We start from the raw sequence: 115343 nt of genomic DNA, 5'->3' as shown, positions 1-115343 counted from the left end.
GACCCGCCAGTCGCCCAGTTCGTCCCGGAAGCGCTCCACCACGATGGTGCGGTCGTCGGGGACGTGGCCGCAGGCCTCGCGCTGCTCGTCGAGGTACGCCAGGACGTTGTCCGCCGCCCAGGCGTCCAGGCCCGCGGTGACCAGGCGCAGCCGGGCGTCCTCCTTGGACAGGGACCCGACCTCGCGCAGGAAGGCCCCCAGCGCCCGGCCCAGTTCCAGGGGGCGGCCCAGCTGGTCGCCCTTCCAGAAGGGCAGCCTGCCCGGGACGCCCGGTGCGGGGGAGACCAGGACGCGGTCGCGGGTGATGTCCTCGATGCGCCAGGAGCTGGTGCCGAGCGTGAAGACGTCCCCCACCCGGGACTCGTACACCATTTCCTCGTCGAGCTCGCCGACCCGGCCGCCGCCCTTCTTCGGATCGGCCCCGGCGAGGAAGACCCCGAAGAGCCCGCGGTCGGGGATGGTGCCGCCCGAGGTGACGGCGAGGCGCTGCGCGCCCGGCCTGCCGGTGACCGTGCCGGCGACCCGGTCCCACACCACGCGCGGGCGCAGCTCGGCGAAGGCGTCCGAGGGATAGCGGCCCGCGAGCATGTCCAGGACGGCCGTGAAGGCCGACTCCGGGAGCGAGGCGAAGGGGGCGGCGCGGCGGACGGTGGCGAGGAGGTCGTCGACCTGCCAGGTGTCCAGTGCGGTCATCGCCACGAGCTGCTGGGCCAGGACGTCCAGCGGGTTCGCGGGGATCCTGAGGGCCTCGATGGCGCCGCTGCGCATCCGCTCGGTGACCACGGCCGCCTGGACCAGGTCGCCACGGTACTTGGGGAACACCACGCCCGTGGAGACCGCGCCGACCTGGTGACCCGCGCGGCCGACGCGCTGGAGACCGGAGGCGACGGAGGGCGGCGACTCGACCTGGACGACGAGGTCGACGGCACCCATGTCGATGCCCAGCTCCAGACTGGAGGTGGCCACCACGGCGGGCAGGCGGCCCGCCTTGAGGTCCTCCTCGACCAGGGCGCGCTGCTCCTTGGAGACCGAGCCGTGGTGGGCGCGGGCGATCACCGGTGGGGCGCCCTGGGCGGCGCCCGAGCCGCCCATCAGTTCGGCGGGGGAGTGGTGCTCGTCCAGCGGCTCGCCGGTCGCCCTCTCGTACGCGATCTCGTTGAGCCTGTTGCACAGGCGCTCGGCCAGGCGCCGGGAGTTGGCGAAGACGATCGTGGAGCGGTGCGACTGGACGAGGTCGGTGATCCGCTCCTCGACGTGCGGCCAGATCGACGGCCGCTCCGCGCCGTCGTTGCCGTCGGCGACCGGGGAGCCGCCCAGCTCGCCCAGGTCCTCGACCGGGACGACGACGGACAGGTCGAACTCCTTGCCCGAGTCCGGCTGGACGATCTCCACCTTGCCGCGGGGGGCGAGGAACCGGGCGACCTCGTCCACGGGGCGGACCGTCGCCGACAGGCCGATGCGGCGGGCCGGCTTCGGGAGCAGTTCGTCCAGCCGCTCCAGGGTGAGCGCGAGATGTGCGCCGCGCTTGGTGCCCGCGACCGCGTGCACCTCGTCCAGGATCACCGTCTCGATGCCGGTCAGCGCGTCGCGTGTGGCCGACGTCAGCATCAGGAACAGGGACTCGGGGGTGGTGATCAGGATGTCCGGCGGGCGGGTGGCCAGGGCGCGGCGCTCGGCGGCCGGGGTGTCGCCGGAGCGGATGCCGACCTTTACCTCGGGCTCGGGCAGGCCGAGGCGCACGGATTCCTGGCGGATGCCGGTCAGCGGGCTGCGGAGATTGCGCTCGACGTCGACGGCCAGGGCCTTGAGCGGGGAGACGTACAGGACGCGGCAGCGCTTCTTGGGGTCGGCGGGTGGGGGCGTCGAGGCCAGCTGGTCCAGGGCGGCGAGGAAGGCGGCCAGCGTCTTGCCGGAGCCGGTGGGCGCGACCACCAGCACGTCCGAGCCCTCGGAGATGGCCTGCCACGCCCCCGCCTGGGCGGCGGTGGGCGCGGAGAAGGCCCCCGTGAACCAACCGCGGGTCGCGGGGGAGAAGCCGTCCAGGGCTCGGTGTGCGGAGCTGACCATGGATCCATCGTGCACCCGACCACTGACAATCGGCCTGAGCTGGGCGGACGTGGTCGGCGGTGCGGAATGGCGGGCCAGGTGCGGGACGGCGGCGGACGGTGAGAATCCGACGCCGCCCGGCCCCGGCGACGGGGCCGACCGCCGATCCGGGGCTGGGAGAGCGGCGAGTGGCGATGGCCCGGCTGGGGCGGTGAGGGCAGTCGGCAGTGCTCGGCCGGGTCGGCGGGCGCGGCGACGCATGTACCACCAGGTTGGTGGAGTGGGTGTCGCCGAGCGCTCGGCCGGGCCCGCGGCCACGGTCCGACGGCTCCCCGCCCCTCGGCCGAGAACCGGCGACGGAGAACCGGCGGGGACCCGGCGACGGAGAACCGGCGGCGAGTCGGTGGCGGAGAATCAGTGGCGGAGAACCGGTGGTGAGAAGCAGTGGCGGAGCAGCGGTGACGGAGCAGCGGGGCATGGCGGGATCGAGTGAGCGGGCACGGCACTGGCGGTACGCGGAGCTGCCCGACGTCGATCTGCTGCGGGCCCAGTACATACGGAAGACCTTCGTACGCCACACCCACGAGCACTTCGTCATCGCCGCCATCGCCGACGGAGCGGAGATCTTCCACCACGGTGGGAGTGATCAGTACGCCGGCGCGGGATCACTCGCCCTGGTCAACCCCGACACACCGCACACGGGCCGGGCCGGGGTGCCCGAGGGATGGCGGTACGGGGCCGTCTATCCGGCGCCCGAGTTGGTGTCCGGGATAGCGGCGGAGACGACCACGCTGCGCGGCACGCCGGGGTTCGTCCGGCCGGTGCTCGACGATCCGTACACCGTCGAGCTGGTGCACCGGGTGCTGCGGGCCGCCGACGAGGGGAACGCGCTCGCCGCCGACACCCTGCTGCGGGTGGCCGTGACCCGGCTGCTGCGGCTGAACGGCGGCCCGCTGCCGCTGCGGGAGGTGCGGACGGCCGGGTCCCGGATCGCGGCACGCGCGCGTGCCGTGCTCGAGGAGCGGATGGCCGCCCCGCCGACTCTGGAGAAGCTCGCCGGAGAGCTCGGCAGCAGCCCCTTCGCACTGCTGCGCGCCTTCCGTGACGCCTACGGAATGCCGCCCCACACCTGGCTGACGGATGCCCGCGTACGCCGGGCGCGGCGGCTGCTGGACGCCGGGACGACGCCGTCCGACGCCGCCGTCGCCGTGGGGTTCACCGACCAGCCGCATTTGAACCGGCACTTCGCGCGGATCGTGGGCGTACCGCCCGGCGCCTACCAACGGGAGCGCAAGAACGTACAAGACGCGCGGCGACGGCTTCTCCTACCGTTCGAGGCGTGACAGAACAGACAGCTGTCCCGGACAGGGGCGTCGAGGGCAAGCCGGACGCCGCCGTCGTACGGGACGCCTTGGGGGTCGGAGTCGCCGTCGGACTCTCCGGGTTCGCCTTCGGCGTGACCTCGGCCGGCAGTGGGCTGACGCTGCTGCAGACCTGCGCGCTCAGCCTCCTGGTGTTCACCGGAGCGTCCCAGTTCGCGCTCGTGGGGGCGCTCGCGGCAGGCGGCAACCCGCTCACCGCGGCGGCGGGGGCCTTCTTCCTGGGTGTGCGCAACGCCTTCTACGGGCTGCGACTGTCGCAGTTGCTGGCCCTCCCGCGCGCGGTGCGGCCGTTCGCCGCGCAATGGGTCATCGACGAGACGACGGCCGTGGCCCTCGCACAGCCCACGCGGCGCAGTGTCCGGATCGGCTTCACCGTCACCGGACTGACCCTCTACCTGCTGTGGAACGTCACCACACTGCTCGGCGCACTGGGTGCCGAGGCCATCGGGGACACCGACGCCTGGGGCCTCGACGCCGCCGGACCCGCGGTCTTCCTGGCACTGCTCGCGCCGATGCTGACGACCACCACCGAGCGCGCGGTCGCCGCTGTGGCCGTCCTTCTCGGGCTCGGGCTGCTGCCCGTGCTGCCCGCCGGCGTGCCTGTCCTGGCGGCCGCGCTGGCGGCGCCGGTCGTCCTGTGGGCGCAAGGGCGCCGCAGCGGCGCCGCCGTACCGGACTCGGCGCGGGACGACCGCGCACAGGACGACTCCGCACGAGAGGGAGAACGTTGAGCATCTGGATCGCGATCGGCGTGACCGCAGTCGGCTGCTACGCCGTCAAGCTCCTCGGGCTGCTCGTGCCCGCGGGCACCCTGGAACGGCCCCTGGTCAGGTGCCTCGCCGCCCTGCTGCCCGTCGCCCTCCTCGCCGCGCTCACGGCCCAGCAGACCTTCGCGGACGGGCGCGCGCTCGTGCTGGACGCGCGGGCCGCGGGAGTCGCCGCGGCCGCTGTGGCGCTGGTGCTGCGCGCGCCGTTCCTGCTCGTCGTCGCGGCGGCCGTGGTGGTCACCGCGGGTGTGCGGGCCATGGGTGGCTGAGGTGAGCGGGCCCTGAGCGGGTGAGCCTGGTCAGCCGAGGGAGCGGCCGTACGCCCGGAGCGTGCACAGGGCATCGAGCGTCACCCCTGGGCGTGCCTCCAGGGTGGGGGCGGGGGCCCAGTGGCGCCAGCGGACGGGCCAGCCGCCGTCCTCCTCCTGCTCCGCCGCGAGGAAGTCGAGGGAACGGGCCATCTCGTCGTCCGTGAACCACGCGCGCGCGAGGGAGTCAGGGCTCCTCGCGTAGTCGTGGGGGAAGTGGTGTTCGCCCGGGGCATAGCCGGGGGAGACCGGGTACGCGTCGAGGTCGTCCGGGTCCAGCACCGCGAGGCGTTGCGCGCGCACCAGGTGGCCCAGCCGGTTGGCCGCCGCCTGCGCGCGCGGGCGGTCGGGAGCGGTGTCCAGGAAGGACACGGCGGCCTCGACCTCGTACGGGTGCGAGGTTCCCAGCGACTCGACGGCCTGCCAGCAGAAGTCCGTGGCCCGGAACAGCCAGGCGTGCCAGATCTCGTTGCGGTGCAGCAGGCCGACCACCGGACCGGTGGCGAGGAGTTCGCCGGGCGGGTCGTCCACGACCCGTACGAAGGGGGCGACCGGATACCCACGCCGGCCGGGACGGATCGCCGGCAGGGCGCCGTCCGGGGTGGACACCGACGTCAGATAGCGGCACACCCGCTCCACGCGCTGTCCGCGGCAGCGTCCCACGACGTCCAGGACGCGCAGGGCGCGCGCGGTGTGCAGTGGCTGGCTGATCGGGCCGCGCAGATCGGGCTCCAGCGCGTGGCCGTACCCGCCGTCCTCGTTGCGGTAGGCGTCCAGCGCGGTCTCGACCGGTCCGGCGTCGCCGTCGCGGAAGTGGTACGCGAAGAGGCGCTGCTCCAGTACGCGCGCGGTCAGCCACACGAAGTGCTCCGCGCGCGCGAGGGGTGAGCCCGACGGAGGCGTGAGGGCTGTCGGGGGAAGTGGGGAAGCTCCGGTTTCGGCCATGGGACAGACCGTAGGCCGACGAACGGTCCCGGCTCGGGGTCCGGGCCCGGGGCCCACTCTCAGGGGCGGGATACTGGAGTCATGCGGTTGACGGTCTTCTGGGAGCGGATGACGGATCACTTCGGTCCGGGCTACGCCGACACGTTCGCGCGTGATCACGTGATGACGCAGCTGGGCGGGCGTACGGTGCACGAGGCGCTGGACGCCGGCTGGGATGCCAAGGACGTGTGGCGGGTGGTCTGCACCGTCATGAACGTGCCACAGGAACGGCGCTGATCGGTCACGAAGATCACCGGATCGGGCTCCGCTGTCCGTGGCGTGGGCGAGACTTGGTCCGTGGCACCCACTGACGAGACCGGGCAGGCGACCCGGCACCCCTCCCCGAGCGGCACGACACCGCCCACCGAGCCTCCGGCCGGGGGCTCCGCCGGGCCGGGCGCGCGCATGCCACGCTGGCTGCCGCGCGCCATGGTGCTGGCCCTCGCGCTCATCGCCGTCTTCCAGCTCGGCAGCTGGGCCTTCCACCAGCTCACCGGCCTGCTGATCAACATCCTCATCGCGTTCTTCCTGGCCCTCGCCATCGAACCCGCGGTGAGCTGGATGTCCGGACGCGGCATGCGCCGCGGGCTGGCCACCTTCCTCGTCTTCCTCGCCGTGCTGATCGCGGCGGCGGGGTTCGTCACGCTGCTCGGCTCCATGCTCGCGGGCCAGATCATCAAGATGGTCGAGGACTTCCCCGACTACCTCGACGCCGTCATCAACTGGGTCAACGGCCACTTCCACACCGAGCTGCGACGGGTCGACATCCAGGAGGGCCTGCTCCGTTCCGACTGGCTGCGCAACTACGTGCAGAACAGCGCCACCGGCGTCCTCGACGTGTCGGCCCAGGTTCTCGGCGGACTCTTCCAGCTGCTGACGATCCTGCTGTTCTCGTTCTACTTCGCAGCCGACGGCCCCCGGCTGCGGCGCGCGCTCTGCTCCGTCCTGCCGCCCGCCCGGCAGGCCGAGGTCCTGCGTGCGTGGGAGATCGCCGTGGACAAGACCGGAGGTTACCTGTACTCGCGCGGTCTGATGGCGCTGATCTCCGGCATAGCGCACTACGTTCTGCTGGAGGTCCTGGAGGTGCCCTACGCGCCCGCACTGGCTGTGTGGGTGGGCCTGGTGTCGCAGTTCATCCCCACCATCGGCACCTATCTCGCGGGCGCCCTGCCCATGCTGATCGCCTTCACCGTCAACCCCTGGTACGCGTTGTGGGTACTGATCTTCGTGGTGGTCTACCAGCAGTTCGAGAACTACGTACTGCAGCCCAAGCTGACGTCGAAGACCGTGGACATCCACCCCGCGGTCGCCTTCGGCTCGGTCATCGCGGGCACCGCACTCCTCGGCGCCGTCGGCGCGCTGATCGCCATCCCGGCGGTCGCCACGCTGCAGGCGTTCCTCGGGGCGTACGTCAGGCGTTACGACGTCACGGACGATCCTCGCGTCCACGGACGGCCAAACCGCCGGGCGGCGCCCGGGTCATCCACGCGGCTGCGCAAACTGTGGGCCCGGCGCCCCGAGCGGGGGCGCCCCGGGACGGAGGGGACCGGCGACGGCGGCTCCTCCTGAGGGGTCGCGTCAGTACGTGAGGCCGGCCCAGGCGCCGGCGCCGGACGACGGCAGCCGCGCAGCAGCACACCGCCCCGGCCACGACCCGTTGCCGTACGGTTCCGCTCCACGGGATGAGGGTCAGCAGTCGGGCCGGCACCGGCAGCAACCAGGACTGCGTGCAGGGACACACCGCGCTGCGGCTTGAGCCATGCGGTGGGGTGGTAGGCGGCCTCCTGGTGTCCGGTGCGGGTGAGCACCACCCCGCGCGCGATCATCGCGGCGCCCGAGGCGAGCCCGACGAGCAGTACCGCGAACCCGGAGCGCACCGCCAGGGGCGTTCCCGCCGGGCCCGTGGGCCGACGGCGGAACGAAGCGACCGCGAACACGGTGAGCAGCACCACCAGGGCGCCGCCGCCCACCGCGAGCGTCATGGACACGGCGGTGTCGAAGGGCGTCTCCATGGTGAGGTGCGAGGGCACCCCGCGCCATGCCTGGAGGGTGATGCCGCTCACCTCGACCGCGCAGTCGGCCGCGAACACGGCGAGCCGCGCGGCCGCCCGCGCCGTCGTCGTCCGGTCGGAGACGCCCGGGAGGAACAGGGGTCAGCCCTGCGGCTCCTGCGGCTTGGCGTCGACCTCACGCAGGTTGCGGTCCTTGAGCTCGGTGCGGGTCTCCGTGCGGTGACCGCGGGCGATGTAGTCCCGCACCACCGCCTCGACGGCGTCCTGGGGCGAGCCGATGCCGGCCAGGACCATCACTTCCACCACCAACTCGGCGTCGAGACTGATGCTGACCTTGGCCACGGCGTCCCCTCTCCTCGCGTCGCATCCGTATCCAACCACTCGGCCGTCGGCCCGGCAGTCGTACTCTCGGAAGTGCCGTGTGGTGCGCTTGACACAAAAATCGAACATCCATTCTCATGGAGGCTCCGGCAGGGCTCATGATGGGTGATTCGAGTGGGTTTGGGTGGAGAAGCGCCCGGGTTATCCACAGGCCGGACCCGCATCGGGGCCCATTGTCAGTGGCAGGCATTAGCGTCTTTGACGTGAAGCGATCGAATCAAGCAAACCGGGTGGAACCCATGGCAGGAACCGACCGCGAGAAGGCCCTGGACGCCGCGCTCGCACAGATTGAACGGCAATTCGGCAAGGGCGCGGTCATGCGCATGGGCGAGCGGTCGATGGAGCCCATCGAGGTCATCCCGACCGGATCGACCGCGCTCGACGTGGCCCTCGGCGTGGGTGGCCTCCCTCGTGGCCGGGTCGTGGAGATCTACGGCCCCGAGTCCTCGGGCAAGACGACCCTCACCCTGCACGCGGTGGCGAACGCGCAGAAGGCCGGCGGCCAGGTCGCGTTCGTGGACGCGGAGCACGCCCTCGACCCGGAGTACGCGAAGAAGCTCGGCGTCGACATCGACAACCTGATCCTCTCCCAGCCGGACAACGGCGAGCAGGCCCTGGAGATCGTGGACATGCTGGTCCGCTCCGGCGCCCTCGACCTCATCGTCATCGACTCCGTCGCCGCGCTCGTCCCGCGCGCGGAGATCGAGGGCGAGATGGGCGACAGCCACGTCGGTCTGCAGGCCCGCCTGATGAGCCAGGCACTGCGGAAGATCACCAGCGCGCTCAACCAGTCCAAGACCACCGCGATCTTCATCAACCAGCTCCGCGAGAAGATCGGTGTGATGTTCGGCTCCCCGGAGACCACGACCGGTGGTCGGGCGCTGAAGTTCTACGCCTCCGTGCGCATCGACATCCGCCGCATCGAGACGCTGAAGGACGGCACGGACGCGGTCGGCAACCGCACCCGCTGCAAGGTCGTCAAGAACAAGGTCGCGCCGCCCTTCAAGCAGGCCGAGTTCGACATCCTCTACGGCCAGGGCATCAGCCGCGAGGGCGGCCTGATCGACATGGGCGTGGAACACGGCTTCGTCCGCAAGGCCGGCGCCTGGTACACGTACGAGGGCGACCAGCTCGGCCAGGGCAAGGAGAACGCGCGCAACTTCCTGAAGGACAACCCCGACCTGGCCAACGAGATCGAGAAGAAGATCAAGGAGAAGCTGGGCGTCGGCGTACGTCCCGCGGAGCCCGCCACCGAACCGGGTGCGGACGCCGCCGTCTCCACCGCTCCGGCCGACGCCGCGCCGGCGGTGACCGTCCCCGCGACCGCCAAGGCGACCAAGTCCAAGGCCGCGGCAGCCAAGAGCTGACCCGTGACGCGACGAACCGACTGGGCCGAGTTCGCGGACGGCTCCGCCGGAACGGGTGACGGCGCGTACGGGGCAGCAGCGGCCCCGTACGAGAGGGACCCGTACGAGACGGTACCGACCGCCGTCGGTACCCGTGACGGAGGCGAGGCGCGCCACGGTGACGGCGAGGCGCGTCGCGGAGGCGGACGGGGCCGTGGAACGGGCGGTGCGCGTGGGCGCCGACGGCGCGAGCGCGCGGAGCCGTCCGCCGAGGACGGAGGTACCACTTCCTCGTCGAGGGCCGAGAAGGGGGAGCCTCCGCGGGACCCGGTCGAGCAGGCACGGGCGATCTGCCTGCGCCTGCTCACCGGGACTCCGCGCACGCGCAGACAGCTCGCCGACGCCCTGCGCAAACGGGAGATCCCCGACGAGGCCGCCGAGGAGGTGCTGTCCAGGTTCGAGGAGGTCGGCCTGATCAACGACAGCGCCTTCGCGGACGCCTGGGTGGAGTCCCGGCACCACGGCCGCGGGCTGGCCCGGCGCGCCCTCGCCCGGGAGCTGCGGACCAGGGGCGTCGAGACCACGCTCATCGACGCGGCGGTCTCGCAGCTGGACTCCGAGCAGGAGGAGGAGACCGCGCGCGAGCTCGTCGCCCGGAAACTGCGCGCCACCCGAGGCCTCGACCCTGACAAGAGGCTGCGCCGCCTCGCGGGCATGCTGGCCCGGAAGGGCTATCCCGAGGGCATGGCCCTGCGCGTGGTCCGCCAGGCACTGGAGGAGGAGGGCGAGGACACGGAGTTCTTCGGCGACGAAAGCTTCTGACACGGCGTCACGTCATGCGGGCCGATGTGCCGCCCGGCGCGTCCGGCCGGGCTGCTACGGAAAGGTCACCGGCAGTCCCGCCGCCCGCCACGCCTGGAACCCGCCGATCAGGTCGGTGGCCCGGTGCAGCCCCAGGCGGTGCAGGGACTCCGCCGCCAGGCTGGAGGCGTAGCCCTCGTCGCACACCACCACAACGCGCAGGTCGTGGTCGGTGGCCTCGGGGAGACGGTGGCTGCCCTGCGGATCCAGGCGCCACTCCAACTCGTTGCGCTCGATCACCAGGGCACCGGGAATCACGCCGTCCCGCTCGCGCAGTGCGGCGTATCGGATGTCCACCAGCAGTGCCGTACCCGCCTCGGCGGCCTCGTGAGCCGCCCGCGGTTCCACCCGCCGGTAGCCGTCGCGTACTCGCTCCAGCAGCGCGTCGATCCCGACCTGCTCGCTCACTGCCAGTCCTCCGGGCGCTCGACCTGCTCCAGGCGCAGGGTCTGTCCGCTGCGGCTGTAGCGGCGGATCCGCGACAGGGGCGGGTAGTAGGCGTGCACGGAGACCGCGTGCCGGTCGGACGACTCGTTGAGCACCTCGTGGACGTGGTGCCGGCCGAAGGATCGTCCCTTTCCCGCGGACAACCGGCGTTCCCGGTCCACACCGTCGGTGAGTTCCAGCGTCTTCCAGCCGTCGGTGGGCAGCCGGGCGGCGAGCGCGTTCTCCTTGAGCTCGCCCGCCGCGGTCACGAAGGCGCCCACGGACTCGGCGTGGTCGTGCCAGCCGGTGCCCGTGCCGGGTGGCCAGCCGATCAGCCAGGCCTCGCTGCCGCCGGGCCCGTCCAGCCGCACCCAGGTGCGGCCCTCCGGGTCGAGGGGAAGGGAGGCGATCAGCTCGGCGTCGGAGGCCGTGCGCCGCACGAAGTCGAGGAGCTCGGCCTGAGTGGGAGCGGTTGTGGCCGTGGAGGAAGAGGTGGGGGAGGAGACAGACACGGGGTACCGTCCTGAGAAGTTCGCGAGGAGCGCGCGACGGCACGTCGAAGCGGCGCGCGCGAGGGGAAGAGAGGCGAATTCAGCAGGACGGGCGACACACGCAGCCCGCGTAGCGGACGAGGTCCATATGGACCCTCCGCCACAGGCGCACATCGGTGTCGGTCACGATCCGGAGTAGACCATGGCGGTGGAGGCCGGTCAACTCGACATCACTATGCGGACGGCGTTTGGGTGCCCGTCGCCGATGGCCGTCGGCGACCCCTGGCAACCGCCGTCGACCACCGCCGTCGACCACCGCCCGGCCCCCCAGCGAACCGACGGACGACCGCTCAGCGGGCCCCGGCCGCGGCTCCCGCCTCCGCCTCCTCCGCGGCCACCCTGGTCGCCCCGCCCAGCGCTGCCTCCGCCGCCGCGTACAGGTCGGCCGGGCGCACCCCGCTCAGCGCCGTGACCAGGTGGCCGTCGGGCCGCACCAGCAGCACCGTGTGGGCCCCGGCACCCGGATAACTCTCGGCGACCAGCAACTCGGCGCGGTGCGGCAGTGCCGTCACCGCCGCCGCCAACCGGGGCATGACCCCGGCGGTCACCCAGTGCTTGCGGTCCCACACGCCCGTGCCCGGCGCGATCAGCAGCACCAGGAGCGCCCCGCGCCCGAGCCGGTCACGCAGCCGTACGAACGTGCCGTCCTCCGCCGTGACCTGGACGTCACTGACGGGCGCACCGGGCGGTGTGCCGACGGAAACCTCTCCCGCGAGGTGTTCGGGCGCGAGCGGCGAGTCGGCGTACGTCCCCGGCGCGCCCAGCGCCCCCCGCCCCAGGTGCCCGTCGGCGAGCAGCGCGTCGTGGCCGCGGGCCGAGCCGGGTACGTAGGAGCGCAGTCCTCCGCCGCCGCGCAGCAGTGGCAGCACCTGGTCGGCGGCGCGCAGTCGGGCGGCGACCGCCGTGCGCCGCTCCTTCTGGTAGCTGTCGAGCAGCGCCTCGTGCGGACCGTGGTGCCAGGCCAGGGCCAGCTTCCAGGCGAGGTTGTCGGCGTCCCGCAGCCCCTCGTCGAGGCCGTGCGTGCCCAGCGCGCCCAGGAGGTGCGCCGCGTCCCCGGCGAGGAGGACACGGCCCACCCGCCAGCGACGGGCCAGCCGGTGGTGGACCGTGTGGACTCCGGTGTCGAGGAGTTCGTACGACGGCGTCGCCCCGTCGCCCCAGCCGGTGAGCGTCTCGCGGACCCGGTTCACCAGCATTTCCGGCGTGACCAGGTCCTTGCCGGGAGGCAGCAGCCAGTCCAGGCGCCATACGCCGTTCGGCAGAGGCCGGCCGACGACCTCGGCGGCCGACGGGCCGGAGGTCCGCCACGGTGGCATCCGGTGGAGCAACGCCTCGTCGGTCCACGGTAGTTCCGTGCGCAGCGCGGCGACGGCGTATCGTTCCACCGCCGTGCGGCCGGGGAAACGGATGTCCTGGAGTTTGCGCACGGTCGATCGGGGGCCGTCGCAGCCGACCAGGTAACTGCCGCGCCACCAGGTGCCGCCGGCGCCGCGGGTGTGGGCCGTGACGCCCGAGGACTCCTGCTCGATGCTGACCAGGCGGCTGTCCACCGCGACTTTGACGAGCGGTTCGCGGGCGAGCGCCGTGCGCAGAGCACCGGTCAGCTCGTGCTGGGCGATGTGCAGCGGCGCCGGATCGATGTCGCCGAACACGACCTCGCGCGTCACCTGCTTGCGCCGCATCGACCGCCATCCGGCCCAACGGAAACCCAGCCCGGTCAGTGGTGCGCCGGTCAGCCGCTCGACGAGCGCGACGGCCTCCTCGCGCAGGACGACGGTGCGCGCGGGGCGCGGTTCGTCCTTGCCCGGCCCTTCGTCGAGGACGACACAGGGCACCTCCTGACGCGCCAGCGCCAGGGCGAGCGTGAGCCCGACGGGCCCCGCTCCGGCGATGATCACCGGGTCCACGGTGCGGTGCCCCCTGCCCGTGGCGGTGTCCCGGGGGACGTAGGTGAACAGGACGTTGGAGCAGGGTGCACGGTCACAGAACGTATGCAACCTATTGCCGCTGCCTGCGTCAAGCGACGGAGGCAAGCGAGGGAGGCAGTGGCGATCATGCCACTGCCTCCCTCGACAATCGGACGTACTGACCGCGCGTCAGGCAACCGCTCCGGCGTTCGCCTGGGTGTCGTCCGCCTTGAGTACGGCACCGGTCGACTTCTTGGCCCGCCGCAGCCGTCGCTCCAGCCAGCTCGCGAAACTTGTCAGCGCGAAGTTGAGCGCGATGTAGATCACGGCGACCACGGTGAAGCTCGCGATGACGTTGGCGCCGTAGTAGCCGCTCATCGTGTTGGCCGACGCGAGCAGTTCGGGGAAGGTGAGGACCGCACCGCCGAGCGCGGTGTCCTTGAGGATGACGACGAGCTGGCTGACGATGGCCGGCAGCATCGTGGTGACTGCCTGCGGCAGCAGGATGGTCCGCATCAGCTGGCCCTTGCGCAGGCCGATGGCCAGCGCCGCCTCGGACTGGCCCTTGGGCAGGGTGAGGATGCCCGCCCGCACGATCTCCGCGAGCACGGAGGCGTTGTAGAGCACGAGACCCGTGACCACCGCGTACAGCGGACGGTCGTCCGAGCTGACGTTGGTGTACTCGGCGAACAGGGCGAGGCCGAAGATCATCAGGACCAGCACGGGGATGGACCGGAAGAACTCGACCACGATCGCGGCCGGAACCCGTACCCACACGTGGTCCGACAGACGGGCGATGCCAAGGACGGCGCCGAGCGGAAGCGCGATGACCATCGCGAGGGCGGCGGCCTTCAGGGTGTTCTCCAGGCCCGGCCAGATGTAGGTGGACCACGCCTCGGAGCCGGAGAAGAACGGCTTCCACAGGACCCATTCCAGCTGGCCCTTGTCCTTGAGTGTGCCGAACACCCACCACAGCAGGGCCGCGACGGCCACCACGAAGACGATCGTGAAGACGATGTTGCGCCGCTTGGCACGGGGGCCAGGGGCGTCGTAGAGAACGGAACTCATCGCTTCACCGCCACCTTCTTGCCCACCCAGCCGAGGATCAGGCCGGTCGGCAGGGTCAGAACCACGAAACCGAAGGCGATGACGGCGGAGATCAACAGCAGCTGAGCCTCGTTCTCGATCATCTCCTTCATCAGGAGCGCCGCCTCGGCGACACCGATGGCCGCGGCCACGGTGGTGTTCTTGATCAGCGCGATCAACACGTTCGCCAAGGGCACGACGGAGGAGCGGAAGGCCTGGGGCAGCACGACGTGCCCCAGTACCTGCCCGAAGCTGAGCCCGATCGCCCGGGCCGCCTCCGCCTGCCCGACCGGCACCGTGTTGATGCCGGAGCGCAGCGCTTCACAGACGAAGGACGAGGTGTAGAGGATCAGGCCGAGGACGGCGAGGCGGAAGTTGACCGTCTCGACGTCGTTGGCGCCGAGGGACACCCCCAGCGTCTGGTTCAGGCCCAGCGACGTGAACAGGATGATCACCGTCAGCGGGATGTTCCGCACGGTGTTCACATACGCGGTCCCGAAGCCACGCATCAACGGCACCGGACCGACCCGCATGGCCGCCAGCATGGTGCCCCAGATCAGGGAGCCGACGGCCGAGAGCACAGCGAGCTGCACTGTCGTCCAGAAGGCTCCCAGCAGGTCGTAATCCTGAAGAAAGTCGAACACGATCTCCCGCGCTTCCGCGTGTAGGGATGCCCGCCCCGGTGTGCCGCCCCTTCCAGAGGGCGGCACACCCCGTCAGGCCCGGCTTCAGCTCTTGACGTCGCCGATCTTCGGCGCCGGCTCGTTCTTGTAGTTGGCCGGGCCGAAGTTGTCCTTGACCGCCTTGTCCCAGGCGCCCTCGGCGACCATGGCCTCCAGCGCGTCGTTGATCTTCGCCTTGAGGTCGCTGCCCTTCTTGACACCGATTCCGTAGTTCTCGTTCGTCAGCTTGAAGCCGGCGAGCTTGAACTTGCCCTTGAACTGCGACTGCGCGGCGTAACCGGCAAGGATCGAGTCGTCGGTCGTCAGGGCGTCGACGGCGCCGTTCTGCAGGCCGGGCAGGCAGGCGGAGTACGTCGGGTACGGCTGCAGCTGCGCCTTGGGGGCCAGCTTGTCCTTGACGTTCTGCGCCGAGGTCGAGCCGGTGACGGAGCAGAGCTTCGCGGAGTTCAGGTCCTCCGGCGACTTGATCTTGTCGTCGTCGGCGCGGAGCAGTACGTCCTGGTGCGCGAGCAGGTACGGGCCGGCGAAGTCGACCTTCTCCTCACGCTTGGGAGTGATCGAGTAGGTCGCCGCGATGAAGTCGACGTCGCCGCGCTGCAGCATGGTCTCGCGGTCGGCGCTCTTCGACTCCTTCCACTCGATCTGGTCCTCGGTGTAGCCGAGCTTCTTGGCGACGTACGTGGCGATGTCGACGTCGAAGCCGGTGTAACCCTGCGGGGTCTTCTGGCCGAGGCCCGGCTGGTCGAACTTGATGCCGATGGTGATCTTCTTACCGTCACCAGAGCCGCTGTCGCCTCCGTCGTCGGAGCCGCACGCGGTGGCGGTCAGGGCGAGGGCGAAAATGGTGGCCGAGGCGGCGGTGACCTTGCGGAGCTTCATGGTGGACATCCTTTGGCTGTGATCGAACTGCGATCGGACGATCAGAGGATCAGGCGGTCGGACGCGGCCGACGGGGGTGAGTCGCCGGCGCGGGCGACGCAGGGGCGTCGCAGCCGCGCCGGGAGGCTCAGTGGTGCAGGATCTTCGACAGGAAGTCCTTGGCACGGTCGCTGCGCGGGTTGCTGAAGAACTGGTCCGGCGCGGCCTCTTCGACGATGCGGCCGTCCGCCATGAAGACGACGCGGTTGGCCGCCGACCGGGCGAAGCCCATCTCGTGCGTGACCACGACCATGGTCATGCCGTCACGGGCGAGCTGCTTCATGACCTCGAGCACCTCGTTGATCATCTCGGGGTCGAGAGCCGAGGTCGGCTCGTCGAAGAGCATGACCTTCGGGTCCATGGCCAGCGCCCGCGCGATGGCGACGCGCTGCTGCTGACCGCCGGAGAGCTGCGCGGGGTACTTGTCCGCCTGGGCGCCCACGCCGACCCGGTCGAGCAGGGCGCGGGCCTTCTCCTCGGCCTTCTTCGCGTCGACCTTGCGGACCTTGACCTGGCCCAGGGTGACGTTCTCGAGCACGGTCTTGTGCGCGAAGAGATTGAAGGACTGGAAGACCATGCCGACGTCGGCCCGCAGCCTGGCCAGCTCCTTGCCCTCGGCGGGGAGCGGCTTGCCGTCGATCGTGATCGTTCCCGAGTCGATGGTCTCCAGACGGTTGATGGTGCGGCACAGGGTGGACTTGCCGGACCCGGAGGGTCCGATGACCACGACGACCTCGCCGCGGGTGATCGTCAGGTCGATGTCCTGGAGCACGTGCAACGCGCCGAAGTGCTTGTTGACACTCTTCAGGACGACCAGTTCGCCGGTCGCGGCCACATCTTCCTTGGCCACCGATACTTCGGTCATCGCTCTCGGGCTCCGTCCTCCTCGGTTTCGGAGGACAGTAGTAACGCCGGACGACCCGCGTCTCTATATCTGAGGGGAATCTGAGCATCACGATCCGATAGCAATCGGACACGAGTCGTAGCACTTGTGAGCAGGGCTCATATCGGCCGGATAACTTCGAGCGGCCGCAACCGGAACCCTCTTGACGCGGTGCCCCTCCATCGGCGTCACTGCACAAGGTGCACGCGCGCGTGCACCCGTCTTTCCTACCCATCCCGATCGTACGGCCGATGAACAGAAGGGGGCGCGGATGAGACTGCTGCTCGTCGAGGACGACAACCACGTGGCCGCCGCCCTGTCCGCGATCCTGGCACGGCACGGCTTCGACGTCACCCACGCGCGCAGCGGCGAGGAGGCACTCCAGGCGCTCGTCGTCGGGGGCGACTGCTTCGGCGTCGTCCTCCTCGACCTCGGCCTGCCCGACCAGGACGGCTACGAGGTCTGCGGCAAGATCCGCAAGCGCACCAGCACCCCGGTCATCATGGTCACCGCCCGCTCCGACGTCCGTTCCCGCATCCACGGCCTCAACCTCGGTGCCGACGACTACGTGGTCAAGCCGTACGACACCGGAGAACTCCTCGCCCGCATCCACGCCGTCAGCCGGCGCACCGTCCACGAGGACACCACGGGAAGCACCGAGACCGTGGTGCGCCTCGGAGCGGTACGCATCGAACTGCCGACGCGCCAGGTCAGCGTGGACGGTTCGGTTGTCCAACTCACCCGCAAGGAGTTCGACCTCCTCGCCCTGCTCGCGCAGCGCCCCGGAGTGGTGTTCCGCCGGGAGCAGATCATCAGCGAGGTCTGGCGCACCAGCTGGGAGGGAACCGGGCGCACGCTGGAGGTGCACGTCGCCTCCCTGCGGGCCAAGCTGCGCATGCCGGCGCTCATCGAGACCGTCCGCGGCGTCGGCTACCGCCTCGTCGCTCCCACCGCGTAGCGGGGCCGGGTGAGCACACGCCTGCTCCCGCTGCTCATCGTCCTGATGGCGGCCGTCCTGCTCGCGCTCGGTGTCCCGCTCGGTGTGAGCGTCGCCCGCGCGGAGCAGCAGCAGGTCGTCGTCGACCGCATAGACGACACGGCGCGCTTCGCCGCGCTCGCCCAGTTCGTCACCGAGGACGCACCAGGCGGCTCTCGCCGGACGACCACGGACGAGCGCCTGGAGACCCTGCAGACCGAACTCACCAACTACGACGAGGTCTACGGCATCAAGGCGGGCGTCTTCTACCGCAACCACATTCCGATGGCCAACGCGCCGACGACCTGGTTCCTCCCGCAGACGGGCGAGGTGCGGGACGCGTTCGACGAGGCACTGCTCAGCCGCCGCAGCCACGATCCGCAGCAGGTGTGGCCCTGGGAGGACGGCCGGCTCGTGGTCGCCTCACCGGTCATCCGGGACGGGGACGTCGTCGCGGTCGTGGTCACCGACTCGCCCACCGACTCGATGCGCTCGCGCACCCTGCGCGGCTGGCTGCTCATCGGAGCCGGTGAGATCGCCGCCATGCTGCTCGCCGTGGGCGCCGCCCTCCGGCTGACGGGATGGGTGCTCAAACCGGTACGCGTCCTGGACGCCACCACCCACGACATCGCCACCGGACGGCTCAAGTCCCGGGTCGCCTCGGCCGGGGGACCGCCGGAGCTCAGGCGCCTGGCCCGGTCGTTCAACGAGATGGCGGACCATGTGGAGGACGTACTGGAGCAGCAGCGCGCCTTCGTCGCCGACGCCTCGCACCAGCTGCGCAACCCCCTCTCGGCTCTGCTGCTGCGCATCGAACTGCTCGCCCTGGAACTGCCCGCGGGCAACGAGGAGATCGCCTCCGTCCAGGCCGAGGGCAAGCGTCTGGCCCGGGTTCTGGACGACCTGCTCGACCTGGCGCTGGCGGAGCACAGCGAGGCGGACCTGAAGGTCACCGACATCGGCGCGCTGGCCGCCGAGCGGCTGGCGGCCTGGTCGCCGACGGCCGAGGCCAAGGGCGTGCGGCTGGTGGGGGACTGCCCGCCGACCACGGGCTGGGCCGACCCGGTGGCCCTGTCCAGCGCCCTGGACGCGGTCATCGACAACGCGGTGAAGTTCACGCCGCGCGGCGAGACGGTCCGGGTCACGGTCGACTCCACCGGGGAGACCGCCAGGGTCGCCGTCACCGACAACGGCCCCGGGCTGACCGACGAGGAGCTCGCGCGTGTGGGCGACCGATTCTGGCGCAGCGGCCGGCACCAGAACATCAAGGGCTCGGGCCTCGGTCTGTCCATCTGCCGGGCGCTGCTCGCCGCGGGCGACGGCTCCGTCTCCTTCGGGCACCACGAGCCGCACGGCCTCGAGGTGACGGTCACGGTGCCGAGGTCGGGACCGCGGAAGGAGCCGGAAGGGCTCTACGGCTTCACCGACCGGTAGTAGCGACGGGCACCCTCGTGCAGTTCCAGGGGGTCGGTGTAGATCGCCGTGCGCAGGTCCACCAGCTGCGCGGAGTGGACGTGCGCCCCGATGCCGTCGCGGCTGTCGAGCACCGTCCGGGTCAGCCACTCGGTGAGCCGCGGATCCACGTCCGCGCGCGTCACCAGCAGGTTGGACACCGCCATGGTGGGCACCACGGTGCCGTTCTGCACGGTCGGGTACGCCGACTCCGCCATGTTGGTGGTGCGGTAGTAGCGGGTCGCGCCGCCGGACTCGTGCAGCTTGGTGACGAGGTCCTCGCCTATCGGCACGAACCGGAAGGTGGAGGTCTCCGCGATCTTCCTGAGCCCGTCCGTCGGCACCCCACCCGACCAGAAGAACGCGTCGAGCTCGTCGCCCAGCCGTCCGGGGCCGGTGTCGATGCCGTCCGCGCGGGGCGTGATGTCCTTCTCCGGATCGATGCCCACGGCCTCCAGCAGCCGGGTGGCGATCAGCCGTACGCCCGAGTTCGGCAGCCCGATAGCGACCCGCTTGCCCCGCAGGTCGGCGACGGACTGGATGTCCGAGTCGCTCGGCACCACGAGCTGCACGTAGTCGTCGTAGAGGCGGGTCACCCCGCGCAGTTCGTCGGCGCCGGGCCGACCGGCGATCTTGTACGTCTCCACCGCGTCGGCCGCGGCGATCGTGAAGTCCGCCTCCCCGGACGCCACCCGCTCGACGTTCTCCTGCGAGCCCGCGCTGGTCATCAGCCGCACGTTCAGGTCCGGCATGTCCTTGCGCAGCTCGGCGCGCAGCAGTTCGCCGTACTTCTGGTACACGCCCGCGTGTGTGCCCGTGCTGAACGTGATCGTCCCGCTCGGCGGCTCCTCGCCCAGCGGCAGCAGCCACCACAGCAGGAGCCCGAGGGCTACGACGCCGGCGACCGTCCCCTGGACGGCCCGGCGCCTGCCGATACGGGAGAGCAGCGCGGACATGCGCGTGATCCTGCCAGCCCGCAACCCCGCTGACCAGGGCCGAGCTCACACGACGGCCGTGAGGTGGAGCGTGGGGCCGACTGTCGGTGGCGCTCGCTACAGTCGTCGGCATGAGTACCTCGCCCGCCGACCTGGTCCGTGCCTTCCATCTCGCCTTCGGGCTGGACGCCCGCAGCACTCCGACGGAAGTCCCGCCCGCCCTGGCCGCGCACAGGGGCGAGCTGCTCGCCGAGGAGGCCGCGGAGGTCGCCGAGGTGTCGGTGACGGGCCCGCTCGACCGGCTCGCGCACGAACTGGCCGACGTGGTCTACGTCGCCTACGGCACGGCCCTCGTCCACGGCATCGACCTCGACGCGGTGATCGCCGAGATCCACCGCTCCAACATGACCAAGCTGGGCCCCGACGGCCGCGTCAGCCGCAGGGCCGACGGCAAGGTCCTCAAGGGCGACCACTACGAGGCACCGGACGTGTCGGGCGTACTGCACCGCCAGGGGTGGACGCCTCCCACGCCGGAACCACGGGAGGCTCCGGGCGCCTGACGCGGGGGAACGACGCCCGCGGCCGGAGCCGGAGCCGGAGCCGGAGGCCGTGCGGGCGCCGCGTGCCGGCCGGGTGCCGGGGACGGGTTCGCGATGCCACGGCGGCGACGCATCCCGTACGCGGGCGACGTGCCGGGCACCGCATCACCGCGCGGGCGTGGCTACGTGGCGGTCGGCGGTGCGGAAGGGACCGCACGGCGGCTCCCGCGCGGGTGACCGGGCCGGTGCGCGGCCATGGCTCGGCACGGCCGAGGGGGACCGGAGCGGCGGCACGAGGACCCACGCCGCATGCCCTGCGTTCCCCCCGTGCGTCGCGCCGGTCGTGCCGCTGCCGACGCCGACGTAGGGCGACCCCGGCACCTGAGCGCCGGGGTCGTGTCGGAGCCGGCACCGTGTGCCGGGGCGTGGCCGGGTCAGTCGCCCACCGACGCCTCCGCACCCGCCGTCTGCGGCGTGCCGTCCGGCCCGTCGGGGAAGCCGCCGAGGCGGTCGGGGTTCTCGCGGCGGAACAGGCGGCTCGCCAGTGGTTCGGTGAAGCGGGCGGTGAGGGGGCCGAGTACGACCAGGATGAGCACGTAGGCCGTGGCCAGCGGGCCCAGGGACGGTTCGATGCCGGCCGAGACCGCGAGGCCCGCGATGACGATCGAGAACTCGCCGCGTGCCACCAGTGCGCCGCCCGCGCGCCAGCGGCCCTTGACGGAGATCCCGGCACGCCGGGCGGCCCAGTACCCGGTGGCGATCTTCGTGACCGCGGTGAGCAGGGCCAGGGCGAGCGCGGGCAGCAGCACCGGAGGAATGCTGGCCGGATCGGTGTGCAGCCCGAAGAAGACGAAGAAGACGGCGGCGAACAGGTCCCGCAGTGGGCTCAGCAGTGTGTGTGCCCCCTCCGCGACCTCTCCGGACAGCGCGATGCCCACCAGGAAGGCGCCCACGGCGGCCGACACCTGGAGCTGCTGGGCGACACCCGCGACCAGGATCGTCAGCCCCAACACCACCAGCAGCAGCTTCTCCGGGTCGTCACTGGAGACGAACCGCGAGATGAGACGGCCGTAGCGCACCGCCACGAACAGCACCAGCCCCGCCGCGGCCAGCGCGACCGCCAGTGTGATGCTCCCGGTCATCAGCCCGGCGCCGGCCACCAGAGCCGTGACGATCGGCAGGTACACCGCCATCGCCAGGTCCTCCAGGACCAGCACGCTCAGGATCACCGGCGTCTCCCGGTTGCCGACCCGGCCCAGATCGCCCAGCACCTTGGCGATGACACCGGACGACGAGATCCACGTCACACCCGCCAGGACGACGGCGGCCACCGGCCCCCAGCCCAGCAGCAACGCGGCCACCGCGCCCGGCACCGCGTTGAGCGCGCAGTCGACGAGGCCCGCCGGATAGTGGGCCTTGAGGTTGGTGACCAGATCGCTGGCCGTGTACTCCAGGCCCAGCATCAACAGCAACAGGATGACGCCGATCTCGGCGCCGGTGGCGACGAACTCCTCGCTCGCGCCCAGCGGAAGCAGGCCGCCCTCGCCGAACGCTAGACCGGCCAGCAGGTACAGCGGGATGGGGGAGAGGCGGTAGCGGCCGGCGAACCGGCCGAGCAGCCCCAGCCCCAGGATGATGGAACCGAACTCGATCAGCAGAACCGCGGAGTGCACCGGCTCACTCCTGCCCGAGTATCGCCGCGGCCGCGTCGACGCCCTCACGGGTGCCGATGACGATCAAGGTGTCACCACCCACCAGGCGGAAGTCCGGCGAAGGCGACGGAACGGCCTCGGCACGGCGCAGCACCGCCACGATCGACGCGCCGGTGTCGGTCCTCATCCGCGTGTCGCCCAGCAACCGCCCGTTCCAGCGGGACGTGGCGGACACCTCGATCCGCTCGGCGACCAGCCCGAGATCCGTGGTGTAGAGCAGGTTCGCGCTGTGGTGGGACGGCTTCAGGGCGTCGATCAGCGCGCTCGCCTCCGATCCGGCCAACCGCAGCGAGTGGTCGCAGGAATCGGGGTCGTCGGCCCGGTACACGTTCACCGTGCGGGCTCCGTCGCGGTGTGCCACCACCGACAGATGGCGGTGTTCGCGGGTCACCAGGTCGTACTGGACCCCGATACCCGGCAGCGGCGTCGCCCTGAGGCGTGGAGCTGACACGAGTTTTCCCCTCATTCGTCTTGCGTCCCTTGCTGCGCCTGCCGCACGTCGGTGACGTGCCGGTGGCCTCGTCATGCTGTCATCCGCACGTACCGTGGCGATATGGGTGTCGTGACGGATATACGCGGCCGGTCGCGGGCGGCGAAGCTGGTCGCGGCGGTGTTGTGCGCGAAGGCCGGGAGGAGCGGAAAGGGAACCGTGTCGCTGTTCTGGCGGATCTTCTCGCTCAACGCCGCGGGTCTCGTCGCGGCCACCGCGCTGCTGCTGGGACCGGTCACCGTGTCGACCCCCATCCTGCCCGGCGAGGCGCTGATCCTGCTCGGGGGCCTCGCGGCGCTACTGGCCGGCAACGCGGTCGTCCTGCGCATAGGACTCACCCCACTGCACCGGCTCGGCCGGGCCATGGCCACCGCGGACCTGCTGGTGCCGGGGGCCCGCCCGACGGTCGCGGGACCCGCGGAGGCGGCCCAGCTGATCGCGACGTACAACACGATGCTCGACAGGCTCCAGGCCGAACGGGCGGCCGGGGCGGGCCGCGCGCTGCACGCACAGGAACGCGAACGCCACCGCATCGCGCGGGAGCTCCACGACGAGGTGGGGCAGACCTTCACCGCCGTGCTCCTCCAGCTCAAGCGGGTCGCCGACCGGGTCCCCGGGGAACTGCGCGAAGAAGTGTCCCTCGCCCAGGAGGCCACCCGGGCCGGCCTGGACGAGATCCGCCGCATCGCCCGCCGCCTGCGCCCCGGCGTCCTGGAGGAGCTCGGCCTCGCCAGCGCCCTGCGCTCGCTCGCCGCCGAGTTCACGCACCACGGGCTCACCGTCCACCACCACGTCCCCGGCGACCTCCCCCCACTTGCCCCGGAGGCGGAGCTCGTGATCTACCGGGTCGCCCAGGAGGGCCTGACCAACACCGCCCGCCACGCCGCCGCCGACCGCGCAGAACTCAGCCTCCGCCCGCTGCCCGACGGTGTCGAACTCCTCGTCCGGGACAACGGCACCGGCCTGGGCACGGCCCCTGAGGGCGCCGGAATCCGCGGCATGCGCGAGCGTGCCCTGCTGATAGGAGCCGAGATCCACTTCGAACCCGCCCCCGGACGGGGCACCGACGTACGCCTGCGCATCCCCGTCCCGACCGCGGACGGCCACGGTGACCGAGCGGGGGCCCGCCGTGGCGACCCGACCGAAGACCGAACCGAAGACCGGGCCGGAGACCGGGCCGGAGACCGAAGCGAAGACCGGACCGGAGACCGCCCCGGCGACACGAACCGACCCGGAGACCGCGCCTGATGTCCGCCCGGCCCCCGATCCGTGTCCTGCTCGCCGACGACCACACCCTCGTACGCCGCGGAGTGCGCCTCATCCTGGACGGCGAACCGGACCTGACGGTCGTCGCCGAGGCCGGCGACGGCGCCGAGGCGGTGGCGGCCGCGCGGGCCACCGAGGTCGACCTGGCCGTCCTGGACGTCGCCATGCCCCGCATGACCGGCCTCCAGGCGGCCCGCGAGCTCTCCCGCCGCCTGCCGGAGCTGCGCATCCTCATCCTGACCATGTACGACAACGAGCAGTACTTCTTCGAGGCCCTCAAGGCCGGTGCCTGCGGATACGTCCTCAAGTCCGTCGCCGACCGCGACCTGGTCGAGGCCTGCCGGGCGGCCGTGCGCGACGAGCCGTTCATCTATCCCGGCGCGGAGCGGGCGCTCGTCCGCTCCTACCTGGAACGCATGCACCGGGGCGGCGGCCTGCCCGAGCGGCCCATCACCGAACGCGAGGAGGAGATCCTCAAACTCGTCGCCGAGGGCCACACCTCCAAGGAGATCGGCGAGCTGCTGTTCATCAGCGCCAAGACCGTCGAACGCCACCGCGCGAACCTCCTCCAGAAGCTGGGCGTGCGTGACCGCCTGGAACTCACCCGGTACGCGATCAGGGCCGGGCTCATCGAGCCCTGACCCGACCTGACCAGCGGTGACCCCGGTTGTCCACAGGCGGCCCGGGCCATCGTCGGCGACCGCCTACCCTTATTGCCATGAGCAGCATCGACCGGAGCCAGTCAGTGGGCGGCACGCGCACCTATGAAGTCCGCACCTACGGGTGCCAGATGAACGTCCACGACTCCGAGCGATTGTCCGGGCTGCTGGAGGACGCGGGCTACGTCCGCGCCCCCGAGGACGCCGACGGCGACGCGGACGTCGTCGTCTTCAACACCTGCGCCGTGCGGGAGAACGCCGACAACAAGCTGTACGGCAACCTCGGCCACCTCGCCCCGAAGAAGGCGAGCCGGCCCGGGATGCAGATCGCCGTCGGCGGCTGCCTCGCGCAGAAGGACCGCGACACCATCGTCAAGCGGGCCCCTTGGGTGGACGTCGTCTTCGGCACGCACAACATCGGCAAGCTGCCCGTCCTGCTGGAGCGCGCCCGCGTGCAGGAGGAGGCACAGGTCGAGATCGCCGAGTCCCTGGAGGCGTTCCCGTCCACGCTGCCCACCCGGCGCGAGAGCGCCTACGCGGCCTGGGTCTCCATCTCCGTCGGCTGCAACAACACCTGTACCTTCTGCATCGTCCCGGCGCTGCGCGGCAAGGAGAAGGACCGCCGGCCCGGCGACATCCTGGCCGAGGTCGAGGCCCTGGTCGCCGAGGGCGTCTCCGAAATCACCCTGCTCGGGCAGAACGTCAACGCCTACGGCTCCGACATCGGTGACCGGGAGGCCTTCAGCAAGCTGCTGCGCGCCTGCGGGAAGATCGACGGCCTGGAGCGCGTCCGCTTCACCTCCCCGCACCCGCGCGACTTCACCGACGACGTGATCGCCGCCATGGCCGAGACGCCGAACGTGATGCCGCAGCTGCACATGCCGCTCCAGTCCGGCTCCGACCCGGTGCTCAAGGCGATGCGCCGCTCGTACCGCCAGGAGCGCTATCTGGGGATCATCGAGAAGGTGCGGGCCGCCATCCCGCACGCGGCGATCACCACCGACATCATCGTGGGCTTCCCCGGCGAGACCGAGGAGGACTTCCAGCAGACCCTGCACGTGGTGCGCGAGGCCCGGTTCGCCCAGGCCTTCACCTTCCAGTACTCCAAGCGGCCGGGCACCCCGGCCGCCGAGATGGACGGCCAGATCCCCAAGGCGGTCGTCCAGGAGCGCTACGAGCGTCTCGTGGCCCTCCAGGAGGAGATCTCCTGGGAGGAGAACAAGAAGCAGGTCGGCCGCACGCTGGAACTGATGGTCGCCGAGGGCGAGGGCCGCAAGGACGGCGCCACCCACCGGCTCTCCGGCCGTGCCCCCGACAACCGCCTGGTCCACTTCACCAAGCCCGACCAGGAGGTCCGCCCGGGCGACGTGGTGACGGTCGGGATCACCTACGCCGCCCCGCACCACCTCCTCGCCGAGGGCGCGGTGTTCGACGTCCGCCGCACGCGCGCGGGCGACGCCTGGGACAAGCGCAACGCGGCCGAGCAGGCCAAGCCGGCGGGAGTGATGCTGGGACTGCCGAAGATCGGCGCTCCCGAGCCCCTGCCGGCCGTGGCGAGCGGCTGCGGCTGCGACTGACCGCAGGGCGTGCCGCCTGTGGACCGCGGTACGGGGGCTACGCTGCCGATCATGCTTGTCACGGCCGCCGTCTGTCCCTGTCCGCCGCTCCTCGTACCGGAGGTCGCCGCGGGCGCCGCACCCGAGCTGGACGCCGCGCGCGCCGCGTGCACGGACGCGCTGGGCGTGCTCGCCGCCGCCCGGCCCGACCGGCTCCTGGTCGTAGGACCCGCTGACTCCGCCGGGCCCGAGGTCTACCCGCAGGGCACCCGGGGCTCCTTCCGCGGCTTCGGCGTGGATCTGGACGTGTGCCTGGGCGCCGACAGCGGCGCGGCGGCCGGCCCCGGCCTGCCGTACGGGCTCGCCGTGGGCGCCTGGCTGCTGTGGCGGACCGGGTGGGCCGAGACGCCCGTCGAGGGCATCGGGGTGGGGGAGGACCTTCCCGCCGAGCGTTGCGCCGCCATCGGCCGGGACGTGGCGGCGCGGGCCGGGCGGGTCGCGTTGCTGGTGCTGGGCGATGCCAGCGCGTGCCGCACGCTCAAGGCCCCGGGGTACCTCGACGAGCGGGCGGCGCCCTTCGACGAGGAGGCGGGACGTGCCCTGGGGTCGGCGGACGTGGCTGCTCTCGCGGCGCTGGACGCCGGGCTGGCCCGCGAGCTCAAGGTGTCCGGCCGGGCGCCCTGGCAGGTCCTGGCAGGCGCGGCCGAGGGCACGGGCCTCACCGGTGCGCTGCTGTACGAGGACGCCCCGTACGGGGTGGGGTACGTCGCGGCGGCCTGGTCGTAGGAGGACGGACGGGGGCGCGCAGGCGGCCGGCCCGGAGCCGGTCAGCCGACCGGCTCCGGGCCGGCCGCCTGCGCGCCGGTGACCCGCCTGCGCCGAGGCGCGCGGGTCAGGAGGTCGGAGGCGGCCCGGTCGGCGGAGGGCCACCCGGCGTGCTGCCCGGCGTGCCTCCGTTCCCGTCCCTGTGGCCGGCGTCCTTGTGGGCGAGGCGGTCCATGGCGCCCTTGGCCTTGTCCGTACCCGTGTGGATCCGGTCGCTGTACTTGCCCTTGGTCCTCTCGTCGACGGTCTTCGCCACCTTGTCGAGACCGCGATCGATCTTGTCCCCGTGCTGCTGTGCGAGGTCGGAGACCTTGCCCTTCGCCGGTTCCAGTTTGGCCTTCAGATTGTCCAGGAGACCCATGGTTCGCCTTCCCTAGCGGGGCGTCAGGTGCGGGCGCCCTTGTCCGAATCGTTGTCGACGGCCTCCCCGGCGGACTGCTGCTTGGGGATCCCGACGTCTTCCGGGTCGGCGGTCACGTCGGCCTCGTCCGGCTCCGCGGGCCGCACCGTGTTCCGGGGCCCTGCGTCGGCCGTTCCCGCGGCCTCTGTCGCGTTCTCCGCCGCCGCACGCTCGGGTTTTGGGGTGTCGGCCTGCGTTTCGGCGGCCGGCGCCTCCTCCGTGGTCCTCGACCTCCGAAGAAGCCGTGCAAAAACGCCCATATCAACTCCATACGTTACTCGTGCGGGCGAAATCCCGCGGCATCCGGTGCGTCCGTTTGCGCGTGATCCGGGTGCGGGCCCGGCGGTCCGGGGCGGGAACCTCGCAACGGGCAACGACCTCGACCTCGGGCCGTCACGTAACTCGTTCGAGGGCGGGCCGAGAGGTTTGCGAGACTGGGGCGGTGAGCACCGCACCCCTCGCCCCCCGCGTCATCGCCGTAGTCGGACCCACCGCGGCCGGAAAGTCCGATCTGGGCGTTTTCCTGGCCCAGCGACTGGGGGGCGAGGTCGTCAACGCCGACTCCATGCAGCTCTACCGTGGGATGGACATCGGTACCGCCAAGCTGACGCTCGAGGAACGCGGTGGCGTGCCGCATCATCTGCTCGACGTCTGGGACGTGACCGTCACGGCGTCCGTGGCCGAGTACCAGCGCCTGGCCCGGGAGCGGATCGACGCGCTGCTCGCCGGGGGGCGCTGGCCGATCCTGGTCGGCGGCTCCGGCCTCTACGTCCGCGGGGCCGTCGACAACCTGGAGTTCCCCGGCACCGACCCGGTCGTCAGGGCCCGGCTGGAGGAGGAGCTCGCGCTCAGGGGTTCGGGGGCACTCCACGCCCGCCTGGCCGCCACCGACCCGGAGGCCGCGCGGGCCATCCTGCCCGGCAACGGGCGCCGGATCGTGCGGGCCCTGGAGGTGATCGAGATCACCGGCCTGCCCTTCACCGCCAACCTCCCCGGCCACGACTCCGTCTACGACACCGTGCAGATCGGCGTCGACGTGGCCCGCCCCGAGTTGGACGAGCGGATCGCCCGCCGGGTCGACCGGATGTGGGAGGGGGGCTTGGTGGACGAGGTGCGCGCCCTTGAGGCGCAGGGGTTGCGTGAGGGGCGTACGGCGTCGCGCGCCCTCGGCTACCAGCAGGTACTCGCGGCGCTCGCCGACGAGTGCACCCTGGACGAGGCACGCGTCGAGACGGTCCGTGCCACCAAACGCTTCGCGCGCCGTCAGGATTCATGGTTCAGGCGCGATCCGCGGGTGCACTGGTTGAGTGGGGCTGTGGCGGATCGCAGGGAACTTCCGCAGCTCGCGCTGTCGTTGATCGAACGACCGGTTACAGCCTGATCACGTGATGGCATCGGGACGCCCCGGCCGCCATCCGGGCCTGTGGCGGCGTGCCATCATCGAGCTTCGATCGACCGAGTGAGTCCTAGTTGGGAGGGCGCGTGGCGATGGAGGCCGGCCCTCGCGACACCGCACCGAGTACCGAACACGTCCCCGCCGACGGCGGACCGGAGCCGGATGGAGCCGCTCTGAGTCCGGACGGCCCCGACGAGACGCCGGAGGGGGTGGCCGCCGACGGCCCCGAGCCCGACGCGATGTACGGGGACGAGGTCGAGGTCGAGCTGCGTCCGCAGCGGCGGCTGCGGATCTGGCAGCTCGCGCCCATCGTGTGCCTGGCCGCGGTCGGCTCCCTGATGTTCGCCTTCCCGCTCGCCTTCGACTTCGGCGACAGCGGGGCCGTGATCGCGATGCTGGGGCTGCTGATCTGCTCCTGCGCGGCCGGCTGGGGCATGATGGCCGCCCGTCGGGTCGGTTACACGTGGCCGGGCCTGCCGCAGCGCGGCTCGGGCCGACGCGCCGACTGGCGGATGATCCTCGCGTACGCCCTGGCGGTCGCCGCCGTCGTCGCCCTGGCCGTGTGGCGGGTGGCCCGACTACGGGGCTGACGCCGAGCCCCCTGCCGCGGGCCGACGGCCGCGTGCGCGCGTGGCCGGACGGGTGAGGCGGGAGACCGGCCCGCTCCTTGGTGCCCACCCCGTACGATCGAGGGATGAGCACGCGGATCGCCTTCCTCAAGGGTCACGGCACCGAGAACGACTTCGTGATCGTCCCGGACCCGGACAACGTCCTCGACCTGACCCCCGCCGCTGCCGCCGCCCTGTGCGACCGCCGCGCGGGCATCGGCGGTGACGGACTGCTGCACGTGGTGCGGTCCGCGGCGCACCCCGAGGCCAGGGCCATGGCGGCCGACGCGGAGTGGTTCATGGACTACCGCAACGGCGACGGCTCGGTCGCGGAGATGTGCGGCAACGGCGTGCGGGTCTTCGCGCGCTACCTCCAGCGCGCCGGGTACGTCACCGAGGGTGACCTCGCCATCGCCACGCGCGGCGGCGTCAAGACCGTGCACATCGCCAAGGTCGCGTCCGACGGGGACTCCGCCGCGGGCGACATCACGGTCGGCATGGGCCGGGCGCTGCTCCCCGAAGGCGACGTCGAGGTGAGCGTGGGCGAGCGCAGCTGGCCCGCGCGCAATGTGAACATGGGCAATCCGCACGCCGTGGCCTTCGTCGCCGACCTCGGCCACGCGGGCGACCTGTACTCCCCGCCGCCGTTCCGCCCGGCCGCCGCCTACCCGGACGGCGTCAACGTCGAGTTCGTGGTCGACCGCGGCCCCCGCCACGTCGCGATGCGCGTGCACGAGCGCGGCTCCGGGGAGACCCGCTCGTGCGGCACGGGCGCGTGCGCCGTCGCCGTCGCCACCGCCCGCAGGGACGGCGCCGACCCGGCGGTCACCGGCACCCCGGTGACGTACACCGTCGACGTGCCCGGCGGCACCCTGGTGATCACCGAGCACCCCGACGGCGAGATCGAGATGACCGGCCCCGCGGTGATCGTCGCCGAGGGCGAGATCGATGCCGGATGGCTGGAAGGGGTACTCGCCTGAACCACAGCCCGGTCCATGACACTCAGTGCGAAACGTAAACCCTCTGTCCATCGCTCGATTGGGTGATCCGTTTCACGCTCGGCGAGAGGCGGTCGGCCGCAGGTGATGGGCTCGATAGCATCAACCACCGGCCCGGACGGGGGACCGACACCATCCCCTGAGCCGTGTCCGCCCTGGGATACCCCGTCCGCCGGTCCGTGCAGCCGGAGGTGCCCATGAATGCGGAGGCCGTCAACCCAGCGAGCCCCGGGCCTGTGACGCCCGGGGCCACCGGCGCCGTCGCGCCGACGGCGTCGCGCAGGAAGGCCCGCGCCCGGATCGACCTGCGCCGGCTGGGCCGCGCCGCACTGCTCGGCCCGGCTGCCCGCGGCCGGCTGCCCGACGCCATCGGCCATGTCGTCGAGGCCCACCGCGCCCATCACCCCGACGCCGACCTCGACCCGCTGCGCCGCGCCTACCTGCTGGCGGAGTCCTCGCACCGCGGCCAGATGCGCAAGAGCGGCGAGCCGTACATCACCCACCCCCTCGCCGTGACCCTGATCCTCGCCGAACTCGGCGCCGAGACGACCACGTTGACCGCGTCCCTCCTCCACGACACCGTCGAGGACACGGACGTGACGCTGGACCAGGTCGGCGAGCAGTTCGGCGCCGAGGTGCGCTACCTCGTCGACGGAGTCACCAAACTGGAGAAGGTCGACTACGGCGCCGCCGCCGAACCCGAGACCTTCCGCAAGATGCTCCTCGCCACCGGCAACGACGTCCGCGTGATGTCGATCAAACTCGCCGACCGGCTCCACAACATGCGCACCCTCGGCGTCATGCGCAAGGAGAAACAGGAGCGCATCGCCAAGGTGACCCGGGACGTGCTCATCCCGCTCGCCGAACGGCTCGGCGTCCAGGCGCTCAAGTCCGAGCTGGAGGACCTGGTCTTCGCGGTGATGCACCCCGAGGAGTACGAGCGCACACGGGAGTTGGTCGACGAGAACGCCGCCCGCGCGGACGACCCGCTCGCCGAGGTCGCCGACGAGGTGCGCAGGGTGCTCCGCGAAGCCGACATCACGGCCGAAGTCCTCATCCGTCCACGCCACTTCGTCTCCGTGCACCGCGTCTCCCGCAAGCGCGACCCGCTCCGCGGCGCCGACTTCGGCCGCCTCCTGGTGCTCGTGCAGGAGGACGCCGACTGCTACGCCGTCCTGGGTGAGCTGCACACCTGTATGACGCCCGTCGTCTCGGAGTTCAAGGATTTCATCGCCGTACCGAAGTTCAACCTGTACCAGTCGCTGCACACCGCGGTGGCCCGCGCGCAGGACGGTCAGGTCGTCGAAGTCCTCATCCGCACCCACCAGATGCACAAGGTCGCCGAGGCCGGAGTCGTCGCGCTCGGCAATCCCTACGCGCCGCCGTCCGAGGAGCAGACCGCGGGCGACGGCGAGCGCGTCGACCCGACCCGGCCGGGCTGGCTCTCCCGGCTGCTCGACTGGCAACGCGGCGCCCCCGACCCCGACACCTTCTGGTCCACCCTCCGCGAGGACCTCGCCCAGGACCGAGAGATCACCGTCTTCCGGCCCGACGGCGGCACCCTCGGCCTGCCCGAGGGCGCGACCTGCGTGGACGCCGCGTACGCCCAGTACGGCGAGGACGCGCACGCGTGCATGGGCGCCCGGGTCAACGGACGCCTGGCGACCATGAGCACGGTCCTGCGGGACGGCGACACCGTGCAGCTCCTGATGGGGCAGGACCCCGCCTCCGAGCCCTCCCGGGAGTGGCTGGAGCACGCCCACACCCCCGCCGCGCGGATCGCCATCCAGCGCCGGCTCGCGGCCCACCCGGCGCACGAGCCCGCAGAACCGGAGGAGACGGCGCGCGGTCCCGTCGCCGACGCACCCGCCCCACGCCCGTCGGCCGACGGTCCGGCGCTCCGGCCCGCCTCCGCCGACGTCCTCGTCGATGTGCCCGGGGCGACCGTGCGGCTGGCCGGCTGCTGTACCCCCGTACCACCCGACAAGATCACCGGCTTCGCCGTGCGCGGGGGAGTCGTGACCGTGCACCGCGTGGAGTGCGCCGTGGTGGCGCGGATGAAGAGCGGGGGCCGCCCCGAGGTCGGAGTGCACTGGGGCGACAGCCCCGAATGCCGGGTCACCCTGCTCGCCGAATCGTTCGGCCGCCCGCATCTGCTCGCCGACCTCACCGAGGCCATGGCCCTCGCGGGCGCCGAGATCATCTCCGCCACCGTCGAACCCCCCGACCGGCAGCGGGTCCGCCACACCTACACCGTCCTGCTCCCGGACGCCGCGCGGCTGCCCGCCCTCATGCGTGCGATGCGCGAGGTGGCCGGGGTGTACGACGTGAGCCGGGCACAACCGCAGCCGACCGGCGCCTGAGCCGGAACCCGGGCCGGATCCGCCTGAGCCGGAACCCGGGCCGGAGGTCGGAGGGCGGCAGCAGGCGGCCACGGAGACGTACCCGATCGGGTGCCCCGGGCGCGCGCCGTCGCCGCGGCGCACGCGTGCGCTGATAGCCGTGGGGCATGCCGCACACCCCTCACCCCCTGCCTTCCCGACCCCCCGCCCCATCCCCCCGCCGATTCAGAGCCGTGGCACTGCTCGCCTCGGCCCTCTCCGTCGGCCTGGTCGCCGCGAGCGCCCCGCCGACCCCGCTGGGCGTCGGCGACCGCCTCTTCCCGTACCTCGGCAACCCCGGGTACGACGTGGCGTCGTACGACCTCTCCTTCAGCTACTCCGGCAGCAACAGCGAGCCGCTGAAGGCCGTCACCACCATCGACGCCCGGACGACCGCCGACCTGGACCGGATCAACCTCGACTTCGCCCATGGAAAGGTCGACTCCGTAGAGGTCGACGGAGAGCCGGCGGCCTTCGCCACCGCCGACGAGGACCTCGTCGTCACGCCCGAGGACGCGCTCGCCGAGGGCGAGCGGGTGCGGATCATCGTGCGGCACAGCAGCGACCCCGTGTACCCCGAGGACCGCCAGGGCGGCTGGGTGCGCACCGCCGACGGTCTCGCCATGGCCAACCAGGCGGACGTCGCCCACCTGGTGTTCCCCTGCAACGACCACCCCTCCGACAAGGCATGGTTCACCATCCGCGTCACCGCCCCCGACGGGCTCACCGTCGTCGCGAACGGCTTCCCGACGGACGTGGACCGGGCCGGCGCGGCGACCACCTGGACGTACCGGACCGGGCACCCCATGGCCACCGAGCTCGCCCAGGTGTCCATCGGCCGCTCCACGGTGCTGCACCGCACCGGCCCGCACGGACTGCCCGTCCGGGACGTCGTGCCGACGAAGCACCGCGCGGCGCTCGAACCGTGGCTGAAGAAGACCCCCGACCAGATCACCTGGATGGAGAACAAGGTCGGGCGCTACCCCTTCGAGACGTACGGCCTGCTCATGGCCGACGCCACCACCGGTTTCGAACTCGAGACCCAGACGCTCTCCCTCTTCGAGCGGGAGATGTTCACCGACTCCGTCCACCCCGAGTGGTACGTCGAGTCGATCATGGTGCACGAGCTGGCCCACCAGTGGTTCGGCAACAGCGTCAGCCCGGGCACCTGGTCCGACCTGTGGATCAACGAGGGACACGCCACCTGGTACGAGGCCCTCTACGCGGAGGAGACCGCGGACAAGTCACTGGAGGCCCGGATGAAGGCCGCCTACGGAGCCTCCGACCGCTGGCGCGCGGCGGCCGGACCGCCGGCCGCCCCCGAGCCGCCCGAGCCCGGCAGCAGGACCGGCATCTTCCGCTCCAACGTCTACGACGGTGCCGCGCTCGTCCTCTACGCCCTGCGCCAGGAGATCGGCCGGCCCGCCTTCGAGCGCCTCGAACGGGCCTGGGTCGACCGCCACCGGGACGGCACGGGGACGACCTCCGACTTCGTCCGGCTGGCCTCGGAGATCTCCCGCCGGGACCTGGGCGACTTCTTCCAGGCCTGGCTGTACGGCGAGAAGACCCCGCCGATGCCCGGCCACCCGGACTGGAAGCCGACGGCGGCCGACCGGGTGCCCGCGGCCGGCACCGGGAAGGCACACGGGGAATAAGCCGGTGACGAGACGGCCCGTGCCGTGCGACCATCTTCGGGACGGCGCGGTACGGGCCCCGGGAATCTCCCCGTCGGTTCGCGCGTTGTCACCAGTGCGGCGGTATCCGTGCCGCGCGATCGTTTCCCAGCTACGTAAGGATCCAATGACCTCCTCTTCTTCCCCCTCCCAGGACACCAAGCGTCTCGCGCAGACCTACCCCGAGGGCCTTCGGGCCGATGCCCTGATGGAAGAGGACGTCGCCTGGAGCCACGACATCGACTCGGAGTGGGACGGCGAGCAGTTCGACCGCTCCGACCGCGCGGCTCTGCGCCGGGTGGCGGGTCTCTCCACCGAGCTCGAGGACGTCACCGAGGTCGAGTACCGGCAGCTCCGTCTGGAGCGGGTCGTCCTCGTCGGCGTCTGGACCTCGGGCACCGTGCAGGACGCGGAGAACTCCCTCGCGGAGCTTGCCGCCCTCGCGGAGACCGCGGGCGCGCTCGTGCTCGACGGCGTGATCCAGCGCCGCGACAAGCCCGACGCCGCCACCTACATCGGCTCCGGCAAGGCCCAGGAGCTGCGGGACGTCGTCCTCGACACGGGCGCGGACACCGTCATCTGCGACGGTGAGCTCAGCCCCGGCCAGCTGATCCACCTCGAGGACGTCGTCAAGGTCAAGGTCATCGACCGTACGGCCCTGATCCTGGACATCTTCGCCCAGCACGCCAAGTCCCGAGAGGGCAAGGCGCAGGTCGCGCTCGCGCAGATGCAGTACATGCTGCCGAGGCTGCGCGGCTGGGGTCAGTCGCTGTCCCGGCAGATGGGCGGCGGCAAGGGCGGCGGTCTCGCCACCCGTGGTCCCGGTGAGACCAAGATCGAGACTGACCGGCGCCGGATCCGCGAGAAGATGGCGAAGATGCGCCGTGAGATCGCGGAGATGAAGACCGGCCGCGAGATCAAGCGCCAGGAGCGCAGGCGCAACAAGGTGCCGTCCGTCGCCATCGCGGGCTACACCAACGCCGGCAAGTCCTCGCTGCTCAACCGTCTCACGGGCGCGGGCGTGCTGGTGGAGAACGCGCTGTTCGCCACCCTGGACCCGACCGTGCGCCGCGCCGAGACACCGAGTGGTCGTCTGTACACCCTGGCGGACACCGTCGGCTTCGTCCGGCACCTGCCGCACCACCTGGTCGAGGCGTTCCGCTCCACGATGGAGGAGGTCGGCGACTCCGACCTGATCCTGCACGTCGTGGACGGTTCGCACCCGGCTCCGGAGGAGCAGCTGGCCGCCGTGCGCGAGGTGATCAGGGACGTCGGCGCCACCGACGTACCCGAGATCGTCGTTATCAACAAGGCCGACATGGCCGACCCGCTGGTGCTCCAGCGGCTGCTGCGGGTCGAGAAGCGGTCCATCGCGGTCTCGGCGCGCACCGGTCGGAACATCGACCAGCTGCTCGCCCTGATCGACGACGAGCTGCCGCGCCCGTCGGTCGAGATCGAGGCGCTCGTGCCGTACACCCACGGAAAGCTGGTCGCCCGTGCCCACGACGAGGGCGAGGTGATCTCCGAGGAGCACACCCCGGAGGGCACCCTGCTCAAGGTGCGGGTGCACGAGGAACTGGCGGCGGAGCTCACGCCGTACGTCCCGGCACCGCTCGCCTGAGGCCGCACAGCAGAGACCGAGGGCCCGCCCCCTGCTCGGCAGGGGGCGGGCCCTCGGTCTGTGCGTGTCACTGACCGCCGTACGTCCTGCTCATGTCCTGGTACATCGCCTCGGCCTCCGGGCCCAGCTGCGGGCCCGCCAGCCAGGTGTTGTCGAGCGGGCCGATCGAGGTGTTCGAGACCAGCCTGGTCTCACCGTCCACCACCCGGAACCAGCCGCCGCCGGACGAACCGCCGGTCATGGTGCAGCCGATGCGGTACATCGTCGGCAGCGACGGGCTCAGCGACAACCGGCCGGGCCGGTCGACGCACTTGAACATCTTCAGGCCGTTGTAGGGCGGAGCGGCCGGGTAGCCCCAGGCTCCCATGCTGCCGGCCTCCGAGGCGGACGGGGCGGAGAAGTCCACCTCCAGCGCCGCGCCCACCGTCTCCTCGAGGGACTTGCCGCCCTGCTCCGGCTTCACGTGCAGCAGGGAGTAGTCATGGGCGGCCCCGTCGCCGCCGCTGTCCGAACCACCCTGGATCCACTGGTTCGACGTCGACGCCCAGTCGGCCCACCAGGTGCCGTACGGCGCCATCTCGGTGGTCGTCGCGTCGGCCAGTTCCACCTCGGACTTGCCGAGGTCGTTGTACGACGGTACGAACGCGATGTTGCGGTACCAGCCGCCGCTGCCGCCGGCGTGCACGCAGTGGCCCGCCGTCCACACCAGGTTGGACTTGCCCGGGTGGTTCACGTCCTTGACGACGGTGCCGGAGCAGACCATCGAGCCCTCGGGGGAGTCGAAGAAGACCTTGCCGACCGGGGCGGCGTTCTCGTGGTACGGCGTCTTCTCCGCCACGGCCTCGACGGGCGCCGGCTCCGGGTCGCTGACGCCCCGGTCGGCGGCGGCGTCCTTGGTCGTGACGGTCTTGTCGGCCTCCTTCGCGGACTTCATCCGGTCCGGCTTCCACAGGCCCTCGATCACCGGGTTGACGAAGTCCTTGGCCTCACTGAGCCACTTGTCCTTGTCCCAGTTCTTCCAGCCCCCGTCCTTCCACTGGTCGACGTCGATGCCGTGCTCCTTGAGCCGGTCCGCAAGACCGGCCGGGAGCCCCGCCTTGCCGTCGCCGCCGGTGTCGGCGGCCTGAGAGGTGCCGCCGCTGGGCTTGGTGTCGGCCTCGTCCTTCTCCGATCCGCCGCAGGCGGTCGCAGTGAGCGCCAGGGCGGCGACGAGGCCGCCGGCGGCGAGTGCGGTGCGCCGACGGCGCCGTGGCAGGACGGGCGTGAATATGGAACGCATGGTGCGCTGACCCCCGTTGAGAACGTGAACATACGAATGTCGGGGTGGGGAGCGCGGGCATCGTCCGCCCGACGCGCCCCACCGGCCTCCGAGTCGAGTGCGGTGCTCAGCGAGCGGTCACTGGCCGGCGAACTTGTCGCTCACCGCGTCGAACACGCCCTTGGCCTCCTCGCCCAGCCGCGGACCCGCCAGCCAGCCGGCCGTCACCGGGCCGATCGAGGTGTTGGACACCAGTGCCGGCTTGCCGTCGGAGCCCGCGGCGATCCAGCCGCCGCCGGACGAACCACCGGTCATGGAGCAGCCGATGCGGTACATCGTCGGGTCGGAGGCGTTGAGCGACAGCCGCCCGGGCTTGTCCTCGCACTGGTAGAGCTTCTGCCCGTCGTACGGCGGCGCGGCCGGGTAGCCGATCGCCTTCATGCTCTTGACCTGCGGCACGGCGGGCGCTTTGAAGTCCACCGGCAGCGCCGAGCCGACCGTCTCCTCCAGCGACTTGCCGTCGCTGCCCTTCTCCGGCGTCACATGGATGACGGCGTAGTCGTACGAGGCGCCGTCGCCGCCCGTCGCGCCGCCCTGCTCGATCCACTGGTCCGAGGTCTGCGCCCAGTCGCCCCACCACACACCGTAGGGAGCGACCTCTTCCTTGGTGGCGTCCTGCAGCTCCGCCGTCGATTCGCCGGCGTCGTTGTACGACGGCACGAAGGCGATGTTGCGGTACCAGCCGCCCTTCTTGCCGGCGTGCACGCAGTGGCCGGCGGTCCACACCAGGTTGGACTTGCCGGGGTTGGCCGGGTCCTTCACGACGGTCGCCGAGCAGACCATCGAACCCTCGGGGGAGTCGAAGAGCAGCTTGCCCGCGGTGGCCGCGCTGTCGTGGTACTTGGGCGGCACGGCCTGCGCCTGCACCGGCTGCGGCTCCGGGTCGGTGACGCCCTGGTCACCGGAGAGGTCGCTGTCGTCTACCTCCTGGTCGGGCTCCTGGGCGTCGCGCATCCGGTCCGGGTCCCACAGGTCCTCGATGATCGGGTTGACGAAGTCCTGCGCCTCACGCAGCCACTTGTCCTTGTTCCAGTTCTTCCAGGCGCCGTTCTTCCACTGGTCGACGTCGATCCCGTGTTCCTTGAGCTTGTCCTTGATGTGGTCCGGGATCCGGATCTCGCCGTTGCCGCCGTCCGAGGCTGACGCGGAGGCGTCACCGCCGGCCTCGGCGTCGCCCGACTCGCAGGCGGTGGCGGTGAGCGCGAGCGCCGAGACGAGCGCCACGGCGACGGGTACGGCGGAGGTTCTGCGCCGCCCGTGCCTGTGCCCGCGCATGGTGAACGACGGCCGTATGGATCGCATGGTGCTGACTCCCCCTGCTGTGAACGAACGTGGTGTCGCGGCCGTGCCCCACCGCCGGTCCCGGATCGGTTCCCGGCTCATTCGGAGCTCACGGCGTCCTGCGACGGCACCACACACTATTCGTTCGCTGTGGGGGAGTTCCGATGGAACGGCAACGGTTCGGATACAGCCGTCTGACCTGGCACACCGCACTCGGGCGGCCCCGAACGACCCGGAGAGCCCGGAGAGCCGCGCCGCGGTCGGGGACGGGGCGACGACGACCACTCCGTCCCGGCGAACGATCTCCAGGTCAAGCCGTAACCCGGTGACCGGTGCGCGGTTGGTAGCGGTGGGGGGCCTGCCGTCCGGGTGTGGTCCCCCGTGCCGAGGGCGACCCGGGACGTCGGGCGCCTCTGGACAGCGGGAGGTCGAAGCCGTGACGGAAACCGCGTGCGGGGGGTTTGCGTCCGAGGACGGGAGCGTCGGACCGACCGCGGAGAAGAGGCCCGTGGGCGAGGTGTCCGCGCGGGCGAGTGCCGTGCGGGAAGGCACCCCGAGGCGCCAGCCGGCGCGCGAAACCACGGCCCGCACCTACGCGCGCGCCCTGCCGGTCGTGCCGGTCCGGGCCCGGGGTCTCACCATCGAGGCCGCCGACGGCCGCCGCTACCTGGACTGCGTCTCGGGCGGGGGGACACTGGCCCTGGGGCACAACCACCCGGTCGTACTGGGGGCGATCCGCGCAGTGCTCGACTCGGGTGCCCCCTTGCAGGTCATGGACCTCACCACCCCCGTCGAGGACGCCTTCGTCACCGAGTTGCTGCGCACCCTGCCGCCCGGCCTCGCCGGCCATGCGCGGGTGCGCTTCTGCGGACCCACCGGGACGGACCCGCTCGCCACCGCCGCAGGCCTGGTCCGTGCCGCCACCGGTCGGACCCGGGTGGTCGCCTTCACCGACGTCCACCACCGTGCGACCGCCGAGGCGTGTGCGGGTCCGGGCGACGCCTGCGGCACACGGCTCGCGCGCCTGCCGTACCCGCAGGACCCGCACTGCCCGTTCGGCGTCGGGGGCGAGCACGGGGCCGAACTCGCCGGTCACTGGGCCGAGTCCGTCCTCGACGACCGCCGAACGGGGGAGGCGCTGCCCGCCGGGATGATCCTCGAACCGGTCCAGAGCGAGGGCGGCGTGCTCCCCGCGCCGGACACCTGGATGCGGCGCATGCGCCGCATCACGGCCGAACGGTCCGTCCCGCTGATCGCCGACGAGACCGAGACGGGCGGCGGGTGGACCGGTGCGTTGTGGGCGGTCGAACACAGCGGAGTCACCCCCGACGTGCTGGTCCTGTCCAAGGCGATCGGTGGCAGTCTGCCGCTGGCCGCGGTGGTGCACCGCGATGATCTGCACGTGGGGCAGTCCGATTCCGGCACCTTCCGCGGCAACCAACTCGCCCTGGCCGCGGGCGCGGCGACCCTCGCCCACGTCCGCGAGCACCGCCTCGCCGATCACGCCGCCGCACTCGGGGCCCGGGTACTGACCCGACTGCGCGCCCTGGCCGAGGAGTTCCGGTGCGTCGGTGACGTGCGGGGACGGGGCCTGTTGATCGGCGTCGAGATGGCCGCGCCGGACGGCGCGCGCGCCCCCGCCACCGACGGTAACCGCCCCGGCCGCGCGTCCCGCACCGCCGCCGAACTCGCCGCCGCCGTGCAGCGGGCGTGCCTGTGCCGAGGGTTGATCGTGGACGTCGTCGGCCCGTCCGCGAACGTCGTACGGCTCCTGCCGCCGCTGATCGTCACCGAGGAGCAGATGGCGGCGGTCCTGGACCGACTCGCCGACGCGGTGGCGGCGGTGGAGGGGGCGGACCGAGGCCGCGGCGGCCATGCCCCACCGCACGGGGAACGCGCGCCGCGTTGAGACCCGCACCAGGCCATCGCACGTCACAAGGAATCACTTTGCACACCACCCCCGCACCGGTACCCGCCCTCGCATCGACACGCCTCGCCGACGCCGAATGCGTGCCCCGGCCCGTACCGGCGTCCGCAGCCGTTCCCGTTCCCGCGCCCGCCGACTTTGTGGACCGTCCCGCCGACCCGTACGGCGCGGCCCAGGCCGCGGCCGTGGAGAACCTGATCCGCTGCTGGGCCCGTGAGACCGACGCACCCGCCCCCGACAACGGTGTCCTCCAGGTGCCGCTACCGGCCAGCGGGACGTCCCTGGCCGTCCCCGTCCACTACTGGTCCCCGACGGGCCTGCACCGCTTCGGCCTCCCGCGCCTGGCCGACGCCCCCGCCTCGGCGCCGCCCGCGGACGCGGTCACGGTGTCCGCGCTGCTCGCCCGGGAGGCGTACGGCGTCCCGGGGCCCGACGGTGCCGACCTCGTCGCGCGGGTCGCCGACTCCGTCCGCCGTACCGCCGTCTTCCTCCGCGACCGCAGGGATGACAGGGACGACAGGGAGCGCCCGGAGCCCCGGAAGCGCCCCTCCGGCGGCTCCGGCACACCCGGCGGCTCCGCTCCCTCCGGCACTCCCGACCTCTTCCTCGCCGCCGAGCAGGCACTCCTCCTGGGGCATCCGCTGCACCCCACCCCGAAGAGCCGCGAAGGCCTCACCGAGGCGGAGGCGCGGCTGTACTCACCCGAACTGCGCGGCTCCTTCCCCCTGCACTGGGTGGCCGTCGCCCCCGGTGTACTCGCCACGGACTCGGCCTGGACCGAGCACGGCCGCCCGGTCGACGCGTCCCGGCTCACCGCGCGCCTCGCCGGGGACGGGCCGACGCCGCCGGACGGATACGCGGTGCTTCCCCTGCACCCCTGGCAGTTCCGCGCGGTACGGCACCGGCCACGGACGGCGGCCCTGCTGGACGCGGGACTGCTCCGGGACCTCGGTGTCCAGGGCGTCCACTGGCACGCCACCTCCTCCCTCCGGACCGTCCACCGAACCGGCGCCCCCGCCATGCTCAAACTCTCGCTTTCCCTGCACATCACCAACTCCCGCCGGGAGAACCTCCGCAAGGAACTCCACCGCGGAGTCGAGGTCCACCGTCTGCTGCGCGGCGTCCTGTCCCGCCAGTGGCAGGCCGCCCACCCGCACTTCGACATCGTCCGCGACCCGGCCTGGCTCGCCGTCGACGGACCGGACGGCAGGCCCGTACGCGGGCTCGACGTGGTCATCCGGCACAACCCGTTCCGGCCCGCGGACGACGTCTCCTGCGTCGCCGGCCTCGTCGCGCCGCGGCCGCACGCGTGGGCGGGCGGGCCGGGCTGGCACGCCGCTTCCGCCTCCGCCCCCTCCCGGCTGGCCGAGGTCGTCACCCGACTCGCCGCTCGGACCGGCCGGCCGCGCCGAGCCGTCGCCGTCGAGTGGTTCCTGCGGTACCTCCACCACGTCGTACGTCCCGTCCTGTGGCTGGATGCCCACGCCGGGATCGCCCTGGAGGCACACCAGCAGAACACGCTGCTCCTGCTGGACGCCCACGGCTGGCCGGCCGGCGGCCGCTACCGCGACAACCAGGGCTACTACTTCCGTGAGTCCCGTCGCGCGGAACTGGAGGCCCGGCTGCCCGGCATCGGCGAGCACAGCGACACGTTCGTCTCCGACGAGGTCGCCGACGAGCGCTTCGCCTACTACCTGGCCATCAACAACGTGCTCGGCCTCATCGGCGCCTTCGGCTCCCAGCACCTCGGCGACGAACGGCTGCTGCTCGCGGCCTTCCGCCGATTCCTCCGCGATCTCGCCTCTGGCCCCGCCCCGCTGAGCAGTCCGCTGCCCGCGCACCTCCTCGAGTCGCCGGTACTGCGCTGCAAGGCCAACCTGCTGACCCGGCTGCACGGCCTCGACGAACTCGTCGGCCCGGTGGACGCCCAGTCCGTCTACGTCAGCATCACCAATCCGCTGCACGCCTGAGCCCGCCGCCGACCCGCCCGTCCGGCGGCGACCACCGGTCCCCCTCCCGATTCCCTCTCCGTCTTCCGAAAGAGCGACACCGTGACTTCCACCGATGCGAGCGCCGACGACACCCTGGACCTGCACCTGCCCGACGAGTTCGTCGCCCTCTTCGGGAAGGACGGGAACGCCGCCGGGACAGGGAGGTCGCGGCCCGGCGACGACCTGCTCGACCGCGTCGCCGACTGGGGACCGGCCGTCACCCTCGCGGGCGTGTTCCGCCTGGTGCCCGTCGATGCCGAACGGGACGTTCCGCTCATCGGCCGCTGGATGAACGACCCCGCCGTCGCCGCGTTCTGGGGGCTGACCGGCCCGCAGAGCGTGACCGAGGACCACGTACGGGCCCAGCTGACCGGCGACGGACGCAGTGTCCCGTGCATGGGCGTCCTGGAGGGCGTGCCGATGAGCTACTGGGAGATCTACCGCGCCGACCTCGACCCGCTGGCCCGGTACTGTCCCCTCCGGCCGCACGACACCGGAATCCACGTCCTGATCGGCGATGCCGCCGACCGTGGACAGGGTCTCGGAACCACGTTGGTCAGGGCCGTCACCGACCTCGTGTTCGCCGGGCGGCCCGCCTGCACGCGGGTCCTCGCCGAACCCGACGTCCGCAACACGCCGTCCGTCGCCGCCTTTCTCGGCGCCGGGTTCCGGTGCGTCGCCGAGGTCTCGCTCCCCGCCAAGCGAGCCGCCCTCATGGTCCGCGAGCGGTCCTCGCACGAGGTGCCGTAGCGCCGCGCCGTCCCGCTCACCCACCCGTCGGCCCGCCCCTCAGGAGCCTCCCTTGCCCCGGCTGTCCCCTCCGCCCCTCCTGATGCCGCTCCGGTCGCCTCTGCCGCCCCTCGCGCCCGTCGTGCGTACCCGCTTGTCAGTCCCGGGCCGTAGGGTGGTCGCGCTATGACGAAGCCCTCTCTCCCCGAACTCCTGCACGCCGCCGTCACCGCCGTCGGCGGCACGGAGCGTCCCGGCCAGGTGGCCATGGCCGAAGCCGTCGAGGAAGCGATCGACGGCGGCTCCCATCTGCTGGTCCAGGCCGGCACCGGTACCGGCAAGTCGCTGGGCTACCTCGTGCCCGCGCTGGCCCACGGGGAGCGGGTCGTCGTGGCCACCGCGACCCTGGCCCTGCAGCGCCAGCTCGTGGAGCGCGACCTGCCGCGCACGGTCGACGCGCTCCATCCGCAGCTGCGCCGCCGTCCGGAGTTCGCGATGCTCAAGGGCAGGTCGAACTACCTGTGCCTGCACCGCCTCCACGAGGGCGTTCCGCAGGACGAGGAGGAGGGCCTGTTCGACCAGTTCGAGGCCGCCGCCCCCACCAGCAAGCTGGGCCAGGACCTGCTGCGGATGCGTGACTGGGCGGACGAGACCGAGACCGGCGACCGCGACGACCTCACGCCCGGGGTCTCCGACCGGGCCTGGTCGCAGGTCTCGGTGTCCTCCCGGGAGTGCCTGGGCGCCACGAAGTGCGCCTACGGCGCCGAGTGCTTCGCCGAGATGGCCCGCGAGCGCGCCAAGCTCTCCGAGGTGGTCGTCACCAACCACGCGCTGCTCGCGATCGACGCCATCGAGGGCGCCCCCGTGCTGCCGCAGCACGAGGTGCTGATCGTCGACGAGGCGCACGAGCTGGTCTCCCGGGTCACCGGGGTGGCCACCGGCGAGCTCACCCCCGGCCAGGTCAACCGGGCGGTGCGGCGGGCCGCGAAGCTGGTCAACGAGAAGGCCGCGGACCAGCTCCAGACCGCCGCGGAGGGCTTCGAGCGGCTGATGGAGCTGGCGCTGCCGGGCCGCCTGGAGGAGATCCCGGAGGACCTCGGGTACGCCCTGATGGCGCTGCGCGACGCGTGCCGTACGGTCATCTCGGCGATCGGCACGACCCGCGACAAGTCCGTGCAGGACGAGGACGCCGTCCGCAAGCAGGCGCTGGCCTCCGTCGAGTCCGTGCACGACGTGGCGGAGCGGATCACGAACGGCTCCGAATGGGACGTCGTCTGGTACGAGCGGCACGAGCCCCGCGGCGGAGCCGCGTATCGACCCAGCGGCGCCTCCCTGCGCGTCGCCCCCATGAACGTCTCGGGCCTGCTGCGCGAGAAGCTCTTCACCGACCGCTCGGTCGTCCTGACCTCCGCGACCCTGAAGCTGGGCGGCGACTTCAACGGCGTCGGCGCCTCGCTGGGCCTCGCCCCCGAGGGCACCGAGGGCGACGACGTGCCCCAGTGGAAGGGCGTCGACGTCGGCTCGCCCTTCGACTACCGCAAGCAGGGCATTCTCTACGTCGCCAAGCACCTGGCGCGCCCCGCCCGTGACGGCGACCGCGGCGACATGCTCGACGAGCTCACGGAACTGATCCAGGCGGCGGGCGGCCGCACGCTGGGGCTGTTCTCCTCGATGCGTGCGGCCCAGCTGGCCGCCGAGGAGCTGCGCTCCCGCATCCCGGAGTATCCGATCCTCCTCCAGGGCGAGGAGACGCTCGGCGAGCTGATCAAGAACTTCGCCGCCGACCCGAAGACCTGCCTCTTCGGCACGCTGTCGCTGTGGCAGGGCGTCGACGTCCCCGGGCCGAGCTGTCAGCTGGTCGTCATGGACAAGATCCCGTTCCCGCGCCCCGACGACCCCTTGATGAGCGCACGCCAGAAGGCGGTGGAGGAGGCCGGCGGCAACGGCTTCATGGCGGTCGCCGCCACGCACGCCGCGCTGCTGATGGCCCAGGGTGCCGGCCGTCTCGTACGGGCGTCGGGCGACCGCGGCGTGGTCGCCGTACTGGACCAGCGGCTGGCGACGGCCCGGTACGGGAGCTATCTGAAGGCGTCACTGCCCGACTTCTGGTTCACCACGGACCGCAACCAGGTCCGCAAGTCGCTCGCCGCGATCGACGCGGTGGCGCGGCAGACGGAAGGCGACTGAGCGCGGGGGCCTCTGCGCGGCGAGGGCCCCGCTCGCACTCTTGTCGCCCCCGGGGTTCCGCACAGCGCGGGGCCCCGGAACCGGCGCAGAGGTTCCGGGGCCCGGTCGGGTCGGCGGGGCGCTGTCGTGGCGCACCCGCCCGCCGTGGCGCTCAGACGCGGCGCAGTACGGCCACCACCTTGCCGAGGATGGTCGCGTCGTCACCGGGGATCGGCTCGTACGCCGCGTTGTGCGGAAGGAGCCAGACGTGGCCGTCCTCGCGCTTGAAGCGCTTGACGGTGGCCTCGCCGTCGAGCATCGCGGCCACGATGTCGCCGTTCTCGGCGACGGGCTGGCGGCGGACCGTGACCCAGTCGCCGTCGCAGATGGCCGCCTCGATCATCGAGTCACCGACGACCTTCAGCACGAACAGCTCGCCGTCACCGACCAGCTGCCGGGGCAGGGGGAAGACGTCCTCGACGGACTCCTCGGCGAGGATCGGGCCACCGGCGGCGATGCGCCCGACGAGCGGGACGTACGACGCGGCCGGCTTGCCGGCGGTGTCCGTGGGCTGCACGGAAGCGGCCTGGTCCGAGCCGCGCACCTCGTAGGCGCGCGGGCGGTGCGGGTCGCGGCGCAGGAAGCCCTTGCGCTCCAGCGCCATCAGCTGGTGCGCCACCGACGAGGTGCTGGAGAGGCCGACGGCCTGGCCGATCTCGCGCATCGACGGCGGGTATCCGCGCCGCTGCACGGAGTCCCGGATGACCTCGATGACCCGCCGCTGTCGGTCGGTGAGCCCGGAGCTGTCAGCCCGGATGCCGGGAGGTCGGCCCGGCAAGGAGCGCTTTTGCCCGTCTGGATTCGTGGCGTCGCTCATGGCGTGCACCGGCTCAGGTCGGCCCTGGGGGCGGTCCTGGGCAGTGATGGTGGCACTGTCGGCGGTGGTGGTCACGTCGGCCCCTCTCGATGGTCTCCCTGCTGCACAACGGTAGTAGCTTTCGAAAGGTTGCGCCAAACACACGTTCGAGTGAAAAATCGCGGATTATCGACCCGGATTGCATGTCTGGGTGTATGGCTACCGCGGCGCCCGGCGGACAAAAGAGCCGATTGTTGTACTGTTCACCGCCGCGGCGGCGGCCTCGGGATGTCGCTCCAGTCTGCCATCCGGCATTCCGTCCGGCGGGACCGGTTCCCCCATCTGTGCGGTAGTCCCACGCGCCCTCCCCGGGGCGCCCACCGTTTCTCCGCATGCTTCGGAGGGGCGCGGTCGTGTGCGCTCGTCCGCCGTGTCGCCGTGGACCCTGTGCCGCTTGTGGCGCGGGCGCCGCGCGGCCACGGCCGGGGCCTGTACGTACGGCTGCGACACGCGTGCGGGGCGTGAAGGTGTGAGTCAATCACCACATCTAGTGGTTGGATTGCGGTGGCAGCCCACAAGTTGTGGTCCCCCGGGTCTTGGAGCCCGCCGCGATCGCCTATGCTGGGGGCTGCTTCGAGGGGCCTGAAGGGCCTCCTGAGGCTATTGAGTCTGCTGTGAGGAGGGTTGGGAGTTCATGCACTGCCCCTTCTGCAGGCACCCCGACAGCCGGGTCGTCGACAGCCGTACGACCGACGACGGCACGTCGATCCGCAGGCGCCGCCAGTGCCCTGACTGCTCCCGTCGTTTCACGACCGTGGAGACGTGCTCGCTCATGGTGGTGAAGCGGTCCGGGGTCACCGAACCGTTCAGCCGCACCAAGATCATCAACGGTGTACGCAAGGCCTGCCAGGGCCGGCCCGTCACCGAGGATGCGCTCGCCCAGCTCGGCCAGCGGGTCGAGGAAGCGGTGCGGGCCACCGGAAGTGCCGAGCTGACCACCCATGACGTGGGGCTGGCCATACTCGGCCCGCTGCAGGAACTCGACCTCGTCGCCTATCTGCGATTCGCCTCCGTCTACCGGGCGTTCGACTCGCTCGAGGACTTCGAGGCCGCGATCGCGGAGCTCAGGGAGGCGACGGGGCATCCCGGCGGAGGCGGCGAGGCCGACGCGGGGAGCCAGGAAGACGGCCGCGGGGCCACGGGGACGGCATCGGTCCCCGAGCCCGCAGGCGCCGCCGACTGACCGGCGGGCCGGACCCGGACCTCGGCGCCGGGGCCCGGCCGGGACGGCGGCGAGAAAAAGACCTGTTGCGGGCGGAGCGAGAGATGCCCGCAACACCAGACAGAACACCGTGCCACGGGAACAAGCGGGGCACTTCAGGGCGTTTTCGCCCGTACAGGGAGGCGGCATGACAGAGACGGCGAGCGGTCCGGCACGGAGTTCCCGCGCCAAGGGCAGCAAGGCGGGCAAGGGACTCCGTGTCGAGCGCGTCCACACCACCCCCGGGATCCACCCCTACGACGAGGTGGCCTGGGAGCGTCGTGACGTCGTCATGACCAACTGGCGCGACGGCTCGATCAACTTCGAGCAGCGTGGCGTCGAGTTCCCCGACTTCTGGTCGGTGAACGCGGTCAACATCGTCACCAGCAAGTACTTCCGCGGGGCCGTGGGCACCCCGCAGCGTGAGACCGGCCTCAAGCAGCTGATCGACCGCATCGTGAAGACGTACCGGAAGGCCGGCGAGGAGCACAACTACTTCGCCTCGCCCGCCGACGCCGAGATCTTCGAGCACGAGCTCGCCTACGCCCTCCTGCACCAGATCTTCAGCTTCAACAGCCCCGTCTGGTTCAACGTCGGCACACCCCAGCCGCAGCAGGTCTCCGCCTGCTTCATCCTGTCCGTCGACGACTCCATGGAGTCGATCCTCGACTGGTACAAGGAAGAGGGCATGATCTTCAAGGGCGGTTCGGGCGCCGGCCTGAACCTCTCCCGGATCCGCTCCTCCAAGGAGCTGCTCTCCTCCGGCGGCAACGCCTCCGGCCCGGTCTCCTTCATGCGCGGTGCCGACGCCTCCGCCGGCACGATCAAGTCCGGTGGCGCCACCCGCCGCGCCGCCAAGATGGTCATCCTCGACGTCGACCACCCCGACATCGAGGACTTCATCGAGACCAAGGTCAAGGAAGAGGAGAAGATCCGCGCCCTGCGCGACGCGGGCTTCGACATGGACCTGGGCGGCGACGACATCACGTCCGTCCAGTACCAGAACGCCAACAACTCGGTCCGCGTGAACGACACGTTCATGAAGGCCGTCCAGGACGGCGGCAAGTTCGGCCTGACGTCCCGCATGACCGGCGAGGTCATCGAGGAGGTCGACGCCAAGGCGCTCTTCCGCAAGATGGCCGAGGCCGCCTGGGCCTGTGCCGACCCGGGCATCCAGTACGACGACACCATCAACCACTGGCACACCTGCCCGGAGTCCGGCCGTATCAACGGCTCGAACCCCTGCAGCGAGTACATGCACCTGGACAACACGTCCTGCAACCTGGCCTCGCTGAACCTGATGAAGTTCCTGAAGGACGACGGCAAGGGCCACCAGTCCTTCGATGTCGAGCGCTTCGCGAAGGTCGTCGAACTCGTCATCACCGCGATGGACATCTCCATCTGCTTCGCGGACTTCCCGACCCAGAAGATCGGTGAGAACACCCGCGCCTTCCGCCAGCTCGGCATCGGCTACGCCAACCTGGGCGCCCTGCTGATGGCGACCGGCCACGCGTACGACTCCGACGGCGGCCGCGCCCTGGCCGGCGCCATCACCTCCCTGATGACCGGCACGTCGTACAAGCGCTCCGCCGAGCTCGCCGCGATCGTCGGCCCGTACGACGGCTACGCCCGCAACGCGCAGCCACACCTGCGGGTCATGAAGCAGCACTCCGACGAGAACGCCAAGGCCGTCCGCATGGACGACCTGGACACGCCGATCTGGGCGGCCGCGACCGAGGCCTGGCAGGACGTGCTGCGCCTCGGCGAGAAGAACGGTTTCCGTAACTCCCAGGCCTCCGTCATCGCCCCGACCGGCACCATCGGTCTGGCGATGTCCTGCGACACCACCGGCCTCGAGCCCGACCTCGCCCTGGTCAAGTTCAAGAAGCTGGTCGGCGGCGGCTCGATGCAGATCGTCAACGGCACCGTCCCGCAGGCCCTGCGCCGCCTGGGCTACCAGGAGGAGCAGATCGAGGCGATCGTCGCCCACATCGCCGAGCACGGCAATGTGATCGACGCCCCGGGCCTCAAGCACGAGCACTACGAGGTGTTCGACTGCGCCATGGGTGAGCGCTCCATCTCTGCGATGGGCCACGTCCGCATGATGGCCGCGATCCAGCCGTGGATCTCCGGCGCCCTCTCCAAGACGGTGAACCTGCCGGAGTCGGCGACCGTCGAGGACGTCGAGGAGGTCTACTTCGAGGCGTGGAAGATGGGCGTCAAGGCGCTCGCCATCTACCGCGACAACTGCAAGGTCGGCCAGCCCCTCTCCGCCAAGACCAAGCAGAAGTCCGCAACGGACGCCGTCACGGAGAAGGCGGAGGCCACCATCCGTGAGACGGTCGAGAAGGTCGTCGAGTACCGCCCGGTCCGCAAGCGCCTCCCGAAGGGTCGTCCCGGTATCACCACGTCCTTCACGGTCGGCGGCGCCGAGGGCTACATGACCGCCAACTCCTACCCGGACGACGGTCTCGGCGAGGTCTTCCTGAAGATGTCCAAGCAGGGTTCGACCCTCGCGGGCATGATGGACGCCTTCTCCATCGCGGTCTCCGTCGGCCTTCAGTACGGGGTGCCGCTGGAGACGTACGTCTCGAAGTTCACCAACATGCGCTTCGAGCCGGCCGGTATGACGGACGACCCGGACGTGCGGATGGCGCAGTCGATCGTCGACTACATCTTCCGCCGCCTGGCGCTGGACTTCCTGCCCTTCGAGACGCGCTCCGCGCTCGGCATCCACTCCGCCGACGAGCGCCAGCGTCACCTGGAGACGGGTTCGTACGAGCCGTCCGACGACGAGCTCGACGTCGAGGGCCTGGCCCAGTCGGCGCCGCGCACCCAGGAGCTGAAGGCCGTCGTCACGCCGAAGGCCGAGGTCGAGGCGGCCAAGCCCGCTCCGCAGCAGGCGCACACCAGTGCCGAACTGGTGGAGATGCAGTTGGGCATCCAGGCCGACGCCCCGCTGTGCTTCTCCTGCGGCACGAAGATGCAGCGGGCCGGTTCCTGCTACATCTGCGAAGGCTGCGGCTCGACCAGCGGTTGCAGCTGACACGTGGTCGAATAGGTTGAGCAAGGGTTGAGTAAGGGGCGTCCGCTACTGCGGACGCCCCTTACTCATGGACCGGACCTTCGCACCGGACCCATGCACGGGGTCATGCACGGGGTCATGGTCAAAACCCATGCACCGGCGTGCCGTCAGGGCCGGCGGGCCGAGCCCATGGTGGCGGCGAACGTGGCCGGGTCGCCGTCGAAGCCGTGGACACCGCCACGGAACTCCCACGCCCCCGTCTCGTCGCGGACGAACTCCGCGACCGTAGCCGCCGCCGCGCCCGGCACACCACCGAAGTCGTCCGCGGCCAGGTCGGTGTAGCCCTCCCGGATGCGCAGGCCCGGGTTGGCCACGCCGCCGAAGGTCCGCCCGTCGGAGCGCTGCTGGATCGCGACGCCCACCACCACGCGCGCGTACCGTGCGTCGAGCCGCTCCAGCTCCAGCGTCATGACCTCGTCGAAGCCGAAGCCCTTGCCGTCCCGGCTGTCCCGGTTCAGATAGATGGTGCCGTCGGGGGAGCGGCTGTCGAAGTGCACCACGTAGGAGGGAGCGCCGTACGGATCGCCCGCCGGGTAGGTCCCGGCGACGATGTCCAGGTCGGCGGGCGGCTCGCCCGCCGGACTAGGGTCCCACCGCAGCGCGACCTCGACCTTTCGAATTCCCTTGCTGAGGCCGTTCACAGACTTCCCCTTCCCAGGTCCCCCGCCCTGCTCGGCCACCTGAACTGCCGAGCGGTGACGGCCGGTTGTCCATCCTGCCACGCGCGCGGAGGCGGTCGCGGGAAAGCGGTCGGCCCGAGAGTGACCGGTGCCACGTTCCCTGGCCTTACCATGGCGCGGTGCTGGTCAAGTGGATTCGCTGCACCGTGGTGGACCGCCGCGGGTTCGAGCGGGGGCAGCGAAAGTGGGCGGGGCTTCCGGGGGAGCCGGGTTTTCGGGGGCAGGGGGGTGGCTGGAGCCGCGGGCGACCGGACGTGGCGCACGTCTTCGCCTTCTGGGAGAGCCGCGCCTTCTACGACTCCTTCATGGCCCGTTCCCACGACCGGCTCGCCTCGGCCCAGGCGGGTACCTTCAAGGACGCCCAGGTCAGGCTCTTCGACTACCGGTTCGACGTGAAGACCGGGTTCGAGCCGCGTTTCACGGACGCCGATCTGCTGCGGGTGGCGCTCTGCCGTGTCCATGAAGAGCGGGCCGAGCACTACGTCCTCATGCAGGAGAAGGTCTGGAACCCCGCGATGGCCGGTTCGCCCGGTATGGTCCGCGGGCTGTTCGGCGAGGCGCCGGGGAACGAGTACCTGGTGCTGTCCATGTGGCGGTCGGCCGCCGAGCACGGCAAGTACCGCACCGAGCGGGTGGAGCGGCTCGCGCTGCGCGCCCAGACGGAGGCCGACGTCGCGGCGCTGACGGGCGACATCGTGCAACTGGAACCCTCGTGGACCGTTTGAGTTCCGGCCCGGCTCGCCCGGTGCCGAGGTGCGGAAATCGTGTGATGTACGCCGTATGGGGCTCGTCCGAGTGCATGGTTTCGCGGGTCTCGATCTAGGGTTCTGACATGGCACGACCACGGCGCATCGTTCTTGTCCGGCACGGCGAGTCGACGGGCAACGTCGATGACACCGTGTACGAGCGCGAACCGGACCACGCGCTGGGCCTCACCGAGCAGGGCCGGGCGCAGGCGGAGAGTACGGGCAAGGGGCTGCGCGAGGTGTTCGGGCGCGAGCGGGTCAGTGTGTACGTCTCGCCGTACCGCCGGACGCACGAGACACTCCGGGCCTTCCACCTCGATCCCGGGCTCATACGGATACGGGAGGAGCCCCGGCTGCGTGAGCAGGACTGGGGCAACTGGCAGGACCGTGACGACGTGCGCCTGCAGAAGGCCTACCGGGACGCCTACGGTCACTTCTTCTACCGCTTCGCCCAGGGCGAGTCCGGTGCCGACGTGTACGACCGGGTCGGCGGGTTCCTGGAGAGCCTGTTCCGCAGTTTCGAGGACCCCGACCATCCACCGAACGTGCTCCTGGTGACCCACGGTCTGGCCATGCGGCTGTTCTGCATGCGGTGGTTCCACTGGACGGTCGCGGAATTCGAGTCGCTGTCGAACCCCGGGAACGGCGAGGTGCGGATGCTCGTTCTCGGTGAGGACGGCAAGTACACCCTTGACCGGCCCTTCGAACGCTGGCGAGATCCGGAACCGTACGGGATCACCGGATAGAGTGGCAGGGCGATGACCGCTCATTCACCTCCTGACGGGCGCCTGGCCCGGGCCCTGTCCAGCCTGCGCGGACTGTCGGTGGGGGACGCGCTGGGCTCGCAGTTCTTCGTGCCCGCGAACTACCCGTTGCTGATGCGCAGGGAGTTGCCTCCCGGGACCTGGCAGTGGACCGACGACACGGAAATGGCCTGTTCCGTGGTCTCCGTCCTGGCCGCCCATCACCGCATCGACCAGGACGCGCTGGCACACTCCTTCGCCCACCACCACGACTTCGACCGCGGCTATGGTCCCGCGGTCAACCGGCTGCTGCGCCTGGTCCGGGAGGGTGGCGACTGGCGCGAGCTCGCCGCCGCGCTGTTCAACGGCCAGGGGTCCTGGGGCAACGGTGCCGCGATGCGCATCGCGCCGCTGGGCGCCTGGTACGCGGACGACCCGGAGCAGGCCACCCACCAGGCGGAGATCTCCGCGTACCCCACCCATCAGCACCGGGAGGCGGTGGTCGGCGCCATGGCGGTCGCCGCGGCCGCCGCCCTGGCAGCCGACCCCGACGGCCCGCCCGCGCCGCACGCGCTGCTCGACGGGGTGATCGCGCTGGTCCCCAGGAGCGCGGTCGGCGCCGGGCTGCGACGTGCCCGGGACATGCTCGACTACGGCGACGCGACCACGGTCGCGGCCGTACTGGGCTGCGGCAGGCGTACGACCGCCCACGACACCGTTCCATTCGCCCTCTGGTCCGCCGCGCGCTCTCTCGGGGACTACGAGCACGCTTTCTGGACGACCGCACAGGTCGGCGGGGACGTGGACACGACCTGCGCCATCGTGGGCGGGGTGATCGCTTCCACGAGGGAGGGGGCGCCGCCTGCCGAGTGGGCGGGGCGTGTCGAGGCGCTTCCGGCGTGGATGGCGGCGACGGTCTAGCGGGTCCGCGCGGCGTCCGGGCGGTGTCGGCGCATGCGGGTCGAAACTCTCCGTGCCCGGTGGGAACTCTCGGTGACCGCGCGTTCGTTGTTGTGGCATCCGCTGTGTGAGGCGTGGGTCCGGACGGAGTCCGGAGGGCCACGAGGGGTTGGGGGGTGTGGGGATGCCGTTGGCACAGACCGGCGCGTTGCTGCTTGCCTTGTTGCTGCTCGTCCGGCCGATCGCCCCGCCGACCGCGAGCCGGCGGGGTGAGCGTCGAGAGGCGTGCGTGTCGCCCGTCGACGGTCCCCGGCCGGCCCGTGGTGGCGCGTCGTCAGCCCACTCCCGGCCCGGCCGAGCCGGACAGGGCCTCCAGGTCGCTCTTGCGCACCCGGATCACCAGCCAGGCCGTGGCCAGGGCGAGTACGGCCATGGCGGCAGCCGGCATGAAGGCCGCGGAAATGCCCTGGGCCAGCACGTCGTGCCCCCAGGGCGCGGGCAGCTGATGCGTCCGGGCGAACTCCGCCTGCTGCTCCGGCGAGCCGTTGGTGAGGAAGTCCGGCACCTGCTTCTCGGCCTCGTTCTTGCTGGCCGTGCCGAACACCGTCGTCAGGATGGCGAGGCCGATCGATCCGCCCACCTGCTGCATCGCGTTGAGCAGCCCGGACGCCGCGCCCGCTTCGTGCTGGGCGACCCCGGAGACCGCGGTCAGCGTCAGCGTCACGAAGTTCAGCCCCATGCCGAGGCCGAAGATGAGCATCGGCCCGAGGACCCCGCCGACGTAGGAGCTGTGGGAGCTGATGAGGGCCTGCCATCCGAGCCCGATCGCGGCCAGCGCCGAGCCCGCGAGCATGAACGGCTTCGGGCCGAACACGGGCAGGAACCGCTGGGACAGACCCGCGCCGAGCGCGATCACCACCGTGACCGGCAGGAAGGCCAGGCCGGCCTGGATGGGGCTGTAGCCCAGCACGTTCTGGACGAACAGCACGATGTAGAAGAACATGCCGAACATCGCCGCGGCCAGGCTCAGCATGATCACGTAGGTGCCGGAGCGGTTGCGGTCGGCGAACATCCTCAGCGGGGTGATCGGCTCCTTGGCCCGCCTCTCGGTGAAGACGAAGGCCAGCAGCAGGACCACCGCGGCCGCGAAGGATCCGATGGTCAGGGTGTCCCGCCAGCCCTCGTCCGCGGCGCGGATGAAGCCGTAGACGAGGGACGCCATGCCCGCCGTCGAGGTCACTGCCCCGGCGATGTCGAAGCGGCCGGAGTGCCGCTCGGACTCGTTGATGTACAGCGGCGTGAGCACGGCGATCAGGACACCGATGGGCACGTTGACGAAGAGCACCCAGCGCCAGTCGAGCCACTCGGTGAGCATGCCGCCCGCCAGCAGACCTATGGCGCCGCCGCCCGCGGACACGGCCGCGAAGACGCCGAAGGCCCGGTTGCGTTCCGGCCCCTCGGGGAAGGTGGTGGTGATGAGGGCGAGGGACGTGGGCGACGCGATCGCGCCACCCACACCCTGCAGGACGCGCGCCGCCAGCAGCTGCCAGGGTTCCTGGGCGAAGCCGCCGAGCAGCGACGCGAAGGTGAACAGCAGGATGCCGGTCATGAAGACCCGGCGCCGGCCCAGGATGTCACCGGCTCGGCCGCCCAGCAGGAGCAGGCCGCCGAAGGTGAGCGTGTAGGCGCTGACGACCCAGGTGAGGTCGGTGGTGCTGAACTTGAGTGCTTCTTGAATGTGCGGGAGGGCGATGTTCACAATCGTCGCGTCGAGTACCACCATGAGCTGGCAGGCCGCGATGATGGTGAGCGCGATGCCGGGGCGCCCCTCCCGGCGGGCCGCTCCCGGCTTCTGGTCTTGGAGCAGAGAAGAGGTTGTCACCATGTGTCCCCCACGAACGGCTTAGTGAACGATCGCGTTCACTGTCGCTTCCACGTTAGTGACTCCCCGACAGTGGACGCAAGCGTTCACTGTTTTGTGCCGCCGAGTACCTCGTCCCCCGCTGTGGTCGCGCGGCAGGTCAGCCCGTTGTCCCCGAAAAAATCGCTTCCCCCGTTTCCTGGAGACCCTCGACATGGTTGCTTCGCACTGGGTGGCCGCCTCCGCCCAGACGCCGTCCCGTCGGCGTGGCGCGGTCCTGGAACGCGCGATCCTCGACGCCGCGCTGGAGCAGCTCGGCACCGTCGGCTGGAACGGCCTGACGATGGAGGGTGTGGCCGCCGGCGCCCAGACGGGCAAGGCGGCGGTCTATCGCCGCTGGCCGTCCAAGGAGGACCTGGTCGCGGACGCCCTGCGGTCCGGCCTGCCGCGCTTCGACACGGTGCCCGACCTGGGGAGCGTGCGTGAGGACCTTCTGGCGCTGTGTCGACGGGCGCGCGACGCGATGTTCTCCCGCCCCGGGCTCGCCTGGCAGGCGGTCGTTCACGAATGCGACAGCATGCAGGCGGAGCGCTTCCATGCGGTGATCATCAACGGGGTGGTCGAGCCGACCCTCAAGATGCTCCGTGAGGTCATCAACCGCGGAATAGAGCGGGGCGAGGCCCGGGAGGGTGCGGCGAACGGCTACGTCTTCGACGCCATCCCGGCGATGATGATGTACCGCTCGAAGATTTGTGGAAGTGAATGGCCGGACCAGGAAATCGAGGAATTGATCGACCAGCTGATGGTTCCGCTGCTGCGGCCCGACGGCGCCTGACTCCCGCCCGACCGGGGTCAGGTCTCCTTAGGGGAACCAGGGTGTCGCCGGAGGTTCGGGGCGGCGTAGGCTATGAGCGTCATGCCGTACGAACCGCCTACTCACACCGTCGAGCGCTCACTCCGCGCCACGACCGGAGCGAAGATCATTGCCGGTGTCGACGAGGTGGGGCGCGGTGCGTGGGCCGGTCCGGTCACTGTCTGTGCCGCGGTCACCGGGTTGCGCAGGCCTCCGGCCGGACTCACCGATTCCAAGCTGCTGACCGTCAAGCGACGCGGTGAACTCGCCGCGGAACTGCGGACCTGGGTGACGTGCTATGCCCTGGGACACGCCTCTCCGGAGGAGATCGACGCGCAGGGGATGACCGCGGCGCTGCGGTTGGCGGCCGTGCGTGCCCTGGAGACCCTGCCGGTCCGTCCCGACGCCGTCATACTCGACGGCAAGCACGACTATCTCGGGGCGCCCTGGAAGGTCCGTACGGTGATCAAGGGCGACCAGTCCTGCGTCGCCGTCGCGGCGGCTTCGGTACTGGCCAAGGTTCAGCGCGACAAAATGATGGCCGAACTGGGTATCGACCATGCAGACTTCGGTTTTGCGGACAACGCCGGGTATCCGTCGCCCGTGCACAAGGCCGCACTGGCGGAGCGGGGGCCCACCCCGCATCACCGGTTGTCGTGGGCGTATCTTGATGCGCTGCCCCAGTGGCGGCACCTCAAGAAGGTCCGCAGTTGGGTGGACGGAAGCGTTCCGGAAATCGAGGGTCAGCTCGGATTCGATTTCTGACGGTTCCGCTCGCAGGCATGTGCCACCCGCCGACGCGAGCCGCACCAACGTTTGATAAACATCAGCTCATGCCTCTCATTCCCGAGGAGCCTCAGATTCACGAGAAGGCCCAGGGTCCCCGCGCCACTCCGGCCAGCGGCCGCACCGCGTCGACCCCCCGCCCCGTACCCGGCCCCCGTCCCGCGGCCCCGCCGCGGCCCGGCCGACCCAACCCCGTGCGGCCCGCGCCGCCGGCGCAACGTGCGCCGCGCGACACGGCCAAGCCCGCACCGTCGGGACCGGCAGCTCCGGCACCAGTTCCGGCCGCCCCGCAGATCCAGCTGATCCCGGCTTCGCCCGAAGGCGCGCTCGACGCCGCCGAGGAGGCCGTGGACCTGCTTCTGGACTCGGGGCGCGCCCCCGGTGACGTGCTGGTGATCACCACCGGCGAGCCCCATCCGTGGGCCGCCCACGAACTGTCCTTCGGCGATGCCGCCTACTGGGCGCAGCACGACGCGGGCGATGACGTCTTCTACGCGGACGCCGCCGTCGCGGACCGTGCCGCGTCGCGGGCCGTCGTCGTGGTCGTGGTCAACGGTGGCCCCGAAGCCGCCGCTGTCACCGCCCTGTCCGTGGCACACACCCGGGCCGACGCCCTGCTGATCGTCTGCGGTGACCCGCAGCGCATCAACTCGGTGCTGGGCGCGGGCGTCTGAGCCCGGTCCGCCGCATGCGGCGGGCGTCGGAACGGTCCCCGCACGGTGGCTGATTCGGCGTTCCCGTCACGGCCTCGGGACGGAGGACTTGTTCCCGCCCGACCCGGGGGACGTCGGCGCGTCTTGCGGGTAGGGGGGGCGTACGGGCGTCACGCCGTGCTGTCACAGGCCTGGATGCCGCTGCGTGGACACGCGGCGCGCACCGGGCCCGTGGTGCTCAGCGAGCTGCCGCGCGCCGCAGCACGTCCGAGGCGACGCCGCCGGTGCGCGGTGGCGGGGGCGGCGCCTGCGACGTGGCGAACGGCTCCGGCGCCGAGGTCGCGTGGGGCCGACGTCCCCCGCGCCCCTCACCGAAGACCTGCCAACCGTCACGGGTCAGCGTGATGTAGGCGCCGCAGCGCAGCCCGTGCAACGTGCAGGCGTCCCGCAGCCCCCACATCCACGCGCCGTCCTCCTCCGTCCAACGATCGTCGCCCTCACGGCAGTAGAGCAGGACGGCGGTGCGCACCGGGGTGCGGCGCCGCAGATCGTGCGGGATGACCCGTCGCAGTTGGGCGAGCAGGGCGTTGCGGAACAACCACCCGTCGGCCGGGGCCCGGCGGCTGGTGAACGAGGCGCTCGCACGCAGTCGTTCGTCCGGATCGAGGACGGCCACGATCGCGGTCGCCGGCTCGGGGTGGTGCCGCGCGTGCAGTCCGCTGACGACCTCGCGCGGATTGCGCAGCAGCGGGATTCCGGCAGCGGCCCACTCCGCCGGTTCGAGCATGCGAGTGGCGGAAGGGGCCGACGACGACAATGATGCCGTCGAGGACGGAGCGAATCCGAAGGTCACGTTCCTCCCTTCGGCTACGCGCCCACACTGCGGGCGGGGGTCGGATTCGGGGGAGCGCGCACCGCAGTGAAGCCCTGCCGGATCACGGACGAGCCGTGCGGGGAGCGGAGTTCAATTCTTCCTGTCGAACTTGGTTGCGGCAACGAGCAATTGGGACCGACGACCGTTATCGGATGATGTGCGTTCTATATCCCTACCCAGAGCGCAGTTGGGTGACGCGCGGGGCGCGCCACCCGGAGTCGCGCGGGGCCGTGGGCCGGCGCGGTGCGCCGAGGTGGGCGATCAGCCCTGCACGGCCAGGACCAGTGGCAACACCCCGTGGGCGCCGGCGCGCCGCAGTAGGCGGGCCGCCACCGCCAGGGTCCAACCGGTCTCGGTGCAGTCGTCCACGAGGAGCACCGGGCCGTCAAGGCCGCCGAGGGTGGCGGCGAGGTCGGGCGGCACGGTCAGCGCGCCGTCGAGTGCCTTGAGCCGCTGCGCGCTGTTGCTGCGGGACGCCCTCGGTGCCTCACCCGTGTACTCGACCGAACCGAGCAACGGCAGCCGGCCGACCTCGGCGATGCGTGCTCCCAGGGATTGGATCAGCCGAGGCCGGGAGCGCGAGGCGACGGTCACCACCCCGGCCGGGCGTGGCTGGCCGTCCGCCGCGCCCGAGGCCCAGCCGCCGGGTCCCTTCGCCCAGTCGGCCAGCACCGTAACGACGGCCTGGGCGACATCGTCGGGCACCGCACCGTCCGGCGCCTGGGCAGAGAGCATCGGTCGCAGCCGATTGCCCCACCCGATGTCGGACAGGCGGCCCAACGCCCGCCCCGTCGAGGCCTGTTCACCGGCCGAAATGCGCCCCTTCAAATCGACGCCGATCGCCGGAAGCCCGGTCGGCCACATACGGCGCGGCTCCACCTCGACGCCGGCCCGGCCCAGGTCGACCCGCGCGGCGTCGAGGGCGTCGGTGGAGGTGTCCGCGGTGAAGCGTGCGCCCGCGCAGTTGTCGCAGTGGCCGCAGGGCTTGGCGCCCTCGTCGTCCAACTGGCGTTGCAGGAACTCCATCCGGCAGTCGGTCGTCGAGGCGTAGTCACGCATCGCCTGCTGCTCGGCCTTCCGCTGCCGCGCGACCCAGTCGTACCGCTCCGCGTCGTACGTCCACGGCTGCCCCGTGGCGATCCAGCCGCCTTTGACCCGCTTGACCGCGCCGTCCACGTCGAGGACCTTGAGCATGGTCTCCAGTCGGGAGCGGCGCAGCTCCACCAAGGGCTCCAGGGCGGGCAGCGACAGGGGCCGCTCCGCGTGCGCGAGGACGTCGAGCGTGCGGCGCACCAGCTCCTCCGACGGGAAGGCCAGAGAAGCGAAGTACTGCCAGATCGCCTCGTCCTCCTTGCCCGGCAGGAGGAGCACCTCGGCGTGCTCGACACCGCGCCCGGCACGGCCGACCTGCTGGTAGTACGCGATGGGCGAGGACGGCGAGCCCAGGTGGACCACGAAACCCAGGTCGGGCTTGTCGAAGCCCATGCCCAGCGCCGAGGTGGCGACCAGTGCCTTGACCCGGTTGGCGAGCAGGTCGTCCTCGGCCTGCTGCCGGTCCGCGTTCTCGGTCTTGCCGGTGTACGAGGAGACGACGTGGCCGCGCTGCCGCAGGAAGGCCGTGACCTCCTCCGCGGCGGCCACGGTGAGTGTGTAGATGATCCCGGAACCAGGAAGTTCGTGAAGGTGATCGGCGAGCCAGGCCATCCGGTGCGCGGCGTCGGACAGTCGCAGCACCCCCAGACTGAGGCTCTCCCGGTCCAGCGGACCGCGCAGCACCAGCGCGTCCGACGCGCCGCCGGTCCCGAGCTGCTCCGCGACGTCGGCGGTCACGCGCGCGTTGGCGGTGGCGGTCGTCGCCAGGACGGGCACCCCCGGCGGGAGGTCGGTGAGCATCGTGCGCAGCCGCCGGTAGTCCGGGCGGAAGTCGTGGCCCCAGTCGGAGATGCAGTGGGCCTCGTCCACCACGAGCAGCCCGGTCGCGGCGGAGAGCTTGGGCAGCACCTGGTCGCGGAAGTCCGGGTTGTTGAGCCGCTCGGGACTCACCAGCAGCACATCGACCTCGCCCACGGCGATCTCGTCCTGGATCGCGTCCCACTCCTCGGTGTTCGAGGAGTTGATGGTCCGGGCGCGGATGCCGGCCCTGGCGGCGGCCTCGACCTGGTTGCGCATCAGCGCGAGCAGCGGGGAGACGATCACGGTGGGGCCGGCACCCCTGGCCCGCAGCAACGCGGTCGCCACGAAGTAGACCGCGGACTTGCCCCACCCCGTGCGCTGGACGACCAGGGCCCGGCGCCGGTCGGCGACCAGCGCCTCGATCGCCCGCCACTGGTCTTCCCGCAGCCGGGCGCCGCCCGAGGCGTCGCCGACGAGGCGGGCGAGGACCGCATCGGCCGCTGTCCGGAGATCCGCGTTGCTCGTGTGCTCCATGCGTTCCATACAACAGGACGGGACTGACATCCGGGCGCCGGGGCGGTGCGGCACGACTCCCGGACGCAGCACTGGGTGACGTGTCCCTGGTGAGAGTTATCCACAGGGCAAAGCGGAATTTTCTGATCCGCGAGATCGTCGGGCCATGACGAACCACAGCGAAACGACCGGATCCTCCGAGAACGGCGACATCCCGGGTCCCGCGAAGCCGGGCCGTGCGGCCCCCACCCCGTACGACAGCCCCGGCGAGGAACACCAGGTCACCCTGCGGACCCCCGCCGAGCTGGCGGACGCCCTGCCGTATCTCCTGGGGTACCGCCCCGAGGACAGCATTGTCCTGGTCGCCCTGCGCGACCGGGACGGGCGTGGCCGGTTCGGCGGTCGTGCCCGCCTGGGCATTCCCGCGAGCGCGGACGACTGGGCGAGCGCGGCCGGACAACTGGCGCACGGCCTGGTGACCGGCAGCGAGCGCCGAGGAGTCCGGCCCGAGCAGATGGTCGCCTACCTCTGCCAGGAGCCGGGGCGGGGAGAGACCGGCCGACAGGTGATGGAGCGACTGCGCCCGCTGGCCCAGAGGCTGCGCGTCGAATGCGGTGCCCTCGACGTGCCGGTGGTCGAGGCGCTGTGCATCTCGGACGGGCGCTTCTGGTCGTACTGCTGTGACGACGACGCCTGCTGCCCGGCCCAGGGCGTCCCCATGGGACTGCCGGGTACGTCCGTGCTGGCCGCGGCGGCCACCTATGCCGGCATCCAGGTGCGAGGCTCGCTGCGCGAGCTGCGGGCCAGGCTGCTTCCGCTGGAAGGCGCCGCGGCACTCGAGCAGACGACCGCCCTGGACGCGGCAGCCATGACGGTGGTCTCCCGGATCCTCGACGACGCCGGCCGTGCGGACGTGGCAGAGGAGACGCTGTGCTTGACGCGGCGGGTCATGCGACGGCTCAGCGAGGCGCCGCCCGTGTCCGGTGTGCCCGCCGAGGACCTGCGCGACGACCAGCTGCTCGGACACGACGAGGCAGCGGCGCTGATTCTCGGCCTCCAGGACCGTACGACCCGTGACCGTGCCGCCGAATGGATGGAGGGTGACGAGGCCGGGCCCGCGCTACGCCTCTGGCGGGCCCTGGCTCGCCGCTGCGTCGGCCCCTACGGCGAACACGCGGCCGCGCCTCTGACCCTCGCGGGGTGGGTCGCCTGGTCCACCGGCGACGAACTGGAGGCCCGGGAGGCCCTGGCCATGGCACTGGGCGCAGATCCGGACTACCTCTTCGCCCGGCTCCTGCACCAGGCGTGCAACGAGGGCCTCGACCCGGAGTCGATCCGTCGCTGCCTGCGTGCGGAGCGTGGGGGCCGTGGGGGTACGGAAGGTGGCACGTCGGAAGGTGGCACGTCGGGCGGTGACGGGCAGGCCGGCAGGCCCGGGCAACGTGCGCCGGGCGAGCCCACCCCCGCCCCCGAGGCGCCTCCCCGTCGGCTGCGCCGCCCGCGCTCAGTGGCCTCGGCCGACGGCGTGCTCAGCCGTGCGAGGGCGCAGGGCCGTGGGCCGCGCGTGAAGATCGTGCGTCCACGCACTCCGGCGGGCGGTGAGCGCCCTGGCGCGGCGCGGACGGACCGCACGCGCTCGCGCGCACCGCAGAAGGAGGCGACAGGGCGGGAGGGCATCTGCCGGGGAGGTACGCGTAGGGGAGAGCACGGGACCGAAGGAGGTGGCGAGCGGGCTTGAAGGAGTCGGGGTGGCCGTAGGGCGGCGGCGGGTCCTTGGGTGGGGAACAGCGGGGGAGGTGGGGAGGGAGGGGCCGGGAGGAGGGGAGGGTGCAGGCGTTCGGATGGCGGCCGGGACCGGTGAGGTGCGGGAACTGCCGGCCGTCGGCCCGTACCTGCTGTCGGGGTGAACCGGCACGGAGGCGCCCCTCCGCTGCTCCGTGCTCCTCGCGGCGGCCGTCGCTCGGGGCTCGGGGCTCGGGGCTCGGGCTGAGCCTCTGGGAGCACGGGACGGACATGAGGCTGCCGGCAGCAGCACGGTGTCTGACCCGGGCGGGCTGCGGACCACCGTCCGGGACCGCACGTATGAAGCTGCCCCGTCCCCCGACAGTCCTTTTCGCTCCTCTGCGAGACCCAGGCCCGCGCCCACCGCGCCGCTCTGCCCAGCGCCGAGCTGCTCGACGCCCGCGGCAGACCGGGCGGGGCCGGACTGCGGCAGTGGGCCAGTGGCCGCGGACGGCGTTCCAGTGGGACCTCCGGATCGACGATCCGGCAGATGGAGGCCCGCGTGGCAGGCCCCGGGGGGTTCGGGGCGCCGGTCACCCGTCCGTGTCCGCGTCGGTCGGCTCGGCGCCGGGGCAAATGGGCGAAGGGGCGGCCGGGCGACCCTGGAACTGGGCCTTGACCTGGCCCGACGCGGCACGGCGCGGTGATCGGAAGCAGACGGGGGCGCCCGTCGGACGGATGCGGATCAGCCGTCCGAGCGGCCGACGAAGGGAGTGTTTATCGTCAGGAAGACGACTATGATCGCCGCATGCCCTACGACCCGTCAGCCTTTCCGCCCTTCGCCGTCACTGTGGATCTGGTCGTGCTGACCGTTCGCCGCCACTCGCTGTGCGCGCTGGCGGTACGCAGGGGCGAGCCGCCGTTCCAGGGCCGCTGGGCCCTGCCCGGCGGTTTCGTACGGGCCGACGAGGACCTGGCACAGGCGGCGGCCCGGGAGCTGGCCGAGGAGACGGGACTGTGCGTGCACGACCCCGCCGCACCCATCCAGGACAACGGTGCCCATCTGGAGCAGCTCGCGACGTACGGCGCCCCCGAGCGCGATCCCCGGATGCGTGTGGTCAGCGTCGCCCACCTCGCACTCGCTCCCGACCTGCCCGCTCCCCGGGCGGGCGGTGACGCCAGCAACGCGCGCTGGGCACCGGTCGAGGAACTGCTGGAGCCGGGCGGTTACGGCCGTGACAGCGAGCCGGTGGCGCTGCTCGCCTTCGATCACGCCCAGATCCTGGCGGACGGGGTGGAAAGGGCCCGCTCCAAGATCGAATACTCGTCGCTGGCCACCGCTTTCTGCCCGCCCGAGTTCACGGTCGGGGAGCTGCGCCGCGTCTACGAAGCGGTGTGGAGCGTGTCACTCGACCCGCGCAACTTCCACCGCAAGGTAACGGGCACCCCGGGCTTCCTGGTCCCCACCGGCGGGACGACCACCCGCCAGGGAGGCCGCCCCGCCCAGCTCTTCCGGGCCGGCGGCGCGACTCTCCTCAACCCCCCGATGCTGCGCCCCGAGGTCTGACACCGAGGCCCGGGCGGAACCCCGGAGCGAACGGCGGACAAGGAATCGACACGGCCTGTCACCTCAGGCCCGACAGGCCCCGTGATGCCCGAAAAATCGGATATGGCACGCTATCTTGCTACAGGTGATCCAGGCCTTCGGATTGACCAGCAACCCTCGCAAGGAGTTTCCGCCCGCAGTCGACGACGTCTCCTTCGAGGCGCGCGCCGGCCGCGTCACCGCACTGCTCGGAGCACCGGGCGCCGGCAAGACGACGGTGCTCAGACTCATGCTCGAACTCCAACGCGGCCGTGGTCTCACCTACTTCAGAGGCCGCCCCCTGCACCGCATCGCCCATCCCTCACGTGAGGTCGGGGTGCTGCTGGGCGATGTGCCGGGGCACCCGGCCCGCACGGTGCGCGGCCACCTCCGCATGCTGTGCGCGGCGGCCGGGGTGCCGGTCCGGCGCGCCGACGAAGTCCTGGAGTCGGTCGGGCTCGTGAGCCTGCGCGGCGAACGCCTCGGCACCCTCTCGCGCGGCATGGACCGACGTGTCGGGCTGGCCTGCGCACTGCTTCCCGACCCGCACACCCTGGTCCTCGACGACCCCGCCGGCGCGCTCTCCGCCCGTGAGGCCCGCTGGCTCCACGGCATGCTGCGCGCCCACGCGGCGCAGGGCGGTACCGTCCTGTTCAGCACGGCGGATCCCAAGGAGGCCGCGCGTACCGCCGACCACGTCGTCACCCTGGACCGGGGCAGAGTCGTCGCCGACCAGGAAGCCGCGGTCTTCTCCCGCACCCGTCTGCGCCCCCGTGTCGCCGTCCGCAGCCCGCACGCCCCCCGCCTCGCTGCCCTGCTGACCAAAGAAGCGCGCGCGGCCCGCCGTTCCGTCGAAGTCGTTCGCGAGGCCGGCAACCGCCTCGCCGTGTACGGCAGTACCTGTGCCGACATCGGCGACACAGCGTTCCGCCACGGCATCCTCGTACATCAACTGGCCGATGAAGTAGGCGACATGGGACCGGGTGCGGGTACGGCGCCCGCAGCCTGGCAGCTGACCGGGGCCGCTTCCGACCGCACCCTCACCGCCCCCGAGTCGATCCCCGGCGCCCCCAGGCCCCTCCCCGATGTTCCGCTGCCGGAGCCGGACGCACCCCGGCCACCCGCCAACGACCTTCAACCTGTCCCCGGTACCCCGCAACCGTCCCCGGCGACGCCCCCACGCACCGACGCTCCCGGGCCGGGCGACGCCACAGCGCCGGGCGGCGCCCCCGAGCCTCGCACCGACCCCGTCCCGGGCAGCCCTCCCGAGCGCCGTAAGGCTCCCGAGCCCCGTAACGCGTCCGAGCCCGGTGGCGCTTCCGAGCCCGACGTTGCGTCTCCACGGGCCGGCGCCTCTCCCCCCGACGACCCGTCGGAGCCGCCCGCCCCCCACTCCTCACTCGCCACCCCCCGGTACAGGCCGCGCTCCCACACCGCCCTCCGTCCCGCCGCAGCCACCGCACGCGACGCACCCTCCACACTGCCGCCCCCCATCTCCGTCCGTTCCGCCCCCAGCCCCCTTCGCCCCCTCCGCTACGAACTCCGCCGTGCGGCCGGCATCAGCACCGGATACGTCACCGGCGCCGTGGTCCTCGTCGTGTCCGCGGTCACCGCTCTGGTCCTGGCCCGCGTCGGGCACACCCCGCAGCCGCGTCTCCTGGCCGCATGGCCGAGGGAACTCCCACTGCCCCCCGTGGCGCTCGGTGCCGGGCTGCTCGGCGCGCTCTCCTTCGGCGACGAGTTCCGTCACCCCGCCCTGGCGGCGGACCGCGGTACCGTGCCTCGTCGGATGGGGCTGCTGACCGCCAAACTCCTCGTCTCCGCGGCCGGCGCGCTGGCGCTGGCCGCCCTGACGGTGAGCTGCGACGCCGAGGTGCTCCATCTGTTCTACGGGCGGGAACTCGTGCGGGTCCCCACCGACTGGCCCGTACTGAGCGCCGGTTGGCTCGGGCTCGTCGTCGCGTGTGCCTGGTCCGGTGTGCTCGCCGCGGGCGTGTTCCGGTCCACCACGGCCGGGCTCGCGGCGGTGGTCGCCGTTCCCGTCCTGGTCGTACCACTCGTACAGAAGGTCTGGGAGGGGCCGTCCGTGCGGACCGCCGCCGGCCTTCCGATGCGGGTGCGCGAGGTTCTCCTGACGCAGTGGCCGTTCGGTGGGGAGCGGTACGTGGCCGAAGTGCTGCGCGTGGTCGTCCAACCTGTCGGCAGCGCACTGACGTTGTCACTCACCACTCTGCTCTGCGCTTATCTGCTCATGACCGTGCGCAGCAGGGCCCGGTGAGGCGCCACCCATCCCCTTCCGGTCCGACCGTGTGCGCAACTCCCCGGGGAAAGCACATTTCTTTCCGATAAGGCGTCAATTGCGACGGGGTGAGCGATCACCCTTTCGTGTGCTTTTCACCAAAGCCCTCAAGGCAGTTGAAGGCGACGCCGACAAAGGATGCGTGACTACCCTTGCGCACTCCATGATGACCGCCGCCCGTTCCGCCGACTCCGGCCTCGTGAACCCGGGCGAACTCGACCGCTACCCCTACGCCGAGACGCCCGCCGTCGACCGCGTCGGGGCGCCCGCCTGGGAGGGGGCGGAGCCCGAACTGGGCCGCGTGGGCCGGCGCACCGCGGGCAGCCGTGGCCGTGGACTGCACGGGCAACTCGTCCAGCAGTTGGGGCAGATGATCGTTTCGGGCGATCTGGGTGCCGACCGCCCGCTGGTGCCCGAGGAGATCGGTCAGCGTTTCGAGGTGTCCCGTACCGTTGTCCGCGAGTCCCTGCGTGTGCTGGAGGCCAAGGGCCTGGTCAGTGCCCGCCCGAACGTCGGCACGCGGGTGCGCCCCGTCAGCGACTGGAACCTGCTCGACCCGGACATCATCGAGTGGCGTGCCTTCGGGCCGCAGCGCGACGACCAGCGCCGTGAGCTCAGCGAGCTGCGCTGGACGATCGAACCGCTCGCCGCGCGCCTCGCCGCCGGGCACGGGCGGGAGGACATCCAGCAGCGCCTGTCCGACATGGTCGGGATCATGGGGCACGCCATGGGGCAGGGCGACGCGCTCACCTTCTCGCGTGCCGACGCCGAGTTCCACGCGCTGCTCATCCAGATCGCGGGCAACCGCATGCTGGACCACCTGTCCGGGATCGTGTCCGCCGCCCTCCACGTCTCCGGCGGGCCGGTCACGGGATGTGACCGGCCGAACGACGTCTCCCTGGCGCAGCACGGCAGGATCGTCGAAGCCCTCGCCACGGGGGACGGCGCGGCGGCCGAGGCGGCCATGCGTCAGCTCCTGACCGTCCACCCCGAGGTGGAGCGTGTGGTGCCCGCACCGCGCGACCACTGACCGCGTTCCGCCGGAACGGCGTGGGCCGGGTGCTCCAGATCCCTCCTATGGCAGTGGCCGGCCGGGACGCCGACGCCGCGGACCCCGCGGAATCCTCGGCGATTCCGCGGGGTCCGACGGTGTGATGAGAGGCTGAGCCTCCTTGTGTGACCGGGAGCCCTCGGCGCGACCGGGCATCCATCGGTGACCGTTTTCATCCCTGTATGGCAGATTTTGATAGCTTACGGGGTGTGACTCGGGCCACTCGGATTGGGCGTAACGCTCGTGGGAACAACGCGATGACCTAAGAGGTGACAGCCGCGGAGGGAATACGGACGCCGTTCATGGCGCTGTGCTTCTCCCCGGCCCGCCCGCGCCGTCGGCCCACTCCCAAGCCGGCGGTCGGCTCCTGTCCGCCCGGACGGGGCCGGAAGCCGTTTTCCAACGTTCCGAGAGGTTGTTCGTGTCGGCCAGCACATCCCGTACGCTCCCGCCGGAGATCGCCGAGTCCGTCTCTGTCATGGCGCTCATTGAGCGGGGAAAGGCTGAGGGGCAGATCGCCGGCGATGACGTGCGTCGGGCCTTCGAAGCTGACCAGATTCCGGCCACTCAGTGGAAGAACGTACTGCGCAGCCTCAATCAGATCCTCGAGGAAGAGGGTGTGACGCTGATGGTCAGTGCCGCAGAGCCCAAGCGCACCCGAAAGAGCGTCGCAGCGAAGAGTCCCGCCAAGCGCACCGCCACGAAGACGGTCGCGGCGAAGACGGTGACCAGCAGGAAGGCCACCGCCCCCGCCACCTCGGTGGCGTCCGCCACCGACCCCGCCGGCGAGGAAGAGGCCACCGCCAAGAAGGCTGTGGCCAAGAAGACGACCGCCAAGAAGGCGACGGCGAAGAAGACGACCGCCAAGAAGACGGCGGCCAAGAAGACGACCGCCAAGAAGGAAGACGGCGAGCTTCTCGAGGACGAGGTGATCGAGGAGCCGAAGGCGACGGACGAGCCCGAGGGCACCGAGAACGCGGGCTTCGTGCTGTCCGACGAGGACGAGGACGACGCCCCGGCCCAGCAGGTCGCCGCGGCCGGTGCCACCGCCGACCCGGTCAAGGACTACCTGAAGCAGATCGGCAAGGTCCCCCTCCTCAACGCCGAGCAGGAGGTCGAACTCGCCAAGCGCATCGAGGCGGGCCTGTTCGCCGAGGACAAGCTGGCGAACTCCGACAAGCTCGCCCCCAAGCTCAAGCGCGAGCTGGAGATCATCGCCGAGGACGGCCGCCGCGCCAAGAACCACCTGCTGGAGGCCAACCTCCGCCTGGTCGTCTCCCTGGCCAAGCGCTACACGGGTCGCGGCATGCTCTTCCTGGACCTCATCCAGGAGGGCAACCTCGGTCTGATCCGCGCGGTGGAGAAGTTCGACTACACCAAGGGCTACAAGTTCTCCACGTACGCGACCTGGTGGATCCGGCAGGCGATCACCCGCGCGATGGCCGACCAGGCCCGCACCATCCGTATCCCGGTGCACATGGTCGAGGTCATCAACAAGCTCGCGCGCGTGCAGCGCCAGATGCTCCAGGACCTGGGCCGCGAACCCACCCCGGAGGAGCTGGCCAAGGAACTCGACATGACCCCGGAGAAGGTCATCGAGGTCCAGAAGTACGGTCGCGAGCCCATCTCGCTGCACACCCCGCTGGGCGAGGACGGCGACAGCGAGTTCGGTGACCTCATCGAGGACTCCGAGGCCGTCGTCCCGGCCGACGCGGTGAGCTTCACGCTCCTGCAGGAGCAGCTGCACTCCGTCCTGGACACCCTGTCGGAGCGCGAGGCCGGCGTCGTCTCCATGCGGTTCGGTCTCACCGACGGTCAGCCGAAGACCCTCGACGAGATCGGCAAGGTGTACGGCGTCACGCGTGAGCGCATCCGCCAGATCGAGTCGAAGACCATGTCGAAGCTGCGCCACCCGTCGCGCTCGCAGGTGCTCCGCGACTACCTCGACTAGGACGCACTCGTACGACCACGAAGGCCCGGACCCCTCAGTCGGGGGACCGGGCCTTCGCGCTGAGCAGCGGGTGCGCACCGCCGCGGGCTGAATCACTGTGGGTGTCCCAAGACCACCTCAAGGTGAGGAGCCTGCATGCGTGGCCTCGTTGCCCGGGCACTGGCCCGGCCGCTGGTCCTGGCGGCCGCGGCCACCGCGATGTCCCTGGTGCCCGCCGCTCCCGCAGCCGCCGACAGCATCGTCGTCGGGGGCTTTCCGGTCGATGTGTCCGAGAGCCCGTGGACCGTCGCCCTGTCCAGTCGTGACCGGTTCGGAGGCACGCGGGCGGGACAGTTCTGCGGGGGAGTGGCCGTCGGCCGGACAACCGTGCTCACGGCGGCCCACTGCCTGGGGGAGGAGGTTCTCGGCTCTCCACCCGAGCAGGTGCGCGACCTGAAGGTCATAGCAGGTCGTACTGATCTGCTCTCGGACCAGGGGCACGAGATCCCCGTCCATGACGTCTGGGTCAACCCGGCACACGACGACGTCACGAACGCCGGTGACTTCGCGGTTCTCACCCTGGCCGAAGCCCTTCCGGCCGACTCGGTCATAGGGATGGCGGCGGCCGGCGACCCCGCGTACGGACCGGACACGGGAGCGCTCGTGTACGGATGGGGGGACGCCTCGGGCGCCGGGGACTACGCGAACGGCCTGCGCGCGGCACGCGTGCGGGTGCTTCCCGACGCGGACTGTGAGCGGGCGTATCCCGGAAGTGATGACGGGCGGTATCTCGCCGGCACCATGCTGTGCGCCGGTGAGCGGGCCGGTGGGCGCGACGCCTGCCAGGGGGACAGTGGTGGACCGCTGGTTGCCGGGGGAAGACTCATCGGACTCGTGTCCTGGGGGAGTGGCTGCGGGCGCCCGGGCAACCCCGGGGTGTACACGCGCGTCTCCGCCGTTCTGCGGACGCTTGGCTGGGACCCTGCCGCGGGGCAGCCCAAGGGAGCCTGACGGCCTCTGAGAGCTTGCTGGGCACGAGCACGGGCGGCCGCCTCCGGACTGCGGAGGCGGCCGCCCGTTCATCGGCCTGTGCCGGGCTGGCTCGTCGTCGGGCGCGTAAGGTCAGCGATCTTCCTCGGTGGAAGATGCCGGAACGGCCGTCAACCGCTCCGTCTCGTCCTGTATCTCAGCGGCGATCTTCTTGAGTTCCGGCTCGAACTTGCGCCCATGGTGGGCGCAGAAGAGCAGTTCTCCGCCGCTCAGCAGGACGACGCGCAGGTATGCCTGGGCGCCGCAGCGGTCGCAGCGATCAGCGGCCGTTAGCGGGCTTGCGGAAGTCAGAACAGTAGTCACGTCGCCTCTTCTCTAGCTCGACGAGCTGTCGTACCAGGGTCAACATCCAACCAGCCCCAAAACGTTCCCGCTCGTGGCTTTTCCTCGAAAAAAACTTCCGAGGGGCCGGCTGTTGCCGGTTGGCGGCGAATGTGCCGTATTGCGTGTCTGTGTGTCGTACGGGTTCGCGCAGTCGGTCAGTGTCGGTCCCGCCGGCCGGGTTGCCGGTTTGTTCATGAGGACGTGCCCGGAGCCTAAATGGTTCATGCCTCGAAGGGAACGTGATGTGTACTTCACCCCATCGAGGGATCGAACAAGCATGCGATGCTGGACTAGGGTGTGTTCTCCGCGAGGGTGGCGTTACAACGGCTCTACCAGGCCTCGGTACCCTCTGAGCGGTGAACCGAGCCGCGCCTTTACCCAGCGGGGCCCCATCTGAAATTCAGCGAGGAGCGAACCGCGTGACCGCCGAGACATCCGTGCCGTCCACTGCGCTGCTGGCAGGAGCAGACCGGGACGGATCCAACTACACCGCGCGGCACCTGCTCGTCCTCGAAGGGCTCGAGGCCGTACGCAAGCGTCCGGGCATGTACATCGGATCGACCGACAGCCGTGGCCTGATGCACTGCCTCTGGGAGATCATCGACAACTCCGTCGACGAAGCTCTCGGCGGTTACTGCGACCACATCGAGGTGATCCTCCACGACGACGCCTCGGTGGAGGTCCGGGACAACGGCCGCGGCATCCCGGTCGACGTCGAGCCCAAGACCGGCCTGTCCGGCGTCGAGGTCGTCATGACCAAGCTGCACGCCGGCGGCAAGTTCGGAGGCGGCTCGTACGCCGCCTCCGGCGGTCTGCACGGTGTCGGCGCCTCCGTGGTGAACGCCCTGTCCGCCCGGCTGGACATCGAGGTGGACCGCAACGGGCACGCCCACGCCATCAGCTTCCGGCGCGGCGTCCCGGGCGCGTTCACCGGTGCGGGCCCGGACGCCAAGTTCGAGGCCAAGAGCGGACTGCGCAAGGCCAAGAAGATCCCCAAGAGCCGTACCGGCACGCGCGTGCGCTACTGGGCCGACCGCCAGATCTTCCTCAAGGACGCCAAGCTCTCCCTGGAGACGCTGCACCAGCGTGCCCGCCAGACGGCTTTCCTGGTGCCCGGACTGACCATCGTCGTCCGCGACGAGTTCGGACTCGGCGACGGCGGAAGCAAGGGCGAGGAGTCCTTCCGCTTCGACGGCGGCATCAGTGAGTTCTGCGAGTTCCTGGCCAGTGACAAGCCCGTCTGCGACGTCCTCCGCTTCAGCGGGCAGGGCAGCTTCAAGGAGACGGTGCCGGTCCTGGACGAGCACGGCCAGATGACGCCCACCGAGGTCACCCGAGACCTCGGTGTCGACGTCGCGATGCGCTGGGGCACCGGTTACGACACCACCCTCAGGTCGTTCGTCAACATCATCGCCACGCCCAAGGGCGGCACCCACGTCGCCGGCTTCGAGCAGGCGGTCGCGAAGACGATGAACGAGGTGCTGCGCGCCAAGAAGCTGCTGCGCGTCGCCGAGGACGACATCGTCAAGGACGACGCCCTGGAGGGCCTCACGGCGGTCGTGACGGTCCGCCTCGCCGAGCCCCAGTTCGAGGGCCAGACCAAGGAGGTCCTCGGCACCTCGGCGGCTCGCCGCATCGTGAACAACGTGATCAGCAAGGAACTCAAGGCGTTCCTGACCTCCACCAAGCGTGACGCCGCCCAGCAGGCTCGTGTGGTCATGGAGAAGGCCGTCGCCGCGGCGCGAACCCGCATCGCCGCCCGCCAGCACAAGGACGCCCAGCGCCGCAAGACGGCTCTGGAGTCCTCCTCGCTGCCCGCGAAGCTCGCCGACTGCCGCAGCGACGACGTCGATCGCAGCGAGCTGTTCATCGTCGAGGGCGACTCCGCGCTCGGTACGGCGAAGCTCGCCCGGAACTCCGAGTTCCAGGCGCTGCTGCCGATCCGCGGCAAGATCCTCAACGTCCAGAAGTCGTCCGTGACGGACATGCTGAAGAACGCCGAGTGCGGCGCCATCATCCAGGTCATAGGGGCCGGGTCCGGCCGCACCTTCGACATCGACGCGGCCCGCTACGGCAAGATCATCATGATGACCGACGCGGATGTGGACGGCTCCCACATCCGTACGCTCCTCCTGACCCTGTTCCACCGCTACATGCGCCCCATGGTGGAGGCGGGCCGGGTCTTCGCCGCGGTGCCGCCGCTGCACCGCGTCGAGCTCGTCCAGCCGAAGAAGGGCCAGGACAAGTACGTCTACACGTACTCGGACCGCGAGCTGCGCGACAAGCTCATGGAGTTCCAGAACAAGGGCATCCGGTACAAGGACTCCATCCAGCGGTACAAGGGCCTGGGTGAGATGGACGCCGACCAGCTGGCCGAGACGACCATGGACCCGCGGCGCCGTACCCTGCGCCGGATCAACCTCACCGATCTGGACTCCGCCGAGCAGGTCTTCGACCTGCTGATGGGCAACGACGTCGCTCCTCGCAAGGAGTTCATCTCCAGCTCGGCGGCGACGCTGGACCGGTCGCGCATCGACGCGTAGCCGTCGAGCCGGCCAGGGGCCCGGCCCCGGGCCGGCTCGGAGTCCGACCCATTTTCGCGGTGCCAGCGGCCGCCTTCTTCGGGTGGTACGTCGCCTGCGTGGTGACCGCCACGACGGCGCCCGCGCCGATGGCCCGGCCGATGGCCCGGCCGATGGCCCGGCCGATGGCCCGGCCGATGGCCCGGCCGGTGGCCGGGGCGGTGGACGTGGCGATGCTCGCGAGGCTCGGGCAGTTCCTCGCCATGTCCCTGCTCACCTGGGCGTACGCCCGGCACGTCGGGCAGGTACCGGGCCGCGCCCGAACTGCGCCGCGCAGGAGGCGGCGGCGCGGTGGGTGCGGCCCTGCTCAGGCACGGGTCGCCCACTCGTAGCGGTGCTCCGGACGGCCCGCGTCGCCGTACTTGAGGGTCAGCCTGGCCCGCCCCGTGCGCTCCAGGAGCTTCAGATAGCGCTGCGCGGTCTGGCGGCTCACCCCCGTCCGCTCCGCGATCTCCTGCGCGGAGAGGGGGCCGTCCGCCTTCAGCAGGCACTGGCGCACGAGCTCGGCCGTGGTGGGGGAGTGCCCCTTGGGCAGTCCCGGCTCCGACGGCGCGGACAGGGCACCGAAGATGCGGTCGACCTCCGCCTGCTCCGCCTCGCCACCGCCGTCCAGCGTACGGCGCAGCTCCGCGTACGCCTCCAGCTTGGCGCGCAGCCCCGCGAAGGCGAACGGCTTGACCAGGTACTGCAGAGCGCCCTGGCGCATGGCCGCCTGGACGGTCGACACGTCCCGCGCGGCCGTCACCATGATCACGTCGGCCTGGTGGCCTCGCCGCCGCATCTCCTGGACGACCTCCAGACCGGTCTGGTCGGGCAGGTAGTGGTCCAGCAGGACCAGATCGATGCGGGGCAGCGTCTCCACGCTGCGCAGCGCCTCCAGCGCGCTGTGTGCCTCACCGGCGACGTGGAAGCCCGGCACCTTCTCGACGTAGGCGGCGTTGACCCGCGCGACCCGCGTGTCGTCGTCCACCACCAGGACCTCGATCATCGGGACTCCTCCTCGGCAGCGGTGTTCACGGGGACGGTGAGGGCGGGCTCCGGATCCGGTTCGGCCAGCGCCTCGGGCAGGACGACGACGAACTCCGCGCCCCCGCCGTGCGCCTCGCCGACGGTGGCGCTGCCTCCCTGGCGTTCGGCCAGCCTGCGCACCAGGGACAGCCCGATGCCGCGCCGACGGTGCGCCGGTGCCTGCTTGGTCGACCACCCCGCCGTGAACACCAGTTCACGGTGGTCCGGCGGGATCCCGGGCCCAGTGTCGCGCACCCTCAGCGTCGCGGCGCGCCCCTGCGCACGCAGTTCGACCTCCACGCGCGCGTGCGTCGCCCCCGCGACGGCGTCGAGCGCGTTGTCGACCAGGTTGCCGACGATCGTGACGAGCCCCCTGGGATCCACCAGACGGTCCGGCAGCCGCGTCCGCTCCGACACCCACAGGGTGACTCCGCGTTCGGCCGCGACGGTCGCCTTGCCGACCAGCAGGGCGGCGAGGAGGGGGTCCTGGATCCTCTCGGTGATCTGCTCCGCGGTCGCCCGGTGGTCGCCGACGACCTCGCCGACGAACTCCACGGCGTCGTCGTACATCTCCAGCTCGAGCAGCCCCAGCAGGGTGTGCATGCGGTTGGCGTGTTCGTGGTCCTGTGCGCGCAGGGCGTCGATCAGGCCGCGCGTGGAGTCCAGCTCCCGGCCGAGCTGCTCCAGCTCCGTGCGGTCGCGCAGGGTGGCGACGGCGCCGCCGTCGTCGGTCGGCATCCGGTTGGCGACCAGGACCCGCTGGCCGCGCACGGTCAGCAGGTCGGTTCCGGTCACCCGGCCGGCCAGGACGTCGGCCGTGCGTCCCGCGCCGAGCGCCTCGTCGGGGGTGCGGCCGACGGCCTCGGCGCCGATGCCCAGCAGGCGCTGCGCCTCGTCGTTGAGCAGGCGTACCCGGCCGCCGCGGTCCAGGGCGACGACGCCCTCCCGGATGCCGTGCAGCATGGCCTCCCGCTCGGCGAGCAGGCCCGCGATGTCCGAGAAGGCCAGGTCCCGGGTCTGCCGTTGCACCCGGCGCGAGATCAGCCAGGCGGCCAGCGCGCCCACGGCCAGGGCGCCACCGGCGTACGCGAGCAGGCCGGGAATGGCGTGGATCAGCCGGGCCCGGACGCTGTCGTAGGCGATGCCGACCGAGACCGCCCCGACGATGTCGCCGTCGCCGTCGCGCAGGGGCACCTTGCCGCGTGCGGAGCGGCCCAGGGTGCCGTTGTCGATCTCCATGACCTCACGTCCGGACAGGGCCTGCCCGGGGTCGGTCGAGACGACGTCACCGATCCGGTGCGGGTCGGTGTGCGACCAGCGCACGCCGAGCCGGTCCATCACGACGACGTACTCCGCCTTCGTGGCCTTCCGGACCCGTTCCGCCTCCTGCTGTACCGGACCGTCCGGCGTCGGCCGGGTGCCCCGCAGGTCCCGCACGACCTGCGGCTGCTGGGCGGTGGTCTGCGCGATCGCGAGCGCCCGGCGCATCGCCTGGTCGTCCAGCTGGTCACTGAGCGGAGCCAGGAACAGCCCGGTCGCGAGCACCGCGACTCCCGCGGCGATCGCCAGCTGCATCAGCAGCACCTGCGAGAACACCCGCCGCGGCAGCCCGAGGCGCCGACGGCGTACGGGGGGAGTGGAGCTCATACCCATGACGGTACGGGGGAGCGGGCGGCAGCCCATAGCGGGGTGTGGCGCAGATCTCCGATCGCCTGCGGAGGCGCAGGCCGGGCCGGACGACGCCCGCCCGAGATGAAGGTCAGCCGGCGAACGCCGCCGCGACCGACAGCTCGCGCACCGCCGTGACCTCCATCCGCGCCGGCGAGCCCAGCACCGACGCCCCGCAGCTCTCCGCACGGGGCGGCGCCGACGCGCCCTGGGCGACGGTGACCCGCCAGTGCCGGCCGTCGACGTGGGCCACGGTCACCTCCCAGTGCGGCGCGGTGCCGTCCGTCCGCACGACGCTCAGCGCCTGGGCCGCCTGCTCGCCCGACGCCGAGCGCACGGCCAGCTCGGCCGCCTGCCCCGGGCGCTCCCACGCGGAGTTCCCACGACAGTCCTCGACGACGATCCGCCCCTCCCGCACACCGTGCAGGATCTCCTTGACGGCGTGGGCCCCGACCCGGCCGTACGCGTATCCGTGGGGCAGCACGAGCACGGTCGGAGAGAAGCGGTGACCACCCAGATGGGTGACTTCCCAGACGCCGTCGGCGCCGGACGCGGCGAGCTCGGCCGCCAGCGGCCGGCCGAGGAGCGCGCAGCAGCGGTCGCGCTTGCCGTTGGTGCAGACGAGAGCGAGCGGATCACCCAGGTGGGGACCGCCCGCGAGGACCGAGTCGAACGCACGGTGATCGCCCCTGCCGAGCGCGGCGAAATCGAGGTCGAGCAGTCGGCGCGGGTCCGTGAGTGTGGCGCTGCGCAGCCACACGGCCCCCGGCACGGTGTGCGCGGCGTACACCCGGCGCTCGGCGGGGGCGCCGTGGTCCGCGTGGCGCCCGGGCCGCCGGATCAGTGCGAGGCGTACGCCCGTACCCTTGACCGCCGCCTCGAGGGCGCGCCCGAGCGCGGGATCCAGGTGGCTCGAGGTGAGCGCCTTGGCGCCCCAGGGGCCCGGCTGTTCGAGCAGCAGCCAGGTCCTCGCGACGGGTGCGGTGCCCGAGACGGGCTCGTCGAGGTACCGGGAGACGGTTGAGCACGTACTCACAGAGGTGAGCCTAACCTGACTTGCGTCGCGACGACTTCCAGCCGCGCCTGAACGCTGCTCCGGCGGCGGCGGGGGCGGCCTCGGGCCAGGGCGGAGCCCGCGACGCGGGAGGCCTGGTGCCGTTCGGGCGCCAGGCCCGGTCGAGCGAGCGTCGAGCAAGGACGGGGTGCCGGGCTGCTCGCCGGTGGGGGCGTCCGGCACGGGTGACGGTGGGTGCGGCCGGAGACGCGGGTGGTGATGTCAGGCGTCGGGGATGTCCGCCTTGGCGCGGATCAGGGTGCGCTGCTGGTGCTGCAGCGACTTGCGGCGGAACGCCGGCTCCGCGAACTCCAGTCGTCGCACCTGCAGACGTGCGGTCTCGAGTCGCCGCCGATGTGCGGCCGGTGTCAACCCGGCCGTGGCGAGCAGCATCGTCCCCGCTGCCGCGGAGCCGGTCCTCCCCGTGAACTTCTTCCGTGGCCATGTCAACCCCGAATCAGGCGACCGCCCGCCGGTCGTCGAGTGCGGGCCGGCTGACGGGGACCGGCGAGCGATGGGCGGCGCTGTCGCCTCCCGGGTGCCGAGCGGCGCTGACCGGCGGGGAGGCGGAGAGGAGGCGCACGGAGGGAAGCGAGGGTCGCACAGTCCGGCGCCGTGCAGAACGTCTGCCCAGCAAGTGGCGCTGACAACCGTTCACTCCGCGAGCACTCGGCGAGCACTTCGTCGGCTCGTATCCTGAACAGGCAGTTCCGTACGTGAGCGCACGCCTTCCCACGGACGGCGTGCGCGTAGGTGAGAGAGAGGTCGCACGGTGGGGCAGGGCCCGACTCCGCAGCAGATCCCGGTCGTCGTTCTCGCCGGATTTCTCGGCTCCGGAAAGACCACACTCCTCAACCACCTCCTCCACCGCAGCGGAGGCAGCCGGATCGGCGCCATCGTCAACGACTTCGGCTCGATCGAGATCGACGCGATGGCCGTCGCCGGCGCCCTCGGCGACTCCACCGTCTCGCTCGGCAACGGGTGCCTGTGCTGTGCCGTCGACGCGAGCGAACTCGACGGCTACCTGGAGCGGCTCGCCCGGCCCGATGCCGGCATCGACGTCATCGTCATCGAGGCCAGCGGTCTCGCCGAGCCGCAGGAACTCGTGCGCATGCTCCTGGCCAGCGAGCAGCCGGAGGTCGTCTACGGCGGGCTCGTGGAGGTCGTCGACGCCGCCGAGTTCGACGACACGCGCGCGAGGCACCCCGAGATCGACCGGCACCTGGCGCTGGCCGACCTGGTCGTGGTCAACAAGACCGACCGGGCCCCGGACGCCGAGCGGGTGCTCGCCCTCGTCCGCTCGCTCAGCGACCGCGCCGCGGTCGTGCCCGCGACCTACGGCCGCATCGACCCCGAGTTCCTCTACGACTGCCGGCCGAGCGAGGAGCGTGTGGGGCAGTTGTCCTTCGACGACCTGCACGACCACTCCGCGCACGGTGCGGATGCCGAGCATCTGCACGCTGCCTACGACACCCTGTCGTTCGTCTCCGAGGTTCCCCTCGACCCGCGTCGGCTCATGCGGTTCCTCGACAGCCGGCCGGAGGGCCTGTACCGGATCAAGGGGTACGTCGACTTCGGTCCGAACGACCCGCGGAACCGGTACGCCGTCCACGCGGTCGGGCGCTTCCTGCGTTTCCACCCGGAAGCCTGGACGCCCGCCGAAGCCCGCCGCACCCAGCTGGTCCTCATCGGCTCCGGCATCGACGCGCCGGCCCTCGGCAAGGAACTCGACGCGTGCCGCAGTGACGTCCCGTACGCCGACGAGCGCGGCATGTGGGGCGTCCTGCGCTACGTACCGGACCCGGACGACGGCGGGGACGGACGGGACCCCGCTGACGAGGACCCGGACGACGAGGCGGCCGACGAGGACCTGGCTGACGAGGGCCCGGACGGGCGGGATCCCGCGGATCCGTCGGCCTAGGCCGGGCCCGCCACCACCGACACCGTCTTCGGCAGTGACACGCCCGAGCCGTCGCGGCGCGGGTCGACGTCCGGGAGCTGTGCCGGGGTGCCGTTCTTCTGCGCGGCGAGCGCCGGGGTGGCGCCCACCCAGGCGAAGGCCAGGCAGTCCTCCCCCTTCAGGAACCGCTGGCAGCGCACACCACCCGTGGCGCGGCCCTTGCGCGGGTACTGGTCGAACGGCGTGAGCTTGGCCGTGGTCTGCACGGAGTCGTCCAGCGTGCCGCGCGAACCGGCGACCGTGAAGACCACCGCCTCCGCGGCCGGGTCCACCGCCGTGAAGGAGATGACCTTCGCGCCGTCGGTGAGCTTGATGCCCGCCACACCACCCGCCGGGCGGCCCTGCGGGCGGACCTGCGAGGCCTGGTAGCGCAGCAGCTGCGCGTCGTCGGTGATGAAGACCAGGTCCTCGTCGCCGGTGCGCAGCTCGGCTCCACCGACGATCCGGTCGCCCTCCTTGAGCGTGATGACCTCCAACTCGTCCTTGTTGGACGGGTAGTCGGGCACCACGCGCTTGACGACACCCTGCTCCGTACCGAGCGCCAGGCCGGGCGAGGACTCGTCCAGTGTGGTCAGGCAGATCACCGACTCGTCGTCCTCCAGGGACACGAACTCCGCCAGCGGCGCGCCCCCCGAGAGGTTCGGCGTCGGCATGGACTCCGGGAGCTGGGGCAGATCCACGACGTTCACCCGCAGCAGACGCCCGGCGGACGTCACCACGCCGACCTCGCCGCGCGCCGTGGCCGGTACCGCCGAGACGACCAGGTCGTGCTTGACGCGCTTGGCGCCGGCGTCCGGGGCGAAGGGCTCGTCGGTCGCGGTGCGGGCCAGGAGACCGGTGGAGGACAGCAGCACCCGGCACGGGTCGTCCGCCACCTGGAGCGGCACGGCGGCCACCTGGGCACCGGACGACTCCAGCAGCACCGTACGCCGGTCGGTGCCGAACTTCTTCGACACCGCGGCCAGTTCGGCGGAGACCAGCTTGCGCAGCTCGGCGTCGGACTCCAGGATCCGGGTCAGCTCCTCGATCTCCGCGTTGAGCCGGTCCTTCTCCGCCTCCAGCTCGACGCGGTCGTACTTGGTGAGCCGCCGCAGCGGCGTGTCCAGGATGTACTGCGTCTGGACGTCGCTCAGCGAGAAGCGTTCCATCAGGCGCTGCTTGGCCTGTGCGGAGTTCTCGCTGGAGCGGATGAGGCGGATGACCTCGTCGATGTCGATCAGCGCGGTGAGCAGGCCCTCGACCAGGTGCAGACGGTCGCGGCGCTTGGTCCGGCGGTACTCGCTGCGGCGCCGTACGACGTTGAAGCGGTGGTCGAGGTAGACCTCCAGCAGTTCCTTGAGGCCCAGGGTGAGGGGCTGGCCGTCCACCAGGGCGACGTTGTTGATGCCGAAGGACTCCTCCATCGGCGTCAGCTTGTAGAGCTGCTCCAGGACCGCCTCCGGCACGAAGCCGTTCTTGATCTCGATGACCAGGCGCAGTCCGTGCTCGCGGTCGGTGAGGTCCTTGACGTCGGCGATGCCCTGCAGCTTCTTGGAGCCGACGAGGTCCTTGATCTTGGCGATCACCTTCTCCGGGCCGACGGCGAAGGGCAGCTCGGTGACGACCAGGCCCTTGCGGCGGGCGGTCACCGTCTCCACGGATACCGTCGCGCGGATCTTGAAGGTGCCGCGTCCCGTCTCGTAGGCGTCCCGGATGCCGGGCAGGCCGACGATCCGGCCGCCGGTGGGCAGGTCGGGGCCCGGGACGTGCTTCATCAGGGCTTCGAGGTCGGCGTTCGGGTACCGGATCAGGTGCCGGGCGGCCGCGATCACCTCGCGCAGGTTGTGCGGCGGCATGTTCGTGGCCATGCCGACGGCGATGCCCGACGCGCCGTTCACCAGGAGGTTCGGGAAGGCGGCGGGCAGGGCCGCCGGCTCCTGCTCCTGGCCGTCGTAGTTGGGGGCGAAGTCGACGGTGTCCTCGTCGATCGACTCCGTCATCAGGCTGGACGCCTCGGCCATCCGGCACTCGGTGTACCGCATGGCGGCCGGCGGGTCGTCGTTGCCCAGCGACCCGAAGTTGCCGTGGCCGTCGACCAGGGGCACGCGCATCGAGAACGACTGGGCCATGCGCACCAGCGCGTCGTAGATCGACGCGTCGCCGTGCGGGTGGAGCTTGCCCATCACCTCGCCGACGACGCGCGCGCACTTGACGTAGCCGCGCTCGGGGCGCAGGCCCATCTCGTTCATCTGGTACACGATGCGGCGGTGCACCGGCTTGAGGCCGTCGCGGGCGTCCGGCAGGGCGCGGGAGTAGATGACCGAGTACGCGTACTCGAGGAAGGAGCCCTGCATCTCGTCGACGACGTCGATGTCGAGGATCTTCTCCTCGTACGAGTCGTCGGGCGGCGGGGTCTTCGTACTACGGCGGGCCATCGCTGCCGGCTCCTTGCTGAAGCGTGAACGGTGATCTGACGCGGTCCATTGTGGACCGCGGCACTGACAGCGACCGACCAGGACCCGTCACGGGCTGCCCGGCCGCCCGGGGCTGCCCGCAGCGTACGCCCTCGTGTCCGGCGGCTCGCCAACCCCTTTCTCGCTCTCGGCGTACGAGAGCCGGGAACTCCACCGGTGGCCCGCACGCTTGCATACAGTGGCAGGATCGGTGGGAATTCCGCAGTTCCGCCCAATGATTCCACTTAGGTTTCCGCGATCGAAGGGACGTACATGCCCATGGGTCACACGGCCACAGCCCAGGCAGGCTCCGGCGGCCTGACAGCGACCGAGCACCGCCTGGCCAACGGCCTGCGCGTGGTGCTCTCCGAGGACCACCTGACCCCGGTCGCGGCGGTGTGCCTCTGGTACGACGTCGGCTCCCGTCACGAAGTCAAGGGGCGTACCGGCCTGGCTCACCTTTTCGAGCACCTGATGTTCCAGGGCTCCGCCCAGGTCAAGGGCAACGGCCACTTCGAGCTGGTGCAGGGCGCCGGCGGCTCGCTCAACGGCACCACCAGCTTCGAGCGCACCAACTACTTCGAGACCATGCCCGCCCACCAGCTGGAGCTCGCCCTCTGGCTGGAGGCCGACCGCATGGGCTCGCTGCTGGCCGCCCTGGACGACGAGTCCATGGAGAACCAGCGGGACGTCGTCAAGAACGAACGCCGCCAGCGCTACGACAACGTGCCCTACGGCACGGCGTTCGAGAAGCTGACCGCCCTCGCCTACCCGGAGGGGCACCCGTACCACCACACGCCGATCGGCTCGATGGCCGACCTGGACGCGGCGACGCTGGAGGACGCGCGCGCGTTCTTCCGGACCTACTACGCGCCGAACAACGCGGTGCTGTCGGTCGTCGGCGACATCGACCCGGAGCAGACGCTCGCCTGGATCGAGAAGTACTTCGGCTCCATCCCCTCGCACGACGGCAAGCAGCCCCCGCGGGACGGTTCGCTGCCGGACGTCATGGGCGGGCAGCTGCGCGAGGTCGTCGAGGAGGAGGTCCCGGCCCGTGCCCTGATGGCGGCCTACCGCCTGCCGGAGGACGGCACGCGCGCGTGCGACGCGGCCGACCTGGCCCTCACCGTCCTGGGCGGCGGCGAGTCCTCCCGCCTGTACAACCGGCTGGTGCGGCGCGACCGCACGGCCGTGGCCGCCGGGTTCGGCCTGCTGCGGCTCGCCGGGGCGCCCTCCCTGGGGTGGCTGGACGTGAAGACGTCCGGTGACGTCGAGGTGCCGGTCATCGAGACCGCCATCGACGAGGAGCTCGCCCGGTTCGCCGAGGAGGGTCCCACGGCCGAGGAGATGGAGCGCGCCCAGGCCCAGTTGGAGCGCGAGTGGCTCGACCGCCTCGGCACGGTCGCCGGCCGCGCCGACGAACTGTGCCGGTACGCCGTCCTGTTCGGCGACCCGCAGCTCGCCCTCACCGCCGTGCAGCGGGTGCTCGAGGTGACGGCCGAGGAGGTCCAGGAGGTCGCCAAGGCCCGCCTGCGCCCCGACAACCGCGCGGTGCTCGTCTACGAGCCCACCGCCCCCGCCGACGAGACCGCCGCCGACGAGACCGACGCCACCGACGAGAACGAGGAGGCGGCCAAGTGACCGAGCTCGCCACCATGGAATTCCACGCGCAGCCGCAGGCCGGTGAACCCAAGCCGTGGGCGTTCCCGGCCCCCGAGCGCGGCAGTCTCGCCAACGGCCTCACCGTGCTGCGCTGCCACCGCCCCGGCCAGCAGGTCGTCGCCGTCGAAGTACTCCTCGACGCACCTCTGGACGCCGAGCCGACCGGTCTCGACGGCGTCGCCACGATCATGGCGCGCGCCTTCTCCGAGGGCACCGACAAGCATTCCGCGGAGGAGTTCGCCGCCGAGCTGGAGCGTTGCGGCGCCACCCTCGACGCGCACGCCGACCACCCCGGCGTCCGGCTGAGCCTGGAGGTGCCGGCCTCACGTCTCGCCAGGGCACTCGGCCTGCTCGCCGACGCCCTCAGGGCGCCCGCGTTCACGGACAGCGAAGTGGAACGGCTGGTCCGCAACCGCCTCGACGAGATCCCGCACGAGCTGGCCAACCCCTCCCGCCGCGCGGCCAAGGAGCTCTACAAGCAGCTGTTCCCGGCCGAGGCGCGCATGTCGCGCCCGCGCCAGGGCACCGAGGAGACGGTCGCGAGCATCGACTCGGGAGCCGTACGCGCCTTCTACGAGAAGCACGTCCGCCCCGCCACGGCCACCGCCGTGGTCGTCGGCGACCTCACCGGCGTCGACCTCGACGCGCTGCTCGGCGACACGCTGGGCGCGTGGACCGGCTCCGCCGCCGAGCCGCGCCCCGTGCCCCGGGTGACCGCCGACGACACCGCCCGGGTCGTCGTCGTGGACCGCCCCGGAGCGGTCCAGACGCAGCTGCTGATCGGGCGCACCGGCGCCGACCGGCACGACCGCGTGTGGCCCGCGCAGGTGCTCGGCACCTACTGCCTGGGCGGCACCCTCACCTCCCGCCTGGACCGCGTCCTGCGCGAGGAGAAGGGATACACCTACGGCGTACGGGCTTTCGGCCAGGTCCTGCGGTCCGCCCCCGACGGCACGGGCGCCGCCCTGCTCGCCATCAGCGGCTCCGTCGACACCCCCAACACCGGCCCCGCCCTGCAGGACCTGTGGACGGTGCTGCGCACGCTCGCCGAGGGCGGACTCACCGACGCCGAGCGCGACGTCGCGGTGCAGAACCTGGTCGGGGTGGCGCCGCTGAAGTACGAGACGGCGGCGGCCGTGGCGAGCACGCTGGCCGACCAGGTCGAGCAGCACCTGCCCGACGACTACCAGGCCACGCTCTACCGCCAACTCGCCGCCACCGGCACCGTGGAGGCCACGGCGGCGGTGGTGAACGCCTTCCCGGGGGACCGACTGCTGACGGTCCTCGTCGGTGACGCGGCGCAGATCAAGGAGCCCGTCGAAGCCCTCGGCATCGGCGAAGTGACCGTGGTGGCCGCCGAGTAGGGCACACGAGCGCGGCGGCCCTGGTGACGAATGCGTCACCAGGGCCGCCTTTTGTCCGAATTGAGGGAGTGGCTGCCTGTCTGCCCTGTGGCATGCGCTACAAAAAGCCTGTTGCGTTTGAGGATTGAAGGCAGCCGCGTTTAGCGTCGTCCGGGCTGTTCGTCAGGCAGTGCGCCGCACCCGCGGCACCGGACAGTCATCGCCGAGTCCCCGTACGGCGCGAGCCAGGGGAGCCGGGGACCCATCGCAGTCCCTGGGGTGAATCGGATGCCCGCGCGTGCAGCGAGGGGGTCCGTAGGAGACCTTCCTGCTCCGAACCCGTCAGCTAACCCGGTAGGCGAGAGGGAAGGAAAGGAACAGCCTCTACATGGCGTTCACGCGCGCCACCGGGAAGCACCGCCGTCCCAGCCGGGTGCACCGCACCACCGCCCGCGCGGCGGGTGTCGCGGCCCTCGCCACCACCGGCGTCGTCGGCACCCTCGCGGCTCCGGCGCTCGCCGCCGAGTCCGAGGCGGAGCAGAGCGGACTCACCCCGGTCGTCACCATCGGCGACTCCGTGGCCGACGAGATCGACGCCCAGGCCGCCGCGCAGAAGCAGGCAGCCCTGGACGCAGCCGCCCGAGAGGCGGCCGAGGAGGCCGCGCGCGAGCGGGCGGCCGAGGCGGCGAAGGAGGCGCGCGAGGCCAAGGAGCGCGCCGCGCGTGAGGCGGAGCGCGAGCGCCTCAACACCTTCGTGTCGCCGATCACCGCCTCCTACGTCTCCACCGCCTACCGGGCCGGCAGCTCCCTGTGGTCCTCCGGCAGTCACACCGGCATCGACTTCCACGCCTCCAGAGGCACCTCCGTGCACGCCGTCGGCGTCGGCACGGTCGTCGAGGCCGGCTGGGGCGGCGCGTACGGCAACCAGGTCGTGATCAAGATGCACGACGGCACCTACACCCAGTACGGCCACCTGTCGTCCATCGGCGTCTCGGTGGGCCAGTCGGTCGTCCCGGGCCAGCAGATCGGCCTCTCCGGCGCCACCGGCAACGTCACCGGACCGCACCTGCACTTCGAGGCCCGCACGAGCCCCGAGTACGGCTCGGACATGGACCCCGTCGCCTACCTCCGCTCCCACGGCGTGAACGTGTGACGACGGACGGTACGGCAACCGAAAGCCCCGGCTCCCCGAGCCGGGGCTTTCGGATTTCCGGGCGCGGTGCTGTCCAAAAAATATCCATGAAATCCGCCGCGCCGTCCGAATGCCAGCCCCATTGGCCTAGAGTCACGGAACACACGTCCATCGTCGACGTTTCACGGGGATTAAGACGGAGGTCGGTCATGCGTATTCCGGCGCACTCGGTGTGCACGGCGATCCGGGACGACATCGTCGCCGGCGTCCACGGGCGGGGCAGCCGGCTCACCGAGGAACTCCTCGCCCGCAACTACGGCGTCTCCCGCGTCCCCGTCCGCGAGGCGCTGCGTACGCTGGAGGCCGAGGGGTTCGTGGTGACCCGGCGGCACGCGGGCGCGTGCGTGGCGGAGCCGACCGCACAGGAGGCCGCCGACCTGCTGGAGACGCGTACGCTCCTGGAACCCCTCGGCGCCTCCCGGGCCGCCCGGCGCCGCACCGAGGCCCACCTGAAGGTACTGCGCGGGCTGGTCAGGCTGGGACAGGAACGCGCCAGGCGGGGCAGTGGCGAGGACCTGCGCTCACTGGGCGGCTGGTTCCACGAGACCCTCGCGCAGGCCGCCGGCAGCCCCTCCCTGACGGCGCTGCTGACCCAACTGCGCCACAAGATCGCCTGGATGTACGTCGTGGACGCGCCGACCGGACCGGTGGAGTACTGGGCGGAGCACGGCGCGATCGTGGACGCGGTGGCCCGGGGCGACGCCGAGCGCGCGCGGGCGCTCATGGCACTGCACACCGAGCGGTCCGCGCCGGCGCACCGCTTGCGGTTCGCCTCCGGCGGTGAGCAGCGGGCGGGGCGTGTGAGGAACTCGCAACGTCCCGTAAACATGTCGAGCCCGCGGCATTAACACGGGCACCGTATACAAAAGAGGAGTCAATTTCGGGGGCTATTTCCTGCTGCCCGGAAAAGGGGAAAACGAAAGGCCCGCCCCGTGGTCCGGTCCGGGGTGGGCCTTTCGGTGCTGCTGTCGCTCAGACGGTCTCGGGGAGTTCCTCGAGGCCCTCGGAGACCAGCTTCGCCAGCCGCTCCAGGGCGGCGTCCGCACCCTCGGCGTCGGAGGCGAGGACGATCTCCTCGCCGCCCTGGGCGCCGAGGCCGAGGACGGCCAGCATGGAGGCCGCGTTGACGGGGGACCCGTCGGCCTTGGCGATCGTCACCGGGACGCCTGTGGCCGTGGCGGCTCGGACGAAGATGGAGGCGGGGCGGGCGTGGAGACCCTCGGCCCAGCCGACGTTGACGCGGCGCTCAGCCATGTGATGCTGCCCTTCAGGTGTTCAGGGTTGTCTAGACCAGTTTCCCACATCGTGAAGCATGCCCGGACGGACACGCTCTGCGGGGGTGGTGGCCGTCGGACCGCGGCCTCGGCCCGACCTTCCGTCCCCACAGACTGCCTCGCGCCGTTGTCGCACGCGAGCCGTACTCTGGGGCCCATGCAGACCTCGTCGGACCGGCACGAGTATCCCGCCCACTGGGAAGCCGACGTGGTGCTGCGCGACGGCGGCACCGCGCGCGTCCGCCCCATCACCGTTGATGACGCCGAGCGCCTGGTCAGCTTCTACGAGCAGGTCTCCGACGAGTCGAAGTACTACCGCTTCTTCGCGCCGTACCCTCGCCTGTCCGCCAAGGACGTCCACCGCTTCACGCACCACGACTTCGTGGACCGGGTGGGACTCGCGGCCACGATCGGCGGCGAGTTCATCGCCACCGTACGCTACGACCGCATCGGCGCGGGTGGAACGTCCGCGTCGTCCCACCCGTCGCCCACCACCACCCTTGCCGGAGGGCGCTTCGCGCCCGCCCCTCCCGTCTCCGACGAGGCCGAGGTCGCCTTCCTCGTCCAGGACGCGCACCAGGGGCGCGGCGTCGCCTCGGCGCTCCTGGAACACATCGCGGCCGTCGCGCGTGAGCGCGGCATCCGCCGCTTCGCCGCGGAGGTGCTGCCCGCCAACACCAAGATGATCAAGGTGTTCATGGACGCGGGGTACACCCAGAAACGCAGCTTCGAGGACGGCGTGGTCCGCCTGGAGTTCGACCTCGAACCCACCGACCGCTCGCTCGCCGTGCAGTACGCGCGCGAACACCGCGCGGAGGCGCGGTCCGTTCAGCGGCTGCTCCAGCCCGGCTCGGTGGCGGTCGTCGGCACCGGCCGCGCGCCGGGCGGCGTCGGCCGCAGCATCCTCGGCAACATCCGTGACGCGGGCTACACCGGCCGGCTGTACGCCGTGAACAAGGCCTTCCCCGAGGAGCGCGGGGAACTCGACGGGGTGCCCGCGCGCCGCTCGGTGCGCGACATCGACGGGCCCGTCGACCTCGCCGTCGTCACCGTGCCCGCGGAGCACGTCCCCGAGGTCGTCACCGAGTGCGGCGAACACGGCGTGCAGGGCCTGGTGGTGATCTCCGCCGGGTACGCCGACAGCGGCCCCGAGGGACGTGAACGCCAGCGCGCCCTCGTACGGCAGGCGCGCTCGTACGGCATGCGGATCATCGGACCCAACGCCTTCGGGATCATCAACACCTCCCCGCGGGTACGGCTCAACGCCTCCCTCGCCCCCGAGACGCCCCGCCCCGGCCGGATCGGCCTGTTCGCCCAGTCCGGCGCGATCGGCATCGCCCTGCTGTCCCGGCTGCACCGGCGCGGCGGCGGGGTCACCGGCGTCACGGGCGTGTCGACCTTCGTCTCGTCCGGCAACCGGGCCGACGTCTCCGGCAACGACGTCCTGCAGTACTGGTACGACGACCCGGAGACCGACGTCGCCCTGATGTACCTGGAGTCCATCGGCAACCCGCGCAAGTTCACGCGCCTGGCCCGGCGGACCGCCGCCGTCAAGCCCCTGGTCGTGGTGCAGGGGGCCCGGCACGGCGGCGTGGCACCGCAGGGGCACGCGGTACAGGCGACACGGCTGCCGCACGCGACGGTCTCGGCCCTGCTGAGGCAGGCCGGCGTGATCCGCGTCGACACCATCACCGACCTGGTCGACGCGGGACTGCTGCTCGCCCGCCAGCCGCTGCCGGCCGGACCGCGGGTGGCGATCGTCGGGAACTCGGAGTCACTGGGACTGCTGACGTACGACGCGTGTCTCTCCGAGGGGCTGCGACCGCGCCCTCCGCTCGACCTGACGACGGCGGCGTCGCCGGAGGACTTCCACGCCGCCCTCTCCAGGGCGCTGGCCGACGACACGTGCGACGCGGTGGTGGTGACCGCGATCCCGACCGTGGGGGAGGGGTCGGCCGGCGACACGGCCCTCGCGGAGGCGCTGCGGTCGGCGGCGTCCGCGGCGCCCGGCAAGCCCGTCCTCGTGGTGCACGTGGAGCTGGGCGGGCTGGCGGAGGCCCTGTCCGCGGCGGCGAGCACGGCACCACAGGTCACCCCGCCCACCGAGCCGCAGGCTGCCCCGCCAGCCGAGCCGCAGGCTGCCCCGCCAGCCGAGCCCCGGGCCGCCGTGGCCCCCGAGCCCGGGGGCCCGTCCGCGGAGAGCCGGACAGCTGCGGCCTCCGGGTCCCGGGCGGCCCCGCCCGCCGGGCCCCGGCCGGCCGTGGCTCCCGACCCGAAGGATGCGCAGCCCTCCGAGCCCCGGGCGGCCGTGGCCCCCGAGCCCGGGGCGGCTTCGGCCGCGGAGGCGGAGGCGCCCAGGGAGGCACAGGCGGTGCCGCCCGGCGGGCTCCGGACGCCCCCGCCCCCCGCGGCGGGTGCCGCCCAGCCGACGGCTCCCGTGCGGCGGCCGCCCGCCGAACCCGTCGGGGCTCCGGACGGAGCCCACCTCATCCCCGCCTACCCCGCCGCCGAACGCGCCGTCCGCGCCCTCGCGCAGGCGGTCTCCTACGCCCAGTGGCGCCGCGACGCCGCCGACCCCGGCAAGGTGCCGGAGTACGAGGACATCGACGAGAAGGGCGCCGCCGAGCTCATCACCGGCCACCTGGCGCGCGGGCAGGGCCTCACACTCGGCCCGCAGGAGACCTGCGAGCTGCTCGGCAGGTACGGCGTCCACGTCCACCGCGCGCTGCCCGCCCCCACCCCCGACGACGCCGTCGCCGCCGCGCGGACCCTCGGCTACCCCGTCGCCCTCAAGGCCACCGCCCCCCACCTGCGTCATCGCGCCGACCTCGGCGGCGTACGCCTGGATCTCGCGGACGAGGAACAACTGCGGCGGTCGTACGCCGAGTTGACCGAGCTGTTCGGCAAGTCCGAGGAGCTGCGTCCGGTGGTGCAGGGCATGGCCCCGCGCGGCGTCGACACGGTCGTGCGGGCGGTCATCGACCCGGCGGCCGGCGCGGTGCTCTCCTTCGGGCTGGCCGGGGCCGCCACCCAGCTGCTCGGCGACATGGCGCACCGGCTGGTCCCGGTCACCGACCGGGAGGCCACCTCGCTCGTCCGCTCGATCCGCACGGCCCCGCTCCTCTTCGGCTGGCGCGGCTCGGCCCCGGTCGACACCGCCGCCCTGGAGGAGCTGCTGCTGCGGCTCTCCCGGCTGGTCGACGACCACCCGGAGGTCGTCGCGGTCACCCTGGAACCGGTCGTCGTCGCCCAGCGCGGCCTGAGCGTCCTCGGCGCGTCCGTCCGCCTCGCGCCCCCGCCCGCCAGGGACGACCTCGGCCCGCGGACCCTGCCGGCGTACTGACCGCGCACGGACCGGCCGGGGGATCGCACGAGCGTGCCGCGCAGTCATTGGGTCCCCGTAGGATGGACGGCATGGCCAAGACCAGTACGACGACCCAGGGGCTGCGAGCGGCGATCGAGCGCAGCGGCTACTACCCGGCCCTCGTGGCCGAGGCGGTGGAGGCCGCCGTGGGCGGCGAGCCCGTCCGGTCGTACCTGGTCCATCAGGAGACGACGTTCGACCAGAACGAGGTGCGCCGGCACGTGACCGTGCTGGTGCTCACCGGCAACCGCTTCATCGTCAGCCACACCGACGAGCAGGCCGCCGACGACACGTCCCCGACGCCGTACGCCACGACGTCCACGGAGTCGGTCAAGCTCGGCCGGATCTCGTCCATCGTCGTCAGCCGCGTGGTCGCCAACCCGGAGAAGTACAAGCCGGGCACACTGCCCCGCGAGATCGTGCTGACCATCGGCTGGGGCGCCGTCTCCCGCCTCGACCTTGAGCCGGCCGCCTGCGGCGACCCCAACTGCGAGGCGGACCACGGCTACACCGGAAGCTCGACGGCCGACGACCTCAGCCTGCGTGTCAGCGAGGCCGGGGACGGCCCGGAGACGGTGCGCCAGGCGCTCACCTTCGCGCAGGCCCTCTCCGAGGCGACCGCGGACTCCGCCCGCTGATGGTGCAGACCGCCGCCTGGGACACCCACCCGGAACCGCTCCCCGTCGACTCCGCCCCCGTACCCGAGTACGGCGCCGGCTCGCTCGCCGACCTGCTGCCCACGCTGGCCGCCGGCCTCGGCGTCCCCGGCATGACCGCGGGGATCACCGAACTGACCCCCGCCGACCGGAACTGCGTGTTCCTGATCGACGGCCTCGGCTGGGAGCAGCTGCGGGCCCACCCGGACGAAGCCCCCTTCCTGAACTCCCTGATCGGCAGCTCACGCGGTGGAACCGGACGTCCGATCACCGCCGGCTACCCGGCGACCACCGCCACCTCCCTCGCCTCCGTCGGCACCGGTCTGCCGCCGGGCGCCCACGGCCTGCCCGGCTACACCGTGCGCAATCCGGCCACCGGCGAGCTGATGAACCAGCTGCGCTGGCAGCCGTGGACCCCACCGGGCGCCTGGCAGCCGTACCCGACCGTCTTCGGCCTCGCCCAGCAGGCCGGCGTGCACGCCGCCCAGGTCTCCTCGCCGACCTTCGCGAACACCCCGCTGACCAAGATCGCCCTCAGCGGCGGCACCTTCCACGGCCGCCTCTCCGGCGAGGACCGCATGGACCTCGCGGCCGAGCAGCTGGCCGCCGCCGACCGCGCCCTCGTCTACACGTACTACGCCGAGGTCGACGGCGCCGGCCACCGCTACGGTGTGGACTCCGACACCTGGCGCGGCCAGCTGATGCACGTCGACCGGCTGGCCCAGCGCCTCGCCGAGCAGCTGCCCCCGCGCAGCACCCTCTACGTCACCGCCGACCACGGCATGATCGACGTGCCCTTCGACGAGGACCACCGCATCGACTTCGACGAGGACTGGGAACTGAAGGCGGGCGTCGCCCTCCTCGGCGGCGAGGGCCGCGCCCGCCACGTGTACGCCGTTCCCGGCGCCCACAACGACGTCCTGACCTGCTGGCGCGAGGTGCTCGGCGAGCAGTTCTGGGTGGCGTCACGGGACGAGGCGATCGCGGCGGGCTGGTTCGGCCCCCGCATCGACGACCGGGTGTACGACCGCATCGGCGACGTGGTGGCCGCCGCGCGCGACGACGTCCTGCTCATCGCCTCGGAGCGGGAGCCGAGGGAGTCGGCGATGGTCGGAAACCACGGGTCGATGACCCCTGCCGAGCAGCTCGTCCCCCTGCTCGAAGTACGCTCCTGAAACTCTGCCCCCCATCCCGACCCCGCTGCCGAAAGGTGTTCGACCCCCCATGCCCGAGCTGGTGTTCTTCTCCGGAACGATGGACTGCGGGAAGTCGACGCTGGCTCTCCAGATCGAGCACAACCGCTCGGCCCGGGGCCTGGCCGGCATGATCTTCACCCGCGACGACCGCGCGGGCGAGGGCAAGCTCTCCTCCCGGCTCGGCCTGGTCACCGACGCGGTGGAGGTCGCGGACGGACAGGACCTGTACGCCCACGTCGTCGACCACCTCTCGCAGGGCGGACGCGTGGACTACGTGATCGCGGACGAGGCGCAGTTCCTGGCGCCGGACCAGATAGACCAGCTCGCGCGCGTGGTCGACGACCTCGACGTCGACGTGTACGCCTTCGGCATCACCACCGACTTCCGCTCCAAGTTGTTCCCCGGCTCCCAGCGCCTGGTCGAACTCGCCGACCGTGTCGAGGTGCTCCAGGTGGAGGCCCTGTGCTGGTGCGGCGCACGCGCCACGCACAACGCCCGCACCGTGGGCGGCGTCATGGTCGTCGAGGGCGCCCAGGTGGTCGTCGGCGACGTCGCCCAGTCCCCCGACGAGGTCGGCTACGAGGTGCTGTGCCGACGGCACCACCGGCGCCGTACGACCGCCGCGACGGCCCACGCGGCGGCGCTGTCACCGGACGTGCTGCCGGTGTCGCCCGGCTGAGCGGCACCCGCCTCCGCACGGCTCGGCTCACCGCCCCTGCAGCAGCGCGAACCGCGCCCCCTCCGGATCCGCCACCCTCGCCACCCGGCCGTGCGGCGTGTCCCGGACGGGCTCCAGGACACTCCCGCCCAGGGCGACGAGACGGTCCAGGGACTCCTCCGCGTCGGCCACCTCGAAGTAGGTCGTCCAGTGCGGTCCCCGGTCCCGCGGCAGGGCGTCGCCGACGCCGTGGACGTCCGCGACGGGGCGGCCGTCGAGGAGCAGGGTCTTGCGGTCGGCGTCGGTGAAGACATCCGGCACCGACTCGAAGCCGAACACCGTCTCGTAGAACTTGGTGACGCCCGCCGACTCGAAGGTCAGCAGCTCGTTCCACGCCGGTGTCCCGGGCACGCCCGTGACGGCCGTGCCGAGGTGGGCCGCGGCCTGCCAGATGCCGAAGACGGCGCCCGACGGGTCGGAGCAGATGGCCAGGCGGCCGGCCTCGTCCGCGTCCAGTGGGCCCACACCGATGGTGCCCCCGCACAGGCGTACCGTTTCCGCCGTCCGGTTGACGTCGGCGGAGGCGAAGTAGGGCGTCCAGGTGACGGGCAGGTGCCGGTCCAGGGGCAGTTGGCCGACACCCGCCACCTCGCACCCGTCGAGCAGGGCCCGCGCGTAGGGGCCGAGTTGATGGGGGCCGGGCTGGAAATCCCAGCCGAACAGTGTTTCGTAGAAGTCATGGGTCGCGGCCGGTCCGTGCACCATCAGACTCACCCAGCAGGGTGTGCCGGGCGGGCGCCGGGCGTTCGTCTCGCCGTTCCGGCCGGCCGACCCCCGTGCGTCGGTCATCGTCACTCTCTTCTCGGCCCCTCGCGGGCCGTGCGTCCGCTTCCGCTCCTACGGAGCCCCCGCGTCGATGCCGGCACCGGTCCCGGTGCCGCGCGCCCCGGGCGCGCTCGTGAGGCAGCCCGCCTGCTCGGCTGGTACAGCATGTGCCCGAACCCGTACGCCTCGTGATCGGTACTGCCCGGCGGGCAGAGTAGCCCGACATCGACGCGGCGGCCACTCGGTACGTCAGGATGGGGCCATGAACGCCATCATCTCCGCATCCGAACTCGTGAAGGAACTGGCGGGCGTCAATCCGCCGGTCCTGCTCGACATCCGCTGGCAGTTGAGCACGGCCAAGGCGGCGGGCGCCCCGCCGTTCGACGGCCGCGCCGAGTACGCGGCCGGGCATCTGCCCGGTGCCGTCTTCGTGGACCTGGACAGGGAACTGGCCTCCGCGCCCGGCGCCGGCGGCCGGCATCCGCTGCCCGACGTGGCGGAGTTCGGGGCCGCGATGCGCCGGGCGGGCGTGTCGTCCGGCCGGCCGGTCGTCGTGTACGACGGCGGGCAGGGGTGGGCGGCGGCCCGCGCCTGGTGGCTGCTGCGCTGGACGGGTCACCCGAACGTGCGGGTCCTCGACGGCGGGTTGCCGGCCTGGGATGCGCCGCTGTCGACGGACGTCCCCGCGCCCGCGGAGGGCGATTTCAGGCCGGCGCCGGGTGCGGCCGGGCTGCTGGACGCGGACGGGGCCGCCGCGCTGGCCCGGTCCGGAGTACTGTTCGACGCCCGCGCGGGGGAGCGGTACCGGGGCGAGGTCGAGCCGATCGATCCGGTCGGCGGCCACATTCCGGGCGCCGTGTCGGCGCCGACGACCGACAACGTCGCGGCGGACGGCCGTTTCCTGCCCGCCGAGGAACTCCGGGCGCGCTTCAAGACGCTGGGGGTCACGGAGGGTGGCGAGGTCGGCGTGTACTGCGGCTCGGGCGTGTCGGGTGCCCACGAGGTGCTGGCGCTGGCGGTGGCGGGCATCCCGGCGTCGCTGTACGCGGGTTCGTGGTCGGAGTGGTCGGCGGATCCGCAGCGGCCGGTCGCGGTGGGCCCCGACCCGCAGTAGGCCGACGTCAGGTCGACGGGCCGAGCCGGCCGACGAGTCGAGCAGGCCGAGAGACCGGGTCCGTCGAAGGACCGGGCACGTCGAGGGACCGGGCCAGGGCCGCACCCACGCGGGTGCGGCCCTGGCCCTCATAACCGAAGGCGCCTCTTACTCCTGCTTCTTCCGCCGCGTGCCGAACACGATCTCGTCCCAGCTCGGCACCGCCGCGCGGCGGCCCGGCCGGACGCCGTCGGCCTCGGCCTGGCGGTCGGTGGAGCCGGTGAGACGGTCGCGGTGGCTGGCCACGGAGCGCGGCATGAGCACGTCGGCATAGGCGGAACCGGCCGACGCCGCCGGAGCCGGGGGCTCCTCCACCTCGGGCTCCTCGGTGGGCTCCTCCGCCGGTTCCGCGGTGCGCTCGGGCACCACCAGGTCGCCCCGGAAGCTCGGCACCGCCTCCAGGAGGCTGGTGAGCGAGTCCCGTTCGCGTTCGGCCGAGGCGGTCGCCGCGGTGTCCTCGGCCGGCTCGGACGGGGGCGGGGGCAGGCTCGGCCGCTCTCGCTGCTCCCGGTCGAGGGAACGGTCCAGCGGGCGGTCGCGCGGCAGTCGCGCGATGCGTGGGACGAACGGGAAGCTGGGCTCGGGCGCAGCGAGGTCGTCGGACTCGCCGATCAGCGAGCGTGCCTCGTCGTCGACGGCCTGGACGAGCCGCCGGGGCGGGTCGTAGGTCCAGCTCGCCGAGTGCGGTTCGCCCGCGACCAGGTAGACGAGCAGAACCTCCCAGGTGCCGTCGTCGCGGCGCCAGGAGTCCCACTGGACGGAGTCCTTGTCGGCGCTGCGCAGCAGCAGCCGCTCCTGGACGGCCTCACCGAGGGGCGGGCCGGAGTTCTCGCCGGGGCGGCGCACGGGGGTCTTGCGGGCCCGCTCCGCCATGAAGGCGCGCTCGGCCAGCACGGGCCCCTCGAAGCGGCGTACCCGGTCGACGGGGATGCCGGCCATCGTGGCGACCTCTTCCGCGGTCGCGCCGGCACGTATACGCGCCTGGATGTCGCGGGGGCGGAGATGGCTCTCCACCTCGATCTCGATCTGGCCGAGGCGGGGACGGTCGCCGCGCACGGCGGCGCGCAGCCGCTCGTCGATCGGAAGCGTGTACTCCGTGCTGTCCGCAGCTTTCAGCACCAGCCGTGTGCCGTCATTCGAGACGGCCACGACACGCAGTTCGGGCATGGGGACCTCCCGGGTGGTGCCTGCCGACGTCACGTGCGTCGCTGCTTCCGCTCTGTCGAGTGTGACCTGCCCGGGTGCAGCCTGCCACAACCTTGCCGAGTTGCCCGGCGTGTCGGGCGCGGGCCCTGGATCGCCGTTATGGCACGGTTACCTGTTCGCCACGCTGAGTGACCGATTTGGTCACCCTGTGAAACTAGCCCCCTCCCGGCGGTCCTTCAAGGTCCTGGCCCCCCTGTCGGGAGACCGGACCCAGGGCTCGCAACAGTACTCCATTCGGGCCACGTGCGCGGATGGGCACGCCGCCCGACTTCCGGCAAGGGGTGGCACCCGGCCGACGCCGGCACGCTTTCCGCGGTCCCGGGCGTGGCGTACTTCACGCAATCACCAGAAACGGAACTAATGGTTTCGTTCGCACGTCCCTTTCTCGTGCAGTTGATCGATCACGTACGGAAAGGCAGGCAAGGTCCGGGGATGCGTGAAAAGCCCGATGCCGTGGACGATGCGGACGTGCGTACGGAGGGGGAGTCCAAGCGAATCGACCTGAGCGTGCCCCAGGTCGCGGGAAGCGCCCTGGCGGCGGTGGTGGCCGCCAAGCTCGCCTCCTCCTTCGGCGTCTACGGCACGATCCTCGGAGCCGGCCTGATCAGTGTCATCGCCACCTGTGGCAGCACGGTCCTCCAGCACTTCTTCAAGCGCACCGGCGAGCAGCTGCGGGTCAGGCGGACCGCCGAGGCCCAAGTCGGCGCCGAACACCCCGGCGGGCGCGGGGCGCCCCTCCCGGGCGAGTTCACCGAGGGCACCGTCTACCGCGCGCGGACGCGGGGCTGGAAGCGGCCGGTGGTCGCGGCGGCCCTCGTCTTCGGTGTCACCATGGCCGGGATCACCACCTACGAACTGGCCTCCGGCCACAGCCTCAGCGGCGACCGGAGCACCACCGTCGGCAACGCCCTCACGGGGCATCACGAGCCCGCCTCGGATTCGGGGGACTCGGACCACCCGAGTGATCCGGACGGCGGCGGTGACTCCCAGGACTCCGGCGACACCGGGGAGTCGGGGGATTCCGGCTCCGGCCGCGACACCCCCGCCGCGACCCCGTCCGGCACCTCGGGCCCCACCGCCGACAGCACGCCGTCGGGCGGCTCCTCCGAGCAGGACGGCGGCACGGCGGTGAGTCCGACGCCCACCCCGGACGCCACCGGGGGCGAGGGCCCGGGCGAGACCACGGGCCCGGGGACCGACCCGTCGGCTACGACCCCAGAACCCGGCGCAAGTGGTCGTTCCGGAACAGGCGATCCGGGTCAAGACGGTCCCGCAGCGCCGTGAACTCACTGAAGCGCGGGTACACCCGGGAGAAGTACTCGGCGTCCCGGGTGTGCACCTTCCCCCAGTGCGGCCGTCCCCCGTGGGCCGTGAAGACGCGCTCGGCGGCGGTGAAGTACGCCTGGTAGGGAGTGCCCCGGAACATGTGGACGGCGATGTACGCGCTGTCGCGGCCCGAGGCCGTGGACAGCGTGATGTCGTCGGCCGGGGCCGTGCGCACCTCGACCGGGAAGCTGATCCGGAGCCGTGACCGGTCGACCATCGCCCTCAGTTCGCGCAGCGTCTCGACGACGGCCTCGCGTGGAACGGCGTACTCCATCTCCACGAACCGCACCCGGCGCGGAGAGGTGAAGACCTTGTAGGCGGTGTCGGTGTACGTCCGCGCGGACAGCGCCTTGCTGGAGATCTGCGCGATCGCCGGGACGGTGGCGGGCACCGCGCGCCCGACCCAGTTGGCCGCCTGGAAGACACCGTTGGACAGGAACTCGTCCTCGAACCAGCCCTGGAACCGCCCGACCGGCTGCTCGGGGCCGGCGCTGCGGTTGTTGCGTTTGGTGTTGGTGCTGCCGGTGTGCGGGAACCAGTAGAACTCGAAGTGCTCGTTCTCGGCCCACAGTTCGTCGAAGTCGCGCAGGACCCGCTCGAACGGCATCGGTTCCTCGCGGGCCGTGAGCAGGAAGAGGGGCTCCACGGCGAAGGTGATCGCGGTGACGACGCCCAGGGCGCCGAGGCCGATCCGGGCGGCGGCGAAGACCTCGGGGTTCTCCTGCTCGGAGCAGGTCAGCACCGATCCGTCCGCCGTGACCAGTTCCAGGCCCCGGATCTGGGCGGCGATCGAGGCCGAGTCGCGGCCCGTGCCGTGGGTGCCGGTGGCGGTGGCTCCGGCGACGGTCTGCTCCATGATGTCGCCCATGTTCGTCAGCGACAGGCCCTCCCGCGCGAGGGCAAGGTTGAGCCGCTTGAGCGGAGTGCCGGCCTCGACCGTGACCGTCATGGCGTCGCGGTCGACGCCGCGGATGCCGGTCAGCAGCCGGGGGCGTATCAGCAGGCCGTCCGTCGCGGCTATGGACGTGAAGGAGTGTCCGGTGCCGACGGCCTTGACCGGCAGCCCGTCCTCGGCGGCCGTGCGGACGGCCTCGGCCAGTTCCTCGACGGAGGCGGGGGTGACCTCCCGCGCGGGGCGCGCGGAGACGTTGCCGCCCCAGTTACGCCATGTGCCGTTCTTGCCGCTCGTCTTCCCGTTCGCCGTGCGTGTGCTGCTCAACGGTCCCTCCCCGACGCGGTTCCGGCCGCTTGAGCCGGCGGTACCCGAGGAAACCGACCACGACCGCGACGGCCCCGGCCACCGCCGGAACCCCGTACCCGGCACGCGCCCCGGAGGCGTCGATCACCCAGCCGCCCGCGGACGAGCCGAGGGCGACCCCGACCGCGAGGCCTGTGCTCACCCAGGTCATGCCCTCGGTGAGCTGCGTGCGTGGCACGTGCTCTTCGATGAGGGACATGGTCGTGATCATCGTGGGAGCGATGGACAGACCCGCAACGAACAGCGCCACGGCCAGAAACGGCAGGTTTCCGACCAGTAGGAGGGGGATCATACTCACGGCCATCGCACAGACGCCCAGGAGCCAGCGACGTTCGGGCGGCCCGGCGAAGCGCATCAGCCCGAAGACCATGGCCGCCGTGCACGAACCCGCCGCGTACAGGGCGAGTACGAGGCTGGCGGCGGCCTTGTGGCCCTCGTCCTCGGCGAAGGCCACGGTGACGACGTCGATGGCCCCGAAGATCGTTCCCGTCGCGACGAACGTGCCGACCAGGACCTGAAGTCCCCGGGAGCGCAGCGCGCTGCCGCCGCCCTTGTGCTCGCGCGGATGCGGCTCCGGCTCGGTGGCGCGCTGCGAGGTGAGCCAGAAGACGCCCGTCGCCAGGAAGCAGGCGGCGAGCAGCGGCCCGGCCTCCGGGAACCACGCGGTGGACAGGCCGATGGAGATGATCGGTCCGAAGATGAAGCAGATCTCGTCCACCACGGACTCGAAGGAGTACGCGGTGTGCAGCTGCGGAGTGCCCCGGTACAGGGCCGCCCAGCGGGCCCGGACCATCGCGCCGAGGCTCGGCACGCAGCCGACGCCGACGCAGGCCGCGAACAGCACCCAGTCCGGCCACCCGTAGTGCGCGGCCGGCAGCAGCACGGCCGCCGCGGTGAGCGAGACCAGGGTCGCCGGACGCAGCACCCGCCGCTGGCCGTACCGGTCCACCAGGCGGGAGACCTGCGGTCCGGCCACGGCGGCCGCGAGCGCGATGGTGGCCGACAGGGCGCCGGCCAGTCCGTACCGCCCGGTGAGCTGCGAGATCATAGTGACCACGCCGATGCCCATCATCGACAGCGGCATCCGGCCGAGGAAGCCCGCGGCGGAGAAGCCCTTGCTCCCGGGAGCGGTGAACAGGGCGCGGTAGGGGCTGGGCAACGGTGTCTCCGGAACGGCTCAGTAAGGTGCTCGGTAAGGCACGAACACAGTCGATACAGCTTACTCGCCAGGTCGCCCGGCACCACCCCCCGAGCCCGGCGGAAGCACGGTCGGCACCCCGCCGTTTCCCCGCTGTCAGTGCCGGGTGGCAGGATCGAGACATGCCAGACGTGCTCGATTCCAGCCCTTACGACGCCCTGCTCCTGCTCTCGTTCGGCGGCCCGGAGGGCCCGGACGACGTCGTCCCGTTCCTGGAGAACGTGACACGCGGGCGCGGCATCCCCAAGGAACGCCTCAAGGAAGTCGGCCGGCACTACTTCCTCTTCGGCGGGGTCAGCCCCATCAACGACCAGAACCGCGCCCTGCTCGACGCGCTCCGCAAGGACTTCGCCGAGCACGGCCTGGACCTGCCGGTCTACTGGGGCAACCGCAACTGGGCGCCGTACCTGACGGACACCCTGCGCGAGATGGTGCGGGACGGCCGCCGCCGCATCCTCGTCCTCGCCACCAGCGCCTACGCCTCGTACTCGGGCTGCCGTCAGTACCGCGAGAACCTCGCGGACGCGCTCGCCGCCCTGGAGGCGGAGGGACTGGAGGCCGAAGGGCTGGAGCTGCCGAAGATCGACAAGCTCCGGCACTACTTCAACCACCCGGGCTTCGTCGAGCCGATGGTCGACGGCGTCGTCCGGTCCCTCGCCGAGCTCCCGGAGGAGGTCCGGGACGCCGCGCACATCGCGTTCTCGACCCACTCGATCCCCACCTCCGCCGCGGACACCTCCGGCCCGGTCGAGGAGCACGGCGACGGCGGGGCGTACGTCCGCCAGCACCTGGACGTGGCACAGATGATCGCCGACGCGGTCCGCGAGCGCACCGGCGTCGACCACCCCTGGCAGCTCGTGTACCAGTCGCGGTCGGGCGCCCCGCACGTCCCGTGGCTGGAGCCCGACATCTGCGACCACCTGGAGGAGCGCCACGCGGCCGGAGTCCCCGCCGTGGTGATGGCCCCCATCGGCTTCGTCTCCGACCACATGGAGGTCCTGTACGACCTCGACACGGAGGCCACCGCCAAGGCCAGGGAGCTCGGGCTGCCGGTGCGCCGCTCGGCCACCGTCGGCGCCGACCCGCGGTTCGCCGCCGCGGTCCGCGACCTCGTCCTGGAGCGGGCCGCGGACGAGCGCGGCCAGGAGGTCGCACCGTGCGCCCTCGGCGCGCTCGGCGCGAGCCACAACCTGTGCCCGGTCGGCTGCTGCCCCGCCCGCGCCCCCCGGCCCGCCGCCGCGGGCGCCGACAGCCCCTACGCGTGAGGAACCCCGTGACCGACGTGACGACCGACCCGCTCCACGCCGACCTGCTGAAGATCGCCCAGGAGGCCGCCCACCGCGCGGGCGAGCTGCTGCGCGACGGCCGCCCCGCCGACCTCGCGGTCGCCGCCACCAAGTCCAGCCCGATCGACGTGGTCACCGAGATGGACATCGCGGCGGAGAAGCTGATCACCGGCCTGATCGCCGACCGCCGCCCGGACGACGGGTTCCTCGGCGAGGAGGGCTCCGCCACCGAGGGCACGAGCGGCGTCCGCTGGGTCATCGACCCGCTCGACGGCACGGTCAACTACCTCTACGGGCTGCCCACCTGGGCGGTCTCCATCGCCGCCGAGCAGGACGGCGAGCGGGTCGCCGGGGTGGTCGTGGCCCCGATGCGGGGCGAGTCGTACCACGCGGTGCGCGGCGGCGGGGCCTGGGCGAAGGGTGCCTGGGACGGTGAGCGCAGGCTCGCCTGCCGTGCCGCCGCGCCGCTCGACCAGGCGCTGGTCTCCACCGGCTTCAACTACGTCGCCGACGTCCGCGCCGAGCAGGCGGAGATCGCGCGGCGGCTGATCCCGCTGGTGCGCGACATCCGGCGCGGCGGCTCGGCCGCCATCGACCTGTGCGACGTGGCCGCGGGACGCCTGGACGGCTACTACGAGCGTGGACTGCACCCCTGGGACCTCGCGGCGGGCGACCTGATCGCCCGGGAGGCGGGCGCGGTGACCGGTGGACGCCCCGGGGAGCGCCCGTCACGCGACCTGACGATCGCGGCCACCCCGGACGTGTTCGAGCCCCTCCAGCGGCTGCTGGTGGACTTCGGCGCCTGACGGCCGGCTGTCGCCGCCGACACGGCGAACGACGGGGCCCCGGCGCTGGATTCCGCCGGGGCCCCGTCGCTCACGGGCCGATCAGACGCCGGTCGCGCCGACCTCCACACCGTGCTCGGCAGCGAGACGGCGCAGATCGTCGAGCTCGCCCAGCTCCACCTCGACGAGGAACTCGTCCCCCTCGTCGCGGGCCCGGGACAGGTCGGACTCGGTCGTCTTTATGCGCTGCAGAAGTCCTGCGGTGAAAGCGTCCATGCTGCGCCCCCTCGTCCTGGGTCGTGGGTCGGTGGCACGGGGGTGTGCCGTTGGGAAGGGGCGATCACGTCTCCGGTGGAGTGCCCAGCGCTGCCCTGCCGGGCGGCGACCGTGCCGGACACCCACGCCCGCTCTGCGGAAGCGGACCGCGGCGTACCGCGTGGTGGTGCGGCACAGGCAGAGCGTGATCGCGGGGTGTAAAGCCGTCCTCCCCCCGCTCCCTTCCGGGGAAACCTAACCGCGCGAGAAAATCTCGCATTCCCGGAACCGCGGCCTTTCCGGCCGTCCCGTCCGTCTCCGAGTACCGTTCCGCGGCCGTCCCGTCCTCGAGGAGCGTCCCGGGGCCGTCCCCGGAGCGGGGTCCTCGGAGCCGTCCCCGGAGCGTCCTCGGAGCGGTCTTCGGAGCGGTCTTCGGAGCGCCGCTCCCGGTTCGCCACCGGCCCCTCACCCGCCTTACAGCCGACTTATGGCTGAAAAGGGCAGGATGGAGGCAACACACCCACCAGCCCCCCTGCCCTCGTGCGCCCGAGACGCGCTGCGCGGGCGGACACAGGAAGGACCAGCGACGTGCGCGTACTCGTCGTCGAGGACGAGCAACTGCTCGCCGATGCGGTGGCCACCGGACTGCGCCGGGAGGCCATGGCCGTCGACGTCGTGTACGACGGTGCGGCCGCCCTCGAGCGCATCGGCGTCAACGACTACGACGTGGTCGTCCTCGACCGCGACCTCCCCCTCGTGCACGGCGACGACGTGTGCCGCAAGATCGTCGAACTCGGCATGCCCACACGCGTGCTGATGCTCACGGCCTCCGGCGACGTCAGCGACCGCGTCGAGGGCCTGGAGATCGGCGCCGACGACTACCTGCCCAAGCCCTTCGCGTTCAGCGAGCTCATCGCGCGCGTGCGCGCCCTGGGCCGGCGTACCAGCGTGCCCCTGCCGCCCGTCCTGGAGCGTGCCGGGATCAAGCTCGACCCGAACCGCCGCGAGGTCTTCCGCGACGGCAAGGAGGTGCAGCTCGCGCCCAAGGAGTTCGCGGTGCTGGAGGTGCTCATGCGCAGCGAGGGTGCGGTCGTCTCCGCGGAGCAGCTGCTGGAGAAGGCCTGGGACGAGAACACCGACCCGTTCACCAACGTCGTGCGCGTGACCGTCATGACCCTGCGCCGCAAGCTGGGCGAGCCGCCCGTCATCGTCACCGTCCCCGGCTCCGGCTACCGGATCTGATCGACCGTGGCGACGACACCCGCGCCCCCCGGGGCGCCTCCGAAACCCACGTGGGACCCCCGCTCGGCCACGCCCCTGCCGTGGCTGCGCCCCACCATCCGCATAAGGCTCACGCTGCTGTACGGCGGCATGTTCCTGATCGCCGGCATACTGCTGCTGTCGATCATCTATCTGCTGGCCGCCCAGGCCGTGCGCACCGGCAACGAGCCGCTCTACAAGATCGTCGACTTCAACGACCTCAGGGTCACCAGCAGCAACTGTCCCGTGGTCGACAACGGCAACCTTTCGCTGTCCGAGTTCAACGCGGCGATCAGCGACTGCATCGACCACCAGCGCAAGGTCGCCCTGGACAACCTGCTCAGCCGCTCGCTGCTGGCCCTGCTCGGCCTCGCCGTGATCGCCTTCGCCTTCGGCTACGCCATGGCCGGGCGCGTCCTGTCCCCGCTGGGCCGGATCACCCGCACCGCGCGCGCGGTGGCGGGCTCCGACCTCTCCCGGCGGATCGAGCTGGACGGACCGGACGACGAGCTGAAGGAACTGGCGGACACCTTCGACGACATGCTGGAGCGGCTCCAGCGGGCGTTCACCGCCCAGCAGCGCTTCGTCGGCAACGCCTCCCACGAGCTGCGCACGCCGCTGGCGATCAACCGCACGCTCCTGGAAGTGCACTTGTCCGATCCGAACGCCCCGGTGGAGCTCCAGCAGCTCGGCAAGACGCTGCTGGCCACCAACGAACGCAGCGAGCAACTCGTCGAGGGCCTGCTGCTGCTGGCCCGCAGCGACAACCAGATCGTCGAGCGCAAACCGGTGGACCTCGCGGAGGTGGCCGGCCAGGCCATCGACCAGGTGCACGCCGAGGCGGAGAGCAAGGGCGTGAGGCTCCGCGGGACGCGCGAGCCCGCGGTGGTCCAGGGCAACGGCGTCCTGCTGGAGCGGATCGCCCTGAACCTGGTGCAGAACGCCGTGCGCTACAACGTGGCCGAACAGGGCTGGGTGGAGGTCACCACCGCGGTCGAGAACGGCCAGGCGGTCCTGGTGGTCACCAACACGGGGCCGGTCGTACCGGCGTACGAGATCGACAACCTCTTCGAGCCCTTCCGGCGGCTGCGGACCGAGCGGACGGGCAGCGACAAGGGCGTCGGCCTCGGCCTGTCCATCGTGCGGTCGGTGGCCCGGGCGCACGGAGGGCACATTTACGCGCAGCCGCGCGAGGGCGGAGGGCTCGTGATGCGTGTCACGCTGCCCGTCTGAGATCATGACGTCGACATCTCGCCGAGACCCGAGGAAGTTTCGCTTTGAGCTGAATTCCCCAGGTCGGCGGCCGGAGAATCCCGTGTGTGATCGATCACAGCGAAGGCTTTCCGGCCATCTACTCTCCGTGATCATGCACCCTGTCGGAAGGCCGGGAAAATCCCGGTTTTCAGGGGTCCTGATCACGGGAAGTACACGTTGAGACGCCTTTGAAGTGCGGCATTCGGACCGTGTACGGTCCCCATCGCCATCCAAGCCGATCACTCATGAGGAGTCCGGTTGGGTGTCGATTGAGTAACAGACCTTGATGTGAGGCAAAATCTCCGCCTCAGGTCGGGCACAAGTCCGGCCTCTCACGCGTTACGTGCGCTGGAGACACCGCAGACACCCAGAGGGGGAGAGCGACCATGGCAACCGATTACGACACTCCACGCAAGACCGACGACGACGTCGACTCGGACAGCCTCGAAGAGCTGAAGGCCCGGCGGAACGACAAGTCCGCCTCGGCCGTCGACGTCGATGAGTTCGAGGCCGCGGAAGGCCTCGAACTTCCCGGCGCCGACCTCTCGAACGAGGAACTGGCCGTCCGTGTGCTGCCGAAGCAGCAGGACGAGTTCACCTGCATGAGCTGCTTCCTGGTGCATCACCGCAGCCAGCTGGCCCGCGAGAAGAACGGCCAGCCGATCTGCCGCGACTGCGACTGAGGCGGGGTCGGCCGTGACCGGCTCGACCCCTCCCTGGAGGCGCCGCTTCTCCAGGCGAGGAGCGGACCAAGGACCGTCCGACGGTCCGTACAGCGCGCGCGACGACGAGCGAGGCCCGACCGATACGGGGACGGCCTCGCTCGAACCGGGGGCCGACCGGGGTGACCTCCCGGCGACCGTGGAGACGCCGGCGCCCGCTGCCCGGCGCAGGGCAGCGGCGTTCCGGCACAGGGCGGAACAGGGCGTCCGCAAGGGCGGCGACCGCGCCAGGGCCGCCCTGGCGCACCTCGCCGACCGGATCATCGATCTGGCCCCACGCGTGCCCGTACGGGACCTGGCGACGCTCCGCAGGCAGTTCCCCGGCCTCGGGCCCGAGGAACTCGCCGACCGGCTGGTGGCCGGCGCCGCCAGGGGCACGGCGACCGTCGGAGCCGGAGTGGGCGCGGCGGCGATGATGCCCGTACCCCCCGCGATGCCCGCGGAACTGGCCGCCGAGATCACCGGCGTCGCGGCGATCGAGCTCAAGCTGATCGCCGAGCTCCACGAGGTCTACGGCCTGCGCCCGCCCGGCGGCCTCGCACAGCGCAGCACCGCGTACCTCAACTCCTGGTCCGACGAGCGCGGCGTCGACGCGACCAAGCCGTCGACATTCGGCTCGGCGGTGAACAGCCACATGAAGCGCCAGCTGCGTCAGCAGATCATGAAGCGCATGGTGCGCGACCTGCCGAACCTGATGCCGTTCATGGTGGGCGCGGCCGTGGGCGCCGTCATGAACCGCCGCGACACCAGGAAGCTGGCCTCCCGGATCCGTACGGACCTGCGCAAACGGCAGGTGCCGTGGAGCGCCCTCGATGAACTTCCGGCTCTGGAAGGACCGCAGGACGCGCTGGACATGAGCGCCGTCATGAAGGAGCTCGGCCACCGCCCCGCCGGAGGCGACGGGCACTGACCCCGCGCGTGCGCTACGCCGCCGCCTGCGCCGCGCGCAGGGCCTCCACCAGCCGCTCGGGCTCGCGGGTCGACAGGTACAGGTACGGCGTCGGGTCCTCGGGATCGGTGACCAGGACGCGCACGGCCCGCGGGATGTAGGCGCGCAGCAGCAGGAAGGCGCGGGTGTCGGCCTTGTGGGTGCGCCAGGCACGGGCCTCCTCCGGATCGAGGATCTCCGCCTCGCCCAGGGCCGAGACCGGCACCTTCGCCTCGCCCGCGATCAACGAGTCGCCGACGACACGAATGCGCACCGCGCCGTACGAACTGGCCGCCACGGCCGCCACCGCCGTCCCGCCGACCAGGCCGCCCAGCATCGGCAGCGTGCCGAAGGGCACCAGGATCAGGGCGAACGAGATGCCCACCAGGAAGGAGATCAGCCACCAGGAGCGGGGTGCGGTGAGGCGTTCTTCGTACGGGGCGGTGGAGAGCTGCATGGACCAAGCTTGGCACGGTATCGGCGTTCGGCCGACGCGCGGGTAAGGTCTGCGCCTGTGAGTGGTACTTCCGCAGGTCTTCAGCCTCCCGCCGACGCCGTGAAACCCGTACGGCACCCCGACGCGCCCGCCCCCGGCGAACTGCTCGGCGCGCACTACGGCCAGTGCTTCGGCTGCGGCGGCGACCAGCCCCACGGACTGCACCTGCAGGCGCGGGCCGGTGAAGGCGTGTCGATCACCGCCGAGTTCACCGTGCAGCCCGCCCACCAGGGTGCTCCCGGTCTGGCGCACGGCGGCGTGCTGGCCACCGCCCTGGACGAGACCCTCGGCTCCCTGAACTGGCTGCTGCGCACGATCGCGGTGACCGGACGGCTGGAGACCGACTTCCTGCGGCCGGTGCCCGTCGACACGAAGCTCCACCTGGAGGCCGAGGTGACCGCGGTGGCCGGGCGGAAGATCTACTCCACCGCCACCGGCCGGATCGGCGGCCCCGACGGGCCCGTGGCCGTCCGCGCCGACGCCCTCTTCGTCGAGGTCAAGGTCGATCACTTCGTGAACCACGGCCGCGAGGAGGAGATCCGCGCCGCCATGGACGACCCCGACCAGCTCCGTCGCGCCCGCGCCTTCGAGGTGAACCCGTGAGCAGCCCCGAGAACCCCGGGAACCCCGTGAGCCGGGAACCGCTGGACGTGCTGATCCGCCGGATCGACCCCGACGTGCCGCTCCCCGCGTACGCGCAGCCCGGCGACGCGGGAGCCGACCTGCGCACCACCGTGGACTGCGAACTGGCTCCCGGTGAACGGGCCGTCCTGCCCACCGGGGTGTCTGTGGCGCTTCCCGAGGGGTACGCGGCCTTCGTGCACCCACGTTCCGGTCTGGCCGCCCGCCTCGGTGTCGCCCTCGTGAATGCCCCGGGGACGATTGATGCCGGGTACCGTGGGGAGATCAAGGTGATCGTGGTGAATCTCGACCCGCGCGAGACGGTGCGGTTCGAGCGCTTCGACCGGATCGCCCAACTGGTCGTCCAGCAGGTCGAGAGGGTCCGCTTCCGTCAGGTCGCGGAGCTTCCCGGCTCGGCGCGGGCCGAAGGGGGCTTCGGGTCCACCGGCGGACACGCCGAGACGGACCGTGCAAGCGGCACAAGCGGTCAGGTCGCCGAGGGCGGCCCGACGGGTGGGAATCGATACGCTTCGGTCGTATCCGACCGGGAAGGACAGTGACGTGTTCGGACGTCGCAAGAAGAGGGATGCCGCCGAGGACGCGGCCGGCGAGACCGAGCAGGTCGTCGACAGCGTCGAGACCGAGGCGGACGAGAAGCGCGAGCGCGTGCGGCTCGAACCCGAACCGCGGCCCGACGGGCCCTGGGACAGCACCGAGGTCAGCGACCCGGCTGAGGGCCGGGTGGACCTGGGCGGCCTGTTCGTCCCCGGGGTCGAGGGCATGGAGTTGCGGGTGGAGGTCGCGGGCGACGCGATCGTCGCCGCGACCGTCGTGCTGCGCGACAGCGCCATCCAGCTGCAGGGCTTCGCCGCGCCCAAGCGCGAGGGCATCTGGGGCGAGGTGCGCGAGGAGATCGGCTCCGGCATCACCCAGCAGGGTGGCATCGTCGACGAGGTCGAGGGCCCGCTCGGCTGGGAGCTGCGGGCCCAGGTCCCGGTGCAGCTGCCGGACGGCACGGGCGGCTTCCAGGTCGTGCGGTTCGTCGGCGTGGACGGACCCCGCTGGTTCCTGCGCGGAGTGATCTCCGGCCAGGGCGCGGTGCAGCCGCAGGCCGCCGGTCTGCTGGAGCAGATCTTCCGGGACACGGTCGTGGTCCGCGGCGAGGGCCCGATGGCCCCCCGGGACCCGATCGTCCTCAAGCTGCCGAACGACGCGCAGATGGTCCCCGAGGGCGTCCAGCAGGAGGAGGGCTCCCGCTTCGGCGGCGGCATGGGCCAGCTCCAGCGGGGACCGGAGATCACCGAGGTCCGGTAGGCAAGGACTCCGTACGGATTCCGTGCGCGTGCGTCAGCACGCGAGCGCGTACGAGGAGGAGGGCCGCGCCCCGTGGGGTCGCGGCCCTCTGCCGCGCCCGGCGCCGATGCCACGCGGTCGTCCGACTGAGCCGCACCGACGACCGCGCCCCGTCGCGCGGTGGTCGCTGCGGATCCGCCGGACATGCCGTGTGCGGAGGTGGTCCGGGGAGCCGGGTGCCGGTGGAACTCCCGGGTGCGGGACCGCAGGGGCGCTCGCGCGACCGCGTGTCGGTGCTGCGTTCGGCCTTTTTCCGTACGGAACCGGGTGGTCGGTGCGGTCGCCTGTGCCCTGTGTCGCGTGCCTGTTCGGTGCGCGTGTGTGCCGGTGGGTTCTTCCGTGCGGAACCGGTTGCTCGACGCGGTCGTCCGTGCCCTGTGGGCGGTGCCTGCGCAGCGCCTGTGCCGGTGCGCGCCGGAGGGCGTGCGGGACCTCCTGGGGGATTCGGCGGGTCGGCGCCCTTCGTGGCGGTGCCGGCGGGGTGGCCTTCCTTCGCGCGGAACTGCGCGCTCCACGCCGTGGTCCGGGCCTGTGCGTGCCGGGGGTGGGCCCCTGGCCCGGCAGCAGGGGCCGCCTCGGGTCCGGTGGAGGGATGTGCCGGGCCGGGCAGGGTTGGGGGAATCCGGGCCGGACCGTTGAACGCCGCGGCGTCCGCTGGCCATACTGGCGCCCGGTGCACGGCGGGGGAGGGCACATGAGTCAGGTGGTCACCGAGGCCATGGTGGGCGTCGAGGACGTGCACAAGTCCTACGGCCACGGCACCGCGGCCGTGCACGCCCTGCGCGGCGTCTCCTTCGCGGTGCCGCGCGGAGAACTCGTCGCCCTCAAGGGCCGCTCCGGGTCGGGGAAGACCACTCTGCTCAACATCGTCGGCGGTCTCGACGTGCCGGATGCCGGGCGGGTCGAGGTCGACGGCCGGGACCTGGCGGAACTGGACGAGGACGGGCTGCTCGCCCTGCGCCGGGACCGCGTCGGCTTCGTCTTCCAGTCCTTCGGGCTCATCCCGATCCTCACGGCCGCCGAGAACGTCGGCGTGCCGATGCGGCTGCGCCGGACCGCGCCGCGCGAACGCGAGGAGCGCGTCGAGCTGCTCCTCTCCCTGGTCGGCCTCGCCGACCACGCCGCCCAGCGGCCCGGCGAGCTGTCGGGCGGACAGCAGCAGCGGGTCGCCATCGCCCGCGCCCTCGCCAACGACCCGGCCCTGCTCATCGCCGACGAGCCCACCGGCCAGCTGGACGCCGAGACCGGCCACGCCGTGATGGAGCTGCTGCGGGCCGTCGTCCGCAGTGAGCGCGTCACCGCCCTGGTCGCCACCCACGACGCCACCCTGCTGGACCTCGCCGACCGGGTGCTGGAGTTGCGGGACGGGGAGATCGTCGAGCAGTGACGCCGCGGGCGTCAGAGTTCCGTCAAGAGGTCCGGCGTCCCGCACCCGCCCCCGATTTGTCGTCATTGCGGGTCGTAAGGTCGACGCTGCGCACGCAGCGGCGACCGGAAGACAATGAGGCCATGGGACGCGGCAAACTTCGGATCTACCTCGGCGCGGCGCCGGGCGTCGGCAAGACGTACGCGATGCTGGCCGAGGCGCACCGCCGCATCGAGCGGGGCACCGACTGCGTCGTGGCGTTCGTGGAGCACCACGGCAGGTCGCGCACCGAGGTGCTGCTGCACGGCCTGGAGCAGGTGCCGCGCCGGGAGCTGGTGCACCGCGGCGCGGTCTTCACCGAGCTGGACCTGGACGCGGTGCTGGCCCGCGCCCCCCGGGTGGCGCTGGTGGACGAGCTCGCCCACACCAACGTCCCCGGCGCCCGCAACGCCAAGCGCTGGCAGGACGTGGAGGAGCTGCTGGCCGCCGGCATCGACGTGGTCTCGACCGTCAACATCCAGCACCTGGAGTCGCTCGGCGACGTGGTCGAGTCGATCACCGGAGTGCGGCAGCAGGAGACCGTGCCGGACGAGATGGTGCGGCGCGCGGACCAGATCGAACTGGTGGACATGTCGCCGCAGGCGCTGCGCCGGCGCATGGCGCACGGCAACATCTACCAGCCGGACAAGGTCGACGCGGCCCTGTCCAACTACTTCCGCCCCGGCAACCTGACCGCCCTGCGCGAGCTGGCCCTGCTGTGGGTGGCGGACCGGGCCGACGAGTACCTGCAGCAGTACCGCAGCGAGCACCGGGTGTCGAAGATCTGGGGCTCGCGCGAGCGGATCGTGGTCGGCCTCACCGGCGGCCCCGAGGGCCGGACGCTGATCAGGCGGGCCGCGCGCCTCGCGGAGAAGGGCGCCGGCGGCGAGGTGCTGGCCGTGTACATAGCCCGCAGTGACGGGCTGACCTCCGCCTCCCCGAAGGAGCTCGCGGTGCAGCGCCCCCTGGTCGAGGACCTCGGCGGCACCTTCCACCACGTGCTCGGCGACGACATACCGGCCGCCCTGCTGGACTTCGCGCGCGGCGTCAACGCCACCCAGATCGTCCTCGGCTCCTCGCGCCGCAAGGCCTGGCAGTACGTCTTCGGCCCCGGCGTCGGTGCCACGGTGGCCCGCGAGTCCGGACCCGACCTGGACGTCCACATCGTGACCCACGAGGAGGTCGCCAAGGGCCGCGGACTGCCGGTGGCCAGGGGAGCGCGCCTGGGACGCTCCCGGCTCCTGTGGGGCTGGCTCGCGGGCCTGGGCGGACCGGTGCTGCTGACGCTGCTGCTCAACAGCGTCCACCTCGGACTCGCCAACGACGTCCTGCTCTACCTGGCGCTGACCGTGGCCGCGGCCCTGCTCGGCGGGCTGTATCCGGCGCTCGCCTCGGCGGCGGTCGGATCCCTGCTGCTGAACTGGTTCTTCACACCGCCGGTCAACCGGATCACCATCGCCGACCCGAAGAACATGCTTGCGCTCGCCATATTCGTGGGCGTCGCGCTCTCCGTGGCCTCGGTGGTCGACGTCGCGGCCCGCCGCACCCACCAGGCCGCCCGGTTGCGCGCCGAGTCGGAGATCCTGTCCTTCCTGGCCGGTGACGTCCTGCGCGGCGGGATCAGCCTGGAGACCCTGCTGGAACGGGTCCGCGAGACCTTCGCCATGGAGTCGGCCGTCCTGCTGGAGCGGGAGAGCGACGTGGCGCCCTGGACCTGCGCCGGCCGGGCCGGCGCGGGGGCGCCGGTGGAGCGCCCGGAGGACGCGGACGTGGACATGCCGGTCGGCGACCACATGGCCCTCGCGCTGACCGGCCGGGTGCTGCCCGCCGAGGACCGCCGGGTGCTGGCCGCCTTCGCCGCCCAGGCCGCCGTCGTACTGGACCGGCGGCGCCTGCGCGCGGAGGCCGACCGGGCGCGCGCGCTGGCCGAGGGCAACCGCATCCGCACGGCACTGCTGGCCGCGGTCAGCCACGACCTGCGCACGCCGCTGGCCGGGATCAAGGCGGCGGTCAGCAGCCTGAGGGCCGACGACGTGGCGTGGTCGGAGGAGGACCGTGCGGAGCTGCTGGAGGGCATCGAGGACGGCGCCGACCGCCTCGACCACCTCGTGGGCAACCTGCTCGACATGTCCCGCCTCCAGACCGGCACGGTCACCCCGCTGATCCGCGAGATCGACGTCGACGAGGTGGTGCCGATGGCGCTCGGCGGGGTGCCGGAGGCGAGCGTGCAGCTGGACATCCCCGAGACGCTGCCCATGGTCGCCGTGGACGCGGGGCTGCTGGAACGGGCGATGGCCAACCTCGTGGAGAACGCCGTCAAGTACAGCCCGGCCGGCCGCACCGTCCTGGTGGCCGGCAGCGCCCTCGCGGACCGCGTCGAGGTACGGGTCGTCGACCGGGGACCGGGCGTGCCGGACGACGCCAAGGAGCGCATCTTCGAGCCCTTCCAGCGCTACGGCGACGCCCCGCGCGGAGCCGGCGTGGGGCTCGGCCTGGCCGTGGCCCGGGGCTTCGCCGAGGCGATGGGCGGCACCCTGAACGCCGAGGACACGCCCGGCGGCGGCCTCACCATGGTCCTCACCCTCCGCGCGGCGGGATCACCTCACGGGGCCTCGGCGCCCACAACCCTCCACTCCGCGACCGCAGAAAGGCAGGCAGCCCGATGCTGAGCCCGACCGGGGGCATCCCCCGGCCCGCCACGAGGGTGCTCGTGATAGACGACGAGCCGCAGATCGTGCGTGCCCTCGTGATCAACCTCAAGGCACGGCACTACGAGGTCGACGCCGCCCACGACGGTGCCACCGCCCTCCAGCTCGCCGCCGCCCGCCACCCCGACGTGGTGGTGCTGGACCTGGGCCTGCCCGACATGGACGGCGTCGAGGTGATCAGGGGGCTGCGGGGCTGGACCCGGGTGCCGATCCTGGTGCTGTCCGCCCGGCACTCCTCCGACGAGAAGGTCGAGGCACTGGACGCGGGCGCCGACGACTACGTCACCAAGCCCTTCGGCATGGACGAGCTGCTGGCCCGGCTGCGCGCCGCCGTCCGCCGTGCCGAGCCGGTCCCGGGCGGTGAGGAGGACGTGATCGTGGACACCGCGGACTTCACCGTCGACCTGGCCGCGAAGAAGGTGCACCGGGACGGCAAGGACGTACGGCTGACACCCACCGAATGGCATCTGCTGGAGGTGCTGGTGCGCAACACCGGACGCCTGGTCGGCCAGAAGCAGCTGCTCCAGGAGGTCTGGGGGCCGTCGTACGGCACGGAGACCAACTACCTGCGGGTCTACATGGCCCAGCTGCGCCGCAAGCTGGAGGCCGACCCCGCGCATCCGCGGCACTTCATCACGGAGCCGGGCATGGGATACCGCTTCGAGAAGTGAGCGGGGGTGAGCGGGCGGTGAGCGGGACGTGAGCCTCGCGATACGGGCCCCGAGAGGGTGCATGGCTGTCGGCCCACCCCGGTACGCTTCAGATATGAGTGCTGCTCCGCGTTCCGACAAGCCGGTGGGCCGGTTCCGGCGCATGTTCGACCGGCTCTCCTCGTCCCAGGAGGACCTGGAGTCCGAGGAACTGCGCGAGGACGCCGACACCGCCGGCTGCACCCGCATCTGCGACTGCCAGGACCGGCAGATCGTGTCGGTAACTGGTACCTTGCGCACGGTCACCCTGCGACCGCGCGCGGGCGTCCCGGCCCTGGAGGCCGAGCTCTTCGACGGCTCCGCCGCCCTGGACGTGGTGTGGCTGGGCAGACGTTCCATCGTCGGCATAGAGCCGGGGCGCAAGCTCATCGCATCGGGCCGGATCTCGATGAGCCGGGGCCGCCGGGTGCTCTTCAACCCGAAATACGAACTGAGACCCCTCGGACGGGAGTAGCCGGTGACGTCGCTCGACAAGCCGACCGAAGAGACGGAAGCGGACGACGCCCGGGCGGTGACGGAGGCCGCGCTGTTCGAGGCGTTCGGCGGCGTCCGGGGCATGATCGAGACGGTGCTGCCGGGACTGCTCTTCGTCACCATCTTCACGCTCAACAACAACCTGCACATGTCGGCGATCGCGGCACTCGCCGTGTCACTGGTGCTGGTCGTGGTCCGGCTGGCGATGAGGGACACCGTCAAGCACGCCTTCAGCGGGGTCTTCGGCGTCGCCTTCGGCGTGGTCTTCGCGATGATGACCGACAACGCCAAGAACTTCTACCTGCCGGGCATGCTCTACACGCTGGGCCTGGCGCTGGCGTACATCGTCACCTCGCTGGCCGGCGTGCCACTGATCGGCCTGATCCTCGGGCCGGTCTTCAAGGAGAACCTCTCCTGGCGCACCCGCAACCCGGGCCGCAAGAAGGCGTACACGAAGGCCAGCTACGCCTGGGGCCTGATCCTTCTCGCCAAGAGCGCGATCCTCTTCCCGCTGTACTGGTGGGCGGACACCGAGCAGCTCGGCTGGGTCCTGGTGACTCTGAAGATCCCGCCGTTCCTGCTCGCCGTCTGGCTGACCTGGGTCTTCCTGGCGAAGGCGCCGGCTCCCATCGACGTGTTCGCGGAGATGGAGGCGGCGGAGAAGGCCGAGGAGGAGAAGGCGGAGCGCGAGAAGGCCGAGCGCGAGGCGCGCGAGCAGCAGGAGCGCCGGCGCACGACCGAGCTGTTCGGCGAGGCCGTGGAGCCCGCCGTGGACGACTCCCTGCGCCGCCTCGCGGACGGCGAGAGCGACGCCGCGGACTCCTCGCGAAGCGGCAGGCACCGCAAGGGGTGACGGGTTCGGCCCGTCCTTGATCGGACGCGTCCGACGGGGCGGGGAGTCCCGGACGACGAGGAGGCGCGGTACGACGGTGCGTGCGGTACGACGGTGGGGGCGGTACGACGGTG

100 protein-coding genes, 2 pseudogenes and 1 riboswitch (1 of these 103 running past the window's edge) are annotated in these 115343 nt (G+C 71.8%); of the genes and pseudogenes, 65 read left to right on the top strand and 37 right to left on the bottom strand.

What is annotated here, in order from left to right:
• A protein-coding gene (locus RM812_RS19540) for an ATP-dependent helicase (protein ID WP_311574149.1) crosses the window boundary here: on the bottom strand, window positions 1–2067 show its 5' portion. Its footprint begins 2964 nt before the window's first position; the window shows 2067 of its 5031 coding nt (coding positions 1–2067); the start codon lies at window positions 2065–2067; its stop codon lies beyond the left edge, outside the window.
• 437 nt (window positions 2068–2504) lie between these two features.
• On the opposite strand from RM812_RS19540, the gene RM812_RS19535 reads away from it, so the two are divergent.
• The 3 genes from RM812_RS19535 to RM812_RS19525 are packed head-to-tail and all read left to right on the top strand — an operon-like array spanning window position 2505 to window position 4464.
• On the top strand, window positions 2505–3389 hold the full coding sequence (locus RM812_RS19535) for an AraC family transcriptional regulator (RefSeq protein ID WP_394816486.1): 885 nt from the start codon (window positions 2505–2507) through the stop codon (window positions 3387–3389).
• Window positions 3386–4159, top strand: coding sequence for an AzlC family ABC transporter permease (locus RM812_RS19530; protein WP_394816485.1), 774 nt, complete (start codon window positions 3386–3388; stop codon window positions 4157–4159). The genes RM812_RS19535 and RM812_RS19530 overlap by 4 nt, the downstream gene beginning before the upstream one ends.
• Window positions 4156–4464 carry an AzlD domain-containing protein gene (locus RM812_RS19525; protein WP_311574145.1) on the top strand — a complete coding sequence of 103 codons (309 nt, stop codon included), beginning with the start codon at window positions 4156–4158 and terminating at the stop codon, window positions 4462–4464. The genes RM812_RS19530 and RM812_RS19525 overlap by 4 nt, the downstream gene beginning before the upstream one ends.
• Before the next feature lie 30 nt (window positions 4465–4494).
• On the opposite strand, the gene RM812_RS19520 is transcribed toward RM812_RS19525, so the two are convergent.
• The gene (locus tag RM812_RS19520) at window positions 4495–5448 is read right to left on the bottom strand and encodes a prenyltransferase/squalene oxidase repeat-containing protein (protein WP_311574143.1); all 954 of its coding nucleotides are present in this window, start codon (window positions 5446–5448) and stop codon (window positions 4495–4497) included.
• 81 nt (window positions 5449–5529) lie between these two features.
• On the opposite strand from RM812_RS19520, the gene RM812_RS19515 reads away from it, so the two are divergent.
• The gene (locus tag RM812_RS19515) at window positions 5530–5724 is read left to right on the top strand and encodes a DUF3046 domain-containing protein (RefSeq protein WP_311574141.1); all 195 of its coding nucleotides are present in this window, start codon (window positions 5530–5532) and stop codon (window positions 5722–5724) included.
• Window positions 5725–5784: 60 nt separating this feature from the next.
• Window positions 5785–7056, top strand: coding sequence for an AI-2E family transporter (locus RM812_RS19510; protein WP_311574138.1), 1272 nt, complete (start codon window positions 5785–5787; stop codon window positions 7054–7056).
• Between the two features lie 9 nt (window positions 7057–7065).
• Here the strand turns inward: RM812_RS19510 and RM812_RS19505 are convergent.
• Together RM812_RS19505 and RM812_RS19500 are read right to left on the bottom strand one after the other, a co-directional pair.
• Window positions 7066–7592 (bottom strand): annotated as a pseudogene (locus tag RM812_RS19505) (hypothetical protein); the annotation flags it as partial.
• A 48-nt stretch (window positions 7593–7640) separates the two neighbouring features.
• Window positions 7641–7841, bottom strand: a complete 201-nt coding sequence (locus RM812_RS19500; protein WP_311574135.1) for a DUF2191 domain-containing protein — start codon at window positions 7839–7841, stop codon at window positions 7641–7643.
• 278 nt (window positions 7842–8119) lie between these two features.
• Here RM812_RS19500 and recA point away from each other — a divergent pair, with 278 nt between their 5' ends.
• Window positions 8120–9247 (top strand): recombinase RecA, encoded by a 1128-nt coding sequence (gene recA / locus RM812_RS19495; RefSeq protein ID WP_311574133.1) that lies wholly within the window; start codon window positions 8120–8122, stop codon window positions 9245–9247.
• Between the two features lie 3 nt (window positions 9248–9250).
• Window positions 9251–10048, top strand: coding sequence for a recombination regulator RecX (gene recX / locus RM812_RS19490; protein ID WP_311574131.1), 798 nt, complete (start codon window positions 9251–9253; stop codon window positions 10046–10048).
• 54 nt (window positions 10049–10102) lie between these two features.
• On the opposite strand, the gene RM812_RS19485 is transcribed toward recX, so the two are convergent.
• The 8 genes from RM812_RS19485 to RM812_RS19450 all read right to left on the bottom strand — a co-directional run bounded on the left by RM812_RS19485 (window position 10103) and on the right by RM812_RS19450 (window position 16523).
• On the bottom strand, window positions 10103–10495 hold the full coding sequence (locus RM812_RS19485) for a rhodanese-like domain-containing protein (protein WP_311574129.1): 393 nt from the start codon (window positions 10493–10495) through the stop codon (window positions 10103–10105).
• Window positions 10492–11025, bottom strand: a complete 534-nt coding sequence (locus tag RM812_RS19480) for a cupin domain-containing protein (protein ID WP_311574126.1) — start codon at window positions 11023–11025, stop codon at window positions 10492–10494. Before RM812_RS19480 ends, RM812_RS19485 begins: the two co-directional genes overlap by 4 nt.
• Before the next feature lie 79 nt (window positions 11026–11104).
• Complete coding sequence (locus tag RM812_RS19475; RefSeq protein WP_309544753.1) at window positions 11105–11176, bottom strand: putative leader peptide; 72 nt, start codon at window positions 11174–11176, stop codon at window positions 11105–11107.
• A gap of 178 nt (window positions 11177–11354) precedes the next feature.
• A complete protein-coding gene (locus RM812_RS19470) occupies window positions 11355–12971 on the bottom strand; it encodes an FAD-dependent monooxygenase (protein WP_311574184.1) in 1617 nt (538 codons plus the stop codon).
• A 189-nt stretch (window positions 12972–13160) separates the two neighbouring features.
• On the bottom strand, window positions 13161–14039 hold the full coding sequence (locus RM812_RS19465; RefSeq protein WP_311574122.1) for an amino acid ABC transporter permease: 879 nt from the start codon (window positions 14037–14039) through the stop codon (window positions 13161–13163).
• Window positions 14036–14701, bottom strand: coding sequence for an amino acid ABC transporter permease (locus tag RM812_RS19460; protein WP_311574120.1), 666 nt, complete (start codon window positions 14699–14701; stop codon window positions 14036–14038). The genes RM812_RS19465 and RM812_RS19460 overlap by 4 nt, the downstream gene beginning before the upstream one ends.
• Window positions 14702–14785: 84 nt before the next feature.
• Window positions 14786–15619, bottom strand: a complete 834-nt coding sequence (locus RM812_RS19455) for a glutamate ABC transporter substrate-binding protein (RefSeq protein ID WP_311574118.1) — start codon at window positions 15617–15619, stop codon at window positions 14786–14788.
• 127 nt (window positions 15620–15746) lie between these two features.
• Complete coding sequence (locus RM812_RS19450) at window positions 15747–16523, bottom strand: amino acid ABC transporter ATP-binding protein (RefSeq protein WP_311574116.1); 777 nt, start codon at window positions 16521–16523, stop codon at window positions 15747–15749.
• A 289-nt stretch (window positions 16524–16812) separates the two neighbouring features.
• Between RM812_RS19450 and RM812_RS19445 the strand changes: the two genes are divergently transcribed.
• Together RM812_RS19445 and RM812_RS19440 are read left to right on the top strand one after the other, a co-directional pair.
• Entirely contained in the window at window positions 16813–17499 is a 687-nt protein-coding gene (locus tag RM812_RS19445) for a response regulator transcription factor (protein WP_311574114.1), read from the top strand.
• Window positions 17500–17508: 9 nt separating this feature from the next.
• Window positions 17509–18951, top strand: coding sequence for a sensor histidine kinase (locus RM812_RS19440; protein ID WP_311574111.1), 1443 nt, complete (start codon window positions 17509–17511; stop codon window positions 18949–18951).
• Here the strand turns inward: RM812_RS19440 and RM812_RS19435 are convergent.
• Window positions 18930–19925, bottom strand: coding sequence for a TAXI family TRAP transporter solute-binding subunit (locus RM812_RS19435; protein WP_311574109.1), 996 nt, complete (start codon window positions 19923–19925; stop codon window positions 18930–18932). The two genes, RM812_RS19440 and RM812_RS19435, sit on opposite strands and share 22 nt — an antisense overlap.
• Window positions 19926–20035: 110 nt before the next feature.
• Between RM812_RS19435 and RM812_RS19430 the strand changes: the two genes are divergently transcribed.
• Window positions 20036–20464: a pyrophosphohydrolase domain-containing protein gene (locus RM812_RS19430; protein WP_311574106.1), complete on the top strand. Its 429-nt coding sequence runs from the start codon at window positions 20036–20038 to the stop codon at window positions 20462–20464.
• Between the two features lie 413 nt (window positions 20465–20877).
• On the opposite strand, the gene RM812_RS19425 is transcribed toward RM812_RS19430, so the two are convergent.
• Both RM812_RS19425 and RM812_RS19420 read right to left on the bottom strand, forming a co-directional pair.
• Window positions 20878–22116 (bottom strand): cation:proton antiporter, encoded by a 1239-nt coding sequence (locus RM812_RS19425; protein ID WP_311574104.1) that lies wholly within the window; start codon window positions 22114–22116, stop codon window positions 20878–20880.
• 4 nt (window positions 22117–22120) lie between these two features.
• Window positions 22121–22606, bottom strand: coding sequence for a cation:proton antiporter regulatory subunit (locus RM812_RS19420; RefSeq protein WP_311574102.1), 486 nt, complete (start codon window positions 22604–22606; stop codon window positions 22121–22123).
• Window positions 22607–22708: 102 nt separating this feature from the next.
• Here RM812_RS19420 and RM812_RS19415 point away from each other — a divergent pair, with 102 nt between their 5' ends.
• The 4 genes from RM812_RS19415 to RM812_RS19400 all read left to right on the top strand — a co-directional run bounded on the left by RM812_RS19415 (window position 22709) and on the right by RM812_RS19400 (window position 26912).
• Complete coding sequence (locus RM812_RS19415) at window positions 22709–23893, top strand: sensor histidine kinase (RefSeq protein ID WP_311574100.1); 1185 nt, start codon at window positions 22709–22711, stop codon at window positions 23891–23893.
• Window positions 23893–24552, top strand: a complete 660-nt coding sequence (locus RM812_RS19410; RefSeq protein WP_311574098.1) for a response regulator transcription factor — start codon at window positions 23893–23895, stop codon at window positions 24550–24552. The genes RM812_RS19415 and RM812_RS19410 overlap by 1 nt, the downstream gene beginning before the upstream one ends.
• 77 nt (window positions 24553–24629) lie before the next feature.
• A complete protein-coding gene (gene miaB, locus RM812_RS19405; RefSeq protein WP_311574096.1) occupies window positions 24630–26147 on the top strand; it encodes a tRNA (N6-isopentenyl adenosine(37)-C2)-methylthiotransferase MiaB in 1518 nt (505 codons plus the stop codon).
• 51 nt (window positions 26148–26198) lie between these two features.
• Window positions 26199–26912 carry a class III extradiol dioxygenase subunit B-like domain-containing protein gene (locus RM812_RS19400; RefSeq protein ID WP_311574093.1) on the top strand — a complete coding sequence of 238 codons (714 nt, stop codon included), beginning with the start codon at window positions 26199–26201 and terminating at the stop codon, window positions 26910–26912.
• 106 nt (window positions 26913–27018) lie between these two features.
• On the opposite strand, the gene RM812_RS19395 is transcribed toward RM812_RS19400, so the two are convergent.
• Both RM812_RS19395 and RM812_RS19390 read right to left on the bottom strand, forming a co-directional pair.
• Window positions 27019–27312, bottom strand: a complete 294-nt coding sequence (locus RM812_RS19395) for an antitoxin (RefSeq protein WP_311574091.1) — start codon at window positions 27310–27312, stop codon at window positions 27019–27021.
• A gap of 23 nt (window positions 27313–27335) precedes the next feature.
• On the bottom strand, window positions 27336–27611 hold the full coding sequence (locus RM812_RS19390) for a hypothetical protein (protein WP_311574089.1): 276 nt from the start codon (window positions 27609–27611) through the stop codon (window positions 27336–27338).
• A gap of 182 nt (window positions 27612–27793) precedes the next feature.
• Here RM812_RS19390 and miaA point away from each other — a divergent pair, with 182 nt between their 5' ends.
• The 6 genes from miaA (at window position 27794) to hflX (ending at window position 36028) form a co-directional block, all read left to right on the top strand.
• Complete coding sequence (gene miaA / locus RM812_RS19385) at window positions 27794–28732, top strand: tRNA (adenosine(37)-N6)-dimethylallyltransferase MiaA (RefSeq protein ID WP_311574087.1); 939 nt, start codon at window positions 27794–27796, stop codon at window positions 28730–28732.
• A 107-nt stretch (window positions 28733–28839) separates the two neighbouring features.
• A complete protein-coding gene (locus RM812_RS19380; RefSeq protein WP_311574082.1) occupies window positions 28840–29337 on the top strand; it encodes a hypothetical protein in 498 nt (165 codons plus the stop codon).
• A 104-nt stretch (window positions 29338–29441) separates the two neighbouring features.
• A complete protein-coding gene (dapF, locus tag RM812_RS19375; protein WP_311574081.1) occupies window positions 29442–30335 on the top strand; it encodes a diaminopimelate epimerase in 894 nt (297 codons plus the stop codon).
• A gap of 215 nt (window positions 30336–30550) precedes the next feature.
• The gene (locus RM812_RS19370; protein WP_311574079.1) at window positions 30551–32716 is read left to right on the top strand and encodes a RelA/SpoT family protein; all 2166 of its coding nucleotides are present in this window, start codon (window positions 30551–30553) and stop codon (window positions 32714–32716) included.
• Window positions 32717–32862: 146 nt separating this feature from the next.
• On the top strand, window positions 32863–34389 hold the full coding sequence (locus tag RM812_RS19365) for a M1 family metallopeptidase (protein WP_311574078.1): 1527 nt from the start codon (window positions 32863–32865) through the stop codon (window positions 34387–34389).
• 145 nt (window positions 34390–34534) lie between these two features.
• Window positions 34535–36028 (top strand): GTPase HflX, encoded by a 1494-nt coding sequence (gene hflX / locus RM812_RS19360; RefSeq protein WP_311574076.1) that lies wholly within the window; start codon window positions 34535–34537, stop codon window positions 36026–36028.
• Between the two features lie 67 nt (window positions 36029–36095).
• On the opposite strand, the gene RM812_RS19355 is transcribed toward hflX, so the two are convergent.
• Complete coding sequence (locus RM812_RS19355; RefSeq protein ID WP_311574074.1) at window positions 36096–37307, bottom strand: trypsin-like serine peptidase; 1212 nt, start codon at window positions 37305–37307, stop codon at window positions 36096–36098.
• 117 nt (window positions 37308–37424) lie between these two features.
• Entirely contained in the window at window positions 37425–38648 is a 1224-nt protein-coding gene (locus RM812_RS19350) for a trypsin-like serine peptidase (RefSeq protein WP_311574072.1), read from the bottom strand.
• A 487-nt stretch (window positions 38649–39135) separates the two neighbouring features.
• Here RM812_RS19350 and RM812_RS19345 point away from each other — a divergent pair, with 487 nt between their 5' ends.
• From RM812_RS19345 to RM812_RS19330, 4 genes are all read left to right on the top strand, one after another.
• A complete protein-coding gene (locus tag RM812_RS19345) occupies window positions 39136–40536 on the top strand; it encodes an aminotransferase class III-fold pyridoxal phosphate-dependent enzyme (protein ID WP_311574070.1) in 1401 nt (466 codons plus the stop codon).
• 38 nt (window positions 40537–40574) lie between these two features.
• Complete coding sequence (locus tag RM812_RS19340) at window positions 40575–42524, top strand: IucA/IucC family protein (RefSeq protein WP_394816484.1); 1950 nt, start codon at window positions 40575–40577, stop codon at window positions 42522–42524.
• Window positions 42525–42605: 81 nt separating this feature from the next.
• Window positions 42606–43295, top strand: coding sequence for a GNAT family N-acetyltransferase (locus RM812_RS19335; RefSeq protein ID WP_311574068.1), 690 nt, complete (start codon window positions 42606–42608; stop codon window positions 43293–43295).
• Window positions 43296–43460: 165 nt separating this feature from the next.
• On the top strand, window positions 43461–45461 hold the full coding sequence (locus RM812_RS19330; protein WP_311574066.1) for an ATP-dependent DNA helicase: 2001 nt from the start codon (window positions 43461–43463) through the stop codon (window positions 45459–45461).
• A gap of 151 nt (window positions 45462–45612) precedes the next feature.
• Here RM812_RS19330 and lexA read toward each other — a convergent pair whose 3' ends face one another.
• Window positions 45613–46392, bottom strand: a complete 780-nt coding sequence (gene lexA / locus RM812_RS19325) for a transcriptional repressor LexA (protein ID WP_311574064.1) — start codon at window positions 46390–46392, stop codon at window positions 45613–45615.
• A gap of 598 nt (window positions 46393–46990) precedes the next feature.
• Between lexA and nrdR the strand changes: the two genes are divergently transcribed.
• Together nrdR and RM812_RS19315 are read left to right on the top strand one after the other, a co-directional pair.
• Window positions 46991–47539 (top strand): transcriptional regulator NrdR, encoded by a 549-nt coding sequence (nrdR, locus tag RM812_RS19320; RefSeq protein ID WP_311574062.1) that lies wholly within the window; start codon window positions 46991–46993, stop codon window positions 47537–47539.
• 166 nt (window positions 47540–47705) lie between these two features.
• Window positions 47706–50603, top strand: coding sequence for a vitamin B12-dependent ribonucleotide reductase (locus RM812_RS19315; protein ID WP_311574057.1), 2898 nt, complete (start codon window positions 47706–47708; stop codon window positions 50601–50603).
• Window positions 50604–50749: 146 nt separating this feature from the next.
• On the opposite strand, the gene RM812_RS19310 is transcribed toward RM812_RS19315, so the two are convergent.
• Window positions 50750–51283, bottom strand: coding sequence for a TerD family protein (locus RM812_RS19310; RefSeq protein ID WP_311574054.1), 534 nt, complete (start codon window positions 51281–51283; stop codon window positions 50750–50752).
• A gap of 158 nt (window positions 51284–51441) precedes the next feature.
• Between RM812_RS19310 and RM812_RS19305 the strand changes: the two genes are divergently transcribed.
• The 3 genes from RM812_RS19305 (at window position 51442) to RM812_RS19295 (ending at window position 53732) form a co-directional block, all read left to right on the top strand.
• On the top strand, window positions 51442–52047 hold the full coding sequence (locus tag RM812_RS19305; protein WP_311574052.1) for a YdbC family protein: 606 nt from the start codon (window positions 51442–51444) through the stop codon (window positions 52045–52047).
• Window positions 52048–52154: 107 nt separating this feature from the next.
• Complete coding sequence (locus RM812_RS19300; RefSeq protein WP_311574050.1) at window positions 52155–52814, top strand: histidine phosphatase family protein; 660 nt, start codon at window positions 52155–52157, stop codon at window positions 52812–52814.
• A 12-nt stretch (window positions 52815–52826) separates the two neighbouring features.
• A complete protein-coding gene (locus tag RM812_RS19295) occupies window positions 52827–53732 on the top strand; it encodes an ADP-ribosylglycohydrolase family protein (RefSeq protein ID WP_311574048.1) in 906 nt (301 codons plus the stop codon).
• A 313-nt stretch (window positions 53733–54045) separates the two neighbouring features.
• On the opposite strand, the gene RM812_RS19290 is transcribed toward RM812_RS19295, so the two are convergent.
• Complete coding sequence (locus tag RM812_RS19290; protein WP_311574046.1) at window positions 54046–55593, bottom strand: MFS transporter; 1548 nt, start codon at window positions 55591–55593, stop codon at window positions 54046–54048.
• 193 nt (window positions 55594–55786) lie between these two features.
• Here RM812_RS19290 and RM812_RS19285 point away from each other — a divergent pair, with 193 nt between their 5' ends.
• The 3 genes from RM812_RS19285 to RM812_RS19275 all read left to right on the top strand — a co-directional run bounded on the left by RM812_RS19285 (window position 55787) and on the right by RM812_RS19275 (window position 57885).
• A complete protein-coding gene (locus tag RM812_RS19285; protein ID WP_311574044.1) occupies window positions 55787–56407 on the top strand; it encodes a TetR/AcrR family transcriptional regulator in 621 nt (206 codons plus the stop codon).
• A gap of 81 nt (window positions 56408–56488) precedes the next feature.
• Window positions 56489–57190, top strand: a complete 702-nt coding sequence (locus RM812_RS19280) for a ribonuclease HII (RefSeq protein ID WP_311574180.1) — start codon at window positions 56489–56491, stop codon at window positions 57188–57190.
• A 68-nt stretch (window positions 57191–57258) separates the two neighbouring features.
• The gene (locus tag RM812_RS19275) at window positions 57259–57885 is read left to right on the top strand and encodes a hypothetical protein (RefSeq protein ID WP_311574042.1); all 627 of its coding nucleotides are present in this window, start codon (window positions 57259–57261) and stop codon (window positions 57883–57885) included.
• Window positions 57886–58102: 217 nt separating this feature from the next.
• Here RM812_RS19275 and RM812_RS19270 read toward each other — a convergent pair whose 3' ends face one another.
• Window positions 58103–58717 carry a hypothetical protein gene (locus tag RM812_RS19270; RefSeq protein ID WP_311574040.1) on the bottom strand — a complete coding sequence of 205 codons (615 nt, stop codon included), beginning with the start codon at window positions 58715–58717 and terminating at the stop codon, window positions 58103–58105.
• A 282-nt stretch (window positions 58718–58999) separates the two neighbouring features.
• Window positions 59000–61165: a RecQ family ATP-dependent DNA helicase gene (locus RM812_RS19265; RefSeq protein WP_311574038.1), complete on the bottom strand. Its 2166-nt coding sequence runs from the start codon at window positions 61163–61165 to the stop codon at window positions 59000–59002.
• A 145-nt stretch (window positions 61166–61310) separates the two neighbouring features.
• Here RM812_RS19265 and RM812_RS19260 point away from each other — a divergent pair, with 145 nt between their 5' ends.
• The 6 genes from RM812_RS19260 to RM812_RS19235 all read left to right on the top strand — a co-directional run bounded on the left by RM812_RS19260 (window position 61311) and on the right by RM812_RS19235 (window position 70742).
• On the top strand, window positions 61311–62882 hold the full coding sequence (locus RM812_RS19260; protein WP_311574036.1) for a DUF4192 domain-containing protein: 1572 nt from the start codon (window positions 61311–61313) through the stop codon (window positions 62880–62882).
• A gap of 792 nt (window positions 62883–63674) precedes the next feature.
• Window positions 63675–64433, top strand: coding sequence for an NUDIX hydrolase (locus RM812_RS19255; RefSeq protein WP_311574034.1), 759 nt, complete (start codon window positions 63675–63677; stop codon window positions 64431–64433).
• 124 nt (window positions 64434–64557) lie between these two features.
• Window positions 64558–66729 (top strand): ATP-binding cassette domain-containing protein, encoded by a 2172-nt coding sequence (locus RM812_RS19250; protein ID WP_311574031.1) that lies wholly within the window; start codon window positions 64558–64560, stop codon window positions 66727–66729.
• Between the two features lie 163 nt (window positions 66730–66892).
• Window positions 66893–67780: a sporulation transcriptional regulator WhiH gene (gene whiH / locus RM812_RS19245; protein WP_311574029.1), complete on the top strand. Its 888-nt coding sequence runs from the start codon at window positions 66893–66895 to the stop codon at window positions 67778–67780.
• Between the two features lie 442 nt (window positions 67781–68222).
• Window positions 68223–69752, top strand: coding sequence for an RNA polymerase sigma factor (locus RM812_RS19240; RefSeq protein WP_311574027.1), 1530 nt, complete (start codon window positions 68223–68225; stop codon window positions 69750–69752).
• Window positions 69753–69887: 135 nt separating this feature from the next.
• Window positions 69888–70742, top strand: a complete 855-nt coding sequence (locus RM812_RS19235) for a S1 family peptidase (RefSeq protein ID WP_311574025.1) — start codon at window positions 69888–69890, stop codon at window positions 70740–70742.
• Window positions 70743–70853: 111 nt separating this feature from the next.
• On the opposite strand, the gene RM812_RS19230 is transcribed toward RM812_RS19235, so the two are convergent.
• Complete coding sequence (locus tag RM812_RS19230) at window positions 70854–71084, bottom strand: DUF7455 domain-containing protein (protein WP_311574023.1); 231 nt, start codon at window positions 71082–71084, stop codon at window positions 70854–70856.
• Between the two features lie 440 nt (window positions 71085–71524).
• Between RM812_RS19230 and RM812_RS19225 the strand changes: the two genes are divergently transcribed.
• Complete coding sequence (locus RM812_RS19225; protein ID WP_311574022.1) at window positions 71525–73648, top strand: DNA gyrase/topoisomerase IV subunit B; 2124 nt, start codon at window positions 71525–71527, stop codon at window positions 73646–73648.
• A 53-nt stretch (window positions 73649–73701) separates the two neighbouring features.
• Window positions 73702–74019: pseudogene (locus tag RM812_RS19220) on the top strand (hypothetical protein); the annotation flags it as partial.
• On the opposite strand, the gene RM812_RS19215 reads toward RM812_RS19220, so the two are convergent.
• From RM812_RS19215 to RM812_RS19200, 4 genes are all read right to left on the bottom strand, one after another.
• The gene (locus tag RM812_RS19215) at window positions 73995–74675 is read right to left on the bottom strand and encodes a response regulator (protein WP_311574020.1); all 681 of its coding nucleotides are present in this window, start codon (window positions 74673–74675) and stop codon (window positions 73995–73997) included. The pseudogene RM812_RS19220 and the gene RM812_RS19215 overlap by 25 nt on opposite strands.
• Window positions 74672–76342 (bottom strand): sensor histidine kinase, encoded by a 1671-nt coding sequence (locus RM812_RS19210; protein WP_311574018.1) that lies wholly within the window; start codon window positions 76340–76342, stop codon window positions 74672–74674. Before RM812_RS19210 ends, RM812_RS19215 begins: the two co-directional genes overlap by 4 nt.
• A 112-nt stretch (window positions 76343–76454) precedes the next feature.
• Window positions 76455–77399: a sucrase ferredoxin gene (locus RM812_RS19205; RefSeq protein ID WP_311574016.1), complete on the bottom strand. Its 945-nt coding sequence runs from the start codon at window positions 77397–77399 to the stop codon at window positions 76455–76457.
• A gap of 240 nt (window positions 77400–77639) precedes the next feature.
• Complete coding sequence (locus RM812_RS19200; RefSeq protein WP_311574014.1) at window positions 77640–77867, bottom strand: hypothetical protein; 228 nt, start codon at window positions 77865–77867, stop codon at window positions 77640–77642.
• Between the two features lie 322 nt (window positions 77868–78189).
• On the opposite strand from RM812_RS19200, the gene RM812_RS19195 reads away from it, so the two are divergent.
• Window positions 78190–79338, top strand: a complete 1149-nt coding sequence (locus tag RM812_RS19195; protein WP_311574012.1) for a CobW family GTP-binding protein — start codon at window positions 78190–78192, stop codon at window positions 79336–79338.
• On the opposite strand, the gene RM812_RS19190 is transcribed toward RM812_RS19195, so the two are convergent.
• On the bottom strand, window positions 79335–81791 hold the full coding sequence (locus tag RM812_RS19190; protein WP_311574010.1) for a DNA gyrase/topoisomerase IV subunit A: 2457 nt from the start codon (window positions 81789–81791) through the stop codon (window positions 79335–79337). The genes RM812_RS19195 and RM812_RS19190 overlap by 4 nt on opposite strands.
• A 291-nt stretch (window positions 81792–82082) precedes the next feature.
• Between RM812_RS19190 and RM812_RS19185 the strand changes: the two genes are divergently transcribed.
• The 4 genes from RM812_RS19185 (at window position 82083) to RM812_RS19170 (ending at window position 86854) form a co-directional block, all read left to right on the top strand.
• Window positions 82083–83450: a M16 family metallopeptidase gene (locus RM812_RS19185; protein ID WP_311574008.1), complete on the top strand. Its 1368-nt coding sequence runs from the start codon at window positions 82083–82085 to the stop codon at window positions 83448–83450.
• Window positions 83447–84835 (top strand): M16 family metallopeptidase, encoded by a 1389-nt coding sequence (locus tag RM812_RS19180; protein WP_311574006.1) that lies wholly within the window; start codon window positions 83447–83449, stop codon window positions 84833–84835. The genes RM812_RS19185 and RM812_RS19180 overlap by 4 nt, the downstream gene beginning before the upstream one ends.
• Window positions 84836–85025: 190 nt before the next feature.
• Window positions 85026–85190: riboswitch (cyclic di-AMP (ydaO/yuaA leader) on the top strand.
• A gap of 12 nt (window positions 85191–85202) precedes the next feature.
• Window positions 85203–85967, top strand: coding sequence for a M23 family metallopeptidase (locus RM812_RS19175; RefSeq protein ID WP_311574004.1), 765 nt, complete (start codon window positions 85203–85205; stop codon window positions 85965–85967).
• 188 nt (window positions 85968–86155) lie between these two features.
• Entirely contained in the window at window positions 86156–86854 is a 699-nt protein-coding gene (locus tag RM812_RS19170; RefSeq protein ID WP_311574002.1) for a GntR family transcriptional regulator, read from the top strand.
• Between the two features lie 124 nt (window positions 86855–86978).
• Here RM812_RS19170 and RM812_RS19165 read toward each other — a convergent pair whose 3' ends face one another.
• Complete coding sequence (locus RM812_RS19165; RefSeq protein WP_053138275.1) at window positions 86979–87260, bottom strand: HPr family phosphocarrier protein; 282 nt, start codon at window positions 87258–87260, stop codon at window positions 86979–86981.
• A 177-nt stretch (window positions 87261–87437) separates the two neighbouring features.
• On the opposite strand from RM812_RS19165, the gene RM812_RS19160 reads away from it, so the two are divergent.
• From RM812_RS19160 to RM812_RS19145, 4 genes are all read left to right on the top strand, one after another.
• Entirely contained in the window at window positions 87438–90623 is a 3186-nt protein-coding gene (locus tag RM812_RS19160) for a bifunctional acetate--CoA ligase family protein/GNAT family N-acetyltransferase (protein WP_311573999.1), read from the top strand.
• Window positions 90624–90685: 62 nt separating this feature from the next.
• Window positions 90686–91282, top strand: a complete 597-nt coding sequence (locus RM812_RS19155; RefSeq protein WP_311573997.1) for a DUF5998 family protein — start codon at window positions 90686–90688, stop codon at window positions 91280–91282.
• Window positions 91282–92475: an alkaline phosphatase family protein gene (locus tag RM812_RS19150; RefSeq protein WP_311573994.1), complete on the top strand. Its 1194-nt coding sequence runs from the start codon at window positions 91282–91284 to the stop codon at window positions 92473–92475. The genes RM812_RS19155 and RM812_RS19150 overlap by 1 nt, the downstream gene beginning before the upstream one ends.
• 49 nt (window positions 92476–92524) lie before the next feature.
• The gene (locus tag RM812_RS19145; RefSeq protein WP_311573992.1) at window positions 92525–93175 is read left to right on the top strand and encodes a thymidine kinase; all 651 of its coding nucleotides are present in this window, start codon (window positions 92525–92527) and stop codon (window positions 93173–93175) included.
• A gap of 27 nt (window positions 93176–93202) precedes the next feature.
• On the opposite strand, the gene RM812_RS19140 is transcribed toward RM812_RS19145, so the two are convergent.
• A complete protein-coding gene (locus RM812_RS19140) occupies window positions 93203–94003 on the bottom strand; it encodes a VOC family protein (protein ID WP_311573990.1) in 801 nt (266 codons plus the stop codon).
• Between the two features lie 238 nt (window positions 94004–94241).
• Between RM812_RS19140 and RM812_RS19135 the strand changes: the two genes are divergently transcribed.
• Window positions 94242–95093, top strand: a complete 852-nt coding sequence (locus tag RM812_RS19135; protein ID WP_311573988.1) for a sulfurtransferase — start codon at window positions 94242–94244, stop codon at window positions 95091–95093.
• Between the two features lie 147 nt (window positions 95094–95240).
• On the opposite strand, the gene sepH is transcribed toward RM812_RS19135, so the two are convergent.
• A complete protein-coding gene (sepH, locus tag RM812_RS19130) occupies window positions 95241–96299 on the bottom strand; it encodes a septation protein SepH (protein ID WP_311573986.1) in 1059 nt (352 codons plus the stop codon).
• Between the two features lie 471 nt (window positions 96300–96770).
• Here sepH and RM812_RS19125 point away from each other — a divergent pair, with 471 nt between their 5' ends.
• The gene (locus tag RM812_RS19125; protein ID WP_311573984.1) at window positions 96771–97622 is read left to right on the top strand and encodes an ICP22 family protein; all 852 of its coding nucleotides are present in this window, start codon (window positions 96771–96773) and stop codon (window positions 97620–97622) included.
• Here the strand turns inward: RM812_RS19125 and RM812_RS19120 are convergent.
• Both RM812_RS19120 and RM812_RS19115 read right to left on the bottom strand, forming a co-directional pair.
• Complete coding sequence (locus RM812_RS19120) at window positions 97546–98883, bottom strand: D-arabinono-1,4-lactone oxidase (protein WP_311573982.1); 1338 nt, start codon at window positions 98881–98883, stop codon at window positions 97546–97548. The genes RM812_RS19125 and RM812_RS19120 overlap by 77 nt on opposite strands.
• Entirely contained in the window at window positions 98825–100081 is a 1257-nt protein-coding gene (locus tag RM812_RS19115; RefSeq protein WP_311573981.1) for an MFS transporter, read from the bottom strand. The genes RM812_RS19120 and RM812_RS19115 overlap by 59 nt, the downstream gene beginning before the upstream one ends.
• Window positions 100082–100242: 161 nt before the next feature.
• On the opposite strand from RM812_RS19115, the gene RM812_RS19110 reads away from it, so the two are divergent.
• Both RM812_RS19110 and RM812_RS19105 read left to right on the top strand, forming a co-directional pair.
• On the top strand, window positions 100243–101385 hold the full coding sequence (locus RM812_RS19110) for a ferrochelatase (protein ID WP_311573979.1): 1143 nt from the start codon (window positions 100243–100245) through the stop codon (window positions 101383–101385).
• Window positions 101386–101393: 8 nt separating this feature from the next.
• A complete protein-coding gene (locus tag RM812_RS19105; protein ID WP_311573978.1) occupies window positions 101394–102212 on the top strand; it encodes an inositol monophosphatase family protein in 819 nt (272 codons plus the stop codon).
• Between the two features lie 81 nt (window positions 102213–102293).
• Here RM812_RS19105 and RM812_RS19100 read toward each other — a convergent pair whose 3' ends face one another.
• Window positions 102294–102467: a hypothetical protein gene (locus RM812_RS19100; RefSeq protein ID WP_167392522.1), complete on the bottom strand. Its 174-nt coding sequence runs from the start codon at window positions 102465–102467 to the stop codon at window positions 102294–102296.
• A 567-nt stretch (window positions 102468–103034) separates the two neighbouring features.
• Between RM812_RS19100 and RM812_RS19095 the strand changes: the two genes are divergently transcribed.
• The 4 genes from RM812_RS19095 (at window position 103035) to RM812_RS19080 (ending at window position 106592) form a co-directional block, all read left to right on the top strand.
• The gene (locus RM812_RS19095; protein ID WP_003993508.1) at window positions 103035–103688 is read left to right on the top strand and encodes a response regulator transcription factor; all 654 of its coding nucleotides are present in this window, start codon (window positions 103035–103037) and stop codon (window positions 103686–103688) included.
• Between the two features lie 6 nt (window positions 103689–103694).
• Window positions 103695–104939 (top strand): sensor histidine kinase, encoded by a 1245-nt coding sequence (locus tag RM812_RS19090; RefSeq protein WP_311573968.1) that lies wholly within the window; start codon window positions 103695–103697, stop codon window positions 104937–104939.
• A gap of 407 nt (window positions 104940–105346) precedes the next feature.
• Window positions 105347–105643 (top strand): DUF4193 domain-containing protein, encoded by a 297-nt coding sequence (locus tag RM812_RS19085; RefSeq protein ID WP_003993510.1) that lies wholly within the window; start codon window positions 105347–105349, stop codon window positions 105641–105643.
• A gap of 13 nt (window positions 105644–105656) precedes the next feature.
• Window positions 105657–106592, top strand: a complete 936-nt coding sequence (locus RM812_RS19080; RefSeq protein WP_311573932.1) for a hypothetical protein — start codon at window positions 105657–105659, stop codon at window positions 106590–106592.
• A 13-nt stretch (window positions 106593–106605) separates the two neighbouring features.
• Here the strand turns inward: RM812_RS19080 and RM812_RS19075 are convergent, their stop codons facing one another.
• Entirely contained in the window at window positions 106606–107067 is a 462-nt protein-coding gene (locus RM812_RS19075) for a DUF3093 domain-containing protein (RefSeq protein WP_311573930.1), read from the bottom strand.
• Window positions 107068–107124: 57 nt separating this feature from the next.
• Here RM812_RS19075 and RM812_RS19070 point away from each other — a divergent pair, with 57 nt between their 5' ends.
• From RM812_RS19070 to RM812_RS19035, 8 genes are all read left to right on the top strand, one after another.
• Window positions 107125–107709 (top strand): PaaI family thioesterase, encoded by a 585-nt coding sequence (locus RM812_RS19070; RefSeq protein WP_311573928.1) that lies wholly within the window; start codon window positions 107125–107127, stop codon window positions 107707–107709.
• Window positions 107706–108287, top strand: coding sequence for a dUTP diphosphatase (dut, locus tag RM812_RS19065; RefSeq protein ID WP_394816483.1), 582 nt, complete (start codon window positions 107706–107708; stop codon window positions 108285–108287). The genes RM812_RS19070 and dut overlap by 4 nt, the downstream gene beginning before the upstream one ends.
• Before the next feature lies 1 nt (window position 108288).
• Window positions 108289–109041: a DUF3710 domain-containing protein gene (locus RM812_RS19060; RefSeq protein WP_311573927.1), complete on the top strand. Its 753-nt coding sequence runs from the start codon at window positions 108289–108291 to the stop codon at window positions 109039–109041.
• A 733-nt stretch (window positions 109042–109774) separates the two neighbouring features.
• Entirely contained in the window at window positions 109775–110467 is a 693-nt protein-coding gene (locus tag RM812_RS19055; protein ID WP_311573925.1) for an ABC transporter ATP-binding protein, read from the top strand.
• Window positions 110468–110589: 122 nt separating this feature from the next.
• Window positions 110590–113154, top strand: a complete 2565-nt coding sequence (locus tag RM812_RS19050) for a sensor histidine kinase KdpD (RefSeq protein WP_311573924.1) — start codon at window positions 110590–110592, stop codon at window positions 113152–113154.
• A complete protein-coding gene (locus RM812_RS19045) occupies window positions 113148–113864 on the top strand; it encodes a response regulator (protein WP_311573922.1) in 717 nt (238 codons plus the stop codon). Before RM812_RS19050 ends, RM812_RS19045 begins: the two co-directional genes overlap by 7 nt.
• Before the next feature lie 94 nt (window positions 113865–113958).
• On the top strand, window positions 113959–114357 hold the full coding sequence (locus RM812_RS19040) for an OB-fold nucleic acid binding domain-containing protein (RefSeq protein WP_073731801.1): 399 nt from the start codon (window positions 113959–113961) through the stop codon (window positions 114355–114357).
• A 3-nt stretch (window positions 114358–114360) separates the two neighbouring features.
• Window positions 114361–115230: a DUF3159 domain-containing protein gene (locus RM812_RS19035; RefSeq protein WP_311573919.1), complete on the top strand. Its 870-nt coding sequence runs from the start codon at window positions 114361–114363 to the stop codon at window positions 115228–115230.
• The last annotated feature ends 113 nt before the right edge of the window (window positions 115231–115343 follow it).

This window comes from Streptomyces lancefieldiae (assembly GCF_031845825.1).
GTDB classification, from domain to species: domain Bacteria; phylum Actinomycetota; class Actinomycetes; order Streptomycetales; family Streptomycetaceae; genus Streptomyces; species Streptomyces lancefieldiae.
Note: the sequence above shows the minus strand (reverse complement) of the source record. Positions and strands in the feature narration are given on the sequence as shown.

Bases quoted from the DNA above. Each gene is read 5' to 3' on its own strand.
- RM812_RS19125 (WP_311573984.1), top strand. From the start codon at position 96,771: ATGCGTGAAAAGCCCGATGCCGTGGACGATGCGGACGTGCGTACGGAG.
- RM812_RS19350 (WP_311574072.1), bottom strand. From the start codon at position 38,648: ATGCGATCCATACGGCCGTCGTTCACCATGCGCGGGCACAGGCACGGG.
- RM812_RS19365 (WP_311574078.1), top strand. From the start codon at position 32,863: ATGCCGCACACCCCTCACCCCCTGCCTTCCCGACCCCCCGCCCCATCC.
- RM812_RS19355 (WP_311574074.1), bottom strand. From the start codon at position 37,307: ATGCGTTCCATATTCACGCCCGTCCTGCCACGGCGCCGTCGGCGCACC.
- RM812_RS19075 (WP_311573930.1), bottom strand. From the start codon at position 107,067: ATGCAGCTCTCCACCGCCCCGTACGAAGAACGCCTCACCGCACCCCGC.
- RM812_RS19430 (WP_311574106.1), top strand. From the start codon at position 20,036: ATGAGTACCTCGCCCGCCGACCTGGTCCGTGCCTTCCATCTCGCCTTC.
- RM812_RS19100 (WP_167392522.1), bottom strand. From the start codon at position 102,467: ATGGACGCTTTCACCGCAGGACTTCTGCAGCGCATAAAGACGACCGAG.
- RM812_RS19145 (WP_311573992.1), top strand. From the start codon at position 92,525: ATGCCCGAGCTGGTGTTCTTCTCCGGAACGATGGACTGCGGGAAGTCG.
- RM812_RS19040 (WP_073731801.1), top strand. From the start codon at position 113,959: ATGAGTGCTGCTCCGCGTTCCGACAAGCCGGTGGGCCGGTTCCGGCGC.
- RM812_RS19370 (WP_311574079.1), top strand. From the start codon at position 30,551: ATGAATGCGGAGGCCGTCAACCCAGCGAGCCCCGGGCCTGTGACGCCC.
- RM812_RS19445 (WP_311574114.1), top strand. From the start codon at position 16,813: ATGAGACTGCTGCTCGTCGAGGACGACAACCACGTGGCCGCCGCCCTG.
- RM812_RS19260 (WP_311574036.1), top strand. From the start codon at position 61,311: ATGACGAACCACAGCGAAACGACCGGATCCTCCGAGAACGGCGACATC.
- RM812_RS19185 (WP_311574008.1), top strand. From the start codon at position 82,083: ATGCCCATGGGTCACACGGCCACAGCCCAGGCAGGCTCCGGCGGCCTG.
- RM812_RS19110 (WP_311573979.1), top strand. From the start codon at position 100,243: ATGCCAGACGTGCTCGATTCCAGCCCTTACGACGCCCTGCTCCTGCTC.
- RM812_RS19235 (WP_311574025.1), top strand. From the start codon at position 69,888: ATGCGTGGCCTCGTTGCCCGGGCACTGGCCCGGCCGCTGGTCCTGGCG.
- RM812_RS19175 (WP_311574004.1), top strand. From the start codon at position 85,203: ATGGCGTTCACGCGCGCCACCGGGAAGCACCGCCGTCCCAGCCGGGTG.
- nrdR (WP_311574062.1), top strand. From the start codon at position 46,991: ATGCACTGCCCCTTCTGCAGGCACCCCGACAGCCGGGTCGTCGACAGC.
- RM812_RS19255 (WP_311574034.1), top strand. From the start codon at position 63,675: ATGCCCTACGACCCGTCAGCCTTTCCGCCCTTCGCCGTCACTGTGGAT.
- RM812_RS19520 (WP_311574143.1), bottom strand. From the start codon at position 5,448: ATGGCCGAAACCGGAGCTTCCCCACTTCCCCCGACAGCCCTCACGCCT.
- RM812_RS19280 (WP_311574180.1), top strand. From the start codon at position 56,489: ATGCCGTACGAACCGCCTACTCACACCGTCGAGCGCTCACTCCGCGCC.
- RM812_RS19160 (WP_311573999.1), top strand. From the start codon at position 87,438: ATGCAGACCTCGTCGGACCGGCACGAGTATCCCGCCCACTGGGAAGCC.
- RM812_RS19465 (WP_311574122.1), bottom strand. From the start codon at position 14,039: ATGAGTTCCGTTCTCTACGACGCCCCTGGCCCCCGTGCCAAGCGGCGC.
- RM812_RS19390 (WP_311574089.1), bottom strand. From the start codon at position 27,611: ATGGGCGTTTTTGCACGGCTTCTTCGGAGGTCGAGGACCACGGAGGAG.
- RM812_RS19190 (WP_311574010.1), bottom strand. From the start codon at position 81,791: ATGGCCCGCCGTAGTACGAAGACCCCGCCGCCCGACGACTCGTACGAG.
- RM812_RS19055 (WP_311573925.1), top strand. From the start codon at position 109,775: ATGAGTCAGGTGGTCACCGAGGCCATGGTGGGCGTCGAGGACGTGCAC.
- RM812_RS19045 (WP_311573922.1), top strand. From the start codon at position 113,148: ATGCTGAGCCCGACCGGGGGCATCCCCCGGCCCGCCACGAGGGTGCTC.
- RM812_RS19450 (WP_311574116.1), bottom strand. From the start codon at position 16,523: ATGACCGAAGTATCGGTGGCCAAGGAAGATGTGGCCGCGACCGGCGAA.
- RM812_RS19315 (WP_311574057.1), top strand. From the start codon at position 47,706: ATGACAGAGACGGCGAGCGGTCCGGCACGGAGTTCCCGCGCCAAGGGC.
- RM812_RS19210 (WP_311574018.1), bottom strand. From the start codon at position 76,342: ATGAGCTCCACTCCCCCCGTACGCCGTCGGCGCCTCGGGCTGCCGCGG.
- RM812_RS19155 (WP_311573997.1), top strand. From the start codon at position 90,686: ATGGACGGCATGGCCAAGACCAGTACGACGACCCAGGGGCTGCGAGCG.
- RM812_RS19285 (WP_311574044.1), top strand. From the start codon at position 55,787: ATGGTTGCTTCGCACTGGGTGGCCGCCTCCGCCCAGACGCCGTCCCGT.
- RM812_RS19395 (WP_311574091.1), bottom strand. From the start codon at position 27,312: ATGGGTCTCCTGGACAATCTGAAGGCCAAACTGGAACCGGCGAAGGGC.
- RM812_RS19170 (WP_311574002.1), top strand. From the start codon at position 86,156: ATGCGTATTCCGGCGCACTCGGTGTGCACGGCGATCCGGGACGACATC.
- sepH (WP_311573986.1), bottom strand. From the start codon at position 96,299: ATGCCCGAACTGCGTGTCGTGGCCGTCTCGAATGACGGCACACGGCTG.
- RM812_RS19380 (WP_311574082.1), top strand. From the start codon at position 28,840: ATGGAGGCCGGCCCTCGCGACACCGCACCGAGTACCGAACACGTCCCC.
- RM812_RS19275 (WP_311574042.1), top strand. From the start codon at position 57,259: ATGCCTCTCATTCCCGAGGAGCCTCAGATTCACGAGAAGGCCCAGGGT.
- RM812_RS19455 (WP_311574118.1), bottom strand. From the start codon at position 15,619: ATGAAGCTCCGCAAGGTCACCGCCGCCTCGGCCACCATTTTCGCCCTC.
- hflX (WP_311574076.1), top strand. From the start codon at position 34,535: ATGACCTCCTCTTCTTCCCCCTCCCAGGACACCAAGCGTCTCGCGCAG.
- RM812_RS19410 (WP_311574098.1), top strand. From the start codon at position 23,893: ATGTCCGCCCGGCCCCCGATCCGTGTCCTGCTCGCCGACGACCACACC.
- RM812_RS19135 (WP_311573988.1), top strand. From the start codon at position 94,242: ATGAACGCCATCATCTCCGCATCCGAACTCGTGAAGGAACTGGCGGGC.
- RM812_RS19085 (WP_003993510.1), top strand. From the start codon at position 105,347: ATGGCAACCGATTACGACACTCCACGCAAGACCGACGACGACGTCGAC.
- RM812_RS19140 (WP_311573990.1), bottom strand. From the start codon at position 94,003: ATGACCGACGCACGGGGGTCGGCCGGCCGGAACGGCGAGACGAACGCC.
- dapF (WP_311574081.1), top strand. From the start codon at position 29,442: ATGAGCACGCGGATCGCCTTCCTCAAGGGTCACGGCACCGAGAACGAC.
- miaB (WP_311574096.1), top strand. From the start codon at position 24,630: ATGAGCAGCATCGACCGGAGCCAGTCAGTGGGCGGCACGCGCACCTAT.
- RM812_RS19300 (WP_311574050.1), top strand. From the start codon at position 52,155: ATGGCACGACCACGGCGCATCGTTCTTGTCCGGCACGGCGAGTCGACG.
- RM812_RS19165 (WP_053138275.1), bottom strand. From the start codon at position 87,260: ATGGCTGAGCGCCGCGTCAACGTCGGCTGGGCCGAGGGTCTCCACGCC.
- RM812_RS19215 (WP_311574020.1), bottom strand. From the start codon at position 74,675: ATGATCGAGGTCCTGGTGGTGGACGACGACACGCGGGTCGCGCGGGTC.
- RM812_RS19050 (WP_311573924.1), top strand. From the start codon at position 110,590: ATGGGACGCGGCAAACTTCGGATCTACCTCGGCGCGGCGCCGGGCGTC.
- RM812_RS19295 (WP_311574048.1), top strand. From the start codon at position 52,827: ATGACCGCTCATTCACCTCCTGACGGGCGCCTGGCCCGGGCCCTGTCC.
- RM812_RS19400 (WP_311574093.1), top strand. From the start codon at position 26,199: ATGCTTGTCACGGCCGCCGTCTGTCCCTGTCCGCCGCTCCTCGTACCG.
- RM812_RS19150 (WP_311573994.1), top strand. From the start codon at position 91,282: ATGGTGCAGACCGCCGCCTGGGACACCCACCCGGAACCGCTCCCCGTC.
- RM812_RS19265 (WP_311574038.1), bottom strand. From the start codon at position 61,165: ATGGAGCACACGAGCAACGCGGATCTCCGGACAGCGGCCGATGCGGTC.
- RM812_RS19330 (WP_311574066.1), top strand. From the start codon at position 43,461: ATGACGAAGCCCTCTCTCCCCGAACTCCTGCACGCCGCCGTCACCGCC.
- RM812_RS19435 (WP_311574109.1), bottom strand. From the start codon at position 19,925: ATGTCCGCGCTGCTCTCCCGTATCGGCAGGCGCCGGGCCGTCCAGGGG.
- RM812_RS19415 (WP_311574100.1), top strand. From the start codon at position 22,709: ATGGGTGTCGTGACGGATATACGCGGCCGGTCGCGGGCGGCGAAGCTG.
- recA (WP_311574133.1), top strand. From the start codon at position 8,120: ATGGCAGGAACCGACCGCGAGAAGGCCCTGGACGCCGCGCTCGCACAG.
- RM812_RS19515 (WP_311574141.1), top strand. From the start codon at position 5,530: ATGCGGTTGACGGTCTTCTGGGAGCGGATGACGGATCACTTCGGTCCG.